Source organism: Actinoplanes sp. NBRC 101535 (genome assembly GCF_030269225.1).
In the GTDB taxonomy this organism is placed as follows: domain Bacteria; phylum Actinomycetota; class Actinomycetes; order Mycobacteriales; family Micromonosporaceae; genus Actinoplanes; species Actinoplanes rectilineatus.
Map to the genome: position 1 here is coordinate 395,892 of NZ_BSSY01000006.1, position 115,343 is coordinate 511,234.

Below are 115,343 nucleotides of genomic sequence, written 5' to 3' on the forward strand. Positions count from 1 at the left end.
GCCGGGATGCGGAGGCGCGCTGCGCCCGGGCCGGGATCGCGATCAACAAAGCCGCGATCCCGTACGACCCGGAGAGGGCGGCGGTGGCCTCCGGCATCCGGGTCGGCACGCCGAGCGTCACCTCGCAGGGCATGCGGGAGGACGAGATGCGGCGGATCGCGGCGCTGGTCGGCGCCGCGGTGCGCAGTGATCCGGACACCATGGGCGGCACGAGTCGCCTCGCGGAGGTGGCGGAGGAGGTGTCCGGGCTCATCCGGCGGTTCCCCTGCTACGCGGGGCAGGAGGAAGGGGCGAGGGTTTGACCGGCAGTCGGGACGATCTGGTCGAGGAGGTCCATCTCCCGGAGGAGGTGGACGACACCCCGTTGCCCGACCTGCCGGCGTTGCCGGCCGACCCGCGCTGGCGGGTGGAGCATCTGCCGTTCCTGTCCGCCGTCTCCGCGGCGTTGCTGCTCTGTGCCGCGTCGGCCGGCTTCCTGGCGCAGGGGCCCGCCGGAGCGGTGGGCGCCGCGACCGGCGTGCTGGTCGTGATCCTGAGCTACACGATGTCGACGCTCGTCATCGCCTGGGCGGACACCGTGCGGCCATCTCTGCTGATGCCCCTCGGACTTCTCACATATATGGTCAAATACACCTTGTTGGGAGTCGTTCTGGCCTTCGGTGTCTCGGCGGACTGGGAGGGAAAGACGGCCCTCGGTCTGGGCATCGTGGCCGGGGTGATCGTCTGGACCGGTGTGCAAGCCTGGTGGATGTACCGGCGAACCCGCCCTGAGGTGATCTAGAACACTCATGTTCCCCCTGTTCCAAGGGGTGGTGCTCGATCAGAAGCCACGAAACGGTGACCCGTTCGGCCGTGCCGTGTTCCCTTTGTGCGCGACAGGAGTACCGTGTCCTCCAGTCGCGAGACCCCTGACGCCTGGACAACTGCGGTTGTGCGGGGGGTCCCCCTTTGCTTCGTGTTACCTGCTGATATCGTTCGGGCCGTCATGACCGGCCAAGAACCTCCCCACGAATCCCGCGGCGACAACGGTCCGAACCCACCCGACACGGGTGTGGGCATGACCGCGGTCTCCTACCTCATCGCGGGCATGGTCGTCTGGGGCGGGATCGGCTGGCTTGTCGACCACTTCGTCGGCACCAGAGGCATCTTCGCCGGATTCGGCGCGGTCCTCGGGGTTGCCGGGGGTGTGTACCTCATCGTGCGCCGGCTCGGCGCCTGACAGGAAAGGGCCATGGTGATCGGTCAGTCGACGGTCCTCGCGGCAGAGTTCCCGCCCAGCGTCGAGGACTTCTACCTGCCCAGCATCCTGCCGTGGGGCGCGGAGAACAACTACTGGTTCACGAAGGTCACCCTCCTGGTGTGGGTGGCTGTCGCGCTGATCATCGTGTTCTTCCTGGTGTCCTACCGGAAGCCGCAGCTGGTCCCGACGAAGAAGCAGTGGATGGCCGAAAGCGCCTACGGCTTCGTTCGTAACAACATCGCGGTCGAGATGATCGGCCCGGCGGGTGTGCGCTTCGCGCCGTACCTGACGACGCTGTTCCTCTTCATTCTGGTCAACAACTTCTTCGGCATCGTGCCGCTGGTCCAGATCTCGCCGATGTCGCACATCGCGTTCCCGGCGATCCTCGCGGTGATCAGCTACGTGATGTTCATCTACGTGGGCATGCGGCACCACGGTCCGTTGAAGTACTTCAAGCACGCTCTGATCCCGCCGGCGCCGTGGTTCATCCTGCCGCTGCTGGTTCCGATCGAGCTCTTCTCGAACTTCATCGTCCGGCCGTTCTCGCTCGCCGTTCGTCTGTTCGCCAACATGTTCGCCGGTCACATGCTGCTGCTGGTCTTCACCCTCGGCGGCTTCGCGATGATCAACGCCAACGCACTGCTCGCGCCGATCTCCCTGCTCTCCTGGGTGCTCACCATCGCACTCACGATGCTGGAGTTCCTGGTGATCTGCCTGCAGGCCTACGTCTTCACGGTGCTGACCGCGAGCTATGTCCAAGGCTCGCTCGCGGACGAGCACTGAGCACCACCCAGGAACTCCGTAACACCCCGTTGTCGTCCCGCGTGACAGTCACGCGAGATACCAGGAGGAACTAGCAATGGACCTTTTCGCCGCCGTTGAGGGCAGCACCGCCGCCATCGGTTACGGTCTCGCTGCCATCGGCCCCGGCATCGGTGTCGGTCTGGTCTTCTCGGCCTACATCCAGTCCACCGCTCGCCAGCCGGAGTCGTCCCGCCTGACCCTGCCCTACGTCTGGATCGGCTTCGCCGTCATCGAGGCGCTGGCCCTTCTGGGTATCGCGTTCGGCTTCATCTGGCAGGGCCCGATCGTCTGACCTTCTGCCTTGTTAGGAGGTGGTTATGATCGACTTCTATCTGGCAGCTGAAGAAGGCGCCAAGACGGTCCACAACCCGATCATTCCTGTTTGGCAGGAGATCGTCGTCGGGTCGGTGGCCTTTGCCGTGCTGTGTTTTGTACTGATGAAGTTCGTCTTCCCCATGATGGAGAAGACGTTCCAGGCTCGCGTGGACGCCATCGAGGGCGGACTCAAGCGTGCCGAGACGGCTCAGGCCGAGGCGAACGAGCTGCTCGAGCAGTACAAGGCTCAGCTCGCCGAGGCTCGCACCGAGGCCGCGCGCATCCGTGACGAGGCCCGGGCGGACGCCGAGGGCATCCGTCAGGACGTGCTGGCGAAGGCTCGCGAGGAGTCGGACCGCATCATCGCGGCCGGCAACGAGCAGCTCGCCGCGCAGCGTGAGTCCATCGTGCGTGAACTGCGCACCGAGGTCGGCAGCCTCGCCGTCGACCTGGCCAGCAAGATCGTCGGCGAGGCTCTCGCCGACGAGGCCCGCACCCAGGGCACCGTCGACCGTTTCATCAACGAGCTCGGCGCGGCTGACGTCGCGGGTGGGCGGCGCTGATGTCGAGCGTGAGCCGCGAGGCCTACGGTGCGGCGTCGGAGCGGCTCACCGCGGACACCGCGTCGGCCTCGGCCGAGCAGCTGGCCGCGGTCGCCGACGAGATCCTGTCGGTGGCCGGGCTGCTGCGCGCCCAGATCCCGCTGCGCCGGGCGCTGACCGACCCGTCGCGCCCCGGTGAGGACCGTGCCGAGCTGCTCCGCTCGCTGGTCGCCGGAAAGGTGGGGGAGACCACGGTGAACGCCGTGGCCGCCCTCGTCGCCGGCCGGCACGCCAAGCCCGGCGCGCTGCTCGACTCCACCGAGCGTCTCGGGGTCGAGGCGCTGCTCGCGGCGGCCGCCCGGGACGACAAGCTGGCGGAGGTCGAGGACGAGCTGTTCCGCTTCGGCCAGATCGTCGCCGGCAGCCCGTCCCTGGACGTCACGCTCAGTGACGCCAATGCTCCGACCGCCCAGCGGGTTAAGCTTGTTCAGGACTTGCTCCTGAGCAAGGCTCACCGGGTGACGGAGCGGCTGGTCGAGGTCGCACTCGACGGTTTCGGCGGTCGAGGCTTCGCCGCCTCGCTCAACCGGCTGATCGAGCTGACCGCGTCCAAGCGGGACCGCGACGTGGCGTACGTGACGGTGGCCAAGCCGCTCACCGAGGCTGACGAGCAGGCCCTCGGGGCGAAGCTCGCGACGCTCTACGGCCGCGAGGTCTCGCTGAAGGTCGACGTCAACCCGTCGGTCCTCGGTGGCGTCAGCGTGCGGATCGGCTCCGACCTCTACGACGGCACGATCCTGCGTCGGCTGAACGCCGCCAAGCAGGCGTTCGCTTAGCAGTCCTTTCCCCTCGATTCCTTATCGAGAAGCCCCTCGGTGGCGGCGACGTCCCGAGCTAGACAGAGAAGGCAGAGGATGGCCGAGCTGACCATCTCCTCGGACGAGATCCGGGGGGCGCTAGAGCGCTACGTCTCGTCCTATTCGCCCGAGGTCTCCCGCGAGGAGGTCGGCATCGTCTCCGATGCGGGCGACGGCATCGCACACGTCGAGGGCCTGCCCTCGACGATGGCGAACGAGCTGCTCGAGTTCGCCGACGGCACCCTGGGTGTCGCGTCGAACCTCGACGTCCGTGAGATCGGCGCCGTGATCCTGGGCGACTACGCGAACATCGAGGAGGGCCAGCCGGTCAAGCGCACCGGCCGTGTCCTCTCCGTCCCGGTGGGCGACGCCTTCCTGGGCCGCGTGGTGGACGCCCTCGGCAAGCCGATCGACGGTCTCGGTGAGATCGCGAACGAAGGCTTCCGCGAGCTCGAGCTCCAGGCGCCGAACGTGATGGCGCGCCAGCCGGTGAAGCAGCCGCTGCAGACCGGTATCAAGGCGATCGACGCCATGACGCCGATCGGCCGCGGCCAGCGCCAGCTGATCATCGGTGACCGTAAGACCGGCAAGACCACGGTCGCGCTGGACACGATCATCAACCAGAAGGCGAACTGGGACTCCGGCGACCCGGAGAAGCAGGTCCGCTGCATCTACGTGGCGATCGGCCAGAAGGCCACCACCGTCGCCAGCATCCGGGGCACCCTCGAGGCGCAGGGCGCGCTGGAGTACACGACCATCGTGTCCGCTCCGGCGTCCGACCCGGCCGGCTTCAAGTACATCGCCCCGTACACCGGCTCGTCCATCGGACAGCACTGGATGTACAACGGCAAGCACGTCCTGATCGTCTTCGACGACCTGACGAAGCAGGCCGAGGCCTACCGCGCCGTGTCGCTGCTGCTGCGCCGCCCGCCGGGCCGCGAGGCGTACCCGGGTGACGTCTTCTACTTGCACTCCCGCCTGCTGGAGCGTTGTGCCAAGCTCTCCAACGAGCTGGGTGGCGGTTCGATGACGGGTCTGCCGATCATCGAGACGAAGGCCAACGACATCTCGGCCTTCATCCCGACGAACGTCATCTCGATCACCGACGGCCAGATCTTCCTCGAGACCGACCTGTTCGCCTCGGGTGTCCGCCCGGCGATCAACGTCGGCACCTCGGTGTCGCGGGTCGGCGGTTCGGCGCAGGTCAAGGCGATGCGTACGGTCTCCGGCCGTCTGCGTCTCGACCTCGCCCAGTTCCGTGAGCTGGAGGCGTTCTCCGCCTTCGCCTCCGACCTGGACAAGGCGTCGCGTGCTCAGCTCGAGAAGGGCGTCCGCCTCGTCGAGCTGCTCAAGCAGCCGCAGTACTCGCCGTACTCCACTGTCGACCAGGTCATCGTGATCTGGGCCGGCACGACCGGCCAGCTCGACGACGTCCCGGTCGGTGATGTCCGCCGCTTCGAGCAGGAGTTCCTGCAGTGGGTGAAGCAGCACCGCAGCGAGGTCTACACCTCGATCGAGTCGACGAACCTGCTGAGCGACGACAACATCGAATCCCTGAAGTCTGGGGTGACCGAGTTCAAGCAGGTCTTCCAGGCCGGCGGTAACTAAGCATGGCCGGTCAGGTACAGGCGCTACGGCGGCGCATCCGCACCGTCAAGTCGACCAAGAAGATCGCCAAGGCGCAGGAGCTGGTCGCCACCAGCCGCATCGCCAAGGCGCAGGAGCGGGTGAACGCCTCCCGGCCGTACTCGGAGGCGATCACCAAGGTTCTGGGCGCGCTCGCGTCGAACGCCTCGGTCGACAACCCGCTGCTGGTCGCGCGTGAGCGCGTCCAGCGGGCGGGTGTCCTGCTGATCACGAGTGACCGGGGCCTGGCCGGCGCCTACAACGCCAACGCCATCCGGGCCGCCGAGCAGCTGATGACTCAGCTCCGCTCGGAGGGCAAGGAGGTGGCGCTGTACGTCGTGGGCCGTAAGGGCACCGGCTACTTCCGCTTCCGTAACCGGGACGTGGCCGCGAGCTGGACCGGGTTCTCCGAGCGCCCGTCGTTCGCCGATGCCAAGCGCATCGGTGACGCGCTGATCGAGGCGTTCTCGGCCGGTTCGGCCACGGAGGGCACGTTCGGCCCGGAGGGCATCGCGGGCGTGGACGAGCTGCACATCGTGAGCACCGAGTTCAAGTCTCTGATGACGCAGACCGCACAGGCGAAGCCGCTCGCGCCGGTGCAGGTCGAGGACGAGCCGGAGGAGAACTCCTCCGAGCTGCGGCCCGCGTACGAGTTCGAGCCGGAAGCCGACGAGCTGCTGAACGCACTGCTCCCGAAGTACCTCAACACGCGTCTGTACGCGGCGTTGCTGGACTCGGCCGCCAGTGAGTCGGCATCGCGGCGGCGGGCGATGAAGAGCGCGTCGGACAACGCCGACGATCTGCTCAAGCGGTACACGCGCGAGATGAACTCCGCGCGGCAGGCTGCGATCACCCAGGAAATCAGTGAGATCGTCGGCGGCGCCAACGCGCTGGCCGCGGCGGGAAGTGATGTGTGATGACTGCTGTAGCTGAGCCCATTAAGAAGGCGGAGACCGCTGTCGGCCGCGTCGTCCGGGTCATCGGCCCGGTCGTCGACGTCGAGTTTCCCCGTGACGCCATGCCGTCCATCTTCAACGCGCTGCACGTTGATGTCACCCTCTCCGGTGGCACCAAGACGCTGACGCTGGAGGTCGCCCAGCACCTGGGTGGCAACCTGCTCCGCGGCATCGCGATGCAGCCGACCGACGGCCTGATCCGCGGCGCCGCGGTCACCGACACCGGCGCGCCGATCTCGGTGCCCGTCGGCGACGTGACCAAGGGCCACGTGTTCAACGCCCTCGGCGAGGTGCTCAACGTCGACCCGTCGACGCTGGACATCCAGGAGCGCTGGTCGATCCACCGCAAGCCCCCGGCGTTCGCCGACCTCGAGCCGAAGACCGAGATGCTGGAGACCGGCATCAAGGTGCTCGACCTGCTCGCGCCGTACGTGCGCGGTGGCAAGATCGGCCTGTTCGGTGGCGCGGGCGTGGGTAAGACGGTGCTCATCCAGGAGATGATCATCCGGGTGGCCCGTAACTTCGGTGGCACCTCGGTGTTCGCCGGCGTCGGCGAGCGTACCCGTGAGGGCAACGACCTCATCCTGGAAATGGACGAGGGTGGCGTTCTGGACAAGACCGCCCTGGTCTTCGGCCAGATGGACGAGCCGCCGGGCACCCGTCTGCGGGTCGCGCTGACCGCTCTGACCATGGCGGAGTACTTCCGTGACGTCCAGAACCAGGAGGTGCTGCTCTTCATCGACAACATCTTCCGGTTCACCCAGGCCGGCTCCGAGGTCTCCACCCTGCTCGGCCGTATGCCGTCCGCCGTGGGTTACCAGCCCACGCTGGCCGACGAGATGGGCGAGCTCCAGGAGCGGATCACGTCGGTCCGTGGCAAGGCGATCACCTCGCTGCAGGCGATCTACGTGCCCGCCGACGACTACACCGACCCGGCGCCGGCCACCACGTTCGCCCACCTGGACGCGACGACCAACCTCGAGCGGTCGATCTCCGACAAGGGCATCTACCCGGCCGTGGACCCGCTGGCCTCCAGCTCGCGGATCCTGGCGCCGGAGTTCGTCGGTGTCGAGCACTACACGGTCGCCCGTGAGGTCCAGCGGATCCTCCAGAAGTACAAGGATCTGCAGGACATCATCGCGATCCTCGGCATGGACGAGCTCTCCGAGGAAGACAAGATCACGGTCGCCCGGGCGCGCCGGATCGAGCGTTTCCTGTCGCAGAACACCTACGCCGCCGAGCAGTTCACCGGCGTCGCGGGCTCGACGGTCCCGCTGAAGGAGACCATCGAGGCATTCAAGAAGATTGCTGAGGGTGAGTACGACAACTACCCTGAGCAGGCCTTCTTCATGTGCGGTGGCCTCGAGGACCTCGAGAAGAACGCGCACGAGCTGATGAAGGGCTGACGTTTTTCGTCACCCTGAGGGCCGTTCCGCTCACTGAGCGGAGCGGCCCTTCTGCATTCTGTTTCTTTGTCCGGTTTGGGCTTCCTGGGAAAGCGTTATGAGATACCGGAGTTTGCGTTTTGCTTGGGTATGCTTGGCCGCGCATTGGGATGATCCTGCGAGCCACCCGGGGTCATAGAACGGTTCCGGACGAGTTTGGGGATCGCGTTGGCCAAGATCAAGAAAAAGTCGATGAGGCGTCGAGCCCCGCTGTGGGCCCGGATCAGCGCCGTCTTCGGTTGCGTCCTCATGGTGGGCAGCGGCGTCGTCCTGGTCGGCGGTCAGGCCGTCCTGGCCAAGTACACCGGCTCCGTGGACGCCGGCGGTGGCAGCCTCATCGGTGATTCCGCCGAGGCCAGCACCAAGGAGTCCAGCGAGATCAAGGGCCCGATCAACATCCTGCTCGCCGGCATCGACCCGCGCGACGACAAGACGGCCCCGCTCTCCGACTCGATCATCGTGGCGCACGTCCCGGCGAGCATGGACCAGATCTTCCTGTTCTCCATCCCGCGCGACCTCTACGTCCAGATTCCGGCGTTCTCCAAGACCGGCTTCAACGGGACAAAGTCGAAGATCAATGCCGCGATGTCCTTCGGCAGCTCGGTCGGCAACGGTGAGCACGACGTGAAGCAGGGCTTCCAGCTGCTCGCCAAGACGATGACCGAGCTGACCGGCGTCAAGGAGTTCGACGCCGGCGCGATCATCAACTTCGGCGGCTTCAAGAAGATCGTCGAAGCGATGGGCGGCGTCACCATGACGATCGACCAGAACGTGAAGTCCGAGCACCTCAAGCCGAACGGCAAGGCCCGCGACCGGCGGCCCGAGTGTGCCGACAACAGCTGCGCCCACCCGTACATCGGGGAGCAGAAGGTCTACAAGAAGGGGACGTACCACCTGGAGGCCTGGGAGGCGCTCGACTACGTGCGTCAGCGCTACGGCCTGCCCAACGGTGACTACGACCGCCAGCGGCACCAGCAGCAGTTCGTCAAGGCGATCGCCAAGCAGGCCATGAGCAAGGACGTGGTGACCGACCCGACCAAGCTGCTCAAGGTGCTGGACGCCGCGGGCGACTCGCTCACCTTCGACGGTGGCGGCAACGGCCTCGTCGACTGGGGCCTGGCCCTCAAGGGCGTCAACACCGACGACATGACCCTGATCAAGATCCCGGGCGGCGGTCTCTTCGAGGGTTCGAAGTACCTCGGCGAGCAGTTCGAGCCGTCGTCGGCGGACTTCTTCACGGCCGTCAAGGAAGACCGGATCGCGGAATTCCTGCTCGACAATCCCGATTACGTCGCCCAGGAGAGCTGATCAGGCACCCCGTACCAGTGCGGTGCGGGCTGCCGTTTAGACTTCACTCGTTAGATTCTGCAGCGTACAAGGGGAGACAGCGTGGCCAACCAGCTGCACGTCGAAGTCGTCGCCGTCGAGGAGAAGGTGTGGTCCGGCGAGGCAGAGATGCTCGTGGCGCGCACCACTGAAGGTGAAATCGGTGTGCTCCCCGGCCACTCCCCGCTTCTGGGCCTGCTCAAGGAGCCTTCGCAGGTGCGGGTCAAGCTCGCCGGCGGAGACCAGCTGACCTACGACGTGGCCGGTGGGTTCCTCTCCATCGACGCCAACGGGGTCACGATCCTGGCCGAGAGCGCCACTCCCGCCACGCCCGAGTCTCACTGACACCGGCGATGCGGATTCTGGAAGTCTTCGGAATCTGCGTCGTCGCGCTGCTCGCGCTCCTGTCAGCAGTCTTCTTCCGCCGCCGCCTGTTGATGGTCGGCGGCGGAACCATTCGGCTCCAGGTGCGGATCAGCACCATGGTGCCCGGCCGGGGCTGGTCGCCCGGCCTGGGCCAGTTCGCCGGTGACGAGCTCCGGTTCCACCGCATGTTCAGCCTGGCCATCCGCCCCAAACGGGTGCTCGACCGGCGCACGCTGACCGTCGAGGAACGTCGCCTGCCGGTCGGGCCGGAACGCCTCGGCATGCCGGGCCACTGGGTCGTGCTCCGGTGCCGCACGGGTGACGTGGATCTGGAGATTGCGATGGCCGAGACCACGGTCACCGGCTTCCTCTCCTGGCTTGAGGCAGGGCCGCCCGGAGATCCGGGCAGTGTCTCCGGCCGTCCGGTGTTCGGGCCGCGGCCGGCCGAGAGCTGACGCGGTGTTGGGCCTCGCCTCGCCGAGAACTGCCACGGTCTTTGCGTCCTTGATCTAGTTCGCGTCGATCCGGTTTGCTTCCTTGATCTAGACACGTTTCGTCATCAGGGTCCGCGCGGTGACTTCAGCCGCCCATCCCGCCTGTACTCACCACGCCCCCACGGGTGTGGTGATTTGGGGCGTGCAGCGCGCCCGTATTCAACACGCCCCCACGGGTGTGGTGATTTGGGGCGTGCAGCGCGCCCGTATTCAACACGCCCCCACGGGTGTGGTGACTTCGGGTGTCCAGCGCGCCCGAAATCACCACGCGGATGGGCTTCGCACCCGAAACGTGTCCAGTCGCCACGCTCAACTTCCGTGTGCTGTCTCGTCGGGCTTTCAGCGTGGCTGGTCCGTCGTCGGGGCCACCGGTCGGGGATTGGGTGTCGGAACGGGGCCGGGACACGGTTAGCGTCGAGGCATGCGGATCAGGATCGTTGACGCGTTCGCCGAGCAGGCGTTCGCGGGGAACCCGGCAGGGGTCGTCGTCCTGCCCGGTGACGGATTCCCGGCTGACGACTGGATGCTCCGGGTGGCCGGCGAGGTCAACCACTCCGAGACGGCGTTCGTGCACCGGCTGCCGGAGGGCGGGGACGCCGACTGGGCGCTGCGCTGGTTCACCCCGGCCGTCGAGGTGAACCTCTGTGGCCATGCGACCCTGGCCACCACGCACGTCCTGGCCCGGTCCGAGAAGATCACCGAGGCGCGGTACGCCACCCGCAGCGGAGTGCTCGTCGCCCACGTGGCGCCGGACGGTGCGATCACGATGGACTTCCCGACCGAGTCGCTGACGGCGGTCCCCACCGATCCGGCGCTTGCCGAGGCGTTCGGCGTGCCGATCCTCGGGGTGCACCTGGCCGGCCCGAACACCAGCGATCTGATCGTCGAGGTGGCCGACGAGGCGACGGTCCGCGCGGTCGTCCCCGACATGCGAGGTCTGGCGGGGGTCTCGAAGCGGGGCATCGCGGTGACGGCCCTGGCCGGTGACTCCGGGGGCGGCTACGACTTCGTGTCCCGCCTCTTCGCGCCGGGTGCTGGGGTGGACGAGGATCCGGTCACCGGGTCGCTCCACGCGGCTCTGGCGCCCTATTGGGGGGAGCGTCTCGGGCGTACCGAGCTGACCGGGTTCCAGGCTTCGGCCCGCGGCGGACTGGTCCGGGTGACGCTGCTGGGCGACCGCACCCTGATAGCCGGCCGCGCCGTCACCGTAATCGACGGCGAACTCCTGCCCTGACCCCCATCAGCCGAGCACCTGTCGCGCAGACCACCGACTCCACCAGAACGCGCCGGCGCTTCCAGCCGTGGAGTGAGCCGGTGGGTCGTACCGGTGAGCGGGCTCCTAACGAGATCCGCCGGGGACCCACGTGACGTCGCCGCCGGGATTGGCCACCCGGGACAGGATGAAGAGCAGGTCGCTCAGCCGGTTCAGGTATTTGGCCGGCAGCGTCGCCGTCCGCTCCGGTTCCTGCTCGATCAGGGTCCAGGCGGACCGCTCCGCCCGCCGGGCCACCGTGCGGGCCACGTGCAGCAGCGCCGCGCCCGGGGTTCCACCCGGGAGGACGAAGCTGCTCAGCGGGGTGAGACGGTCGTTGAACTCGTCGCACCACCCCTCCAGCCGGGTCACATAGGCTTCGGTCACTCGCAGTGGCGGGTACTCCGGTTTCTCGTCGGTGAGCGGGTTGCCGAGATCGGCGCCCAGGTCGAAGAGATCATTCTGAATGACACCGAGCACCGCGCGTACGTCCTCGGGCAGCTCACCCAGGGCGAGGGCCACGCCCAGCGCGGCGTTGCACTCGTCGGCGTCGGCGTAGGCGGCGATCCGTGGCGCGGTCTTCGCGGCGACCTCGTTGTTGACCAGCCGGGTCTGGCCGGCGTCGCCGGTGCGGGTGTAGATCCGGGTGAGATGCACTGCCATGGGTGCCACCCTACGAGGCGGATGCGGCGGGCGGCTCCTACCATGGCCCGCGTGGATGTGATCAGGGTCAAGGGTGGAGCACCGCTCACCGGTGACGTGACGGTCGGTGGCGCGAAGAACTCGGCGCTCAAGCTGATGGCGGTCGCGTTGCTGGCCGAGGGACGCAGCGTGGTGTCGAATGTTCCCCGGATCACCGACATAGCGATCATGGCCGAGGTGCTGCGGCGTCTCGGGTGCGACGTCGAGCTGCGGGGCACCGAGGCGATCATCGACGTGCCGGCGGAGCCGGGTGCGGAGGCCGACTACGACCTGGTGCGCCGTCTGCGGGCGTCGATCTGTGTGCTCGGGCCGCTGCTGGCCCGCCGCGGTCACGTGCGGGTCGCGCTGCCGGGCGGCGACATGATCGGCTCGCGGGGGCTGGACATGCACGTCTCCGGCCTGGCCCGGATGGGCGCGGAGATCTCCAACGAGCACGGTTTCGTGATCGCCAAGGCGCCCCGTGGCCTGCGCGGCACCAAGATCTGGCTGGATTTCCCGAGCGTCGGTGCGACGGAGAACCTGTTGATGGCGGCGGTGCTGGCCCGCGGCGTCACGGAGATCGACAACGCGGCCCGCGAGCCGGAGATCGTCGACATCTGCGAGATGCTCACCGCGATGGGCGCGAAGATCGACGGTGCCGGTTCGTCGACGCTGATCATCGAGGGGGTGCCGGGGCCGCTCAGCCCGGTGCGGCACACCACGGTCGGTGACCGGATCGTCGGCGGCACCTGGGCGTTCGGCGCGGCGATGACCCGCGGCGACGTGACCGTGCACGGGGTGCGGCCGGAGTTCCTGGACATCGCACTGGACAAGCTGGTCACCGCGGGCGCGACCGTCGAGCCGGGCGACAACCGGTTCCGGGTACGCATCGAGGACCGCCCCAAGGCGGTCGACATCGTGACCCTGCCGTACCCGGGGTTCGCGACCGACCTGCTGCCGATGGCGATCGGTCTGGCCGCGGTGGCCGAGGGGTCCTCGCTGATCACCGAGAACATCTTCGACGGCCGGTTCATGTTCGTGAACGAGATGGTGCGGCTGGGTGCGGAGATCCGTACCGACGGGCACCACGCGGTCGTCAACGGTCAGGCGCGGCTCTCCGGGGCGCCGGTGCGTGCCACCGACATCCGGGCCGGCGCGGGACTGGTGATCGCCGGGTTGTGCGCGGACGGGGTGACCGAGGTGGGCGAGGTGCACCACATCGACCGTGGTTACCCGGACTTCGTGGCCGACCTGAAGCGTCTGGGCGTCGAGGTCGAGCGGACCGACGTGCCGGAGCCGACGTTCGACTTCTGAACGGTCGCCGGGCGATGCCGGTGGGCGGGTCCCCGTGGGAGCCGTCGAGTGGTCACCGGGTGGGGGAGTCGCCGACCAGCCGGCGTGCCTCCTCCACCTCCTCGCAGAAGACCAGCACGGTCACCCGGCCGTCCCGCCGGACGGCGCTCGTCGCTCGAATGCCCGCATCGGCGAGCAGCCGCCGGATCTCGTCGGCCACCTCGGGGTCGTCGGTGACGGCGGCGGGCCAGAGCAGACCGTAGTCGTCGCGCTCGCCGAAGATCGCCAGGCCGTCCGCGTACCCGTCCCGGACCGTTTCCCGCCCGGGGGTGGGTTGCAGTCCCATGCGCCAGAAGACCGCGCCGAGGAAGCCGACCAGACCGACGGCGATCAATGGTCCGATGAGGTACCAGCCGTCGCTCGTGGCCATGCGCACAGTGTGGCACTCCCGATCTCCGATTTCCCTGGAATCGCCCCGATCGGGATCGGAGGCTGAATCTTCGTTAAGCGGCTCGCTAGACTCCTCTCGGTTCGGTTGTTCTCGCGTGGGAGGTTGTGGCATGGCGGGTCGGCTCGCGGTCATCGGTTCCGGATTGATGGGTTCCGGCATTGCGCAGGTTTCCGCGCAGGCCGGCTGGCAGGTGACCATGCGCGACGTCGACGACGCGTCACTGGGCCGGGGCATGAGCGCCATCAAGGACTCGCTCTCCCGGTTCGCGGCCAAGGGCCGGATCGCTGCGGACGACGTCGAGGCCGTTCTCGCCCGGATCACCCCGACCACCGATCTCGACGCGGCCGCCGAGGCGGATGTGGTCGTCGAGGCGATCTTCGAGAAGGTCGAGGCCAAGCACGAGGTCTTCAAGGCCCTCGACAAGATCTGCAAGGCGGATGCGGTGCTCGGCACCAACACGTCGGCCATCCCGATCACCCAGATCGCCGCGGTCACCGCCCGCCCCGAGTCGGTGGTGGGGATCCACTTCTTCTCGCCGGTGCCGATGATGAAGCTGGTCGAGCTGGTCCGCGGCTACCAGACGTCGGACGCGACCCTGGCCGCGGCGCGTGACTACGCCGAGGGTGTCGGCAAGACCTGCGTCGAGGTCAAGCGGGACGTGGCCGGGTTCGTCTCGAACCGGTTGTTCTCGGCGCTGCTGGGTGAGGCGATCCAGCTGGTCGAGTCGGGTGTGGTCAGTGCCGAGGACCTGGACACGGTGATGAAGCTGGGCTTCGGTCACGCCATGGGCCCGCTGGCGACCCTGGACCTGACCGGCCTGGACGTGATGCTCAACGCGATGGGCAACATCCACCGGGACACCGGCGACGCCAAGTTCTTCCCGCCGGAGCTGCTGCAGCGCATGGTCACGGCCGGCGATCTGGGGCGCAAGACCGGCCGGGGCTTCTACCAGCACTGATCCTCCCCGAAACCAGCCCTGATCCAACCCGAAACCAGCCCTGATCCTCTCCGAAACCAGCACTGATCCTCGGAGACCAGCGGACGGCCGCGTCCCGCCTCCGGTAGCCGCCGGAGGCGGGGGACGTGGCCGTTGCGGTTGAGAGAGGTGTGGCTCGTACGAGAAAAGGGACCGTCAGCGGGTCGCGGCGAAGGACAGGGAGAGCAGCGTGGCGGCGATCATGCCGCCGACCAGGGTCAGGGCGATGCCGCCGATGTCCATGCGGGAGTGCAGGCGCTGGTGGGCGAGGAACGCCGCCACCGGGACGCCGGCCGACGGGGCGACCAGGAAGGTCACCCAGCCCAGTCCGCGGATCAGCGGGCCACCCAGCGGGGCCGTCTCGCCGAACGTGACCAGGCCCGCGGCGACCAGGCCGGTGAATCCCGCCGCCAGCGCGCCGACCAGCGGCAGCAGCAGCATCGTCGTCCATCGGGTCGGGCCGCGACGGCCGGCCGGGCGGACGATCACGTCGTCGATGCGGTCGGCGGCACGGGCGAGCAGGACGCGGGGTGACTGGCGACCCGGGTCGGGGGTCTCGTCGGGTCCGGGACGGCGTTGCAACGCCACCCGGGGCAGTGCTTCGACCGGGGCGGGTTCCGGCATCTCGCCCAGTGCGCGGACCCGCATGCCGCGGGCGCGGCGCAGCTGGTCCCAGAGCCGGGCGGCCTCCCGGTCCACGTCGAGCACCTGAGCGGCCGCGGCGCCCGCCCACCGGTCGGCGGCCAGGGCGTCGCTCTCGGCGCGGGCCACCTCACCGGCCGCGCGGGCGGCACTGTCCTGGTAGGCCTTTTCGGCATGGTCGAGTTCGACGTCGCGGCGACGGTTCACCTCGGCGAGGGCGCTCACCATCAGCTGGTAGTCGCGGCCCAGCGGCTGCCGGTCACGTGTGGTCACTGTTCACCTCGTACGGGATGATCACTTCGGGTGTGCGGTGGACCGAGCGGTCGAAGAACAGCGCGCGCCGGGTCCGGGGCTGCCAGACCGGTCCGCCGGTCTGCGGGTGGAGCGCGGCCAGGTCGGACGCTTCGACGTCGAGGGCCACCCAGGCGCCGATCGCGTCGAGGTGCCCGGCCAGCGGCGCGGTGGACCGCCACCAGCCGAGCACGTGGACGCGTTGTTCGGGTCCGTCGGTGAGCAGGGTGTGCAGGGCGGTCCGGTGCTCCGGCGCGGTGGCGTCCAGGCCGTAACCGATCAGGTACCGCGGCACCTCACCGGCCGTCAGGTCGAGGCGCAGGTCGGCGATGTCCTGCCGGTCGGCGTCCGGCAGGTCGGCGACCAGTCGTGCGGCGGCGTGTTCCGCCTCGGTGGCCAGGCAGACGACGGTGAACCGCGCGGGCCCCTGTGCGGCCAGGCTGAGTGCCGCGGCCGCCAGGATGTCGCAGGCTTCCGGGGTACGCGTACCGGCCACCGCCAGATTCCGTCCGGCCATCCGCCCGAGCCGCAGCCGGGCCGGTTGCGCCGCCACGTCGATCCGTTCGCCGAGGACCGCCCCGGGGGAGGAGCCGACGGTGTTTCCCGTGCGGCGGCGGTAGGCGGACGGCAGCCGGGGCACCGCGTCCCCGTCGAACAGCCGTGGCTCCTCGCAGCCGGCCGGCCGGTCCCGCCACAGCCGCCGTTGCAGGGTGCGCCATGCGGCCGGATCGCCGGCGTCGGGCAGCCGGACCACCCGGTTGGCGCCCGGCGTGCCGGACTCGGTGTTCACCACCGCGTGGAAGCGGGGGATGACCGCGGCGGCCAGGTTGTCGTCGGCCAGGACCCGCCGGGCCTTGGGCAGCGCGATCCGCAGGGTGAACTGGCCGATCAGTCCGGGGCGGCCCCACAGTGCCTGGATGCCGGAGACCTCCTGGGAGGCGAGGACCAGGTGGATGCCCTGGGCCCGGCCGCGGCGGGCCAGGTCCTCGAGCAGGTCGGCGGCCTCCTCGGCGGCGGCGTCCCGCCCGGTCAGCAGCACCGGGAACTCGTCGATCACGGCGACGATCCGCGGCCAGTGCCCGGCCGGATCGCGGGTGCGCAGTTCGGCCAGTTTGCCGGCGCCGCAGCGTTTCGCGGCCTGGGCCCGGGCGCGCAGTTCCTCGCCGAGGTGGCGCAGTGTGGCCAGGCCGAACTCGCGGTCTCCGGAGACGTTGACGCCGGCGAGCCGCAGCTGCGGCAGCCAGCTCGGGTCGCGGGGGCCGGGGGCGTACCGGGCGAACGCCGCGTCCTGTTTGAAGTCGAGCAGGTAGAAGGCGAGTTCTTCGGGGCCGTACCGGGTGGACAGGGCGGCCAGCCAGACGTGGATCAGGTTGGTCTTGCCGGAGCCGGGCGGACCGCCGATCAGCGCGTGCGGCGGGTCGTCGCCGAGCGGGACGTCGACCAGGGTGCCGTCGGTGCTGTCGCCGATCGGGGCGGACAGGCCGTACCGGGAGGACTCGGCCCAGGGGCGTTCCGGTTCCAGGTCGTCGAGGGTGGGCGCGGCCGGGTTGGCGTTCTGGCGGTCGGCGATGCTCCGGCAGTGCGCGGTGACCCGGTCGGCGGGGGGCAGCGGGTCGAGCCGGACCTCCAGGTCGCCGAGGGAGGAGCAGGTGACGGTCTCGTCGCCGGCGACGATCCGTTCGACCGTCGGGTGGTCCTCCAGGTCCAGCCCGCGGACCACCAGGTGCACCCCGCAGGCGACCCCGGTGCGGACGATCCGGTCCAGCTGGGCCCGTTGTGGGGCGGTCAGTTCGGCGGCGGTGGCCCGGTCGGCGAGGAGCACCACCACGCGCCACGGTTCCGGGCCGGTGGTGGTGTGGTTGGCGACCCTTCGGCAGATGTGTTCCACCAGGTCGTCCAGGAGGGTGCCGAGGCCGCCCGGTCCGACGAACGAGACGCCCAGCGGCGCGAACGGGGCGAGCGTGCCGCCCAGGTGCACCGGGTCGTAGACGGTCAGCCGGACGTCGCCGGGGCGGACGCTGCCGAGTGCCCGCAGCAGGATCGCGGTGACCATGTCGGCGACCACCGTGGACGGCCCGTCCAGGTGCAGGTGGGCGGCGCCGAGCAGGGGGATCAGGGCGGGCAGTCCGGCGGTCTCGTCGAAGGCGAGGGTGCCGATGCGCAGCAGCCCGGGGGAGTCGCCGGGGTCCGGTTCGGTCGGGGACCACAGCCGCCAGGAGGCACCGGCCGCCCCGGCGGCGCTGACGGTGGCCAGCCCGCGCAGATGACCGGCGAGTTTGACGGATTCGCCCCGGTAGCGACGCTGGATGTCGCCGCGGGTCGACTCGCGGGCCTCCGCCAGCTGGTTCAGACAGGTCGTGTACGCGTCCCGTACCAGACGCCGGCGTTGTTCCGCCTCGTTGCGCGACGATTCGGCCGCGGCCAGCACCGCCCGCGCCGTGCCGCGTGCCTCGGCGAGCTCCTGCCGGACCGAGGCGACGAGCGCTTGGTGGTTACCCACGCGTTCCCCCGAGAGCCATATTGGGGGATTTTAGACACTATGGCCGTTTTATCAGGTTCAGTGGTGGCGTGTCGTGATCACGCACCTCTGCCCACAGCCGTCCGGCCACCACCATCGAGGCCTCACGCTGCCACTGGCGGGTGACGTCCCGCGGCACGAACCGGCGGAACCAGTCCACCGCCAGCCGCGCCTCACGGCTCAGACCGTCCGTCCGCAGCCGCCGCGCATAGGGATCGAGGCCGAGCACACAACAGAACTGCAGCACGTTGTAGAACCGCCAGTCCTCACCGGTGCCGAACGGGCCCGGCGGGCGCAACACCGACACCGACTCCCGCAACACCGCCCGCAACTCCTTCGCCCGGGCCCGCGGCTGATGCTCCCGGCCCGCCAGCCGGCGCTCCACCCGCGGCAGATCCGTCAACGGGCTGCGGGCCAACCGGTCCAGATCACCGAAGTCGGCGAGCGCCCGCCGGGTCAGCCGCAGGAACTCCGGCTCGCCCAACGCCCCCAGACGCCGGCGCTCCCGGTGACGCAACAGCACATCCGCGTTCAGGAACAGGGCCGCCCGCTCGGTGCGCAACGAGCCGTCCTCACCGAGCGCCAGACGATCCAGCAGACGGCGGACCCGGCCGGCGAGCCCGGCGACCGACGCGGCCACGGCCAGCACCACGAACTGCGCCACCACGACCGGGCCGTCGCCGGACCGCGCCAGGACCACCGCGGCCGGCCCGCCGATCAGCGCCGCGACGACCACGGCGGCAGCCAGCGAGCGGCGCAGATCCGGACGCAGGCGCTCGCCGTTCTCCACGGCGTGGGCGACCGCGACCAGGTAACCGACGACCAGCAGATCCACGCCGATCGCGGCGAGCGCGACACCCTCGCCGTCGAGGAGCAGCAGGGCGAGGGCGACGGCGTACAGCCCGGCCGTCGCCGTCAGCGCGAGCGGCAACCGCGCCGGCCGAATCTGATCATGCTGCTTCCACAGCAGGACCAAGCCGCCGGCCAGCGGGGTCAGGGCGAGCAGCCGGCCCGCCCCCGGCAACGCGATCACCACGGCCAGGAAACACACGCCGAGCGCCAGCGCGCCCCGGTCGATCTGCCGCCGCTCGGCCGGCGTCAACGGCAGCATCGCCACCACGGCACCGGCCCAGGCGAGCGCCGGCAGGCAGAGGGAGATCCGGGCGAGCGCGCCGCCGGGTGCGAGGACCCAGATCAGCAACCCTGTCGCGTACGCCCAGAGCATGGCCGCCGCCCATCGCAGCACCCACCGCCGGGGATCCCGTCCGATCAGGTAGCAGCCGAGCCACCAGGTCAGGACGAACAGCGGTACGGCGAGGGCGGCCACCGGAGAAGTCAACCAAACAACTGACGGGTGTCGACAGCCTCGAGCCGCTCCCGTTTGCGGCGGCTGCGGCGCCGCACCACCCAGACGGCGAACCACACCATCACACCGAGACCGATCAGGACCAGCACCGGCAGCACGATGGCCAGCAGCGACAGCACCACACTGCCGAAGTCCTCGGCGGTGCTGGCGACCGGAGCGCCGAACCCGGCGGTCGACGCGTTGACGACCGGCCGGGCCGCGGCCTTCACGCCGTGCACGCCCAGCGCGATCACCATGCCGGCGACGATCGGCACCCACTGGTGCGAGGTGAAGAACGCGCCCGGATCGGCGACGGTCACCGTCTCCGACGCGGAACCGGCACCGAACGCCAGACCGCCCGCGGTCGGCCGGACGAACGTCTGGACCATGTCGTTGAAGTGGTCCACCACCGGGACCTTGTCCGCGACCACCTCGATGGCCAGCAGAATCGCCAGAATCGTGAGGGTCCAGCCGTTGGCGAGCCACGCGGAGGCGGCCGGAAGCTCGATGGCATCGGTGTAACGGGCCAGCAGGCCCATCGTCAGCAGGGGGATGTAGGCATTCAGTCCGGCGGAGGCGGCCAGACCGGTGCCGGTCAATACTTCGAACACGATGCCAGCATGGCACCGCCATGCGAACGCCGCCGAACGGCGGTCGGATAGTGTCGGCCGGTGCGCCTGGTCATCGCGAAGTGTTCCGTGGATTATGTGGGGCGGCTGTCCGCCCATCTCCCGCCCGCCGTGCGGCTCCTCATGGTGAAAGCCGACGGGTCGGTGTCCATCCACGCCGACGACCGTGCCTACAAGCCACTGAACTGGATGAGCCCGCCCTGCAAACTGCAGGAGGCGCCGGGCGTCTGGAAGGTGCGCAACAAGGCCGGCGAAGAGCTACGGATCACCCTTGAGGAGATCTTCCAGGACATCCGGTACGACCTGGGCGTCGACCCGGGACTCGTCAAGGACGGGGTGGAGGCGCACCTGCAGGAGCTGCTCGCCGAGCACCCGGATGCGCTGGGGGACGGGTTCACCCTGGTCCGGCGGGAGTTCATGACGGCCATCGGGCCGGTGGACCTGCTCTGCAAGGACGCATCGGGCGGTTCGGTGGCGGTCGAGGTGAAACGCCGCGGGGAGATCGACGGGGTCGAGCAGCTGACCCGGTACCTCGAACTGATGAACCGTGATCCGCTGTTGTCCCCGGTCAAGGGGGTGTTCGCGGCTCAGGAGATCAAGCCGCAGGCTCGGGTTCTCGCCACTGATCGCGGAATCCGCTGTGTGGTCGTGGATTACGACAAGCTTCGGGGCATGGAGAGCGACGCTCTGACCCTGTTCTGAGTGGGCCGGCCGGTTGCGCGCCGGCCGGGACGGTTCCGGGCCGAGTCCACCTGAACCGCTCACGGCGGCTCAGAAGACGTGTCCGCTGGATGGTTCAGCGGCGGGAGAGTTCCGTTCGGGTGGGGGCTGTGGTCAGGGAGAGGTAGACGAAGGCGCCGGCGATGGCTGCGGTGGTGTGCAGGAGAGCCGCTGCGGGAGTGGGCGGCAGACCGGAACCGATCAGGATGAGGGCGGGCAGGGCCAGCAGGAGCATGAGGTCCGGCCCGGCCACGGCGTTCAGGATCGGGCCGGGGGAGAGGGCGCCCATCGGGGTGTCCAGGGAGAGCATGTCGTTGCGGACGAAGCCGGCCCGGCCGTGACGCATGGCGGCGACGGCGGCGGCCGCGCCCAGAGCGGGACCGAGCAGGGGCCACGGTCCCGGCGGCAGGGTGCCGGCCAGTGACAGCCAGATCAGTGCCGTGGTGGCCCAGAGAGTGCCCAGGGCGGCCGGCACCAGTAGCCGCTGGGTGACGGCCTGACGGGAGGTCAGGCTCAGCATGCGGAGCAGGACCGGGTTGGCGGCGTCGGTGCGGACGGTGGCCGAGGTGGTGCGGGCGGCGATCAGGGTGCCGATCAGCAGGGCCGCGGCCAGGGACCAGTGCGGACCGCGGGCGACCAGCAGCGGGACGGTGGTGGCGGCGGCCAGGCGGAGCAGGTGGGGGACCCGGCGGCGCGCCAGCAGGAGATCCTGCGCGGCCAGGACCGGAAGCCGCGGAACGAGCCGGGAGAAGGACCACCGGCCGGTGACCGGGGAACCCCCGCTGGGCGATACCCAGCGGGACAGGTGGGCGGAGCGTAGGCGCCGGGTGGACCAGTAGCGGCGGGTCAGCATGTCGGACAGGAAGCTGGGTTCCATGGCGTACGCCGTGTCGAACAGGGTGCCGGTGGTCGCGGCGGCCTCCAGGAGACGGTCGTTCGGAGTCTGCGCCGCGCGGCGTACCCCCAGAAGGAGGAGCACCACGACGGCGACGGCGAGGGCACCCGCCGCAGGGACCACGACGGAGGTCCGGGGCCACCCGGCCGGAGTGGGCGGCGTCCACCCGGCGGCCTCGGCGACCAGCGCGGCCAAGCCACCGGCCGCGGCGACGGTGACCACACGATCGGCGGCGCGACCGTTGCCGGAAGAGGCCTGGACGATCGCGGCGACCAGGGAGAGCGCGGCGCCCGCAAGCAGGCCGGCGACCGTCAGCGTGACCGAGACTGATCGGTCCAGGGAATCGGGTGCGGCGTTGCCGAGCAGAGCCGCGGCTATCGCGGCACCGACCAGGCCCGCGCCGATCGTGCCCGTCGACAGCGACGGGAGCAGCAGGGAACGGCGGCTGATCGGGGCGGTGAGCAGGAAGTACGCAGCGGGGCGGGAGAGGGTGACCGGTCCGGCGCGGCGCATCCCCAGAAAGAGCAGGGCGAAACTCAGGACGGCCCCGGCGACGGCGCCGTACTCGCTCATGCCGGCGGCCACCGGGCTGAAGAGCGCGGACAGCCGCTCGTGGAACATGGCCGCGGCGACAGCCAGGCTCAGCACGATCACGTAGATCGTGGACAGCGTCTCGCCGCGATCACGATGGGCGGACTGGGTACGGCGGATCCAGGAGCGGACCTCGCGCAACGGCACGACGGTGGTCACGGCGTGACCGGCGTGCTCGGCGTTCCCGACACGTTCGGCGACTCCGACGTGCTCGGCCCGCTCAACGTGTCCATGGTGACCAGTGCGGCGCCGGACGCCACAGCGAACCTGTCGTCGTGGCTGGCCAGCAGCAGCGAACCTCCGTCGGCCAGGTAATCGGCGAGCATCGCGGCCACGGCGGCCCGGCCGTCCGGGTCGAGACGCTGCTCCGGCTCGTCGAGGATCAGCAGCGAACTGGGGCGCAGCAGGGCCATCGCCAAAGTGAGACGCTGCTTCTGTCCGGAGGAGAGCGACGGCGGGATCGCGTCGGCCTGCGCGGACAACCCGAACCGGTCCAGGGCCTCGTCGACACCGGAAGCGTCCGGGTCGACCCCGTGCGCGATGCAGACCAGCTCGGCGTGCTCCCGGGTGGTGAGACCGGGATACCAGGTCGGCGGCTCGACCGTGGTGACCACGGCACGCCAGAAGTCCGGGGTGTCGGTGGCGTCGCCGCCGAAGACGCGGATCGTGCCCGCATCCGGCCGTTGCAGGCCGCTGACACAGCGCAGCAGGGTCGACTTGCCGATGCCGTTCTCACCGGTCACGCAGACACCGGTGCCGGCCGGGACGGTGAGTCCCACGTCGACGAGCACCGGCGTCGAGCCGTAGTTCACGTGCAGACCGCTGACCTCGACTGCCGGATGATCGACCACCCGGTCAGCCTAGGTCCTGGGTCGCGGGTCGTGCGATCCGCAACCCGGGACCTGCTCTACGGCTTACGGCCGTAGAGCAGGCGCAGCGCCTTGACGATCTGCCGGACCTGGGCCGGGGTGCGCTCGAAGGTCATCGCGGGGAGCAGGGACGGTCCCCGGCGTACCGTGATCGACTTGGCGCGGGCGAACTCGCGCAGGCCGTCCTCACCGTGGATGCGGCCGAAACCGGACTCGCCGACACCGCCGAACGGCAGATTGCCCATGCCGACGAAGGTGAGCGTGCCGTTGACGGCGACCATCCCGGAACGCAGCCGGCGGGCGATGCGGATCGCGTCCCTCTTGCCGAAGACCGCGCCGCCCAGGCCGTACGGCGAATCGTTGGCCCTGGTCACCGCCTCGTCGGCGTCGGCCACCTTGGTGATCGTCAGGGTCGGCCCGAAGGTCTCCTCGCGCTGCGCCGCCGCGTCGGCCGGCACGTCCACGAAGACGGTCGGCGAGACGTACGGCGCCTGCACGGCGTCCGCACCGCCGAGCACCGCCCGGCCACCCTTGGCCAGCGCGTCCTCGATGTGCTCGCGGATGATGCCGAGCTGCTTCGGCATGGTGATCGGGCCGATCTCCTCGCCGGTGCGCAGCGTGGCGGCCTTCGCCACCACGGCCTCGACGAACCGGTCGTAGACCGGGGCGACCGCGTAGACCCGCTCGATGCCGACACAGGTCTGCCCGGCGTTGGTCATCGCACCCCAGACCGCGGCGTCGGCCGCCGCCGCCACGTCGGCGTCCGCGTCGACGATCAACGCGTCCTTGCCGCCCGCCTCGAGCACCACCGGCACCAGGTTCTCCGCGCAGGCGGCCATCACCCGTTTGGCGGTGGCGGTCGACCCGGTGAACGCGATCTTGTGGACGCCGGCCCGGCAGAGCGCACCGCCGACGTCGCCGAGACCGTGCACCACCTGCAGCACCGGGTGCTCCGGGACCACCTCGGCGAAGGTGTCGGCGAGCCACTGGCCGACCATCGGGGTGTACTCGCTGGGCTTGAGGACGACGGCGTTGCCGGCGGCGAGCGCGCCACTGATCGGGCCGACCGGGGTGAGGATCGGATAGTTCCACGGGCCGATCACGCCGACCACGCCGTACGGCTGGTACTCCAGATGGCCGGTGTGCTCGGCGACGAGCAGCCGGGTGCGGACCCGCCGGGGGCCGAGCACCCGCTTGGCGTTGCGGGCCGCCCAGTCCAGGTGCTCGATCGCGGCGGCGGCCTCCATCAGCCCGTCGGTGACGGGCTTGCCGGACTCGCCGTGGGTCAGAGCGGCCAGCTCGTCGATGCGGTGCACGATCAGGGAACGCCAGCGCAGCAGCCGCGTCTTGCGGCCCTCCCAGCCCAGGCCCTGCCACCACAGGCCGGCCGCGCGGGCCCGGGTGACGGCGTCGGTGACCGCCGTCTCGTCGGCGACCGGCACCCGGCCGGCCTCCTCGCCGGTGGCCGGATTCGTCGAGATCAACTGCCCGTCTTCGACACGGGGCAGCCCGGGAACGTGAGTCGCCGTCATGAACGGCAGTCTACGTACTCTTGAGTAGTGAGCCCCCGCCGAAACCGTCCGCGTCGCCCGGATCCCGACGACAACCCCGTCCACCGTCCCGGCCTGACCGAGGATCGTGTTCAGCAGTGGCGGGACGGTGAGTGGATGGTGCGCAACATCTTCGGTGGGGCGGCGGCCAAGACGTATCGTTGCCCGGGCTGCGTGCAGGAGATCCGGCCGGGCGTGGCACACGTGGTGGCCTGGCCGGCCGACGACTTCGGGGACGCCGCGGACCGGCGGCACTGGCACACGGGCTGCTGGCGGGCCCGTGACCGCCGTGCTCCCGGCGTGGAGCGCTCGCGCAACGCCCCCCGCTACGGGTGACCAACCGACCGCCCTTGAAATCGACTGAAGGCGTTATGACTAGCAACCAGATCCGTGCCAACTCGATCCTGCCCGCCCACCGCGAGGACATCGAGCTGCACACCGCCGACGGCGTGACCCTGGTCGGCGAACTGGCCCGGCCACTGGACCGCGAACCGGTCGCCACCCTCGTCTGCCTGCACCCGCTGCCCACCCACGGCGGGATGATGGACAGCCACGTCTACCGCAAGGCCGCCTGGCGGCTGCCCGCCCTGGCCGGCATCGCGGTGCTGCGGTTCAACACCCGGGGCACCAGCAGCGTCCGCGGCACCAGCGGCGGCAGCTTCTCCGGCGCGGTCGACGAGAGGTTCGACGTGGCCGCCGCCATCGAGTACGCGGAGTTCGCCGACCTGCCGAACATCTGGCTGGTGGGCTGGTCGTTCGGTACCGACCTGACCCTGATGTACGGGCTGGACCCGTCGGTCACCGGCGCGATCCTGCTCTCCCCGCCGCTGCGGTTCTCGAAGCCGGAGCACCTGGCCGCGTGGGCCGCCGAAGGCAAGCCGGTCACCGCACTGATCCCGGAGTTCGACGACTACCTGCGCCCGGACGAGGCCGCCGAACGGTTCGCCGCGATCCCGCAGTGCGAGGTCGTGCCGATGGCCGGCGGCAAGCACCTGTGGGTCGGCGACGCGGAGAAGGTCCTCGACGAGATCGTCCGCCGGGTCGCCCCGGAGACGGCGTTGCCGCTGCCGCGGACCTGGGACGGGCCGATGGAGACCGGGGACGCGTCGGCGTACTCGGACCGGACCGTCGCCGCGTTCGCCGACGTACCCCGGGACTAGACACGTTCCGTCATCAGGGTCCGCGTGGTGACTTCGGGCGTCCAGCGCGCCCGTATTCATCACACCGTGAAGGGTGTGGTGATTTGGGGTGTCCAGCGCGCCCGTATTCACCACACCGCCACGGGTGTGGTGAATTGGGGCGTCCAGGGCGCCCGAAATCACAACGCGGATGGGCTTCGGACGCTGGCCACGAAACGGGTCTAGCGCCGGGCCATGCTCGGCACCAGCACCTCGCGCATGATCAGTTGGATGGCGGCCACCATCGGGATGGCGACCAGGGCGCCCACCACGCCGAACAGTCCGACCCCGAGCAGGGCCGCCACCAGCGCCGCGACGTCGCTGACCTGCACCGAGCGGCGCATCACCCGCGGGTAGATCAGGTAGTTCTCCACCTGCTGGTACACGATGAAGAACACGATGCAGACGATGCCGTCGGGCACCGACGAGGCCAGGCCGACCAGGCTGACGATCACGGCGCCGAGGGTGGCGCCGATCTGCGGGATCAGGTCGCAGACCGCGACCACCACGGCGAGGGCGAAGGGGTACGCCAACCCGAGCACCAGCCCCAGCGCGAAGGTGCTCGCCCCGGCCAGCACCGCGATGGCCAGCGCACCGACCATGTACGCGCCGACCTTGGTGAGGATCTCGTCGGTGAGCAGGCGGACCCGTTCCCGCCGTGATGCCGGGACGAGCAGGTATCCGGTGGCGGCGATCCGTTCGAAGGCGGCCAGGAAGTAGATCGTCAGCACCAGCACGGTGAGGATGTTGAAGAGCGTCCCGAAGATCAGCCGCGCGCCGCCGACGACGCCACCGAGCGCGTTGCCGATCGTGCCGGCGTTCACCGCGCTCTGCACCTTGCCGGCGATGTCGTACCGCTGGATCAGGTCGTTGATCGTGGGGTTGTGCCGCAGGCTCTCCACCATGTCCGGCGCGTTGTTGATCATCTCGGTGGTCTGCGTGACCAGGGGCGGGATCAGCGCCACCACGCCGCCGATGAGCAGCAGCACCACGGCCAGCGCGACCACCGCGACGGCGATCCCGCGTGGCACGCCCCAGCCGTGCAGCCGGGCCACCGCCGGGTGCAGACCGATCGCCAGGAACAGCGCGATGAAGATCAGGATCAGGATCGAGGCGGTGTTGCGGACCCCGAGGAACAGCGCGTACGCGAGGATGACGCCCAGCCCGAACAGGAAACCGAAGACGAACGGGCTGCGCCGGTTGATCGGCTCCCCGGGCGAACCGAAACGGTTGTCGTCCCCGTTCGGCTCGTCCGGAGTGGTCTCCTCGGGAGGTGCAGGCGGCTCGGCTGACATCGGATCCTCCACGAATTACATCGAAGGAACGCTATCGCCGCAGCCGGGGCGTGTCTATTCCGCGTCGGCGGGCACCCGGCTCGCCTGCGGCACCGTCACCTTCGCCGAAGCGCTCACCTTGCCCGGTTGTCCGCCCGGCTCCGCGGGTACGGCCGGAGCGACCGCCGCGGCCGGCACCGAACCCGGCACCGAGGCCGTTCCCGAGACGGACCCGGTCGCCGTGCCCGGCGCCGACGACGATCCCGGCACCGAGGCGGTGCCCGACGCCGTCGTGCCGGCGGACACCAGCGACGTGGTCCGGTCCTTCTCCGCGTCGGCGTCGTCCTCGTCGGCCGGCGACGCCGCCGCCGCGAGCACCGCCGCAGCGGCCAGCTCGGCCACCCGCTTCGCTTCCTTCTGCACCTGGCGGCGGACCTCGGCCGCGTGCCGCTCGGCCGCCTCGCCGGCCCGCTTGGCCTCGCTGACCCGCTTCTGCTCGGCTTCCAGCTGCTGCTTCGCCTCGGTCAGGCGCTCGGCGACCAGCTCGGTCTCGCGCTCCGCCGCGGCCGCGCGCTCCTGGGCGGTGGCCCGGCGCTGCTCGGCCTCGGCGACCTTGGCCTGCGCGGCCTCCAGCTCACGGCCGGCCTGACTGATCTTCTCCTGCTGGGCGGCCATCTCCTTGCGGACCGCGGTGGCCTGCTCGTCGGAGCGGCGCAACACGTCCTCGGCGTACTTGTCGGCCTCGTTGCGCAGGTCGGCGCACTGCTTCTCGACGCCGGTGCGCATCTGGTTGAGCTCCTCCACGACGGAGTGCCGGCGCTGGGCCACCTCCTGCTCGGCGGCCGCCTTGAGATCGCTCTGCTGGCGTTCCGTCTCGGACAGTTTGGCGGCGATCTCCTGCTGCGCCTTCTCCCGCAGGGCCTTGATCTCCTGCTCGGTCTGGACGCGAGTGGACTGCACGTATCCGTCCACTTCGGCCCGGGACCGGGCGGCGTCCTGGGCGGCCTTCTCGGCCAGGTGCTGCCCCTCGCTGCGGGCCCGGTTGAGCACCGCCTCGGCCTCGGAGCGCATCTGCTCGGCGCTCTGCCGGGCGGCGGCGACGGCCTTGTCGGTGGCGGACCGCTTGGCGGCGTCGGCCTTCTCCTCCTCGGCGCGGCGGGCGGCGAGGGCGATCTCGAAGTCGCGGACGGCGTTGTGGGCGTGCGCCTCGGCCTCGGCCCGGATCCGCTCCGCCTCGGCGAGCCGGCCGGCGATGTCGTCGGTGGCCGACGCCTTGATCGCCTCGCCCTGCTCCTCGGCGAGGGCGAGGATCTGCTCGACCCGCGGGCCGAGGTGCCGGAAGGAGACCTCGCCGCTGATCCCGGACTCCCGCCGGGCCTGGGTGATCTCCTGCTGGAGGCGCTCGATCTGGGCGGCCATCGCCTGGATCTGCGAGTAGGCCTGCTCCCGCTCGGCGGCCAGCGCGGCGATCTCGTTCTCGGCGCGGGCGACATAGCGCTCGACCTGCTTCTTCTCATATCCGCGCAGCGCGGTCTCGAAGCTGGGTTCGGAGGCCGCGTCCCCGCCGAGACCGAAGATTTCACCGCCGTGCGACATGCTGTCCATCCTCACATACGCATCGTCCCGTGGCATACCGGTACACACCGAGCAGGCGGGGACTCTGCGGGTAGTTGCGATTTGTCTGACCTCGGCTTGCCACGAACCACCCAGGCTACGCGGCGACAACGAACGAGGCCGTACCGGAGAAACTCCGATACGGCCCGATTCGTCGCGACCATCCCGGAGGCTTCACCGTCGCTTATAAGCGACGGTCTCGCAACCGGAGAGGCCAGTCAGATCACTCAAGAGTTGGTCTTGGCGGCCACCGCTTCGGCGTCGGTCTCGGCCGGGGCGGCCTCCTGCTGCTGCTGCGCGGCGGGAGCCTCCTGCTGCGTGACCGGCTGGGCGGCCTGCTGCGGGGCGGCCGGCTGCTCCGGGGCGCGCTGCGCCGGGGCCTCGGCGGCCTTCGCCACCTCGGCGAGCTTGGCGACCGGGTTGACACCCGGGACCAGACCGGAGAGGCCGGAGAGCATCTGGCCGAGCTGGCTGGTGACCGCGTCCTTCTGCCGGGTGAGGTCCTCGACCTCGCGGCGTGCGGCCTGGGTGGTCAGCTCCGCCTCGGTGCGGGCGTCGCCGAGCTGGCGGTTGGCCTCGGCCCGAGCCTCGGACACGGTCTTCTCGGCGAGGGCCCGCGCCTTCTCGACGGTCTCGATCGAGTGACGCTCGGACTCGACGCGGCGCTGCTCGGCGCGCTGCTCGATCTCGCGGGCCCGTTCCTCGGCGGCGCGGGCGCGCTGGTCGGCCTCGGCCACCATCTTCTGCGTGGCGGCGACCTGGGCGGCGTGCCGCTGGGACTCCTCGCCCTCGGCCTTCTCGCGACGCTCGGCGATCTCCAGGGCCAGCGCCTGCAGGTCCTTGTCGCGCTTGTCCCGCGCGTCGGTGAGGAGCTTGGTCGCCTCGGCGCGCTTCTCCTCCGACTCACGGGCGGTCTTGGCCCGGGCCTGGGTGATCTCCCGCTCGGCGGTGGCGCGCAGCGACGCGACCTCGCGCTCGACGGTCGACTTGAGCTCGGCGACCTCGTGCGCGGTGACCGCGCGCAGCTGCTTGGTCTCGCGGTCGGCGTCCGAGCGCAGCGTGTCGGCCTCGCGCCGGGCCTGCACCCGGGTCTCGGCAGCCTCGCGCTCGGCGTGCGTGCGGACCTGGCCGGCCTCGCGCTCGGCGGTGGCCTTCATCGCGGCGGCCTCGGCACGGGCCTTGTCGGTGATCTCGCGGGCTTCGAGGCGCGCCGCGGAGAGGATGCCCTCGGACTCTCGCTTGGCCTCGCTGCGGTGGTCGTTGGCCTGTTCCTCGGCGAGCCGCAGAATCTGCTCGACCCGGGTGCCCAGCCCGGAGAGCGTCGGTCTGTTGTTCTCCTCCAGCAGCTTGTTGCTGTCGGCGAGCTTCTGCTCCAGCGCGGTGAGGCGCTGCTCAGCCTGGCGGAGACGGCGTTGCGCGTCGTTCATCCGCTGTTCGGCCTCACCGCGGGCCTGCTCGGACTGGTTCAGCGCGGCGAGCAGCCGCCCGATGTGTCCGTCGACCTGATGACGGTCGTAGCCACGCAGAACGACGGTGAAATCGTGCTGCGAATTCGCGGTCTCGAAGAAGGCCAGGTTCTGATCCTGCTGCTGGGGCATTGCGCCATCCTGGCGAGAAGGGGACGGACATGCAAGAGCCGTAGGGCATCCGAACCGGATCGTAGATCAGCTTTGACCTGGACCGTAACCGGGGTCCGGGCCGTTCGGCGGAGAAGATCGGCTGGACCGGTCGGCACGGTGTCGTCCCGCCGCCACCTGCCCACTCGGCGCTCCCGGCGATCCACGGCGCACGACCGGCGTCGTCGGCGCTGCTCAATGGCCCCGATCCTGCCAGGCGCCGGGGCCGGCGTCAGGGTGAATCACTCGTTCGGGTTACCCCCGGTGGCGGGTTCGACGAGCTCGACCAGGACCCCGCCGGCGTCCTTGGGGTGCACGAAGTTGATGCGTGACCCGGCCGTTCCCCGGCGTGGCGTGTCGTAGAGCACTCGGAGTCCGCGGGCCCGCAACGCGTCCGTGGCGGCCTCGACGTCGGCCACTGTGTACGCCAGCTGCTGCAGCCCCGGCCCGGAGCGCCCGATGAACTTCGCGATCGCCGAGTCCGGCCGCAGTGGTGCGAGCAACTGGAGACGGGGTCCGTCGCCGTCGCCGACGGCGAGCATGGCCTCCCGGACGCCCTGCTCGTCGTTCGTCTCTTGATGCACGCAGCGCAAACCGAAACTTTTCTCATAGAACGTGATGGCCTCGTCCAGATCGGGTACGGCGATGCCGACGTGGTCGATCCGCAGCAATTCGATGTCCGGCAATGTGACATTGTCGGACCCGTTGCTGGCTGATGGGGTGTCTGTCATGCCGTTAGTCTCGAACCTGACCCATCGTTAAGGCCACCCCGGGTGTACCCCTGAACGCCCGGACGTCGCAGATCGGATCGAGACAATGACCAGCTCCGTCATCGTCAGTGGCGCCCGGACCCCGATGGGGCGCCTGCTCGGCAATCTCCGGCACCTGCCCGCCACCGTCCTCGGTGGGCACGCCATCGCCGCCGCGTTGCGGCGCGGCGGGATCGACCCCGCCCGGGTGGAATACGTGATCATGGGGCAGGTCCTGCAGGCCGGCTGCGGCCAGATCCCGGCCCGGCAGGCGGCCGTCGCGGCCGGCATCCCGATGAGCACCCCGGCCCTGACCGTCAACAAGGTGTGCCTGTCCGGGCTGGACGCGATCGCCCTGGCCGACCAGCTGATCCGGGCCGGTGAGTTCGACGTCGTGGTGGCCGGCGGCATGGAGTCGATGACCAACGCACCGCACCTGCTCGCCGACCAGCGGGCCGGCCGCAAGTTCGGTGACGTGCTGGTCCGCGACCACGCCGCGGTCGACGGCCTGATGGATCCCTGGGCGGGCATCTCGATGGGCGAGTCGACCGAGGCGACCGGCGTCCGGCTCGGGATCACCCGCGCCGAGCAGGACGCCTTCGCCGCGCTCAGTCACCAGCGGGCCGCCGCCGCCCAGCGGGACGGCCGGTTCGCCGAGGAGATCACCCCGGTCCCGGCGGGCGCCGGCGAGACGGTGGAGACCGACGAGGGGGTCCGGCCGGAGGCCACCGCCGGCTCGCTGGCCGGCCTGCGCCCGGCGTTCACCCCGGACGGCACGATCACCGCGGCCACCTCCTCGCCGATCTCCGACGGTGCCGCCGCGGTCGTGGTGATGAGCCGTGCCAAGGCCGAGGAGCTGGGGATCACCTGGCTCGCCGAGATCGTCGCGCACGGAAACGTGGCCGGACCGGACAGTTCGCTGCAGTCCCAGCCGGCCAACGCCATCAAGCACGCCCTGAACAAGGCCGGCCACACGGTGGACGATCTCACCCTGATCGAGATCAACGAGGCGTTCGCCCAGGTGGTCATCCAGTCGTCCCGTGAGCTGAAGGTGGACGAGGAGATCGTCAACGTGAACGGTGGCGCCATCGCGCTGGGGCACCCGATCGGGATGTCCGGCGCCCGCCTGGTGCTCACCCTGGCCCTCGAACTGCGCCGTCGCGGTGGCGGTCTCGGCGCGGCCGGACTCTGCGGCGGCGGCGGCCAGGGCGACGCGTTGATCATCAAGGTGCCCGGCGCGTGACCCGGGCCCGCGACGTCACCACCCTGGTCACCAGGGCACGGGAGGGTGACGCGCGGTCGGTGGCCCGGCTGATCAGCCTGGTGGAGGACGACGACCCGGCGCTGCCCGAGGTGGCCGCCGCGATGGCGCCGTACGCGGGACACGCCCGGGTGGTCGGCCTGACCGGCGCCCCCGGTGTCGGCAAGTCCACCACCACGAACGAGCTGGTCCGCGCGCTGCGGGACCGTGGCGACCGGGTCGGCGTGCTCGCCGTCGACCCGTCCAGCCCGTTCACCGGCGGTGCGATCCTCGGCGACCGGGTCCGGATGCAGGAGCACAGTGCCGACCGGGGCGTCTACATCCGGTCGATGTCCAGCCGCGGGCAGTTGGGCGGGTTGTCCGCCGCGACCCCGCAGGCCGTCCGCGTCCTGGAGGGCGTGGGCTGCGACGTGATCCTGGTCGAGACGGTCGGGGTGGGCCAGGCCGAGGTGGAGATCGCCTCGCTGGCCGACACCACGCTGGTGCTGCTCGCGCCCGGGATGGGCGACGCGATCCAGGCGGTCAAGGCCGGGGTCCTGGAGATCGCCGACGTCTTCGTGATCAACAAGGCGGACCGGCCCGGCGCCGACGCCACCTACCGCGACATCCAGGGCATGCTGGCGCTCGGCGAACGCGCCCCCGGCGACTGGCGTCCCCCGGTGGTCCGAGCGGCGGCGGTCAAGGGCGAGGGCGTGGAGGACGTGCTGGCCGCGCTCGGCCGGCACGGGGAGTGGCTGGCGGACAGCGGCGCGTTGCGGGCCCGGCGCTGCCGGCGGGCCGCGGCGGAGATCTCGGCGCTGGCGCTGGGCCGGTTGCGGGCCCGGATCGGCGACCTGGACGACGGCACCCTGCTGGACGACCTGGCCGCCCGGGTCGCCGAGGGGCGCTCCGATCCCCACACGGCGGCGGGGGAGTTGCTGGCGAGTCTCAGGTGAACCGGGAGGCCGTCTCCTCGATGAAGGTCCGGTCCCAGGTCAGCGTCCCGTCGGCGAGGTCCGCGACGACCGTCCGCAGCCACTGGATCTCGGCCCGCAACACGGTCGCGCGGTATTCGTCCTCGATCAGGAAGAGCCGCGGCAGGCCGGGTGGCGCCTGACCCTCGATCTCGGCGAGGCGGCCGGTCAGCGCGGCGAGGCGGCGTTCCAGCAGTTCACGGGTCTCCACCGGGGTCAGCGTGGGGAGGAAGGCGAGCGCCACCGGGAACTCCGGGAACTCGCGGGCCGGTTCCGGAAGCATCTCGGCCAGCCAGCGGTGCAGTGTCGCGGTGCCCTCGTCGGTCACCTCGTAGACGGTGCGTTCCGGCCGTCCCGGCTCCCGGCTGGTGCCGCCGGCCCGGACCAGCCGCTCCCGGACCAGGCGCTCCAGCATCTGGTAGACGCTGTTGCGCTGCGCGACGTTGACCAACTGGTCCTGACCGCGCTCCTTGATCATCTGCTGCATCCGGTAGGGGTGCATCGGCGCCTCCACCAGCAGCGCCAGCAGAACCATCGCCAGGGGAGACCGCTTCACCCGTGCAGCTTAGGCCTTGACGATTCTTAGTCATCTCATCAATAGTCATCTTATGACTAAAAAAGCGATCGTCATCGGGGGCGGCATCGCGGGTCCGGTCGCCGCCCTCGCCCTGCACCGGATCGGCTGGCAGCCGCGCGTCTACGAGGCCCGCCCGGCCGACAGTGACGAGCGAGGCGCCTTCCTGACCGTCGCGGTCAACGGGCTGGCGGCCCTCTCCGCACTCGACCTCGACCCGGCACATGTGCTCGCCGCCGGGTTCGCCACCCCCACCGTGGAGATGAGCAACGGCCGGGGCCGCCGCCTCGCGGTGCTGCCGCTGGGCGGTCCGACCCCGGACGGGATCACCAGCACCACCATCCGCCGTGGTGACCTCTACGCCGCCCTGCGCGCCGAGGTGGCCGCTCGGGGCATCCCGATCGAGCACGGGCGGCGGCTGACCGGCTTCACCGAGACGCCGGACCGGGTGACGGCCGTCTTCGCCGACGGCACGACCGCCGAGGGCGGCCTGCTGATCGGTGCCGACGGTCTGCGCTCCCGGACCCGGGCGGTGCTCAACCCGGGCGGTCCGGAGCCGGCGTACGTGGGCCTGCTCAACGCGGGCGGTTTCACCTCCCGGTCGGTCGAGACGGCTCCGGACCGGCTCGTCCGGATGGCCTTCGGGCGCCGGTCGTTCTTCGGCTGGGTGACCGCGCCCGGTGGCGAGACCTGGTGGTTCGCCAACCCGCCGAGCAGGCGGCCGGTGCGGCCCGGCGACTTCACGCCGGAGTCCTGGCGGGCGTACCTGCTCGGCCTCTTCGCCGATGACGCCTTCCCGGCCACCGAGATCATCCGGGCCACCGACGAGATCCTCGGCCCGTGGAACACCGAGGACCTGCGCCGGGTGCCGGTCTGGCGGTCCGGCCGGGCGGTCCTGCTCGGCGACGCGGCACACGCCGTCTCGCCGTCGGCCGGGCAGGGCGTGTCGATGGCGATCGAGGACGCGGTGACGCTGGGCCGCTGCCTGGACCGGTCGGCCGTCGTCCCGGAGGCTCTCGCCGCCTACGAGGGTCTACGGCGTACGCGAGTGGAGCGGGTGGTCCGGCAGGGCCGGCGCAACGGCAGCGGCAAGACCGCCGGGCCGGTCGGGTCGGCGATCCGGGACGCGATGTTCCCGGTGGTGATGCGGATGCTGTCCCGCAAGGGTGACCCGCAGGCCTGGATCCTCGAGCACCGCGTCTGAGAGACGGGGAGCCCCGGCAGCGTGGCGGACGCTACCGGGGCCGGGGAAGGGATGTCCGCGTCCCACTGTGGCGTCCGGGTGGCCCCCGGGCAACAGGGAAACCCCTGGTCGGATAGACATTCTGCAGATGCCACTCATATCGACCATCACAAGTGGGTCATAGCCTTAGCGATCGTTCAGTTCTGTTCTACGATGACGGCATGGACGCCGCCGAGATAGCCGCCGGCCGGGAACGCTGGCAACGCCGCTACGACGCCGCCCGCAAACGGGACGCCGACTTCACCACGCTCTCCGGCAGCCCCGTCGACCCGGTCTACGGGCCACCGGACGGCACCGCACTGCCCGGCTTCGAACGCATCGGCTGGCCGGGCGAATTCCCGTACACCCGAGGTCTTCATCCGACCGGATATCGCGGACGGACCTGGACCATCCGCCAGTTCGCGGGGTTCGGCAACGCCCGGCAGACCAACGAGCGCTACAAGATGATCCTGGCGGCCGGGGGCGGCGGCCTCAGCGTCGCCTTCGACATGCCCACCCTGATGGGGCGCGACTCGGACGAGCCGCAGTCACTCGGCGAGGTCGGCCACTGTGGTGTCGCGATCGACTCGGCCGCCGACATGGACGTCCTGTTCGACGGCATCCCGCTGCAGGACGTCACCACCAGCATGACCATCTCCGGTCCGGCGGTGCCGGTCTTCTGCATGTACCTGGTGGCCGCCGAACGTCAGGGCGCCCAGATCGGCAAGCTCGACGGCACCCTGCAGACCGACATCTTCAAGGAGTACATCGCACAGAAGGAGTGGCTGTTCGAACCGGAGCCGCACCTGCGCCTGATCGGCGACCTGATGGAGTACTGCGCCGCCGAGATCCCCCGCTACAAGCCGCTCTCGGTCAGCGGCTACCACATCCGGGAGGCCGGGTCGACCGCCGCGCAGGAGCTGGCCTACACGCTCGCCGACGGTTTCGGATACGTCGAGCTGGGCCTCTCCAGGGGCCTCGACGTGAACACCTTCGCCCCGGGCCTGAGCTTCTTCTTCGACGCGCACGTCGACTTCTTCGAGGAGATCGCCAAGTTCCGCGCCGCCCGCCGGATCTGGGCCCGGCACCTGCGTGACGACTACGGCGCCACCAGCGAGAAAGCGCTCTGGCTCAAGTTCCACACCCAGACCGCGGGCGTCTCGCTCACCGCCCAGCAGCCGGTCAACAACGTGGTCCGCACCGCGGTCGAGGCACTGGCGGCGGTGCTCGGCGGCACCAACTCGCTGCACACCAACGCCCTCGACGAGACCCTCGCCCTGCCCACCGACGAATCCGCCGAGATCGCCCTGCGGACCCAGCAGGTGCTGATGGAGGAGACCGGGGTGGTCAACGTGGCCGACCCGCTCGGCGGCTCCTGGTATGTCGAAGCCCTCACCGACCGGATCGAGGCCGAGGCGGAAGAGATCTTCACCCGGATCCGTGACCTCGGCCACGACGGCAGCATCACCCAGGGCATCCTGCGGGGCATCGAGGACGGCTGGTTCACCGCGCACATCGCCGAGGCCGCCTTCACGTACCAGCAGTCGCTGGAGAAGAACGCGAAACGGGTGGTCGGCGTCAACGCCCACACCGGCACCGTCGCCAAAGACCTGGAGATCCTTCGTGTCTCCCACGAGGTCGAGGTGGTGCAGCGGCGCGAGCTGGGCGCTCGCAAGATCGACCGCGATGGGGTACGCGTCGGAGCCGCGCTGGACCGGCTGCTGGCGGTGTCGCGCACCACCGAGAACATGATCCCCGCGATGCTCGACGCGGCCCGGGCCGAGGCCACCCTGGGAGAGATCTGCGGGGCACTGAAAGGTGAATGGGGAATCTACCGCGAGCCGGCCCGGTTCTGACGGTTGTGACGTCCGATATCGGCCGCCTGGTGGCGGCGCGAACAGCCATGACTGCGTGCGAGACTAGGTAACCATGAGCGACCCACGGACCACTCCGTCGATCTTCACCCGCGGCGCGGTCGATCTCAGCGCGCTGCGCCCCTCGGCCCCGGCCAAGCCGGCCGAGCCGAGCCGTCCCGCCACGAATGGCGACGCCCCGGCCGAGGGTCTCCCCGGCGGCGGCGGCCCCGGCCTCCCGGGCACGGTCCCGGGCCTCGCCCCGGCGACCATCATCGAGGTCACCGAGGACAACTTCCAGACCGTCGTGCTGGAACAGTCGCTGACCATCCCGGTCCTGCTGGACTTCTGGGCCGAGTGGTGCGGGCCGTGCAAGCAGCTCTCCCCGGTCCTGGAACGACTCGCGGCCGAGGGCGGCGGCTCCTGGATCCTCGGCAAGGTCGATGTGGACGCCAACCCGCGTCTCGCCCAGGTCTTCCGGGTGCAGGGCATCCCGATGGTGCTGGCCGTCATCGGCGGCCAGCCGGTCGAGGGCTTCACCGGCGTCCTCCCCGAGGCACAGATCCGCCAGTACATCGACGCGGTCCTCAACGCCGCCGGTGTCAGCGTGGCCGCCCCGGAGGACCCGCGCCTGGACGCCGCCGACGACGCGCTGATGACCGGCGACCTGGACGCGGCCGAAGCGGCCTACCGGAAGATCCTCGCCGAATCGCCGGCCGACACCGCCGCCGAAGCGGGACTCGCCCAGGTCGAGCTCTACCGCCGGATCGGCGACGCCGACCCGTCCGCCGCGCTCGCCAAGGCCGAGGCCGACCCGGACGACATCGAGGCGCAGCGCCTCGCCGCCGACGTCGAGGTTCTCAACGGGCAGGCCGACAAGGCCTACGCACGGCTGGTCGCCGCGGTCCGCCGGTCGGCAGGCGACGAACGCGACGCCGTACGCAAGCATCTGTTGTCGCTCTTCAGCATGGCCGGCCCGGACGACCCGGCGGTGGCAGGCGCGCGTCGCGCGCTCGCCAGCGCCCTCTTCTGAGCCCTCGACAATCGGAGAAGGGGAGGGCGTCGTGCGCCGCATCGCCGTTCTGGACGCACCGTCCAATCTCGGCCTGCGCCCGCCGACCGCGACGTCGGTGCCAGGCTGCGGCAAAGCGCCCGGCGCCCTCCGCGATCAGGGCCTGCTGACCCGGCTCGCCGCCCGGGACGCGGGCTGCCTCACCCCACCCCGCTACGACCCCGGCGACTGGCGACCCGGCGACGGCGTCGCACACGCCCCGGAGATCGCCGCCTACTCGAGGGCCCTCGCCGACCGGATCGGCGCGATCATCGACGGCGGCGAGTTCCCGGTGATACTGGGCGGGGACTGCTCCATCCTGATCGGCGCCGGCCTCGCCATGCACCGCCTCGGTGAGGCGGTCGGCGGGCGGGTCGGCCTGGTCTTCGTCGACGGCCACTCCGACTTCCGGCACCCGGGCAACGCCTCCTACGTGGGCGCCGCCGCGGGCGAGGACCTGGCCCTGGTGACCGGCCGCGGCCAGGCGAACCTGGCCGCGATCGAGAGCCGCCGGCCCTACTTCCGGGACATCGACGTGGTCGTCCTCGGCATCCGTGCCCAGGACGAGTACCGCCTCGACCTGCAGGCCGCGGGGATAGTGACCCGGCCGGTGCCCGCACTGCGCGCCGAGGGCGCGGCCCGCAGTGCCCAGTGGGCCCGCGACCAGCTGGTCGACTGCGCCGGGTACTGGGTGCACATGGACGTGGACGTCCTCGACCCGGCGGTGATGCCGGCGGTGGACGCGCCGGACCCGGGCGGCATCGCCTTCCCCGAACTGGAACTGCTCCTCAGCGGCCTGGTCGAGTCCCCGCACTGCCTGGGCGTGGAGATCACGGTCTTCGACCCGGACTACGACCCGGACGGCCGCTATGCGGCGGAGATCGCGTCCGCGGTGGTGAGCGGACTGTCGGCGGTGCGGGCGACGGACCGGCCGGACCTGGTGGCGGCCCGCGAGGACCTGGCGACGCCGCTGTTACCCGTGGTCATCCCCGAGGCGGACGTCGTTCCCAAAGCCGTTCCCGACCCGGTGGCTGTCGTGGCTCCCGAGGTGGCCGTCGAGCCTGTGGCCCGTGCTGAGCCTGAGGTCGACGCCGATTCTGAGGTCGGCGCCGAGCCTGAGGCTGTCGTCGAGAACGGGGAGCCGGTCGGCGAGGACGGGTCCGCTCAAGATCTTGTGGCTGAAATAGATCAGTCGGCGGATCAGTCGGACGGGGATGAGTCCGGGCCGTCCGACTCTGAACCGGCCGTCGTGGATCCCGCTGAGGGTGCTGCCGAGTCCTTCGAGGGCGGGGCGGCGGCCGGCGATTCCCTCGATGGTGAGACCGACGCTGTCGAACCCGCCGATGAGATCGCCGAGCCGGTGGATCAGGTCACCCAGCCGGGGGATGAACTCGCCGAGCCCGCGGATGAGTCGGCTGAGCCCGAGGATGAGTTGACCGAGCCCGCGGATGAGCCGGTCCGGCCCGCGGATGAGTTGCCTCGGCCTGAGGATGAGCTGGCGCAGACTGTGGATGATTTTGTCCCGACTACGGACTCCGCCTCGGTCGCCGAACCCGACATATCCGATGAGTCCACCGCGGCTGACGAGGCGGAACGGGTGGTTCCCGTGACGGCGACCGCCGATCCCGGAGAACCGCGGCGGCCTGACATCCGCCTGCTCAGCCGGCCGTTGGGCTCCGCGCCGCTGCTCGATTCCGAACCGTTGCCGGCCACCCGCCCGGGAATGCTCCGTCCCCGTCCGCCGATGGATCCGCCTGCCGCCGGCGCTCTCTGGAACCCCTACATCCCCGGCCCCGGTCTCCCGCCCGGCGCAGCCTGACTTCCCTCCCACGGTCCGACTCTCCGTGCGGCCCGGCGGCGCCGATTCCCGGACGGCTCTGCTGATGAAGGTGTTGCCGGGACCATCGAGCGGCGTTCGCCGGATCGGCGTGCCGCGCGGAAATCTGCTGGGTGAGTGCGTGCCGGGCGAGCCGGGCCGGCTGAGCCGGGGATGCCACAGCACCGCGTCCATGGACCTCGCGCCAGTGCCGGACAGGCCCGCCGCCCGTGCCGGACACGCCTGCCGCCCGTGCTGGACGCGCCCGTGCCAGACGCGCCCGTGCCGGACACGCCTGGACATGGAGAAGCCGGGGCCGATCGGCCCCGGCTCTGTGGTGGGGGAACTACTTGTTCAGGGTGGTCAGGAAGCGCTTGGCGATCGGGACGGCGGCCTCGGAACCGGCGCCGCCCTTCTGCACCATCACGGCGAACGCCACATCGCCCTGGTAGCCGACGAACCAGGCGTGCGTCTCGTCGGAGCCGGTCTTGAACTCGGCGGTGCCGGTCTTGCCGTGGACGGGCTTGCCCTTCACATCTTTCAGGGACTTACCGGTGCCGCTGGTGACGACCTCGCGCATCATCGCGCGCAGGGCGGTCACCGCCTCCTTGTCCAACTCGGGTCCGGCGGTGCCGGGCTGGGCGGGTGCCGGGTCGAGGACGAGTTTCGGCGGCTGGAACCGGCCCTTGGCCACCGCCGCGGTGGCCACCGCCATGGTCAGTGGGCTGACCACGGTGCTGCCCTGGCCGAAGACGGCCGCGGCGAGTTCGGTGGCGGTGCCGCCGTCGGAGACCTGGCCGGCGTACGTCTCGACGCCCAGGTCGTAGCTGGCGCCGATGCCGAGTGCCGTGGACGCCTCCTGCAGTCCGGCCGCGGTGAGTTTCGGGGCGAGGCTGACGAACGCGGTGTTGCAGGACTTGGCGAAGTCGGTGTGGAAGGGGACCTTGCCGAGTTCGAAGTCGTTGGAGTTCTTGAACTCGCGGTCGTTGACCTTGATCGACTTGGGGCAGTTGACGGTGGTGTCGGCGGTGACCACCTTCTTGGACAGCACCCCGTACGCGGTGACCACCTTGTACGTCGACCCGGGCGGTACCTGGCCGCTGAGCGCCGTGTTGACGCCGCCCGCGTCCGGCCCGTTGGAGGTGGCCAGCACCGCGCCGTCGCTGATCCGGACGGCGACCAGGGAGCTCGGTTGTTTCTCGGCGGCGGTGGCGGTGTCGGCGGCGTTCTGGACCGCCGTGTCGATCGTGATCTTGACGGCTTTGCCGGCGACCGGGTCCGCGGAGAAGATCTTGGTGTCCTCGGTGGTGCCGTCCGCGGCCTCCTTGGCGATCACCACGGCCATGCCGGGGGTGCCGCGGAGCACGTCGTCGTACTTCTGCTGGATGCCGCCGTGTCCGGCCTGGTCGCCGACGACGAGGGTGTCCGGGCGGGCGTCGATGTCGTCCTTGGTGGCGGCGTCGACCGTGCCGAGCAGGGCGCGGGCGAACACCCGGGTGGGGGCGAGCAGTCGCGACTCCTGGCGGAAGACGGTGCCGTCGAGTCCGCGTACATCATCTCTGATCTTGGCGTAGTCGGTGGCCCGCAGGGTGAGCACATCGAGGAAGGCCCCGGGGTCCGCCTTGCCGGCCCGGTCCGCCAGATCACTCAGGTCGAGGTCGACGTCGATCTTCTTGAACGCCGCGACGAGACCCTTCTCCAGGGCCGCCTGATCGGTGATCTTCTCCGGGCTGACCCCGACCACGACGACGTCGTGCGGTCCGACCAGTGCCTTCCCGGTCGCGTCGACGACACCCGCGCGGTCCGCCGCGACCCGGCGCAGCCGCAGCTTGTCGCCGCTGGTCAGCTGCGGCTGGAGCAGGGCGGGTTCCCAGATGATCTGCCAGTCGCCGTCCTTGCGGATGCTGCGGACCGTGCTCTGGTACGTCCACGGCACGTCCCCCGGCAGGGTCCACCCGACGTTGATGGGGGTGCTGGCGTTGTCACCGGTCTCGGTGGTGGCGCCGGCCACCTTCACCTCGAGCGGCTGCTGATCGAGGTCGCCGTAGAGCTCCCGGATCTTGCTGAGCACGTCGGCCGCCGCGATCCGGCCACCCTCCGCGGTGACGAAGGCGAGTTCGTTGACGTCGCCGCTCTTCCACCCGGTCAGGAATTCCTGGACGACGTCCTCCGGCGGATCGGAGGAACAGCCGGCCAGTCCGCCGGCGGCGATCATCAGCAGAGTGGCGAATCCGGCCGTGGAGCGGCGCATGAGTGTCCCTTCCCGTGGGCAGCAGAAGGAACCGTAGTAGGCACGCGCCCGTCACGGGATACCGCAGTGGTTTATACGGCGCATAACAGCACATCGGCGTGCTGGCACACCCGGGGTGTGAGATCCGTCCCGCCGGGCGAACTACTCTGTGCGAGACACGTTCGAACCCACAGTGCCGTGGGTGAGGGGAGCGCTGGACATGGCTGTCACCGACCAGGCAGCGACTGATTCTGATCAAACCGAGCCCGATCAACTCGTGCCCGGGCCCGGGACCGCCCTGACCGGGCGTCTGGGCGCCTCGAACGACTCCACGGAGGGCGAGCTCGACCAGCCCCTGCCGGACGCCGAGCGTCTGGTGGCGCAGGCGGTCCAGCGGGCCGGCGACGACCACACCACCGCTTCGCTGATCGACCGCTTCTGGCGGTTCGCACCGGACGAGGAGCTGGTCGGTTACACGCCCGAGGAGATGTTCGAGGCCGCGGTTCAGCATCGGGAGCTGGCTCGAAACCGTCTGCCCGGCGAGCTGAAGCTCGCCGTGACCGAGCCGATGGGCGCGCAGGGCCACACGATCCTGCAGATCGTCATCGACGACATGCCGTTCCTGGTCGACTCGGTGATAGCGCTGCTGACCGCGCACAACCTGCAGGTCTACCTGATGGTGCACCCGCTGATCGTGGTGCGGCGCGAGCCGTTGGGCGCGCTCGCGGAGCTCGAGGCCGAGGTCGAGCCGGACGACGCCATCGAGGGCGACGTCGTGGAGAGCTGGATCCGGATCGAGATCGACCCGGTCCGCCGGGCGGACGCCCGCGAGCAGTTGATCAACGATGTGCGCCGGGTGCTCACCGACGTGCGCGACGCGGTCGAGGACTGGCCGCGGATGCGCCGGAGCGCCGAGACCATCGCCGACGAGCTGGCCGCCTCCTGCGAGTCGCCGCGCCGGCTGCCGGTGCCGGACAAGGACGTCACCGACTCGATCGAGCTGCTCCGCTGGCTCGCCGACGACCACTTCACGTTCCTCGGCTACCGCGAGTACAAACTGGACGGCGGCGTCCTGACCGCGGTGCACGGCACCGGGCTGGGCATCCTGCGCGGGGACAGCAAGCCGCGCAGGATCTCCGACGAGATGGCCGCCGAGGCGTACGCACGTGCCCTCGAGAAACGCCTGCTGGTGATAACCAAGGCGAACTCGCGGGCCACCGTGCACCGCTCGGCGTACCTCGACTACATCGGGGTGAAGGTCTTCGACATCAATGGTGAGGTGGTCGGGGAACGGCGCTTCCTCGGGCTCTTCTCGTCGTCGGCCTACCGGACCAGTGTCCGCGAGCTTCCGGTGGTCAAGCGCAAGGTGATGGAGGTGATGGACCGGTCCGGTCTGTCGCCGCGCGGCCACTCCGGCAAGGACCTCCTGCAGATCCTGGAGACGTATCCCCGGGACGAGCTCTTCCAGATCAAGACCGATGACCTGTACGAGGCGGTCATCGGCGTGCTGCGGATGGCCGGCCGCCGGCAGTTGCGCCTGTTCCTGCGCCGCGACGGGTACGGCCGGTTCATCTCCTGCCTGATCTATCTGCCCCGGGACCGGTTCACCACCGGCAACCGGCTGCGCATGCAGGAGATCCTGCTCCGCGAGCTGAACGGTGTCGGCGTCGACTACACGACCCGGGTCACCGAGCGGATGCTGGCGCGGGTGCACTTCATCGTGCGGACCGACCCGGCCGACCCGCCCGGCCCGCAGGACCCGAACGTGCTGGCCGAGCAGCTCGCCGACGCCACCCGGATGTGGGACGACGACTTCTCGCTGGTGCTCGAACGCAAGCTCGGCGACGAACCGGCGAAGGACCTGTTCAACCGGTACTCCGCGGCGTACCCGGAGAGTTACAAGAACTCCCACACGCCGTACGAGGGCATGCAGGACCTGGCCAAGCTGGAACTGCTCGAGGAGCCGGGCCAGCTCTCCATGCACCTGTTCCGGCGCCGGCGGCTGGGCTCGGACGGCACCCCGGAACCGGACGAGCGCGACGTGCGTTTCAAGGTCTACCGGTACGGCGAGCCGATGATGCTCTCCGCCGTGCTGCCCGTCCTGCACTCGCTGGGTGTCCAGGTCACCGACGAGCGGCCGTACGAGATCCGCCGTCCCGACGGGGTCATCTACCTCTACGACTTCGGTCTGCTGCCGCCGTCCGGCCACCGCGAGCTGGCCGAGGTCCGTCCCCAGGTGGAGAACGCGTTCGCCGCCACCTGGCGGGGCGAGGCCGAGGTGGACGGCTTCAACGAGCTGGTGCTGCGGGCCGGTCTCACCTGGCGGCAGGTGGTGGTGCTCCGGGCGTACGCGAAATATCTCCGCCAGACCGGAAACGTCTTCTCGCAGCGTTATCTCGAGTCGACCTTCACGGCGTACCCGGAGATCGCCCGTCTGCTGGTGCAGCTCTTCGAGACCCGGTTCTCGCCGGCGTTGCAGGTCGAGGCGGCCGAACGCGGTCGCCGGGCCGGTGAGCTGCACGATCAGATCACCGAGCGGCTCGACCAGGTGGACAGCCTCGACCAGGACCGGATCCTGCGGTCCTACCTGACGCTGATCGGGGCCACCCTGCGGACCAGCTTCTTCCAGCGTGGGGCGGAGGGCCGTCCGAAGTCCTACGTGGCGTTCAAGCTGGACCCGCAGGCCGTCCCGGACATGCCGCAGCCCCGCCCGAAATACGAGATCTTCGTCTACTCGCCGCGGTTCGAGGGTGTGCACCTGCGGTTCGGTGCCGTCGCCCGCGGCGGTCTGCGCTGGTCGGACCGGCGGGAGGACTTCCGTACCGAGGTCCTCGGCCTGGTCAAGGCGCAGATGGTGAAGAACTCCGTGATCGTGCCGGTGGGCGCCAAGGGCGGCTTCGTGCTCAAGCAGAAGCCGGGCGACCGCGACGAGGCGGTGGAGTGCTACAAGCGCTTCATCACCGCGCTGCTCGACGTCACCGACAACATCCAGGGCGGCAAGATCGTTCCGCCGGAGGACGTGGTCCGGCACGACGGCGACGACCCCTACCTGGTGGTGGCGGCGGACAAGGGCACCGCGACGTTCAGCGACATCGCCAACGAGATCTCGGTCCGCAAGGACTTCTGGATGGGCGACGCGTTCGCCTCCGGCGGTTCGGCCGGCTACGACCACAAGAAGATGGGCATCACCGCCCGCGGCGCGTGGGAGTCGGTCAAGAAGCACTTCCGTGACCTCGGCATCGACACCCAGACCCAGGACTTCACCGTGGTCGGCGTCGGCGACATGTCGGGTGACGTGTTCGGCAACGGCATGCTGCTGTCGGAGCACATCCGGCTGATCGCGGCCTTCGACCACCGGCACATCTTCCTGGACCCCGACCCACAGGCCGACATCTCGTACGCGGAACGCAAACGGCTCTTCGACCTCCCGCGTTCCTCCTGGGCCGACTACGACACGTCCCTGATCAGCGAGGGCGGCGGCGTCTACCCGCGCAGCGCCAAGTCGATCCCGGTCAGCCCGCAGATCCGCGAGCGGCTGGGCCTCGGCGACGCGGCGGTGGTCAGCCCCGGCGAGCTGATGCGCGCCATCCTCAAGGCGCCGGTCGACCTGTTCTTCAACGGCGGCATCGGCACCTACGTGAAGGCGGCCTCCGAGTCGCACGCCGAGGTCGGTGACAAGGCCAACGACGCGATCCGGGTCAACGGCGCCGACCTGCGGGTCAAGGTGGCCGGCGAGGGCGGCAACCTGGGCCTGACCCAGCGCGGGCGGATCGAGTTCGCCCGGGCCGGCGGTCTGGTGTTCACCGACTTCATCGACAACTCGGCCGGCGTGGACTGCTCCGACCACGAGGTCAACATCAAGATCCTGCTGGGCGGGGCGGTCGCCGACGGCGAGATGACCGTTCCGGAACGCGACGAACTGCTCGCCCAGATGACCGACGAGGTCGGCGCCCTGGTGCTGCGGGACAACTACGAGCAGGCGATGGCACTCGGCAACGCCCGGTCGCAGGCGCACTCGCTGCTCCCGGTGCACCGCCGGATGCTCAAGTCGCTCGAGGAACGCGGCGTGCTCAACCGGGAGCTGGAGGCTCTGCCGTCGGACAAGGAGCTCGCCGCCCGGTACGAGTCGGGCGAGGGTCTGTCGGCGCCGGAGTTCGCGGTGCTTCTCGCGTACGTCAAGATCTCCTTGGAGCGTGAGGTCCTCGCCGACGAGCTCGTCGACGAGAGCTGGACCACCGAGGTTCTGACCCGGTATTTCCCCACGCCGCTGCGGGAGCGTTTCGCCGGGCGGATGGCGGGTCACCGGCTGCGCCGCGAGATCATCTCCACGGCGCTGGTGAACGAGATCGTCAACCGGGGTGGCACGTCGTTCGTCCACCGGGCGATGGAGGAGAGCGGGGCGTCGGGCGCCGACGTGATCCGTGCCTACGTGGTGGTCCGCGACGTGTTCGGTCTGCGCGACATCTGGGCGGCCGCCGAGGCGCTGGACAACAAGGTGGCCACCTCCGCGCAGACGCTGGTCTTCCTGGAGACCCGGCGCCTGCTCGACCGGGCGGTCCGCTGGCTGGTCAGCACCCGGCGTTCGCCGATCGACGTGGCCGGTGAGATCGCCAAGCTCGGCAGCGGCGTGTCCCGGCTGCTGCCCGAGTTGCCGCGGGTGCTCGTCGGCACGGAGCAGCAGGCCCTGGAGCGGCGTGCGGACACGCTCGCCGGCAAGGGGGTCCCCGAGGACCTGGCCGGGCGGATCAGCCGGGTGTTCTACGGGTTCGGCCTGCTCGACATCCTGGAGACGGCCGCGGCCGTCGAGAAGGACCCGTTCGAGGTGGCCCAGGTGTACTTCGTGCTGTCCGCCCGGTTCGGGGTGGACACGCTGCTCTCGCACATCTCCCGGCTGCCGCGCAACGACCGGTGGCAGACGCTGGCCCGGATGGCGCTGCGTTACGACCTGTACGCGGCCCTCGCGGCCCTCACCGCGGAGGTGCTCCAGTCGACGGCGTCGGAGACGTCCGCCGAGGACCGGGTGTCCGAGTGGGAGCAGAAGAACGCGGCGTCCATCGCCCGCGCGTCGAACGCGATGGGCAACGTCGAGGATTCGCCGGCCGACCTGGCGGCGCTGTCCGTCCTGTTGCGGCAGATCCGCACCCTGGTGAAGACGAGTTCCGCAGCCTGAGACGACCGGTGGCGGCCCCGGCAGCGGGGCCGTCACCGTCCAGCTGTGCCGCCTTGTCCAGCTGTGCTGCCTTGTCCAGCTGTGCCGTGTTGTTCAGCAGGGCCGGTGGTGCACTGCGCTGCGAGGGCCGGCGGGATTCGCCGCGGCGTGCGGTCACGAGAGTGAGGTTCGGTGAACCGGGCTGCGGCGACTGCTCCCGAAGTCCTGCCGCGCCCGGTTCACCGTCTGCGTCGCGGTTCGAGCTGGTCCCGAGCCGAGATCCGCGACGTCCCCAGATCCACCTGCAGACATGACGCTACGTGATCCCCAGGCGTCGCCAAAAGCTCTCCGTAGCCGAAGTGACCGTTCGGCCGACCCCACCCCACCTCAAATTTCCGGATATTTCCGACAAATTGAGCTGCATGGCTACGGGCTGTGATGGAGCTAGTCGTCGCGCTGCACATCTTTGATCAACGCCAGCACCTGCCGGAGGGCCGGCCTGAGCACCCGGAGCCGTGACAACGAGACCAGCCGGTCGACCAGCGGCACCGCGCCGTCGATCAGCCGCTTGGTGCGCCGCTGATCCGGCGAGCTGTCGTAGACCCAGAAGAGGATCACCCCCATCCAGGACAGCCAGAGCAACTCCGGCAGTGCCGCCCGCAACTCCGGATCGACTTTCGCGTCCGAGCCCTCCACCACGTCCCGGAAGATCGCGATGGCCGCCTCGCGGGCCGGTGACGACGCCGACGAGAACGGGCTCAGCGGCGACGTCGGCTCGGCCGCCGACTTGAAGAACGTCGCGGCGAACGAGTGGTAGGGCTGGTTGGCCTCGATGCCCGCGTGCAGCGCCCCGCGCAGCCGGGCGGCGAAGTCGCGCTCGGTGGCCAGCAGCGGCGCGACGGCCGCCCGGTGCACGACCTGGTTCCGGTCGTAGAACCCCTGGATCAGGTGTTCCTTGGAGTCGAAGTAGTAATACGCGTTCCCGACCGCGACCCCGGCCTCCTTGGCGATGGCCCGCATCGTCGTCTCCGTGTAACCCCGCTCGCGGAACAGCCGTAGCGCCGTCTCCAGGATCAGCTGCCGGGTCTGCTCGCCGCGTTCCCGCCGGGCCGCTCCGGCCCGTGAGCGCGGTGGTGCGGCGTCGGGCTCGGGCTTCTCCGGGTCAGCGGCAGGTGTCGTCACAGGCCTCACCGTATCCGGGCTCCCTGGTGGACCTCCGCACGGACGCCGCCCCGGCGATCACCCGGCGGGCCAGTGGGAGCATCGCCGGCGTGGACAGGCGTTCGGCCAGGCCCCGGTAGTCGGCGAGCGCCCACAGGCAGGCCAGCCAGGCGCCGTCGGCGGCGTACACCGCACCGGTGTCCGCGATCACGGTGAGGTCGCGCAGCGTGGCGTCGTGGTCAAGGGCGGGGAAGCGCTGCCGGGCCTCGTCCGATCCGGCCGCCAGGAAGTGCAGCGGCACGAGCTGGGCGCGGGCCTCCAGCCAGCGGCGGGCGGCCCGGCAGATCGGGCAGGCGTCGTCGGAGAGCACCACGAGACAGCCGATCCGGCCGGCCCCGTGACCGGCCGGATCGGCGAGAACGGTCATCCTCGGGCCGGTGCCGTCGGCGGCAGGTGCGGGCCGGCCGGCGGCAGGTGGGTCACCGGCGGCAGCGGCGGGACCGGTTGCGTCTGGCGCAGGCGGCTCCGGCGGTAGCGGCCGAGGAGCCACACGTTGCACAGGTGCAGGACGCCGAGGACCAGCAGCACCAGCCCGATCTTCAGCGAGAGCGACTCGAGCATCGTGCTGAGGCTGCCGATCGTGCTGTCGGACTGCATCACGACCGCCACGAACCCGAGGTTGAGCAGGTAGAACCCCATGGTCAGGAGCTGGTTGACGGCCCGCGCGAGCCGGGTGTCGGCGAAGACGTCCTCCAGGAAGATCTGCCCGTTGCGCGACAGCGTGATCGCCACCCACACGGTCAACCCGACGCTGATCGCCAGATAGACGAGATACATCGCAGCCTTGTGGTCCACGGCCGCCTCCTTGAACGCGTTCAACTAGTGACCTCATGAACGTAGACCCTCTGTTGAACACGTTCAAGTGCAGACCTCGAAGATCTTCGGGGGTACGCGTCGAGCCCTCCACCACCGCGACCACACCTCCCGGCGTGGCCGCGTGGGCGCAGGCCGCCCGCCGGGTCGCGGCCGCGGGGCGCCGCCCGGCCCCCGCCGGTGGTCAGGCCAGGTGCAAGGCTTCCGCCGCGGCGCGGCCGTTCGCCAGGCTGGCGCCGTACGTCGTCAGGAACAGCCGGACGCCGACCGGACGCCACGACGACGGCCAGCCCATCTCGACCACGCCGACCGGTCGCTCCACCGCCAGTTTCTCGATCAGCCCGCGGATCGCGGGCGAGCGGTGGATCCGGCGCCCCACCAGCACGATCGGACGGTCACCGGCCCGGGCGGCCAGCGACTCCAGAGTCGTCGACGCGGCGACCACCTCGACGACCTCGGTCCCGTTCAGGTGCGGTCCGAGACCCCACGGCACCCGGCCCTCGGCGATCGAGTGGCCCGCGACGAACTGCACCACCAGCGGCGACGCCAGCTCCGCCACCGAACCCTCGACGAGCAGGGCACGCCGGGCGGCCGCAAGGCCGAGCTCCGGGTCGTGCGCGGTGACGGCCCGCGGGCTCGCGCTCCACGCCGCCAGGGCCGCGGCCCGGGCCGCCGCGTCCTCCAGCCGATCGAGTCCCAGCCGCCCGTCCCCGGTCGCCGCTGCGATCTCCGCGGCCACCGCCTCGACCAGTTCCCGGTTCACCTGGGCGCCGATGCAGAGCAGGTCGGCGCCGGCGTCCAGCGCGGCTACCGCGGCCTGCGGGATCCCGCCCGCCACCGCCGCGGCGCCCCGCATCTCCAGGGCGTCGGTGACGATCGCGCCGCGGAAGGCGTACTCGCCGCGCAGCAGGCCGCTCAGCGCCTCGCGGCTGAACGTGGCCGGCCGCTCGCCGGTGAGCGCCGGAACCCGGATGTGCGCGCTCATCACGGCCTGCGCCCCGGCGGCCACCGCCGCGGCGAACGGTGGCAGGTCCCGCTCGCGGAGCACGTCGAGCGGCACGTCCACGGTCGGCAGTTCGAGGTGGGAGTCGGTGACCGTGGCGCCGTGGCCGGGGAAGTGCTTGGCGCACGCGGCCACGCCGGCCACCTGCAGTCCGGTGACCGCGGCCGCGCTGTGCCGGGCGACCAGGTCCGGATCGGCGCCGAACGAGCGGGTGCCGATGATCGGATTCTCCGCGGCGGTGTTGACGTCCACGGTCGGCGCGAGGTTCAGGTTGATCCCGGCGGTGGCCAGGTCGGAGCCGATGGCGGCGTACACCCGGCGGGTGAGTTCGGGGTCGTCGACCGCGCCGAGCGCCGCGTTACCGGGGTACGGGCTGCCGGTCCGGTGCCCGAGCCGGGTGACGTCGCCGCCCTCCTCGTCGATCGCGATCAGCGCGTCGGGACGGGCCGCACGCAGGTCGGCGGTGAGCCGGGTGAGCTGGCCGGGATCGGTCACGTTGGCGCCGAACAGGGTGTGCCCGGCCAGCCCTTCGGCGAGCAGTGCGCGGGCCCAGTCCGGTGCGGACGGGCCGTCGAACGCGGCGAGCAGGGTGCCCAGCGCGAGTCTGCGGAGTCCGGGGTCGGTCGCCATGTGTTCCTCCGGGTGCGACGGCAGTGGCCGGTACGGCCTGCGAGCTGCCATGATCGCTCGGAGTCGATGGGGCACCCTCCGGCTCCGCGGCGTCGCCTACCGTTACGCTTCCGCTGCGTGTTCAGCGTCGACACTGTAACAGGAAAGATTCCTTAGTATTAGGGGACAACGCTATGGCAGCCACCCGCCTTCCGGGCACGCCCCGGTTGCTGCGCGCCCTCAACGACCGTGCGGCGCTGGACCTGCTGCTCACCCGCGGTCCGCTGACCCGGGCACAGCTCGGCGAGATGACCGGTCTCAGCAAGGTCACCGCCTCCCAGCTGGTGGAACGCCTGGAGGAGCGCGGACTCGTACGCCGGGTCGGTGAACAGGCCGGCGGACGCGGGCCCAACGCCCAGCTGTACGCGGTGACCCCCGGCAGCGCCCACGTGATCGGCGTCGACGTCGGACCGGACTGCGTCGTGGCCGCCTGCGCCGACATCACCGGCGCGATCGTCAGCCGGGTCGAGCAGAGCACCAAGGACACCGACGACCCGGTCGGCGTGGTGCACAACGCCGTGGTCCAGGCCGCGGGCGAGGCCGGCACCGACATGTCCTCGGTCCGCCGCGTCGTGCTCGGCACCCCCGGACTGGTCGACCCGGTCTCCGGCGAGATCTCGTTCGCCCACGACCTGCCCCGCTGGCAGCGCGGGCTGCTCGCCGAACTGCGCCGCGACCTGAGCACCCCGGTCTTCTTCGGCAACGACGTGAACCTCGCCGCGGTCGCCGAATCCGGCACCGGCGCGGCCGCCGGAGTGAGCGACTTCGCCCTGATCTGGATCAGTCGCGGCGTCGGCCTCGCCACGGTCATCGCCGGCCGCCTGCACCAGGGCGCCACCGGTGCCGCCGGGGAGATCGGCTACCTGCCGGTGGCCGGCGCCGAGGTGCCGCACAACGCGTCCCGCCGCGGGGTGAAGGGCGCGTTCCAGGCCCTGGCCGGTGCGGACGCGGTCCGGGCGATCGGCAAGCAGTACGGCTTCCGCGGCGCCGAGGCGTCCGACGTGGTGCGTGCCGCGGTCGCCGCCGGCCCGGCCGGTGAGCCGGTGCTCGACGAACTGGCCCGCCGCCTGGCGCTCGGCGTCGCCGCCACCTGCGTGGTGCTGGACCCGCCACTGGTGGTGCTGGCCGGCGAGGTGGGCCGGGCCGGCGGTCCCGAACTGGCCGAGCGGGTGGAACGCGAGGTCGCCGCGATCACCCTGGTCTCGCCGCGGATCGTGGTGACGCAGGTGGCCGCCGAGCCGGTGCTGCACGGCGCGCTGCGGACCGCACTGGACGCCGTCCGGGACGAGGTCTTCGGCTCGACGACGGACTGACCGGGATCGCTTCCGGCACGCCGTCGGGCGTCTCGGCAGGCGCGTGGTTGGATGGACGCGTGCCTGAGTCCGCCGTATCCCTTCCGCCCGACGAGGACACCGTCATCGCGTTCGATCGCGTCAGCGTGGTCCGCAGCGGGAACTTCTTGATCAACAGTCTGTCCTGGCAGGTCGAGCTGGACGAACGCTGGGTCGTGCTGGGCCCGAACGGCGCCGGCAAGACGACCCTGCTCAACCTCGCCTCGGCCGGTCTGCACCCGTCCACCGGCACGGCGTACGTGCTGGGCGAGAAGCTGGGCCGCACCGACGTCAACGAGCTGCGCACCCGGGTCGGCATCACCACCGGCCGTCTCGCCGACCGGATCCCGCCCGGCGAACGGGTCCTCGACGTGGTCGTCACCGCCGCCTGGTCGGTCGTCGGCCGCTGGCGCGAGGAGTACGACCCGCAGGACGAGGCTCGGGCCCGGGAACTCCTCGCCCAGCTGGGCATGGCGTCGCTGGTGGACCGCGAGTTCGGCACCCTCTCCGAGGGCGAGCGCAAGCGCACCCAGATCGCCCGGGCGCTGATGACCGACCCCGAGCTGATGCTGCTCGACGAGCCGACCGCCGGGCTGGACCTGGGCGGCCGGGAGACGCTGATCGGCCACCTGACCGAGCTGGCGCTCGACCCGGACGCCCCGGCGATGGTCGTGGTCACCCACCACGTCGAGGAGATCCCGCCCGGCTTCACCCACGCGCTGCTGCTGCGCGAGGGCACCGTGGTCGCGGCCGGTCTGCTCGGTGAGGTGCTCACCGCGGACAACCTGTCGAAGACGTTCGGCCTGCCGCTGGTGGTCGACCGGTTCGGCGACCGCTACACGGCCCGGGCCGGCTGAATGACCCCGCGGGTCGTCGTCGCCGGCAGCGCGAACATGGACCTGGTCGGGCTGGCCGAACGCCTGCCCCGGCCGGGTGAGACCGTGCTCGGCGACGACTTCGTCATGATCCCGGGCGGCAAGGGGGCCAATCAGGCCATCGCCGCAGCCCGGGCAGGCGGGCAGACGGCGTTCCTCGGCGCGATCGGGTCGGATGCCTTCGGTGTCACCCTCAACGCGCGGCTGGACGCGTCCGGTGTCGACATGAGCCGGGTCCGCACCAGTTACGGCTCGTCCGGCGTCGCGGTGATCATGGTGGACCGGGCCGGGGAGAACTCGATCCTGGTCAGCCCGGGGGCGAACCGCTCGTTCACCGGCCTCACCGACGACGAGACCGCGACGATCGCCGCCGCCGACGTCCTGCTCTGCCAGCAGGAGATCCCGCTGGAGACGGTGTTCGCCGCCCTGCGCGCCGGCCGGGCCGGCGGCACCCGCACCATCCTGAACGCGGCTCCGGCCCGTGACCTGCCGGCCGGCCTGCTCGACGAGGTCGACCTGCTGGTGGTCAACGAGACCGAGGCGCACGAGATCACCGGTGGCGCGGCCGGCGGTGACGTGATGGCCGCCCTGCTCGCCCTGGTACCCCGGGTGGTGCTGACGCTCAGCGGTGCCGGCTCCCGGTACGCCGACCGCGACGGTGCCGACGCGCACGTCCCGGCGTTCCGCGTCGAGGTCGCCGACACCACGGCCGCGGGCGACGCCTTCACCGGCGCGCTGGCAGTGGCCTGGGGCGAGGGGCGCGACATCCTCGACGCGATCCGCTGGGCCAACGCCGCCGGCGCCGCCTGCGTGCGCAAGGTGGGCGCCAGTTCCGCGCTCCCCACCCGCGACGAGATCGAGTCGATCTACCACGCGGCCTGATCCGTCCACGCGGCCTGATCCGTCCACGCGGCCTGATCCGTCCACGGGCCCGGCCCCGGATGAGCCCGGCCCCGAACGAGCCGTGGTTGACGGTTGGGTGGTCAGGAGGCCCGGGCGGTCACCAGGAAACGCTGGACCTCCACCTTGAGGACATCGGCGAGCTGGGTCAGGCCACTCTCCTCGGTCGTCTCGCCGCCCTCGACGGCGAACGCGATCCCGTCGATCAGCCCGCTCATCTCCTTGATCTTGTCGGTGACCGAGCGGAGGACCCGGACCGCGTCCGCGGACGCCTGCTGCACCGCGTCGACCTGGTCCATGATCTCGCCGCTGGACTCGCCGGTCTCGTTGGCCAGGGTCTTGACCTCGTTGGCCACCACCGAGAAGCCGCGACCGGCGGCGCCCGCGCGGGCCGCCTCGATCGACGCGTTCAGGGAGAGCAACTGGGTCTGCATGGCGACCCGGTTGATCAGGTCGACCGCGTGCCGGATCTGACCGGAGCAGCGCCGTAGCTCGGTGACCGTCTCCAGGCCCTGTTCGGCGTCGGTGACCGCGTGCCGGGCGAAGTCGGAGAGCCCGCTCGCCGAGCGTCCCATCTCCACGGCCGAGGTGGAGATCTGCTCGGAGACGGAGAGCACCGTGGACTCCAGCTCGTCGGCGAGTGCCAGCCGGGCCTTGGCCGCCTCCCCGATCTTCGCGGCGTTCTCGCTCATCGCGTCGCCGGAGTTGCTGATCTGCTCGGCGGCCCGGCGGTACGCCCCGCCCATGCCGGCGACCAGGAACCGCCTGTGGAAGTCGCCGTTGGCGCTGGCCGCCGACGACGCCCCGGCCTCGCGGACGAACGCGTCGGTCCGGTCCAGCAGTTCGTTGATGGCGAGCCGGGCGTCCATCGCCGCCTCGGATTCGCCGAGCGGGGGCACCCGCGCCTCGAGATCGCCACCGGCGCCGCGACGGCACACGTCGGCGATCATGTAGAGCGCCTCCTCCTCGGTCTCCACCTCACGGCTCATCGGCGTCCTCCTGTGGCGAGTTCCCAAACCAGTTCGTCGTAGGTGCGGCCGCGTTCGGCGAGCACCTGGTCGAGGGCGGCGCTGCCGGCCATCGTCGCGTCCTGCGCCCGGTCGTGGCGGCGTTCCGCGTTGCGCAGCACCCCGTACAGCTCCTCGACGGCGGTGATCGCGGCCCGGGTCGGGACCCGGCGGTTGGAGTGGTACCCCACCACCCGTCCGCTGTCGTCGAAGGAGGGTGTGACGTGGGCGAACACCCAGTACTGCGCGCCGTCGGAGGCGAGGTTCACGACGTACGCGAAAATCTCCCGCCGGTCCTTGAGGGTGTCCCAGAGCAGTTTGAAGACGGCCCGGGGCATGTCCGGGTGACGGATCACGTTGTGCGGCTGTCCGACCGCGTCCTCCTCGTCCAATGCCGAGATGCGCAGGAAGACGTCGTTCGCATAGGTGATCACACCGCGCGTATCGGTCTTCGTGACGATCAGCTCGTTGTCGCTGAACGTCCGTTCCTTGCCCGTAGGGCGTACCCGAGTGGCCTTCATAGTGCCTTCGATGGTTCCCGTTCCGGCGACCCGGCACTGGGAGAATCGCGGAATCCGCAGGTCAGGGTTTCGGCGAGGAGGTTTGATCGGGGCGGGGACGGGAAGCGCGGAGCGCCCAGACGATCAGCGGGACCTGCAGCGGCAACCGGCCGAACGCGACGGCCCGGCGCGCGGGCGGGGCGTGCCGCCAGTCCACGGCCATCTTGACGTTGGCGGGGAAGACGGCGGCGAAGAGCGCGGCGGCGGCCAGCCCACCGGCACGCCGGGTGCGCGGGTGGGCCACCGCGGCCGCCACGGCGATCTCCGCGGCGCCGCTCAGGTAGGTCCAGGTGCGCGGCGACCCGGGCAGGGACCGCGGCACGATGCTGTCGAACGGGCGGGGTCTGGCGAAGTGCAGCACGCCGGCGGTGGCGAGCAGGGCGGCCAGGCCCGCGGCGTCGCGTCTCATCGGTGGGCCGCCGGCTCGAGGGCCCGTTGCAGGGCGCGGTAGATCCGGCCGAACCGTTGCGCGTTCGTGGTGCGCAGCAGCAGCACCTCGCCGTCCGGCACCCGTCCCCAGATCTCCATGCTGCGGCTGCCCCGGTCGTAGGACCGGTCGACGCGTTCCAGCAGCAGGTCGGCGACGGGGACGGTGGCCAGGCCGATCAGGATGCCGCCGACGACCAGCGCGGCGGTGTTGCCGATCGACGCGTCCATCAGCAGCGCGATGCCGACGGCGAGGGCGCCGAGCAGCAGCGGCATCAGGATCGCCAGGCCCAGAGCGCCCCGGAAGACGATCACTCCCCACGAGCGTGCGCCCCGGGTGTACCAGACCTGGAGGAGGTCGGGCAGCCGGAACTCGCGGCCGTTCATCCGGACTCCGGATGTGGTGATCAGCACTTCCGGATCCCGGTAGTACGTGGTCATCTTTCCCTCCCCAGGGGACCCAATGTATCTGTTACCCGTCGTAGGCTGGCGGCGAAACGGCACCGGACGAGGGAGGCACGGTGGGCGAGTTCGTACGGTGGGAGACAGCTGAGGGCATCGGCACCATCCGGCTGGACCGGCCACCGATGAATGCCCTGAACACCCGTGTCCAGGAGGAGTTGCGGGCCGCCGCGCACGAGGCGGCCGCCGACGACACGGTCCGGGCCGTGGTGGTGTGCGGCAGTGGGACGGTGTTCGCGGCCGGCGCCGACATCACCGAGTTCACCACGGTCGGCTATCAGCAGATGGTGGCCCGGGCCGAGGCGCTCTCCAGCGCGTTCGACGCGGTCGCCCGGATCCCCAAGCCGGTGGTGGCGGCGATCACCGGGTATGCCCTGGGCGGTGGCTGTGAGCTGGCGCTGGCCTGCGACTGGCGGGTGGTGGCCGACGACGCGAAGCTCGGTCAGCCGGAGATCCGGCTGGGCCTGATCCCGGGGGCCGGCGGCACCCAGCGGCTGGCCCGTCTGGTCGGCCCGGCCCGCGCCAAGGATCTGATCTTCTCCGGCCGGATGGTGGACGCGCAGGAGGCACTGCGAATCGGACTCGCCGACCGTGTCGTGCCGTCTTCGGACGTGTTCACGACAGCCGTGGACCTTGTCCGGCCGTACACCACCGGGCCCGCTCTGGCGTTGCGCGCGGCGAAACAGGCCGTCGACGCCGGGCTGAACATGGACCTGGCCTCGGGACTCGCGTTGGAGTCGCACCTGTTCGCGGGGCTGTTCGCCACCGACGATCGGGTGGAAGGAACCACCGCCTTCGTCGAGAAGCGGAAGCCGAAGTTCACCGGGCGGTAGTGGATCAAACGGTTCCGGCCGGTCATTGCCTACACTGCGGTCATGTCCATCGACCAGGGTGGTCCGAAGCGGTACGCCCTCGGCGTCGACTTCGGGACCTCGAACACCGTCGCCGTGGCGCGATGGCCGGACGGCCGCGCCCGCCCGATCCTGGTCGACGGCTCCCCACTGCTTCCCTCCGCGGTGTACGCGACCGCCGACGGCACCCTGCTGGTCGGCCGGGACGCCGTGCACAGCGCGCGGCTGGACCCGGCCCGGTTCGAGCCGAACCCGAAACGCCGGGTGGACGACGGCCTGGTGCTGCTCGGCGAGCAGGAGTTCGAGACCGTCGAGCTGATCGCCGCGGTGCTGGCCCGGGTCGCTGAGGAGTGGCACCGTGCCGTCGGCCCGTATCACCCCGAGGTCACGCTGACCTGCCCCGCGACCTGGGGTGCGACCCGCCGCACGCTGCTGGCCGAGGCCGCCGCCCGGGCCGGGCTGGAGGGTGCCCGTCTGGTCGCCGAGCCGGTCGCCGCGGCCACCTACTTCGCCGAGGTCCTCGGCCGGGACGTGCCGATCGGTTCGGTCGTGGTGGTGCACGACTTCGGTGCCGGCACGTTCGACGCCAGCGTGGTGGCCCGCACCTCGTCCGGGTTCGAGGTGCTCGCCGTCGACGGCCGGGACGACCTGGGCGGCCTGGACGTCGACGCCGCCGTCGTGGAGCATCTGAAGTCCGACGAGTGGGCCCCGCTGATGGAGCCGGGCACGGTCGAGGAGCGCCGGGCCCGGCGCCAGCTCTGGGACGACGTCCGGATCGCCAAGGAGCGGCTCTCCCGGGCGCAGTCGGCCGACTTCGTGGTGCCGCTGCTCGACGTCGAGGCGCACCTCACCCGGGACGAACTGGAGACGGTGGCCCGTCCGCTGCTCGACCAGACGGTGAAGGTGACCGAGAACATCCTGCGCTGGGCGGACCTGAAGGAGGGCCGGCTGGCCGGGGTCTTCCTGGTCGGCGGTGCGAGCCGGATCCCGCTGGTGGCGACGCTGCTGCACCGCGCGCTGGGCGACCCGCCGGTGGTGATCGAGCAGCCGGAGCTGGTGGTGGCCGAGGGCAGCATCCTGGCCGGTGCCGCCCTGCTGACCAGTGAGCCCGCCGCACCCGGTCCGACGACCGAGATGCGCCTGCCGTCGAAGTACCGCCTGGACACCCCGCCCGAGACGTCAGCCGTCATCGCGGTGCCGGTGGGCCGGCCGGCCACCACGCCGGTCCCGTCCCGCCCGTCCGCGGTGCTGGCGGCCGCGGCCGCCGCCGACGAGCCGTCGTCGGCGGAGATCGAGGACGACCGGGAGACGGCCCGTCTCACCTCCGCCGACCTGCCCGGTGACGACGCCGAGACCGAGCTGCGGGTGGACCTGCGGCCGGAGCCGGTCGCCGACGACATCGCGCCGGAGGACCTGCCGGTGCACCTACGGCCGCCGGTCGACCCGTGGCCGGACGCCGACCCGGCCTCCTGGCGGCCGGACCCGGACGCCACCGCGGCCGCGACACCGCCGCCCCGGGAGGCGTGGGCACTGCCGCAGCAGCGGAACGGTGCTTCCGGCGTACTCCCGGGGAATGCCGGACCGGCGCCGCGCGTGCCGCGGCAGACGCGCCCGGTGGTGGCACACGCCCGGCCGATCTCCCCGGTGGCGGCGCAGACCCGTCCGGTCTCGCCCGCGATGGGGTCGGTGCGCCCGGCGTCGCAGGGCCGTGCGGTGGCCGCCGCGCCGCGCCCGGCCCCGGCCACGTCGCGGGCCACGGAGCCGCAGGCCCCGGCCGGCAAGGCGCGGAAGACCCGGCGCCGTGGTGGGTTCCTGCGGTTCCTGCAGATCGTGCTGAGCCTGCTCACCATGATCCTGGTGCCGATCGCGGCGCTGGTGCTCGCCTACGGGTACGCCAACGGCAACCCCCTGGAGCAGGACGCGATCGACGTCTTCAACGACATCCTGAGGTTGCTGGGCGTGGCGTAGACGGCGAGGAGCGGTGATGATCGAAGGGCACGGCGGGGAGCTGGCACTCGCGGCGTTGCGGGCGCACGGTGTCACCGAGATGTTCACGCTGTCCGGCGGTCACGTGTTCCCGCTCTACGCGGCCGCGCACGAGTCCGGCTTCGGCCTGTACGACGTGCGCCACGAGCAGTCCGCGGTCTTCGCCGCCGAGGCGGTCGCCAAGCTGCAGCGCCGTCCCGGTCTCGCGGTGCTCACCGCCGGGCCGGGCGTGACCAACGGCATCTCCGGCCTGACCAGCGCCCACTTCAACGGTTCGCCGGTCCTGGTGCTGGCCGGCCGGGCGCCCGGGTTCCGCTGGGGCGCGGGCAGCCTGCAGGAACTCGACCACGTCCCGCTGGTCGCCCCGGTCACCCGGTACGCCGCCACGGTCACCGCCACCGCGTCGATCCCGGGGGAGATCGCGGCGGCGCTCACCGTGGCCCGGACGCCGCACCGCGGCCCGGTCTTCCTCGACCTGCCCCTCGAAGTGATCTTCTCCACGGCGCAGGCGGCCCCGCCGGGCGAACCGGCGGTCCCGGTGCTGGAGGCCGACCCGGACGAGGTGGCCAGGGCCGCGAAACTGCTCGCCACCGCGGCCCGCCCGGTGATCGTCGCCGGGTCGGACGTGTGGGCCGGGGACGCCGTCGCCGAGTTGCGGGCCGCCGCCGAGACGCTGCGGGCGCCGGTGTTCACCAACGGGATGGGCCGGGGAGCCCTGCCGCCCGGTCATCCCCTGGCGTTCTCCCGGGCCCGTAAGGCCGCCCTGAGCGCCGCCGACGTGGTCGCGGTGATCGGCACGCCGCTCGACTTCCGGCTCGGTTTCGGCGAGTTCGGCGACGCCGCCGTGGTGCACGTGGTGGACGCCCCGTCGCAGCGGGCCGCGCACGTCGAACCCGCCGTCTCGCCCGCCGGTGACCTGCGCCGGATCCTGGCCGCGTTCGCCGGCTACACCGGGGCGCGGGCCTCGCACGAGGACTGGCTGGCCGGTCTGCGGTCGGCTGAGGACGCCGGGCGGGCCCGCGACGCCGAGGATATGACGGCCGCGTCGGATCCGGTCAGACCCGCCCGCGTGTACGGGGAACTGCGCCGGATCCTCGAACCGGAGGCGGTGACGATCGGCGACGGCGGGGATTTCGTCTCGTACGCGGGCCGTTACCTGGAACCGGCCCGGCCGGGGACGTGGCTGGACCCGGGGCCGTTCGGCTGTCTCGGCACCGGCATGGGTTACGCGATGGGGGCCCGGGTGACGTTCCCGGACCGGCAGATCTGTGTGCTGCTGGGCGACGGGGCGGCCGGGTTCTCGCTGATGGACGTGGAGTCCCTGGTCCGGCAGAACCTGCCGGTGGTGATCGTGGTCGGCAACAACGGTGTCTGGGGTCTGGAGAAGCACCCGATGCGGGCGATGTACGGCTACGACGTCGCCGCCGACCTGCAGCCGGGGTTGAGGTACGACGCGGTGGTCCGCGCCCTCGGCGGGGCCGGCGAGACCGTGGACCGGGCGAGCGGTATCGCCCCCGCGCTGCGCCGGGCCTTCGACGCCGGGGTGCCCTATCTGGTGAACGTGCTCACCGACCCGGCCGATGCCTATCCGCGCAGTGCGAACCTCGCCTGACCGGCAGGGCGGGCATCAGGGCTGCTGCTGCTCGTCGTCGCGGTTCAGCTCGCGTTCCCACTGGCTGAGCGACTCGCCGTCGCGCCGCGACTTGTCGACGTCCATCGAGCGCAGGAAGTCCGGGTCGTCGTCCGGGGAGGCGGGGCGTGGAGCACGTCGTGGGGTGGTGCGGGTGACCGGGCGGCCCCAGGCGAGGTAGGCGATCGGCCCGGCGATCGGGATGAGCAGGATCACCACGATCCAGAGCGCGCGCGGCAGGTTCCGGACGCGGTCCGCGGCGAGGCCACTGATGAGGGCCAGAATGAGCAGGACGAGCGCCGCCGCTGCCAGAAGGATGAACAACCGGACCATGCTCGCAATGATGCCCCGCGTATGCCATCCCGGCGACGATCAGAGCATGACAACCCATCCGCTGAGGACCGCGAGGGCCACCGTGATCGTCGCGTAGGCGGTGATCGAGCGGGGCGCGACGGCCGGAAACCTGTCCCGCAGGCCTCGCGCGCGGTGCAGCGAGAGGCCCGCCATCGCCGTCCAGCCGAGCATGGCGAGGGCGGTGACCAGCCATTGTGCCGGTCCGGCGCCGGGGTCGAAGGCGGGCCGGACGGCGAGCAGGGCGACCGCCGCGGCGGACAGGGTGGTGCGCCGCCAGGCGAGGCGGGTGCGTTCCGGTGAGGCGCCCGGATCCCGCGGCTCGGCCGGGCAGGCGCCGGGGTCGTGGGCGTGTTCCGCGCAGCTCATGTGACCTGGATGAGCACCGCGGCGATCAGGGCCACCGCCCCGAGTGCGACGACGATCGCCAGCACGGCGGGGAACCGGGAGCGGGGCAGCGCGGTGCCGAGCCGCATGGCCCGTTCGGTGCGTGCCCAGTGGTCCACGGCCCGTAGCGCCACGAGACCGCCGAGCACCAGCAGCAGGATCGCGATGATCTCGCGGAGGTAGGCGACCGGGAGCGGCGGCAGGAACTGGGCGCAGGCCAGCCCGCCGGCGATCAGGGCCAGCCCGGTGCGGATCCAGGCGAGGAACGTGCGTTCGTTGGCCAGCGAGAACCGGTAGTCGGGGGTGCGCCCCGTCGCGGAGCGGGGATCCCGGTCGAACCACAGCGAAAGGCCACCTGACACGTGGCCGATTATTGACCTGCCGGGTCGAGAATGCCGTGCCAGAGGATGCGGACTTCGTCACTGACGCAGCCTTCGCGCAGATGGCCGCACCGGCACCACGGCGAGTCCGGGGCGACGCGGCCGTGGGTCTGCGGCTCGGCGTGTTCCGGGCGTGGTGGAGTATGGGACGCGGGCGGCGTCCACCCGTCCACCAGCGTTACGTTTTGGCCGGACATGTCGTGACACCCCCTCATTGCCCACTGTAGCGATCCCGATCGCCTCACGGGTGAGGTGTGTCACTCTGGGTGGCCGGCAACACTGAAGCTACTGGCGGGTAACCTTGCCGCAATGTGAAACGGCCGGGCAGGCTTCGGGCGGGCGGCAGGGCCGACTGCAACGGTGCGTTCAATTCAGGAGGGTCGTAGGAGCGCGATGAACATCGTCGTACTGGTGAAGCAGGTACCCGACTCCGGTGCCGAGCGCACCCTGAGCGCGAGCGACAACACGATCGAACGCGGCTCGGGCAACGTCATCAACGAGATGGACGAATACGCCATCGAGGAAGCCCTGAAGATCAAGGAAGCGCACGGCGGCGAGGTGACCGTGCTGACGGTCGGCCCGGCCGGCGCGACCGACTCGATCCGCAAAGCCCTGTCCATGGGCCCCGACAAGGCCGTCCACGTGCAGGACGACGCGCTGCACGGCTCGTGCGCCGTGGCCACCTCCAAGGTGCTCGCCGCCGCTCTGGGCACGCTCGACGCCGACCTGATCCTGTGCGGCGCCGAGTCCACCGACGGCCGGGTCCAGGTGGTCCCGCACATGCTGGCCGAGCGTCTCGGTGTGGCCGCCCTCACCGGCGCCCGCAAGCTCACCGTGGACGGCACCCAGCTGACCATCGAGCGGCAGACCGACGAGGGCTACGAGGTGCTCACCGCCTCCACCCCGGCGATCGTCAGCGTCTGGGACACCATCAACGAGCCGCGGTACCCGTCCTTCAAGGGCATCATGGCCGCCAAGAAGAAGCCGGTGCAGAGCCTCGCCCTGGGCGACCTGGGCGTCTCCGCCGACGAGGTGGGCTTCGCCGGTGCCTCCAGCAGCGTCGTCGAGTTCGCCAAGCGGCCGCCGCGCGCCGGTGGCGCCAAGATCGTCGACGAGGGCACGGCCGGCGAGCAGCTCGTCGCGTACCTCGCCACCGAGAAGTTCGTCTGAGCCGGGACAGGGGAGAGAGACATGGCTGAGGTACTGGTCGTCGTCGAGGCCTCGGAGGCCACCGGCGTCAAGAAGGTCACGCTCGAGATGCTGACCATCGCCCGCGGACTCGGCACGCCGAGCGCCGTGGTGTTCGGCGACGTCGCGGCGGTGAGCGAGAAGCTCGCCGAGTACGGCGCCGAGAAGATCTACGCCGCGTCCGGTGAGGACGTGCAGAACTACCTGGTCGCCCCCAAGGCCACCGTGGTCGCCGAGCTGGTGAAGTCGGTGTCGCCGGCCGCCGTGCTGCTCGCCTCCACCCAGGAGGGCAAGGAGATCGCCGGCCGCCTGGCGATCAAGCTGGACAACGGCCTGCTCACCGACGCGGTTGCGGTCGAGGCCGACGGCACCGCCACCCAGGTGGTCTTCGCCGGCTCCACGATCGTCAAGTCCAAGGTCACCCGCGGCCTGCCGATCGTCACCATCCGCCCGAACTCGGTCACCCCCGAGGTCGCCCCGGCCACCCCTGCCGTCGAGGAGCTGACCGTCGCGGTCAGCGACGCCGACAAGCTGACCCGGGTCGTCGAGCGGGTCGCCGAGAAGAAGGGCTCCCGCCCCGAGCTCACCGAGGCGTCGATCGTCGTCTCCGGTGGCCGCGGCGTCGCCTCCGCGGAGAACTTCGCGCTGGTCGAGGAGCTGGCCGACCTGCTCGGCGGCGCGGTCGGCGCGTCCCGTGCGGCGGTCGACTCCGGTTTCTACCCGCACCAGTTCCAGGTGGGCCAGACCGGCAAGACGGTGTCGCCGCAGCTCTACATCGCGCTGGGCATCTCCGGTGCGATCCAGCACCGGGCCGGCATGCAGACCTCGAAGACGATCGTCGCCGTCAACAAGGACGCCGAGGCTCCGATCTTCGAGCTGGCCGACTACGGCGTCGTGGGCGACCTCAACAAGGTCGTCCCGCAGGCCGCCGACGAGATCCGCAAGCGTAAGTAGAACCACCATCTGAAGACGGCCCGGCGGCTTTCCGCCGGGCCTTTTTCAGGGGTACGCCCAAAGTCCCCCACCCCGGAAGCAGGAGCCGGGTTCCGGGGTTGATTTCGGGCGCAACCACTCACGCAGGCCACCCGGTGGCCTGAGCGTTGTGGACGCGCCAGCGGCCAGCGAAGTCCGCCGGGTCCTCGGCGGGAGCGACGGTCTGTACCGCCCACCCCGCTACGACATGATCTTGATTTGATCCGTTGAATTGATCTCCGGAACCTGAGCCTAAGCTGGGGAACGATGGCGTATTTGGATCACGCGGCGACCACGCCGATGCTTCCCGCCGCGCTCGACGCCTATGTCGCCGCGGCGCGGGAGGTCGGCAATCCGTCGTCGCTGCATGCGGCCGGGCGTAACGCGCGCCGGCTGGTCGAGGAGTCGCGGGAGCGGGTCGCGGCGGCGCTCGGGGCCCGGCCCAGCGAGGTGGTGTTCACCAGCGGCGGCACCGAGAGCGACAACCTGGCCGTCAAGGGCGTCTTCTGGGCGCGCCGGACCGCCGGGCCGGAGCGGACCGCGGTGGCCTCCTCGTCGGTCGAGCATCACGCGGTGCTCGACGCGGTCGACTGGCTGGGCGCGCACGAGGGCGCCGAGGTGGTCTCGCTGGACGTGGACGGCAGTGGGCGGGTGACGCCGGAGACGCTGGCCGCGGTGCTCGGCGAGCGTGCCGACCGGCTCGCGGTGATCAGCGTGCAGTGGGCCAACAACGAGGTCGGCACGGTGCAGCCGATCGCCGAGCTGGCCCGGCTGGCGGCGGCCGCGGGTGTGCCCTTCCACACGGACGCGGTGCAGGCGGTCGGTCAGGTGCCGGTCGACTTCGCGGCGAGCGGCGCCTCGGCGCTGACACTGACCGGCCACAAGGTGGGCGGCCCGGTCGGGGTGGGCGCGCTGCTGCTGGGCCGGGACGTGCCGTGTACGCCGTTGCTGCACGGCGGCGGCCAGGAACGCGACGTGCGTTCCGGGACGCTGGACACGGCCGGTGTGGTGGCGTTCGCGACAGCGGTGGAGTCCGCGGTGAAGACCCGCGCGGAATACGCCGCCCGCGTCGCCGCCCTGCGTGACGTCCTGGTGGCCGGGGTTCGTGAGGCGGTCCCGGATGTGATCTACAACGGTGCCGAGGGCGACCGGCTGCCGGGGAACGCGCACTTCTCCTTCCCCGGCTGCGAGGGTGACGCGCTGCTGATGCTCCTGGACGCGCAGGGGGTGTACTGCTCGACCGGTTCGGCCTGTTCGGCAGGGGTGGCCCAGCCCAGCCACGTGCTGTTGGCGATGGGTGCCGACGACGCCCGGGCCCGCTCGTCGCTGCGTTTCACCCTGGGACACGACAGCGTCGAGGCGGACGTGGACGCGCTGTTGGCAGTGCTGCCGGGGGCGGTCGAGCGGGCCCGCCGGGCCGGGGCGTGGAAGACACCCAGATAGGCTTCGTCCATGCGAGTTCTTGCGGCCATGTCGGGTGGCGTCGATTCAGCGGTCGCCGCCGCGCGCGCCCGGGAGGCCGGGCACGACGTCACCGGCGTCCACCTGGCGCTGTCGCGCAACCCTCAGACGTTCCGCACCGGCGCCCGCGGTTGTTGCACCCTGGAGGATTCCCGGGACGCACGCCGCGCCGCCGATGTGATCGGCATCCCGTTCTACGTGTGGGACATGGCCGAGGAGTTCCATGCGAGCGTCGTCGACGATTTCGTCGGGGAGTATGCCGCGGGGCGCACGCCGAACCCGTGCCTGCGCTGCAACGAGAAGATCAAGTTCGAGGCGGTGCTGGACCGGGCGATCGCCCTGGGCTTCGACGCGGTGGTGACCGGCCACCACGCGCGGCTGGGCGCCGACGGTCTGCTGCGCCGCAGCGTCGACCTGGCCAAGGACCAGTCGTATGTGCTGGCCGTGCTGACCCGTGAGCAGCTTGACCGGGCGATGTTCCCGCTCGGCGACTGGACCAAGGAGCGGGTCCGGGCCGAGGCGGCGTCCCGTGGTCTGGCGGTGGCGGACAAACCCGACTCGCACGACATCTGCTTCATCGCCGACGGTGACACGCGTGGCTTCCTGGAGAGCCGGCTCGGCAGCGCGCCGGGCGACATCGTCGACGGGCGCACCGGGGAGACGCTCGGCACGCACAACGGGGCTTACGGTTTCACCGTGGGTCAGCGCAAGGGGCTGGACCTGCGGGTCCCGGCCGCAGACGGCCGTCCGCGCTACGTTCTGTCGATCACTCCGGTGACGAACACGGTGACTGTCGGGCCGCGCGAGGATCTCGAGGTCGACACGGTGACGGCGACTCGGCCGATTCAAATGAATTTTTCGGAGATGTCGGATATTCAGGTGCAGTTGCGGGCGCACGGGGATGTCGTCGACGCCGACGTGTCGATCTCCGACGGCCTGGTGACCGCCCGGCTGAAGAGCCCGGCCCGCGGCGTCGCCGCCGGTCAGGCCATCGTCGCCTACCAGCCTGACCCGGACGGCGACATCGTGCTCGGCTCGGCCACCATCGCGGCCGGCACCCGGGCGTCCGCCCATGCCTGACTTCCCGTGGGAGGCCGGCGTCGCCACCGGCATCGGCTCGCTGCCCGGCACCGACATCGCCGAGGCCCAGCGGATCGTCCTCGGTGAGCTGCCCGGCCTGCCGCACCTGCCCGAGCTCCCGGCCCGGGGCCCGGGCGCGGACATCATCGGCCGCGGCGCCGGGTTCCTGGTCGAGATGCCGGTGCAGCTCTACACCGGCCGCTGGCAGATCGCGTCCCGCCCCGGCAAGGACATGCGCCGCACCGCCGACCTGCTCGAACGCGACCTGGACCAGCTCACCCAGCAGGCCGACGGCTACACCGGCCCGCTGAAGATCCAGGCGGCCGGCCCGTGGACCCTGGCGTCGAGCCTCGAACTGCCGATCGGCGGCCGGATGCTGCGTGATCCGGGCGCGGTGCGGGACCTGACCGACTCGCTCGCCGAGGGTCTGCGCCGGCACGTCGCCGAGGTGCGCAAACGGGTGCCGGGCGCGACGGTCCTGCTCCAGCTGGACGAGCCGTCGCTGCCGACCGTGCTGGCCGGTCGGGTGCCGACCGAGAGCGGGCTGTCGGCCTACCGGGAGGTGGACGGCCCGGACGCCGCGACCGGCCTGCGGACCGTGGTGGAGGCCGTCGGTGTGCCGGTGGTGCTGCACTGCTGCGCGCCCGGACTGCCGCTGCAGGTGGTGCGGGACGCCCGTGCGACCGCGGTCGCCCTCGACCTGTCGCTGCTCACCGATCTGGACCCGCTCGGCGAGGCGATCGAGGCCGGGCTGGCGATCTTCGCGGGGGCGGCGCCGACCACCCCGGCCGCCGGTGGCCGGATCACGTCGAAACAGATCGCCGACCGGGTCCAGACCCTCTGGCAGCGGCTGGGCTTCCCGGCCGCGCTGCTGCCCCGGCAGGTGGTGATCACGCCGGCCTGCGGTCTGGCGGGGGCCTCTCCGTCGTACGCGCGGGATGTTCTGAAGGCCTGCTCCGAGGCCGGACGGCGTATCGCCGAGGTGTGACCCCCGTTCTGTCGGTGGGGGCGACTACCGTGCCTTCTTAGGTTTCAGTCTCAGGAGGTTCCGGTGTCCGACGCTGTCAAGGACCCCACGTCACAGGCCAGTGCCCGGCACGCGGAGCTGGCCGACGAGGTTCGCGGGCATCAATATCGCTACTACGTGCTCGACGCCCCGACGGTGTCCGACGCCGATTTCGACGTGATGCTGCGCGAGCTCGAGGCGCTGGAGACCGAGTTCCCGGCGCTGCGCACCCCCGACTCCCCGACGCAGAACGTGGGCGGGTCGTTCTCCACCCTGTTCACCCCGGTGGAGCACGCCGAGCGGATGATGTCGCTCGACAACGTCTTCGACGAGGGCGAGCTGGCCGCCTGGGCCGAGCGCACGATCCGCGACGCCGGCGGCCCGGTCCCGTTCCTCTGCGAGCTCAAGGTCGACGGCCTGGCCATCAACCTGACCTACGAGAAGGGCCGGCTGGTGCGCGGCGCGACCCGCGGCGACGGGCGCACCGGGGAGGACGTCACGCCCAACGTGCGGACCATCCGCGAGATCCCGGAGCGGCTGACCGGCGACGACGTGCCCGAGCTGCTCGAGGTGCGCGGCGAGATCTACTTCCCGGGCGAGGCGTTCGCCGGCCTCAACGCGACCCTGGTCGAGCAGGGGAAGGCGCCGTTCGCCAACCCGCGCAACGCGGCCGCCGGCAGCCTCCGGCAGAAGGACCCGCGGATCACCGCGTCCCGGGGCCTGCGCATGGTGGTGCACGGCATCGGGGCGCGCGAGGGGTTCACCCCGGCCTCGCAGTCGCACGCCTACGAGGCGCTGCGGGCCTGGGGCCTGCCGACGAGCACCCGGTGGCGGCTGGTCGACGATCTGGCCGGGGTGCGGGAGTTCATCGCGTTCTACGCGGAGAACCGGCACTCGGTCGAGCACGAGATCGACGGCGTGGTGGTCAAGGTCGACGCGGTGGCGATCCAGGGCCGGCTGGGGTCGACGAGCCGGGCACCCCGATGGGCCATCGCCTACAAATACCCGCCCGAGGAGGTCAACACCAAGCTCCTCGACATCGCGGTGAATGTGGGACGCACCGGCCGGGTCACGCCGTATGCGGTGCTCGAGCCGGTCAAGGTGGCCGGTTCGACGGTGGCGCAGGCGACCCTGCACAACGCCCAGGAGGTGGTCCGCAAGGGCGTCCTGATCGGCGACACGGTGGTGCTGCGCAAGGCCGGTGACGTGATCCCGGAGGTGCTCGGCCCGGTGATGGAGCTGCGGCCGGCCGACGCCCGGGCGTTCGTGATGCCGACCGAGTGCCCGGCCTGCGGCACGCCGCTCGCGCCGGCCAAGGAGAGCGACGTCGACATCCGCTGTCCGAACACCCGGTCGTGCCCGTCGCAGCTGCGGGAGCGGGTCTTCCACCTGGCCTCGCGCAACGGGCTGGACATCGAGGTGCTCGGCTGGAAGGCCGCCCAGGCGCTGCTCGACGCGCACATCGTCACCGACGAGGGCGACATCTTCGCCCTGACCGAGGACGACCTGCGGCGCTCGCCGTTCTTCGTCAACCAGGACGGCAGCCTCGGCACCAACGCGACCAAACTGCTGGAGAACCTGGCCGGCGTGCGGGAACGCCCGCTCTGGCGGGTGCTGGTGTCGCTCTCCATCCGGCACGTCGGGCCGACCGCGGCGCAGGCGCTGGCCCGCGAGTTCGGTTCGATGGCCGCGATCGAGGAGATCGTCTCCCAGCCGGTCGCCGCGGTGGACCCGTTGGCGGAGGTGGACGGGGTCGGGCCGACGATCGCCGCGAGCCTGCGCGAGTGGTTCACCGTCGACTGGCACCGCGAGATCGTCCGCAAGTGGCGCGAGGCCGGGGTGCGGATGGCCGACGAGCGGGTGGACACCGGGCCGCGCCCGCTGGAGGGCCTGACCGTCGTGGTGACCGGCACGCTGGCCGGTCACACCCGCGACCAGGCCGCCGAGGCGATCACCTCGCGGGGCGGCAAGGTGACCGGTTCGGTGTCGAAGAAGACCGGGTTCGTGGTGGTCGGCGACAACCCCGGCAGTAAATACGACAAGGCCCTGTCGCTGAAGGTGCCGGTGCTCGACGAGGCCGGGTTCGCGGTCCTGTTGGCGGACGGTCCGGAGGCGGCCCGCGCGGTCGCCGAGGTGGACACTACCGGGTGAAATAGAGGCGAATGCGCAGCGTGGGGCTATTGCCGGTTTAATTAGCAGGTAGTCGGTTTCGCGTACAACGCGCCATATGGATCTATGGTGTATTCGATCGGTGATCGAGGCCATCGTGGAGGTCACATGGATGCCGCTTGCCCGCGGATGGCCGGACCGCGACTCCGGCGCACGATGATCGTCACGTCGGTCGCCGTCCTCGGCGCCGACCTGCTGCTCTGGGCCGCCCACAGCGCGTCGTTCGCCGGGCTGCCCACCGCCTTCTGGGCGATGGCGGCACTCGCGCTCGTCGTGGACGCCCGGCCCTACGTGGTGCCCGGCCGGCGGGCCAGCGCCGTCATCCTGCCGTCGATCTGCTTCACCTTCGCCATCCTGCTGGCCTGGGGACCGGCCCCGGCGCTGGTCGTCCAGCTGGCGGCGGTGGCGGTGGCGGGCGTACGCATGCGGCAACCCCAGCGCCGCACCCTGCACCTCGCCCTCCAGCACACCGTGGCGCTCGGTGCGGCGGCCGCCGTGGCCGGGCTCGCCTCACTGCGCCTGGGACCCGGCCCGGACTGGCGCGACGCGGCCCTGACCTGCGCCGCGGCCGCCGCCTGGATCGCCGCCCGGTACGCGGTGGCCGCCCTGGTCCGCCGCTGGACCACCGACGGGCGCCCCCGGCCGCACCGCCGGCGCGGCCACGCGGACCTGCTGGCCACCGCCGCCCTGCTGCTGCTCGGGCCGGTGGTGCTGGTCGCCGCGCGGGTCAGCCCGGCCCTGCTGCCGCTCGCCCTGCTCGCGCTGCACGCCGTGCACCGGACGGTGCGCTGGGCCGGCGAATCCGAACGTGCCGCCCGCTTCGACGCCCTCACCGGGCTGCCCAACCGCCGGGCGTTGCAGACCGCCACCGCCGACCCCGGCACCGACCGGCGCCGCGCCCTGCTCCTGCTCGACCTGGACCGGTTCCGCACGGTCAACGACGCGCTCGGCCACGGTGCCGGCGACCGCCTGCTGACCCGGGTCGCCGACCGGCTGACCGACGTCGTCCCCGACCACGACCTGGTGGTCCGGCTCGGCGGTGACGAGTTCGCGGTGCTCGCCACCCGGGTCGACGGCCCGTCCTCGGCCCGCGGCATCGCCCAGCACCTGGCCGAGGCGCTGAGCCGCCCGTTCCCGCTGGACGGCACCACCGTCGAGCTGAGCGCCTCGATCGGGATCGCCCTGCAGTCCGGCCGCCGCGACGGCAGCACCCTGCTGCGCGAGGCGGAGGCCGCGATGTACGAGGCGAAACAGCGCGGCGACCAGATCGCGGTGCACGGGCCGGACGCCACCCACCACGCGCCGGACCGTCTCGCCCTGCTCGCCGACCTGCGCAGCACGCTGCGGCAGGACCCGCCCGGCGACGGGATAGTGCTCTACTACCAGCCGCAGATCGCCATCGCGACCGGCGAGGTGGTGGGCGTCGAGGCGCTGCTGCGCTGGCGGCACCCGCGCCGCGGCCTGGTCGGGCCCGCGGAGCTGCTGCGGGTGGCCGAGCCGACGCCGGTGATGCGCCTGCTCACCGCCCGGGTGCTGGAGGAGGTGATCGGCCAGCTCGCCCGGTGGCGCGAACAGGGCCGGCCGCTGCGGGCGGCCGTCAACGTCAGCGCCCGCGACCTGCACGCCGGGGACATCGCCGACCGGGTGGGCGCGCTCCTGCACCGCTACGGGGTCCCCGCCGACCTGCTCCAACTGGAGATCACCGAGTCGGCGCTGATGGCCGACCCGCACCGGGTCCTCGCGACGGTGACCCGGCTGCACCGGATGGGGGTGGCGATCTCGCTCGACGACTTCGGCACCGGCTATTCGTCCCTGCAGCACCTGCGCCGCCTGCCGCTGTCCGAGGTGAAGATCGACCGCTCGTTCGTCCTCGGGATGACCACCGCGCACGGGGACGCCGCGATCGTCCGTTCGGTGATCGACCTGGCCGAGGCGCTCGGACTGCGGGCCGTCGCCGAGGGTGTGGAGGACGAGGCGAGCTGGCTGATGCTCGCCGCGTTCGGCTGCCACGCCGCCCAGGGCTGGTTCCACGCCCGCCCGATGCCCGCCGCCGCGTTGACGGACTGGGTGAACCGGTACCGCCCGATCCGGCCGAGGAATCGGGGCGAAATAGAATCTCGGCTTACGTGTATTCCGTCAAGCAACGAGGGGGCAGGATGGCCGCCATCTCCCGCGAAGAGGTAGCGCACCTGGCGCGCCTGTCGCGGCTCGCCGTGACCGAAGAGGAACTCGATCGATTTGCGGGGCAGTTCGACGTGATCCTGCAGTCGGTCGCCCGGGTCGGTGAGGTGGCCGCGGACGGCATCCCGCCGACCTCCCACTCCGTTCCGCTGACCAACGTGTACCGCGAGGACGTTCCCACTCCGAGCCTGACGCAGGAGGCGGCCCTCTCCGGGGCGCCCGACGCGTACGAGGGCCGGTTCCGGGTGCCGCGCATCCTGGACGAGGAGGAGTGACTGTGACCGACCTGACCAGGCTGAACGCCGCGTCGCTGGCCGACCTGATCGCGACGAAGCAGGTGTCGGCCGTCGAGGTGGCGACCGCGCACCTGGACCGGATCGCGGCCGTGGACGACCGGGTGCACGCGTTCCTGCACGTCTCCCGCGCCGAGGCGCTGGCCGCGGCGGAGCGGGTCGACAGGGGCGAGGTCACCGGTCCGCTGGCCGGTGTGCCGATCGCGGTGAAGGACGTGGTGGCCACCGAGGGCATCCCGACCACCGCCGCCTCCAAGATCCTCGAGGGGTGGAAGCCGCCCTACGACGCGACGATCGTGGCGCGCCTCAAGGCCGCCGGCATGCCGATCCTGGGCAAGACCAACATGGACGAGTTCGCGATGGGCTCGTCGACCGAATACTCGGCCTACGGCCCGACCAAGAACCCGTGGGACCTCGGTCGCATCCCGGGCGGCTCCGGTGGTGGCTCGTCCGCCGCCATCGCCGCCTACGAGGCGCCGCTGGCCATCGGCACCGACACCGGCGGCTCGATCCGTCAGCCCGGCGCGGTCACCGGCACGGTCGGCGCCAAGCCGACCTACGGCGGCACGTCCCGCTACGGCCTGATCGCGTTCTCCTCGTCGCTGGACACCCCCGGGCCCTGCGCCCGGACGGTCGAGGACGCGGCCCTGCTGCACGCGGTCATCGCCGGCCACGACCCGCGCGACTCGACGTCGATCAACCAGTCCGTTCCGGACGTGGTCGCCGCCGCGCGGCTCGGCAAGAACGGGGACCTGACCGGCGTCAAGCTGGGCATCGTCAAGGAGTTCGCCGGTGACGGCTCCGAGCCCGGCGTGACCGCCGCGTTCCGGGAGTCGCTGGACGCCCTGGTCAAGCTGGGCGCCGAGATCGTCGAGGTGTCCTGCCCGCACTTCGAGTACGCCCTCCCGGCCTACTACCTGATCGCCCCCAGCGAGGCCTCCTCCAACCTGGCCCGCTTCGACGGCGTGCGGTACGGCCTGCGCACCGGCGACGACGGCAACCGCTCCCTCGAAGAGGTCATGTCCCTGACCCGCGACGAGGGCTTCGGCCCGGAGGTCAAGCGCCGGATCATCCTCGGCACGTACGCGCTCTCGTCGGGCTACTACGACGCGTACTACGGTCAGGCGCAGAAGGTCCGCACCCTGATCACCCGGGACTTCCAGTCCGCGTTCGAGCAGGTCGACGTCCTCGTCTCGCCGACCACCCCGTTCACGGCGTTCCCGTTCGGGTCGCGCACCAGCGACCCGTACCAGATGTACCTCGCCGACCTCTTCACCATCCCGACGAACCTGTACGGCGGGCCGGCCATCTCGGTCCCCTGCGGGCTCTCCGAGGGCCTGCCGGTCGGCTTCCAGATCATGGCCCCCACCATGGCCGACGACCGGATGTACCGGGTCGCCGCCGCGCTGGAGTCCGCCGTCGGCACGCTCACCCCGCCGGCGCTCTAGTCTCAGGAGGAACCGGAGTGCTCACTCGCATCGAGATCGACGGCTTCAAGACCTTCCGCGATTTCGCCCTGGACGTGCCGCCGTTCCTGGTGGTGCTGGGGCGCAACGGCGCCGGCAAGTCAAACCTGTTCGATGCGCTCCGGTTCCTCTCCCGGCTGGCCGGTCAGCCGGTCGCCGAGGCGGCCCAGCACGTCCGCGGTGACATCTCCGAGATCTTCCACCGCGACGCTGAGGGCCGCAGCGGTACGGAGATGCGGTTCGCGGTCGAGGTGCTGCTGGACGGCACGATCACCGACGCGTTCGGCGCGACCCGGGAGTTGAGCGTCGTTCGGGTCCGCTACGAGTTGGTCATCCAGCTTCGGCCGCAGTCGGTGGGCTCACGGCCATACGTGGTGCACGAATCCCTCCGGGCGGTGGACGGCGACTTCCGCTTCCTGGACACCGTAGGGCCGCCCGCGGCGCGACGATTCGAAATCCGGCACGAATCCCCCGATGCCCACAGCGTGGCCTTACCCGCGGCGAACGCGACGGCGACCGTTCTGTCGGTCATCGGGACGACGAGCGAGTCGGCGACGCTCTTCGCGCTGAAACGGGAACTGGAATCCTGGCGGAATCTGCACCTCGATCCTGCGGCACTACGACGACCGGACGGGTACGACGAACCCGACATTCTAGGCTCTGACGGTGCGCACCTACCCAATACATTGCACCGGATCGCGGGGTTGACGGCCACGCCGGATCGCCCGGACGGTGTCCTCGGCGACATCTCCGCGGATCTCGCCGGTGTCATCTCCGACGTCAGCGGCGTGCAGATCGACGAGGACGGCAGGAGGCGTCGCCGGGAGATCGAGTTTCGGGCCCGGGGCCGCGGCGAAGCCGTCTCTGCGCGGGTCGCCTCCGACGGCACCCTCCGGGCGGCGGCACTTCTCACCGCGGCCTACGACCCCGCTCATTCGGGGGTGCTGTGTTTTGAGGAACCGGAGAACGGCATCTACCCGCAGCGCTTGATCACGTTGATTCAGCGTCTTCGCGCGGTGGTCGACAGGGCTGTCCGGTCGCGCGACGAGGATCCCGTCGCACCGCTCACACAGGTGCTCCTCACCAGCCACTCGCCGGCGATCCTGCGAGCGCTGGGACCGGCTCAGGACGACGGGGTTCGGCCGGATGCGGTCTTCCTGACGACGGTGACACGAATTCTTCCGGGCCGGTCCCGCAGCAAGGTGACGCAACCGCGGCTCATCTCGGCCGGCCGCCGGCCCGCGTTGGCGGCTCAGGACGACCTGGATCCGAACCGGCGCCTGATCAGTCCCGCCGAGATCGCGGACTTCGAAGTACGCCAGGCGCTGGAGGCCTGATGCGGTTCCTGACATCGGCTCTGATCGCCGAGGGTTCCTCCGACGACCGGTTCCTGCCCTTCCTGCTGCGCCGTTCCCTGGAGGACGTCTGCGCGACGGACTTCGCCGACGATGTGGACGTCGACCAGGTCACGGTGCTCCGCCGTCGGCAACGCCCGCCCACCGTTCCGGAGATCATCGGTGTGGTCGAGGCGAACGCCGACACCTTCCACCTGGTCTTCGTTCACCGGGATCAGGACGGCAACACCGACCGGGTACGCCGTGAATGGCTCGACCCGCTCGCCGAGGCGTGGGGGACGTCCCGCCCCGAGAGATGGGTCCCGGTCGTCCCGGTCCGCAAGTCCGAGGCCTGGGTGCTCGCCGACGGGAATGCATTGCGGAGTGTGCTCGGGGTCCGATGGGCCGACGCCGATCTCGGGGTGCCCGGTCGCCCGAGGGACGTCGAGAGGATCGGCGAACCGAAGGTGCCGATCCGCCGGTTGGTCGATCGGCTGGGCCGCCCGATCGAGGACTTCTACGAGGAACTCGCCGAGGCGATCTCGCTGGACGTGCTCACGACCGTACCCTCGTTTCTGGCCGTTCGTGAATGCACGGTCAGGGCCATCGCCGACCTCGGCTATCGGCCGCGAAGGGGCCGGACCTCGTGACGAGACCCGAACGCATTTGTCAGGACCGGCCGATTAATCTAGGAATGTTGTCCCGCACGCCAAGCCGATGGAGCCGACGATGAGCTACGAGGATGTCCTCACCCGGTACGAGCCGGTGATCGGCCTGGAGACGCACGTCGAGCTGGGCACGAAGACCAAGATGTTCTGCGGGTGCAAGACCGACTTCGGTGCCGAGCCGAACACCCAGACCTGCCCGGTCTGTCTGGCCCTGCCCGGCGCCCTGCCGGTGATGAACCGCGCCGCGATCGAGGCGACCATCCAGATCGGCCTCGCGCTGAACTGCGACATCGCCGAGTGGTGCCGGATGGCCCGGAAGAACTACTTCTACCCGGACATGCCGAAGAACTTCCAGACGTCGCAGTACGACGAGCCGCTCTGCGTCGAGGGTTACGTCGATGTGACCGTGGACGGCAAGGAGTACCGCATCGGCATCGAGCGGGTGCACATCGAGGAGGACACCGGTAAGACGCTGCACGTCGGCGGCGCCACCGGTCGCATCCACGGTGCCACCGAGTCGCTCGTCGACTACAACCGGGCCGGCATCCCGCTGGTCGAGATCGTGACGAAGCCGGTTCCGGGGCTCGGCGCGCTCGCCCCGGAGGTCGCCAAGGCGTACGTGGCCGAGCTGCGGGACATCGTCCGTGCCCTCGGCGTCTCCGACGTGCGCATGGAGCAGGGTTCGATGCGCTGTGACGTGAACACGTCGCTGAACCTGCCGGGCGACGACTGGGGTACGCGGACCGAGACGAAGAACGTCAACTCGCTGCGGTCCGTGGAGCGTGCCGTCCGTTCCGAGATCATCCGCCAGGCCGGGATCCTCGACGACGGCGGCAAGATCTTCCAGGAGACCCGGCACTTCCAGGAGACCACCGGCGACACCCGTTCGGGACGCTCCAAGGAGACCGCCACCGACTACCGGTACTTCCCGGAGCCCGACCTGGTGCCGATCGCCGCGGACCCGGTGTGGGTGACCTCGCTGCGGGAGGCCCTGCCGGAGAAGCCCAGCGTCAAGCGGGCCCGGCTCCGCGAGGAGTGGGGCATCAGCGAGAGCGACATGCAGTCCGCGGCCAACGCGGGTGCCGTCGAGCTGATCGAGGAGACCATCGCGGCGGGCGCGTCGCCGGCCGGTGCGCGTAAGTGGTGGCTCGGTGAGCTGGCCCGGCGCTCCAACGAGCTGGGTGTCGAACTCTCCGAGGCCGGCGCGACGCCGGTCCAGGTGGCGGAGCTGCAGAAGCTGGTCGATGACGGCAAGCTGAACGACAAGCTGGCCCGTCAGGTCCTCGAGGGTGTCGTGGCCGGCGAGGGTGACCCGGCGGCCGTGATGGCGTCCCGCGGGCTTGAGGTGGTCAACGACACCGGTGCGCTCACGGCCGCGGTGGACGAGGCCATCGCCGCGAACCCGGACATCGCGGCGAAGATCCGCGACGGCAAGGTGGCGGCGGCGGGCGCGCTGGTCGGTGCGGTCATGAAGACCACGCGCGGCCAGGCGGATGCCAAGACCGTCCGCGACCTCATCCTGGAGCGTCTCGGCGCTTCCTGATCTCTGGTACGCCGCACCGCCCGTTCCCGTGGTTCTCCGTGGGGGCGGGCGGTGCTGTCGTCACTGGCTGGGCGCCACCGACGGGGTGGGCGCCGGTACCGGCTCGTCGTCCAGTCCGATCACGTTGCGCTGCATCGTGACGTTGGATTCGCCGGTGCCGCCGAGCTGGATGTCGTCGTACGCCTTCAGCTCGCGGTTCTCGTCGAAGTAGAGGACCGAGAGGGTCAGCGGTGTGGCCGCGTCGTTCTCCAGGCCTCGCAGTCCTGCCCCGCCGGTCGAGCCCTCGACCATGATCCGGGTGGTGACCGGGGTCAGGTCGGCGGAGGCCGCCGGTGACGGGGTGGGTGAGGCGGACGGGTCCGGTTCCGGCTCGGTGGGCGCGGGCAGCATGGTCACCGACCGCTGGTGTTTGTGTCCGGACAGGACCAGGGGGACCAGTCCGGAGAGGGGCTGGGCCATCGCCGGGTCGTGGACCAGGGCGATGTCCACCTTCTTGCCGGAGTCGCGGATCGTGGTGGCCAGTTTCTCCCCGGAGGCCTCGAGCACCTCGGGGCCGGCGTCGTCACCGGCCACGTTCGTCTCGCTCTTGTCCGGGGTGAACTGGGGGTCGCCGATGCCGGCGATGGTCAGGCCGTCCACTTCGGTCAGCCCGTCGTCCAGGACGATCGCGTTGCTCTGCCGGGCGACCGCCGCCTGGATCGCCGTCGAGTCGTGGTTGCCGCGGACGTAGATGTACGGCACCCCGATCGACGGGATCGACGCGACGTAGGAGGTCTCGGCGCTGCTGCCCCAGTCGACGATGTCGCCGGTGTCGATCACCGCGTCGATCTCGAAGGTCTCCACGACGGTCCGGATCAGGCCCCACGACGACGGGTTGAGGTGCAGGTCGGAGACGTGCAGCAGGCGGGTCGTGTTGCCGGCCGGCTCGTAGACGGGCAGCGCCGACATCGTCGCGTAGACGCGGCTGACGTTGCTGACGATCTGCTGGAGCTGCTCCGCGTACCGGCCGTAGTTGTCCGCGATGCGGCGGGCGTCACCGACCACCGCGGGCGCGTTGACGAGCAGACCCTCGTAGCGGGGCTCGCTGATCGCGTCGGGGCGGAGGGTGGCCGCCGCCAGGCCCAGGCTGCCGCCGGTCAGCACCAGCGCGGTGACGCCGGACGCCGCGGTCCGGCGCACGTCACGGAAGACGAACGCCGCGCAGAAGAGCGTGGTGGCCACGGCCAGGCCGGCCGCGCGCAGGCCGAGGCGGGACACCGCGTCGACGACCTCCTCGACGGCCCGGTCACCGGCCGAGGTGATGGTGGACGGGTTGTCGATCAGCGCCTCGGTGCGGCTCTGGTCCAGTGAGCCGAGCGCCACCTTGAGGTGCAGCGGCCCGCGGTGGCTGTCCAGGTGCAGGGAACCGAGCGGCGGAATGTCGATCTCGGTGCCGCCGTCGGCCGACGGCGTGATCGACATCTCGGCTTTGAACGGGCCGATGTTCAGGTCGGACTGGGCGAAGAGCATCACGCCGACCATCGAGCCGGTCACGCTGACCAGCCCGACGGCGACGGCGAGGCCGGCCCGGCGGGTCCAGCGGTTGCGCAGGCCGTGCCGGAGGAGGATCCGGGCCCGTCGGGAGAGGATCAGATAGCGGCGCCAGACGGGCACGGTGTCGACCGGTTCCTGAGTCATCGGGGGCTCACCTGCCCGAACGGATGTGGCGCGAAACAGTCATGGCCGTCAACTCCGGCCGGCGCCGCCGTCCGAGAAGACCAGCCGGATGATGCGGTCGTCCTCGGGGTCCGGTTCACCGGCGTCCTCCTGGTTGGAGGTGCTGACCCAGAGCGAGCCGTCCGGTGCGGCGACGAGCGCGCGCAGCCTGCCGTACTCGCCGGTGAGCAGCTCCTGCGGGCTGCCGAGCACCGTGCCGTTGCCGGTGACGTTCAGCAGGTAGACCTTCTTACCGAGCAGGCAGGCGGTGGCGACCATGCTCTCCAGGGTGGCCACGCCGCCGCACGACGACGCCTCGGCGGGCCAGGAGACCAACGGGTTGACGAACCTGGTGTCGGTGCCGGAGCCGTCCACCGTGGGCCAACCGTGGTTGCCGCCCTTCTTCACCACGTTCAGCTCGCTGAAACGCGGCTGGCCGCGGTCGGTCGCGTACAACGTGCCCTGGGCGTCCCAGGCCAGGCCCTGCACGTTGCGGTGACCGGACGACCAGACCGGGGAGGTCTTGACCGGGTTGCCGGCGGCGGGCCTGCCGGCCGTGGTGATCCGCAGGATCTTGCCGCCCAGGCTCTTCGCGTTGCCGGCCTGGGTGCCGGTGGGGGTGCCGTCGCCGGTGCCGACGTAGAGGAAACCGTCCGGTCCGAAGGCGAGCGCCCCGCCGTTCTGGTCGGCGGAGTGCGGGATGCCGGTGAGGATCGGCTGCAGGGCGCCGCCGATCACCAGTTTGCCGACCCGGTTGTCGCGTTCGGTGGAGTAGTAGACGTAGACGGTCTTGTCGTCGACGTAACCGGGCGAGACGGCGATGCCGAGCAGGCCGCCGTCGCCGGACGCCTTGACCTCGTCGAGGCGCTGCAACTCGGTCACGGTGAGACCGTTGGCGTCGGACTCCGGCCCGACCTTCAGGATGCGGGCGGTGTCGCGTTCGGTGACCACGGCCGACCCGTCGGGCAGGAACCCCATGCCCCACGGCACCTCGAGGCTCTTGGCCATCACGGTGATCGCGACCTCACGGTCGTCGCCGGACGACCCGGCGGTCGGCGCGACCGACGGGCGTGGCAGGTTGGGCGGGGATCCGGCCTGGTCCGGGCCGGGCGGCCCGAAACTGCACCCTGCTGTCAGCGCCAGCACGGCACCGGCTGTCGCGACCGCGCCACGGCCCCGGCGGAAACGCACGACCAGACCACCCCCTCGTTCACTGCGGACCAGGGTAGCCAAGAGATCTGGGTGTTCCGGTGGAGAAACGGCCACGCTGATCATTGATCGGTGCTGGGCCGGTCCTCGATCCGGTGGCCACCGGCGGCCAGCACCATCGGCAGGTTGTCCCGGGTGACACCGGTCAGCCGGATCATGTTGCCGTTGTCGAGCAGGGCGGAGACCCGGCCGCGCTCGTCCGGGGCGAGCTCGGCGACCCGGGTCCACGGCACCCGGCTGCCACCGATCAGGGCGCGGACCCGCAGCCCGTCGGGGTAGACGTCGGTGCCGGCGCGCCAGGCCCAGAGGAGCACGACGACCGGGATCAGCAGCACCGGCGTCAGCGCCCGCGAGGAACCGGCCAGGGGGACCGCGCTGACCACCGCGATCAGCGCCGCCAGCAGGACGGCTCCGGATTTGCGGACACGGAGGACGGGACGAGTGCTCACCTGCCTATTCTCCCACCCGAGGTCGCAGGCGGTGGAACAGGCCCGCGACCTCGGGTTGACCGCTGTCACTGGATGTCCGACGATCCGTGTACCGGCCGTAACCCGGCGCGGGGAACCTCGTTGACCGGGCAATCGGGTCTCGTAGAGCAGAGGACATCGCCGTGCCTCGGATCGCCGCCTGCCTCGCCGCCGCCGCGGTGCTGCTCGCGGGAGCGTGCGGCCTGATGAGCCCGCCGATGGCGCTGGCGCTCGCGGTCGGCGGCACGGCGCTGTGGACCGCGTCCCGGCTGGGCGGGTTCGCCGCGGCGGGCACCCTGTTCGCCGCCGTCGCCGCCTCGGTCCCCTGGTGGGACCGGCCGCTGCCGCTGTTCTGGCTCACCGTCGCGCTCACCCTGGCCACCGCCTGTTCGGTGGTCGGCGTGTCGCTGCTGCCCGGCGCCACCCCGAGCTGGCAGGTCCGGATCCGGCGCGCCTTCGACGGGGTGGGCCTGGCGGTGAGCATCGGCTTCGCGCTGTACCTGCTGCCCGGCACGGCGAACGCCGCCGCCCCGGCGATGCTGATCGCGGCCGGCGGCGCCTGCATGGTCGTCGTGATCGTCCTGCGGGCCGACCCGCGGACCCGGTCCGCGTTGTGGACCGGCGGCGGCGCCGCACTGGTCCTGGTCTCTCTCGGCGCTCTGGCCGAGCTGATGGCCGCCGGTGCCGGTGCGCGTGTCCTGCCGCTGGCCGGCCTGCCGATGGTGGCCGGGATGGCCGTCCTGCGGACCCCGGACGGAGCGGCCGTCCAGCGGCGCGAACCCCGGCACCCGGACCAGTACCTGGCGAGTTACCCGCTGCTGGCCGCGCCCGCCGCCGTCGGCGTGCTCGCCGCGCTCTGGCACCTGCTCACCGTCCGCGACTTCAACAACGAGGCGGTCGTCTTCGGCCTCGTCATGGTCAGCGTGCTGACCGTCCGCGAGATGCTCGTGGTCCGCGACATCCGCCGGTACGCGAGCCGCCTGCGTGTGGCCGAGGCGCACTTCCGTTCGCTGGTCGCCGGTGCCACCGATCTCACCCTGGTCCTCGACGAGCAGCTGACCGTCCGCTGGCAGTCGCCGGCCGCCGCCCGCCTGTTCGGTCTGCGCGACGAGGAGGTGATCGGCCGCGAGTTCGCCGACCTGATCCACCCGGAGGACGTCGCCGACGCCCGGGCGGTGATCTGTTCGGTGCTGGCCGGCGAACACGAGGGCGGCCCGCCGGTGCTGCTCAGCGCCAAGATCCGGGACGGCGCGAAGCTGTGGCGCGACACCGAGTCGACGATCTCCGACCAGCGGGACGTCCCCGAGGTGGGTGCGCTGGTGGTGCACGTCCGGGACGTCGGCGAACGGGTCCACCTGGAACGGGCGCTGCACCGGCTGTCGTTCATCGACCAGCTGACCGGCCTGGCGAACCGGCCGGCCCTGATGCGGGACCTGCTCGAACGGCGCCGCCGTCCGGGCCGGCCCGGCACGCTGCTGGTGATCGACCTGCACGGGCTGGCCGAGGTCAACGACACCCACGGGCGCGAGGTCGGCGACGCGGTCCTGATCGAGGTGAGCCGGCGGATCCGCGGCCTGGTCGGCGGCGAGGACGTGCCGGCCCGGCTGGCCGGGGACGAGTTCGCGGTGCTGACCGGCGAATCGGCGGTTCCGGCGTACGCGCTGGCCACCCGGATCGTCGCGGCCCTCGGCGAGCCCTGCCGGCTGCCCGGCGCCGCGGTGATCCTGCACACCAGCGTGGGCCTGGCCGAACTGTCCGGCGGCGCCGACTCCGACGAGGTGCTCCGGCACGCCGACCTGGCCCGGCAGCGGGCCCGCCAGATCGGCCGGGACCGCGTCGAGTGGTACGACACCGACGTCGAGATCCAGTTGCACCGCCGGATGGAGCTGGAACATCAGCTGCTCGGCGCGGCCGCCCGCGGCGAACTGGACCTGGCGTTCCAGCCGGTGACCGGGCTGCGCGACGGCCGCCCGGCGGGCGTCGAGGCGCTGCTGCGCTGGCGGCACCCGCAGCTGGGCACGATCCTGCCGGGCGAGCTGCTGCCGATCGCCTCGTCGCTGGGCATCACCGCGGAACTGGACGAGTGGGTGCTGGACGAGGCCTGCCGGCATCTGGCCGGCTGGTCCGGTGACGACGACTTCTGGCTGTCGGTCAACGTGGGACCGCGCGAGTTGCTGACCGCGAGGTTCCCGGAACGGGTCGCGGAGACCCTCAAGCAGTACCGGATCCGGCCGGAGCGCCTGGTCGTCGAGGTGGCCGAGACGTGGATCGCGGAGGACGTGCCGGCCATCGTGGCGGCCCTCAGCGGCTTGGGCAAACTCGGCGTCCGGGCCGCCCTGGACGACTTCGGCGCCGGCCAGACGTCGCTGTCGCACCTGCGCCGGCTGCCGGTGGACATGCTGAAGCTGAGCCCGGCCCTGCTCGCCGAGCAGGCCGAGGGCAGCCCGGCGGTCCTGGACGTGGTGGTCAGCCTCGGCCGCAGGCTCGGTCTGGAGATCGTCGCCAAGGGGCTGGAGACATCCGAACAGAAGGACCGTGCGCTGGCCGCCGGTTGTGCGTACGGCCAGGGGAACGTGCTGGGCCGCCCGGCACCCGCCGAACGCATGGAGGCCTATCTCGAGAGCCACCGGACCTAACGGGGCGGTGCGGTGCTCCCGCGCGGTGTCAGGTGCACCCGGGCCGCCTCGACGTCGCCGACCTGGTCGCCGTCGATGGATTTGAGCAGCTCGCGGGCCGCCTGCGCACCGTACGCCGAGATGTCCCGGCTGAGCGCGGTGAGCGGCGGGTGCACCAGGCTGCACAGCGGCGAGTCGTCCCAGGCCACGATCGACAGGTCGCCCGGAACGGACAGGCCCATCTCCTGCGCGACGGCGAGACCGGCGACCGCCATCACGTCGTTGTCGTAGATGATCGCCGTCGGCCGGTCGCCGCCGATCAGCAGCCGCCGGGTCGCGCGGCTGCCCTCCTCGCCGGTGTAGTCGGCCGGGATGGTGATCGCGCTGTCCAGCCCGAGCGAGGCGCACACCTCGGCGAACGCCGTGGTCCGGACCTGGGTGTGCAGCAGATCGGGCACGCCGCTGACCCGGGCGATCCGGTGGTGTCCGAGAGCGACCAGGTAGCGGACCGCCTCGGTGATCGCGCCGGCGTCGTCGGACCAGATCTGCGCCAGCGAGCCGGTGTCGCCGGGGCCGCCGATCACCACGGCCGGGAGCTGGAGTTGTTGCAGCACCGGGATGCGGACGTCGTTCTCCCGGATGTCGGTGACGATCACGCCGTCGATGCGACGCTCACCCCACCAGCGGCGGTAGACCTCCACCTCCTGCTCGGGGGTGGCCACCACCTGCAGCGTGAGCGCGTAGGACCGGGCGCCCAGCTCGGCCTCGAAGCCGCTGATCAGGCCCATGAACCAGGGCTCGATGCCGAGGATCCGGGCCGGGCGGCAGATGGTCAGGCCGACGGCGCGGGCCCGGGCGCCGGAGAGGGCGCGGGCGGCACTGTTGGCGTTGAAGCCGATCTCCTGGGCGATGGCGAGGATCCGCTTGCGGGTCGCCTCGGAGACGCCGGGCTGGCCGTTGAGCGCATAGGAGACCGCGCCTTTCGACACGCCCGCCCGCCGCGCGATGTCGGCGATCGTGGGCCGCTTCACTCGATCTCCTCTGTGACCACTGCCGCCGAGCTTATCGGTCGCGGGAAGTCCTTCGGCGACGGAATCAGGGACTTGATCGGTTAAGTGTTACGCCACTGATCGCCGCGTGTAAACGCTTCACCGGTAAGTCTTTTTCGTCCCGAACGACCCGACGGGAATTCCCGGGTATCGACCCGCTTCGACCATGCCTCAGGGTGACAGTGGCTTATCCGGTTCAGTGCACACGGCGCCGACGTCGGTGCTGCTTCGTCGCGTACCCGATGAAGAGCCCCCGCAGGCACTCGAGCGCCTGCGGGGGATCGGTGGCTACTCCGGGACGTTGCGGTAGGCGCCGTCGCTCGCGCTCGTGGCCATCGAGGCGTAGGCGCGCAGAGCCGCCGACACCGGCCGATCCCGGTCGACCGGGCTGTACGGCTTGGCGCGACGCTCCTGCTCGTGCCGGCGCTGGGCCAGCACCTCGTCGTGCACGTTCAGGGTGATGCTGCGGCCCGGGATGTCGATGATGATCTCGTCGCCGGTCTCGACCAGGGCGATCAGGCCGCCGCCGGCCGCCTCGGGGGAGACGTGGCCGATGGACAGCCCGGACGTGCCGCCGGAGAAGCGGCCGTCGGTGATCAGCGCGCACGCCTTGCCCAGGCCGCGGCCCTTGAGGAAGGACGTCGGGTAGAGCATCTCCTGCATGCCCGGACCGCCCTTGGGGCCCTCGTAGCGGATGATCACCACGTCACCGGCCACCACCTGCTTGCCGAGGATGCCGGAGACCGCGTCGTCCTGGGACTCGAAGACCCGGGCCGGGCCGGTGAACTTCCAGATCGACTCGTCGACGCCGGCGGTCTTGACGACGCAGCCGTCCGGGGCGAGGTTGCCGAAGAGGATCGCCAGGCCGCCGTCGACCGTGTACGCGTGCTCGATCGACCGGATGCAGCCCTCGACCGCGTCGGTGTCCAGTTTCGCCCAGCGGTTGGTGGTGCTGAACGGCTCGGTGGTGCGCACCCCGCCCGGTGCGGCGTGGAACAGCTCCAGCGCCTCGGGCGACGGGTTCTCCGCACGGATGTCCCACTTGCTCAGCCAGCTGTCCAGGTCGGGCGAGTGGACCGAGCGGACGTCGGTCTTCAGCACCCCGCCCCGGTGGAGCTCGCCGAGCAGGGCGGGGATGCCGCCGGCCCGGTGCACGTCCTCCATGTGGTACTTCGGGCTGTTCGGCGCGACCTTGGACAGGCAGGGCACCCGGCGCGAGATGGCGTCGATGTCCGAGACGCTGAAGTCGAGCCCCGCCTCACGGGCGGCGGCCAGCAGGTGCAGCACCGTGTTGGTGGAGCCGCCCATCGCGACGTCCAGGGCCACCGCGTTCTCGAAGGCGCTCTGGTTGGCGATCTCGCGGGGCAGGACCGAGGTGTCGTCCTTCTCGTAGTAGTCCCGGGCGATCTCCACGATCAGCCGCCCGGCCTCCTCGAACAGCGCCTTGCGCGACGCGTGCGTGGCCAGCGTCGAGCCGTTGCCGGGCAGCGACAGGCCGATCGCCTCGGTCAGGCAGTTCATCGAGTTGGCGGTGAACATGCCGGAGCAGGAGCCGCAGGTCGGGCAGGCCGACCGCTCGATGGTGTCCAGCTGGGCGTCGGTGACCGCGTCGTTGGCGGCGGCACTCATCGCGTCGACCAGGTCGAGCTTCTCGTGCACGATCCCCTCGATGGCGACCGTCTTGCCGGCCTCCATCGGGCCGCCGGAGACGAAGACGGTCGGGATGTTGAGCCGCAGTGCGGCGATCAGCATGCCGGGGGTGATCTTGTCGCAGTTCGAGATGCAGACCAGGGCGTCGGCGCAGTGGGCGTTGACCATGTATTCGACGGCGTCGGCGATCAGCTCGCGGCTGGGCAGCGAGTAGAGCATGCCGGCGTGGCCCATGGCGATGCCGTCGTCCACGGCGATGGTGTTGAACTCGCGCCCGACGCCGCCCGCCTCGGCGATCGAATCGGCGACGAGGCCACCGAGGTCCTTGAGGTGGACATGTCCCGGTACGAACTGGGTGTAACTGTTGGCGATCGCGACGATCGGCTTGCCGAAATCGTCGTCCGTCATACCGGTGGCGCGCCACAGGGCGCGTGCGCCGGCCATGGTGCGACCGTGTGTCGAGGTCCGGGAGCGCAGCTCAGGCATTTCTCCATACTGCCACCGGCCAGGGCGGAGACGGCCCGGGACGTCCACAGCGCGGGACGGCGGGGGTGTCGGAATCGACGGAGATCCGGCAAAGTGTGTCCGTGCACTCACCGTCCGGTATGGAGCTGGCCGGTCTCGTCTGCCTGCTCGTCGCCGTGCCGGCGGTGGCCTACCTGGGGCAGTCCGGTCGCCGGCACACCGGCGCGGCCCGCCGGGCCCACCTGCTGCTGGCCGCCGGTGGCGCGGTGACCACCGCCGCAGCCCTGGCCGGGCTGGCCAGCGCGCTGCTGAGCGGTCATCACGACGATCCCGGGCACGCGAAGACGCTGGCCACCGCGGTCGCGATCGGTATGGCCTCCGGCACGTTCACGCTGCTGGCCGGCACGGTGGTGCTGCCCGGCGCGACCCGCGGGCCGGCCGCCGCCCTGCGGCACGTGCTCGACGGACTGGTGATCGCCGCGGCGATCTGGTTCGTCGGCTGGGTGCTGATCTCGCGTCCCACCCGTGTCCTGGGGGACGCCACCCCGGAACGATGCCTGGCCATCCTCCTCCCGGCGGTGCTGGTGGTCCTGTCGCTGGGCCTGACCGCCGTCCTGGGCCTGCACGCGCACCGGCCACGCCGCAACACCGTCCGGGTGGGTGCCGGGGTGAGCGTGGTGGCCGTCGCCGCCGCGTGGCTGTCCACCGGGATCTGCCGGCAGGACGAGCTGTTCGCGCTGGGCAGCGTGCTGCTCCTGACGACCGGTCTGATCACGGTGGCGTACGCGGTACGCGCCGCCGACCGTCCGGTCCAGGCCACCGGTGACGTGCTGGAACGTGGCGGCGGTTACGTCGTCGTCCCGATGCTCGCCGTCCTCGCCGCGCTCGGCTACCACCTGGCCCGCGGCGGCGCCGTGGACGTGCTCGGCTACTTCGGCGCCAGCGTCGAGGGCCTGGCCCTGGTCGCCCGGCAGTACCTCGCTCTCGCCGACGTCCGGCGCTACACCGTGCAGCTGCGGCAGCGGGAGGCGCACTTCCGCGAGCTGGCGCACACCGACCCGTTGACCGGCCTGGCCAACCGGCGTGGACTGCAGCAGGCGCTGCGCGGGACCGGCGACACCGCGGCCCTGATCGGCATCGACATGGACGGCTTCAAGACCGTCAACGACATGCGCGGGCACGACGTGGGCGACGCGGTGCTGGCCGAGGTGGGCGACCGCCTGCGGCGCAACCTGCTGGCCGGGGACGTGGCGGCGCGTCTCGGCGGCGACGAGTTCGCGGTCCTGATGCACGGTGACGCGGACGAGGCCGTGCTGGCGGCGCACCGGCTGCTGGCGGTGCTCGGGGAGCCGTACGAGGTCGACGGCACCTCGATCTTCCTGTCCGCGAGCGTGGGCGTGGCCGACACCGGTGAGCTGCTGCACGACGCGGACCTCGCGCTGCGGTACGCCAAGCAGCGCGGCAAGAACCGGGTGGAGCGCTACCAGCCCGGCTACGACGAGTTGCTGCGACGCCGCGGCACCCTGGAGGGCGAGCTGCGGCACGCCATCGACCGCGGGCAGCTGCGCCTGGTGTTCCAGCCGGTGGTGGCGCTGCCGTCGATGCGGCCGGTCGGCGCCGAGGCGTTGCTCCGCTGGACCCATCCGGAGCTGGGCGCGGTCCGCCCGGACGAGTTCATCCCGGTCGCCGAGGAGTCCGGGCTGATCAACCGGATCGGCGCGTGGGTGCTGGAGCAGGCCTGCCGGCAGCTCGCCGAGTGGCTCGCGCAGGGGCACGACGTGTGGGTGTCGGTGAACCTGTCGCCCAAGGAGCTGCACAACGCGGACTACGCCGGTCAGGTCGCCGACGTGCTGGCCGGGTACGACGTACCCCCGCAGCGCCTGGTCCTGGAGGTGACCGAGCATGCCGTGGCCACCGACATGGAGGAGTTGGTCGGCCGGCTCGCCGAGCTGCGCGGGACCGGGGTGCGCATCGCGCTCGACGACTTCGGCGCGGGCTACTCGTCGCTGACCCAGCTGCGTACGCTCCCGGTCGACATCCTCAAGATCGATCACGCGCTGGTGGCCGAGCCGGAGTCGCGGACCGGCACCGCCGCGCCGCTCGTCGACGTGGTGGTCCGGCTCGGGCACCGGCTGGGTCTGGAGGTGCTCGCCGAGGGCATCGGCACCCCGGCGCAGCGGGCGGTCGTCGAGGAGGCCGGCTGCCGTCTCGGGCAGGGCTCGCTGTTCGGCTGGGGAGTGCCCGCCGAGCACTTCGAGACGCGGCTGCGGTCGCTGCGCCCGGCGGGGCCGCGACCGGTCCCGGCGCCGCGGAGCAGCCCGCCGAACGACGCACCCGCGCGAAGTCAGGTGGTACGCCTCGGACCCGGAATGCGGCAGGTCAGGGCCCTGTTGCCGAGCGATCCGGACTTCGCCGCCCCGACCGGTGATCAAAATGTGGGATCAGTTGACTCAGGGCGTGAGATCGGGCAAGGTTAGTCGCATGTGCTTCGCGTCCCGAGTACTTATCTGAGCGCACCCTCCTGAGAGATAGGAGAGTGCGCTAGGTCCCGTGCATCGCACGAGGACCTTTTTTGTTGCTCAAGTACCGGACCCGACCAACCCGAAAAGGTCTGAATGCCATGACGAGACCCACTCCCGAAACGCTCGCCCATCGAGTCACTCCGGCCACCGTCGCGGCGGCTGTGAACCACGCCCCCGCCGTAGTGGCCCCGGTCGCCACCACCGGTGCCGGCGCGCTCGTCCGGTCGCTCGAGGCGCTCGGGGTCGAGGTCCTCTTCGGCATTCCCGGCGGGACGATCCTCCCGGCGTACGACCCGCTGTTCGACTCCAAGGTGCGGCACATCCTGGTCCGGCACGAGCAGGGCGCGGGTCACGCCGCCACCGGTTACGCGCAGGCCACCGGCAAGGTCGGCGTCTGCATGGCCACCAGCGGGCCGGGTGCGACGAACCTGGTGACCGCGATCGCCGACGCGTACATGGACTCGGTGCCGATCGTGGCGATCACCGGTCAGGTGTCGCGTGCGTCGATCGGGACGGACGCCTTCCAGGAGGCGGACATCCAGGGCATCACGCTGCCGATCACCAAGCACAACTTCCTGGTGCAGACTCCGGAGGAGCTGCCCCGGATCCTGGCCGAGGCGTTCCACCTGGCGGCCACCGGCCGGCCCGGCCCGGTCCTGGTCGACATCCCCAAGGACGTGCAGCAGTCGCCGACGACCTTCCAGTGGCCGCCGACGCTCGACCTGCCGGGTTACCGCCCCACCCTGCACCCGCACGGCAAGCAGATCCGTGAGGCGGCCCGGCTGATCGCCGCGGCCAAGCGCCCGGTGCTGTACGTGGGTGGCGGCGTCCTCAAGGCCGGCGCCACCGACGGCCTGCGCAAGCTGGCCGAGACGACCGGCATCCCGGTGGTCACCACGCTGATGGCGCTCGGCGCGTTCCCCGACTCGCACCCGCAGCACCTGGGCATGCCCGGCATGCACGGCACGGTCCCCGCGGTGTATGCGCTGCAGAAGGCCGACCTGCTGATCACCCTGGGCGCCCGTTTCGACGACCGGGTCACCGGCAAGCTGGACTCGTTCGCCCCGGACGCCAAGGTCGTGCACGCCGACATCGACCCGGCCGAGATCGGCAAGAACCGGCACGCCGACGTCCCGATCGTGGGCGACGCGCGGCACGTCATCGACGAGCTGATCGCCGCGGTGTCCGCCGACGCCACCGGCACCGAGCGGTACGAGCCGTGGTGGAACACCCTCAACGAGCTGAACCGGCGGTACCCGCTGGGCTACGAGGAGCCGACCGACGGCACCCTCGCCCCGCAGTACGTGATCGAGCGGATCGGCCAGCTGGTCGGGCCGGACGCGATCTACTGCGCGGGTGTCGGCCAGCACCAGATGTGGGCGTCCCAGTTCATCAAGTTCGAGAAGCCGGCCACCTGGCTCAACTCGGGTGGTGCGGGCACGATGGGCTACGCGGTCCCGGCCGCGATGGGCGCCAAGGTCGGCCGGCCGGACACCCAGGTGTGGGCGATCGACGGCGACGGCTGCTTCCAGATGACGAACCAGGAGCTGGCCACCTGCGCCCTGGAGGGCATCCCGGTCAAGATCGCCGTGATCAACAACGGCAACCTGGGCATGGTCCGGCAGTGGCAGACCCTGTTCTACGAGGGCCGCTACTCCAACACCGAGCTGGGCACGCACAAGCACCGCATCCCGGACTTCGTGAAGCTGGCCGAGGCGCTCGGCTGTGTCGGTCTGCGCTGCGAGTCGAAGGCCGACGTCGACAAGATCATCAAGCAGGCCATGGAGATCAACGACGCACCGGTGGTCATCGACTTCACGGTCGGCAAGGACGCCATGGTGTGGCCGATGGTCGCAGCCGGCACCAGCAACGACGAGATCATGTTCGCCCGGGACGTGCGTCCCGCCTTCGACGAGGACGATCTGTGATGAGCGCCAACCAACACACGCTGAGCGTGCTGGTCGAGAACAAGCCAGGTGTGCTGGCCCGGGTCAGCGGCCTGTTCTCCCGGCGCAGCTTCAACATCGACTCCCTTGCGGTGGGCGAGACGGAGAACCCGGACGTCTCCCGCATCACGATCGTGGTCAACGCCGACTCCTCACCGCTGGAGCAGGTCACCAAACAGCTCAACAAGCTGGTCAACGTCCTGAAGATCGTGGAACTGGACCCGGCCCAGTCGGTCCAGCGCGAGCTCCTGCTGGTCAAGGTGCGCGCCGATCGGGCGCAGCGCAGCCAGGTGCTCGAGACCGTCGAGCTGTTCCGGGCCCGGGTGATCGACGTCGCTCCGGACACCCTGACGATCGAGGCCACCGGTAATCCCGACAAACTGGATGCGTTGCTGCGCGACCTCGAGCCGTACGGCATCAAGGAGATGGTGCAGTCGGGTCTCGTGGCCATCGGCCGCGGTTCCCGCTCCATCACCACGGGCCCCGCGTTACGCGCCGCCTGAACCAGCGCAGCCTGATCTTACGAAGTAAGCCCGAGAGAAGAAGGAAGTCATGACCGCGGAAGTGTTCTACGACGGCGACGCCGACCTGTCCATCATCCAGGGCAAGAAGGTCGCCGTGATCGGCTACGGCAGCCAGGGTCACGCCCACTCGCTGTCGCTGCGCGACTCGGGCGTCGACGTGGTGGTCGGCCTGCAGGAGGGCTCCAAGAGCCGGGCGAAGGCCGAGGAGCAGGGCCTGACCGTGAAGACCCCGGCCGAGGCCTCCGCCTGGGCCGACGTGATCATGGTGCTGGCGCCGGACACCGCCCAGCGCAAGATCTACGCCGAGTCGATCGCGCCGAACCTGACCGCCGGCAAGGCGATCTTCTTCGGTCACGGCCTGAACATCCGCTTCGAGCTGATCAAGCCGCCGGCCGACGTGACCATCGCCATGGTCGCCCCGAAGGGCCCGGGCCACCTGGTCCGCCGCCAGTACGTGGACGGCAAGGGCGTGCCCGCCCTGATCGCGATCGAGCAGGACCCGGACGGCAACGGCCAGGCCCTCGCCCTCTCCTACGCGAAGGCGATCGGCGGCACCCGCGCCGGCGTCATCAAGACCACCTTCAAGGAGGAGACCGAGACCGACCTCTTCGGCGAGCAGGCCGTCCTCTGCGGCGGCACCGCCGCCCTGGTGCAGACCGGTTTCGAGGTGCTCACCGAGGCCGGTTACGCCCCGGAGATCGCGTACTTCGAGTGCCTCCACGAGCTGAAGCTGATCGTGGACCTGATGTACGAGGGCGGCATCTCCCGGATGCGCTACAGCATCTCGGACACCGCCGAGTTCGGCGACTACGTCTCCGGCCCGCGCGTGATCAACGCCGGCGTCAAGGAGGAGATGAAGAAGATCCTCGCCGACATCCAGTCGGGTGCCTTCACCAAGCACCTCATCGAGGACGACGAGAACGGCGGCCCCGAGCTGAAGAAGCTCCGCGAGGAGGGCGCTCAGCACCCGATCGAGGTCACCGGCAAGAAGCTGCGCGACATGATGAGCTGGGTCGACCGCCCGATCACCGAGACCGCCTGATCTACGCAACTCAGAAGATGCCCGGTGAAAGCCGGGCATCTTCTGTCTCCCGCCCTTTCTAAGATCAAATTCAGGTCGTAGCGGGGTGGTGGGCACAGACCGTCGCTCCCGCCGAGGGCCCGGCGTGCCGAGCTGGCCGCTGACGCGTCCAGAACGCTCGGCCCACCGGGCGACGTGCGTGAGCGGTTGCGCCCTCAACCGCCGGATCAGTCGTTCGAGCTGATCGGCCGGGTGTCGGGGTTCGTTGGCGCCCCCGCACGGGGTGGTGGTTGAACTCAAAGCCGGTTGTGGGTCCGTTGGCGGCCTCGGGCAGGCGCTGGTTGAACCCACGGCTCGTTGCGCGTGCGCCCGTCACCTCTTGACATGTTTCGTGGTCAGGGTGCGAAGCCCGTCCGCGTGGTGATTACGGGCGTGCTGGACGCCCCAAGTCACCACACCGGTGGGGGTGTGGTGAATACGGGTGGTCAGCGCGCCCGAAGTCACCACGCAGGCAGACCCTGACGGCGAAAGGTGTCCAGTGAGGGCCGTGGGTGTATGCGTCCTCGCCTCAGCATTTCCGCCGTGCCTGCCGGGGTCGTGTCGGCCAGATCCGTGCCTGCCGAGTCGTGCCCGCAGGAGCCGTGTCCGACGGCTGAAGGCCCTCGGCCGTAGACCACGGCTCCCAGCTCTCGGCAAAACCGCCACGGACGACGGCTGAGCCAGCCGAGCCGTCGTCCGCGGCTGTCCACGAGGCGAAGTTCAGCCGTCAGCGACGGCTCGGGTTTGCCCGGCCGGTGTCCACGGTCGTGTTCGGCTCGAAGATGGACCATGGACGGCGGCTGGGCGGCCCGAGCCGTCGGCTGTGGTTGACCGGATGGCGAAACTCAACCGTGGACGCCGGCGTAGCCGTCGTCCACGGTTGTCGGCCTGCACCTTACAGCTGACAGCGGAGCCGGGCAGGTCGAGCAGTGGCGCGACGATCAGCGGCGGCAACCGGCGGTGACGATCAGCGGTGATCGGCGGCGGTAACGGCGGGACGCCACCCGGCTGTAGTCGTCTGGTGTGCGCGCGGTAATGCGGCGTAACATTCGGGGACGTCGATGCCGACCGGTTGGAGGGTCTCATGACTCCCGTCGTCCTGGTGACCGAGGAACTGGCCCCGTCCGCTCTCGAGGTGCTCGCCACCGACTTCGAGGTGCGGCACGCCGACGGCGGAGACCGGGCGGCACTGCTCGCGGCCATCGCCGGCGCGGACGCGGTGATCGTCCGCAGCGTCACCCGGATCGACGCGGAGGCGCTGGCCGCGGCGACCCGGCTGCGGGTGGTGGCGCGGGCCGGTGTCGGGCTGGACAACGTCGACGTGCCGGCGGCCACCGCCCGGGGTGTCCTGGTGGTGAACGCGCCCACCAGCAACATCGTGTCGGCGGCCGAACAGGCGGTGGCCCTGCTGCTGGCGGTGGCCCGGCACACCGCGACGGCGAGCGCGACGCTCAAGGCGGGCGCCTGGCGGCGTTCCGCGTTCACCGGGGTCGAGGTGGAGGGCAAGACCGTCGGCGTGGTCGGGCTGGGGCGCATCGGTGTCCTCTTCGCGCAGCGCATGGCCGCCTTCGGGGTACGCCTGATCGCCTACGACCCCTACGTGCAGCCGGCCCGGGCGGCGCAGCTGGGGGTGCGACTGGTCAGCCTGGAGGAGTTGCTGCGGGAGAGCGACTTCGTCTCGGTGCATCTTCCGCGTACCCCGGAGACCGTGGGCCTGATCGGGGAGAAGGAACTGGACCTGGTCAAACCGGGGGTGCGGATCGTCAACGCGGCCCGTGGCGGGCTGGTCGACGAGCGGGCACTCGCGGACGCGCTTGCCGACGGGCGGGTGGCGGGCGCCGGACTGGACGTCTACGAGACCGAGCCGTGCACCGCGTCGCCGCTGTTCGGCTTCGACACCGTGGTCGCCACGCCGCATCTGGGCGCGTCGACCGCCGAGGCGCAGGACAAGGCCGGTCTGGCGGTGGCGCGCAGTGTCCGGCTGGCGTTGCGCGGCGAGTTCGTCCCGGACGCGGTGAACGTGCGGGCCGGTGTCGCGGTCGACGAGGCGGTCCGCCCGATGCTCCCGCTCGCCGAGAAGCTGGGCCGGGTGTTCACCGCGGTGGCCGGTGGGGTCGCCGCCCGGATCACCGTCGAGGTCCGCGGTCCGATCAGCACACACGAGGTCGGCGTCCTCGAGCTGGCCGTGATGAAGGGTTTGTTCGCCCCGGTCGTCGCCGAGGCGGTCACCTACGTGAACGTGACCCGGCTGGCCGCCGAGCGCGGCGTCGAGGTCGAGCTGACCGCGGCGGCCGACGCCGGCGAGCAGACCGACCTGATCACGGTACGCGGAGCGCTGCCGGACGGCCGGACGGTCGGTGTCGCCGGGACCGTGGTGACCTCCGGCAGTCACGACGACGCGAAGTTGGTGGCCGTCGACGGCTACGAGCTGGACCTGGCACCGGACGGGGTGCTGATCTTCTTCCGCTACCGGGACCGTCCCGGTGTGGTCGGCACGATCGGCACGATGCTGGGCCGGTCCGGGGTGAACATCGCGGCGATGAAGGTGGCCCGCCGCGCGGCCGGCGGCGAGGCTCTGATGGTGCTGACGGTCGACTCGGCGGTCGACGCCGATCTGCTGGCCACGGTCGCCGGCGAGATCGGCGCGTCCCAGGTCGCGGCCGTCGATCTGCGGTCCGAGTGACGGGTCAGCGGATGCGCACCGGCGGCGGATAGACGGAGCCGTCCTGCAGGTCCAGCAGGTTCAGGTCGAGGTCACCGGCGAGGCGTTCGATGGTCTCCAGGACCGCGTCCGGGCAGCCCTCGTCGAGTCGCATCCAGATGTGGTCGGCGGCGGTGTGCAGGGGCACGGTGGCCCACGGTGAGGCGGATTCGGCGACGTGCGGTCCCCGGTCCGGATAGTGACTGGTCAGCGCGTCGTAGAAGGCCACGACGCGGGGATCGGCCGGCCGCTGCGGATGCTCGCCGCGGGCACAGCGCGCGTTGGCCTCGTGCACTGCGTCGGGAACGGCCGTCGGGGGCATGGCCCACACCACAAGGTCGAAACTCACCGGCGCATGGTGCCATCACCCCTGGTGTCCTCCGTGGACCAGGCGACCGACACGCGGAACAACACGGGTGGCGGCTCCCCGGTAGCGGGAGCCACCACCCGTTGCCGATCAGGCCGTCGGCGGCGGCGTCGGCTGCACCGTCCACTGTGTTGCCGCGAGCGCGCCTTCCTTGACCAGCGCGATCCGGTCCTGGTTCACCACGATCGTCCGGTCGCCGTCGATGGCGAACTGCTGGATGTCGTTGCGCTGGGTCACGAAGGTCGTGGTGATCGCGCCTTCCTTGACCCGGACGGCGCCGGCGGCGGTGAGGACGCCGACCCGGTCGGCGGCGACGTCGATCTTCTGGACGTTGACGTGCATCCGCACCCACTCGCCGGTGATCACCGAGCCGTCCAGGGCGAAGGACGTGTCGGCGCTGTTGAGCACGCCGACCCGGTTGGCGGCGAGGTCGAACTGCTTGACGTCGGACCGGATGTCGTGCCAGAGGGCGGTGTCGTACGGGCCCTGCTTGATCTCGAGGTGACCGGCCGAGTTGAGCACGCCGATCCGGGCGCTGGTCATGGCGAAGGTCTTGGCGTCGCGGTGGATCGAGAGCAGGCTCGTGCTGAGTCCGCCCTCCTTGACCCGGACGACGTTGTCCTCGGTGAGCAGGCCGACCCGCTGCCCGGCCAGGGCGATCTGCTTGATCTTGTCGAACTGGCGGACCCAGCTCGCGTTGAGGGCGCCCTCCTTGACGTACGCGATGTTGTCCCGGGTCAGGATGCCGATCCGGTCGCCGTCGAGGACGAGCTGCTTGGTGCGCGGGTACAACTTGACCCAGGCGCCGCCCAGTGCACCCTCCTTGACGTACGAGGTGCCGTCGGTGGTGATGACGCCGATCCGGTCACCGGAGACCGCGACGGCGGTGACGTCCAGGCCCACCTGGAACTGGCCGGTCCGCAGGAACGTGGAGACGGCGTCGGCGTTGCCGGCCAGCGCGGTGCGCCCGGCCGCGGCCAGGCTGAGGCGCTTGGCCTTGACCGCCCGGTCGATGACGCCCTGGAGTTCCTTGCGCTCGGCCGCTTCCAGCGCGGCCAGGGCGATCGCGATGTCACGGTCACGGGCCTGGTGGATGCCGGTCGTGATGAACGCCGCCCAGACCGCCGGGTCGAGGCTGCGCGCCGCGGACACCGCCGCTGCCTGCACCTCGGTGCCGGCCGCGGTGAAGTTCCAGACGGTGACGATGAAGTCCCGGTCCGGCAGGTTGAGGAGTTCGTCGGTGACCGGCAGCAGGATCCGGTTGGCGGCGAACCGCTTGGCGGCCTTGGCCAGCTCGGCCGCCTTCTCCGCCTCGGTCTTCGCGGCGTCGGCGGCGATCCGGTCGTCGGTGTCCTGGCGGGCGGCCTCGGCCAGGCCGGTGGCGATGAACGCCTCCTGCGCGGCGGGGGTGCCGGTCCGCGCGGCGGCGGCCGCGGCCTTGACCTTCGGCCACTTCGCGTCCTCGGCGACCCGTTCCCAGATCAGCCGGATGAAGTCGGTGTCGCTGCCGGACAGCAGCGTGGCGTCGGCGACCACGTCGATGCTCGCCGCGGCCGCGGTACGCGCCAGGTCACTGGCCCGCTTCGCCTCGGTGGCCTGCCGCTCCCGGGCGATGTCCCGGTCGAAGGCGGCGAACACCTCGGTCAGGATGAAGTCCGAGCTCGCCTGGTCGGCGTCCTCCGGCGCGGCGCTGAACGCGATCTCCGCCGCGAGCCGGACCTCGGCGTGGGCCGGCTTGTCCTTGACGTGGTTCCAGATCGCGATCACGAAGTCGCGGTCGGCCAGCTCGAGCAACGTGTAGTCGTCGCCGAGACCGAATTTGACGGCGACCGCGAGCTTCTCGTCGTACTCCGCGGCGGCGAGGATCGCGGCCGAAGTGGACGGTGCGGCGGGTGCCGCGTACGCCACGGCCGGTGCGGCGGTGGTGATCGCCACCGCGGCCAGGCCGGCGGCGAGGAGCCGCCGGATCGTGGATGCATCGATGGTGTTTGGCATCAAGCCGATTCCCCCGTGTGCAGCTGGTTAACGGAGCGTGTCCTAAAAGGGCCAAGTCGATCGTGACCAAAAGGGACGCTGCCGCAAGCTAGCTCGGACGATTACGCATAGGCAAGCTTTGTTTACTGTGGCGGATCACTCACCGTAGCGTTTCGGCTGGTCACAGGTTCAGAAACGGTAGCGAGACATGCGCCGCGTTCCACGTCGTCGATATTCATGATTCGATCGCCGTCGACGATTACGGGGGAATCGATGAAACGCAGAGCTCTGCTCTCGACGGCCGTGGCAACGGCCCTGCTCGCATTTTCGGTACCCGGTCCGGCAGTCGCGGCGGGTCTGCCGACGGCGGCCGCGGCCACCGACCTGATGTCCGAACAGGAAGAGGCGGAACGGGTCTTCGTCCGCTGGGTCTCGGCGAACGACCCGCGCCCGGCGGTCCGCAGCGCGGCCCGGTCGGCACTGCTCTCCAGCAGCGGCGCGACGGCGATCACCACCTTCCTGCTGACCGGCTACGACACGGCGATCACGCGCGCCGAACAGACCCGGACACGCCAGTACGACTACACCGAGCGGATGGTCGCCACCCACGCTGTCCAGTACTACCCGCGGGTCAACGCGGCGGGCCGCCGGGCGCTGGTGGGCACCGACGCGGAACTCGCCGAGTTCGCGACCACCGGCTACACCGCCGCGCTGGCCCTGGACCGCCAGGGCATCGCCGACGACCGCCACCGGGCCGACCTGATCGTCGGCGAGGATCACGCCTTCGTCACCGGGCTGAGCGAGGACGACCCCGGACCGCAGGTACGCGCCTGGGCCGGTCGCGCCGTCGCCCCCGGAACGACCGCCGCCGACGTCGCCGAGTTCCTCAGCTACGGCTGGGTCAGCGCCGCCGGCCTGGACCTGCAGACCCACCGCCGGCAGGCCGCCGACGCCGACCGGCAGTGGCTGTCGCAGACCCGCCGGCTGGTGGTCGAGGCACAGGCCGCCGAACAGGCCGCCCGGGAAGCCGCAGCCGAGGCGCAGGCGCAGGCCCGGGCCGCCGCGGCCCGCGCCTGGAACGTCGTCGGTACGCAGACCGGCTCGCCCCGCGTCGCCTGGGCGGACGCCGAGCAGACCGCCCTGCGGCAGGCCGAGAGCTGGCTCCAGATCGCCGCCGTCGCGGCCGCCGCGACCAGCCCCAACTGGCTGAACATCGCCGGCACCGCGGCCGGCACCCGCGACGAGTGGCTGGCCGAACAGCAGAACGCCGCCGCGCAGGCCGCCACCTGGGCGGCGCTGTACCAGCAGGCCCTGGCCGCCGAAGCGGCACTGACCGACCCCGTCGGCTGAAGCCGATCTCCCCCATCCGCGCGCCCCGGTGAGGGCGCGCGGCGATGACGTCTGCGATGGGACGACTGTGATTGTGAAGCGAATACGCGCCGGGTTGACGGTGTCGCTCGCCGCCCTGGTGCTCGGCACCACCCTGCACGCGCCCCCTGCCCTGGCCGCCGAACCGGAACCGGCCGCGGCCGCGGCCGGTTCCGGCGAGATCGTGATCCCGCCGCTGGTCACCGAAGAGTGGAACGGCACCACCGGGGTCAGCGCCCTGGACGAACGGTGGCGCAAGGCCGTCGCCGACGTCGCCGAGTTCACCGCCGAGCCGGAGATCCGCGACGCCGCCCTGGCCGCCCTCGCCACCGGCGATCCGGCGATCATCCAGAAGTTCGCCATGGTCGACAAACCGGCCCTGGACAAGCAGGTCGCGGCCCGCAAGAAGAAGGAAGCCGCCGACAACCTGGCCGCCATCAAGGCGCTGAAGGGCACCGGCGGCGCCTACTTCAACGCCGAGGTCGACCGGGTCCTGGCCGGCACCGACAGCGACCGGGCGGCGTTCCTCGCGTACGGCGCGGACATCGCCCGCGACCGCGACGCGAAAGTCACCGCGGACGCCACGGAGCGGGCCGCCACCCTGCGCGAACGGGTCCGCCTGGTGGCCGCGGCCGCCCCCGCCGAGTCCCAGGTCCGGAAAGCGGCCGAGGCCGCCCTGGCCGGCGACGACGCCGCGATCACCGCGTTCCTGGCCACCGGCTACCTGACCGCGGCCCGCGCCGACGCGGCCGAACGCGAGCAGTACCTGAAAGACCTCGAGGAGCGGAACAAAGCCGCCGAGGAACTCACCGAGCTGGCGGTCAAGGCCCAGCGCGCCTCCGCGGCCCGCACCCGCCTCCTGGCCGCACACGGCGACGGCGTCCGCGCCCTGCAACGGGCGTCGAACTCGATGGCCGGCGCGGCGAACGCCGCCCGGCACGCCCAGCGCGTCCTGGCCGGCAGCGGCACCGTGGCGGCCAAGGCCACCGAGTTGAACGCCGCGAAGTCCCAGACCGCGAACGCGCTCACCGCGGCCCGCAACGCCGCTGAGGAGGCACGCGTCTCGGCCGCGATAGCCACCACCTCCTCCGACGAGCTGATCGAGATCGGCCTCGAATACGGCGCCGAATGGTCGCTGATCGCCCAGGGCATGAGCGAGGCCTCGACCGCCGCGGTCGGCGCGACGCAGACGGCGGCGTACGCCATCGACGCCACCATCGCGACCAACAACGCCCAGGGCGCCCAGGCACAGGCCGAGGCCCACGCCGCGCAGGCCATCAAGTGGCGCGAGCACGCCGAGGAACACGCCAAGGCAGCCGCGAAGCTGGCCGCGGCGGCGGAGAAGCAGGCGAAGGCGGCGAAGACCGCGGCCGCGCGGACGAAGAAGGCCCGCGCGGAGGCGGAGGCGGCCGAGGCGAAGGCCTGGGCCGAGGCGGAGAAGACCCGTCAGCACCGGTTGGAGGCCGAGGCGCAGGCCGCGGAGGCGAAGCGCCAGCGCCAGATCGCCGAGGCGGAACGCCAGAACGCCGCCCGCCACCGCGCCGAGGCAGAGCAGCAGGCCGCCATCGCCCGCGACGCCCGCGCCAACGCCGACGCCCAGGCCGCCATCGCGGCCACTGCCTCCCAGCGTGCGGGGACCGCCAACGACAACGCGGCTGCGGCGGACACCAAGGCTTGGGAGAAGGAGAACGAGGCGGGCAAGGCCCGGGACAAGGCGCTCCAGGCGGAACGGGACCGGCAGACCGCCGAGGCGAAGCTACAGGCCGGAAACGCTCTCGTGGCGAAGGCCGACAGCGAGGAGGCCCGGGACGAGGCACAGGCCTTCGCGACCGAGGCCAAGAGTGAGTACGCGACGGCGAACAGCGCGGCCGGCTCGGCGCGGGCGTCCGCGAACACGGCTACCGGCGCGGCCGCCAACGCACGTGCTGCGGCGACTCAGGCGCAGCAGGCCGCTGATCGGGCCTGGGCTGCTGCGGAGAAGGCGCAAGCCGCAGCCGCTGCCGCAGACGCGGCAGCGGATCAGGCCGAAGCCTCGGCCAGGGCCACCCATGCTGCCCGGCTGCGCGCGGACTCGAAGGCTGCCGAAGCGACCGCGCAACAGGCCAAGGCGGCGCAGGCGGCCACTGCGGCAGTGCAGCTCGCGAACCAGGCCGCCGAGGAGGCGATCCGTTCGCTGTGGGCAGCGGACCGTACCCGGAAGGAGGCCGAGGCGGCGTCTACCGAGGCGGTTGCTGCCGCGGCTCAGGCCGAGATGGCCATCCGAGCGGCCGCGGCCGCGTCGACGTCGTCGGCGGGGATCGCTGACCCGCACGACACGGCGTTGGCGGTGGTGTCGCCGTTCACCGGCGCCGACATCGACGCTGATTTCGTTCAGCTGGTCGCGGAGCAGGCCAAGAGCATCGGCGAGGAACAGGCTGCGGCAGCCCGGGCACGTGCCGCGGAGGCGCTGACCGCGGCGAGCAAGGCGCAGGCGGCTGCCGATCGGGCCGCCGCCCAGGTGAAGCCGGCGTACGAGGCGGCGGCGCGGGCAGCCCGGTCGGCAGCCGACGCTGCGCAGTCGGCTGCCGAGGCGAAGAAGTCCGCGGCGGAAGCCGCCGTGGACGGTGCCGCGGCCCGAGAGGCCGCAGCCGGAGCGGGCCGTGCCGACGCGCAGGCACGTGCCGATGCGGTTGCGGCGCGGAACGCGGCGAACGAGGCGGCGAACGACGCCGCGATCGCGGGTCGTAGCGCGCAACAGGCCCAAGGGGACGCTGATGCGGCGAACAAGACCGCGACCTCCGCGGAGAACGACGCGGCTGCGGCTCGCGGCGCAGCTGACCGGGCGGCCGCTGATGCTGCTCGCGCGAAGACGTATGCGGACAGCGCGCAGGAGCATGCGGACAGCGCGGCCGAGGCCGCCAGCAACGCCATGCAACACGCCATCGATGCTCAGCAGGCCTACGAGCGGGCCGAGGCCGACGAGCGGGAACGGATTGCGGCGGCGCTCAAGGGTGACGATCCGAGTCCGGGCGACGAGGGGGACATCCTCAGCGAGCTGACCGATCTGGAGCGCCAGGAGTACGAGCAGGCGAAGCGAGACGCCGCCCTGGACCTCAAGGAGTTTCTCCGGAACGAGGGCCTTGACGAGCTCGAGGACGCCCTCATCGGCGAACTCAAGGAGTGCGCGACCGATCCTGGTTGGGCTGCCTGCTTCTGGGCCGCGGTGAACATCATCCCGTGGAGCAAGCTGCTGAAGATCAAGAAGATCTGGACGCTGTACGACAAGTACAAGAAGTTCGTCGACAAGGTCCAGGGCGCCGCCAAGCACAAGAAGGACCTGCGGGACAAGGCGCACAAGCGTAAGAAGGACCGCGAGGACCGGGAGAGCTGCCAGAGCACTTCCTCGAAGTCCGGCGCTCGTGTCGGCGGTGCGGCGTTCGTGTCCCCGCTGAACCCGGCCGGTGGCAGTGTCGAGTATCAGCAGGCGGCCTTCGCTGTTCAGGCAGCCAAGAACGAGGACACTCCGGCGTGGGCCAAGGCCGCGATCGCACTGATCAAGGCGGGGCAGGGCACGCCGCGGATGACCGGAAGCGATCAGACGCTGTACCAGGGCCGTGAGTCGGCGAGGCATCTGGCCAAATGGGGACCTCGAGCCGGCTTCAGCGGTTCGCCCGAGTGGGAGGTGCCGGGCAAGAACGACCAGCACCGGATCGTCGGCCCGAACGCCTTCGGCGAATACGGGTGGACCACGAACCACTACATCAAGATCAATGTGGCGGAGGGATGCTGAGAGAGGAGCCGGCCATGGGCTCGGTGCGGTTCGCGATCCGGCTGCCGGAGGACGGCCTTCGATTCATCGAGGCCGAGGACCTGGAGGGTTTCTTTGTCGGGCGATACAGCTTCGACGACTTCGGGGCGCTGCTCGACAGCGACGACCCGGAGATCACCTTCCGGCTGCTGGAGCCGTCGCCCCCGGCGTTCGACGCCGACCGGCTCGGTGACATCGAGGTTCTCGTTTTGGATGCCGACGGTGCGGTAGCGGGGTCCTACTCGTTCTGGGGCGCGCGGGTGGACACGGAATTCTGGAGGATCTCGGCGCGTGCGCAGTTGCCACCCCACGTCGAGGCGGGGAATCTGTGGCGCCGCCCGGCACCCCGTCGCGCGGGGGAGTGGACGAACATCCCGGTCGGTCTCCGGGAGGGCTGGGTCGAGGTGGCGATGCTTCGCGACGCGGCGGGTCCGGGGCCCTCGAAGGTGGCCGTGCCCGCTGGTGAGGTCGTTCTGGAGGGCGCGCACATCGAGGACGTCGCGAGTTTCTTCTGTGCGGTCGGCGAGGCGTTTCGCGGACCGGGAGGATACGCCGGGATGGGCTACACGGCACTGGCGGAATTCCTGGCGGCCGCGTCCTCGGGGCAGGAGATCCGGCTGCTCTGGAAGGATATGGAGGTGGCCGAATCGATCGGCGGTGTCGACGGAGAAACCTCCCCACTCGAGGCGATGGTGCGCACCTTCGCCGAGGCGAACGTCGTAGTGACTCCCGGGTAACCCGGGCCGATGTCGGATCGGCGGCCGACACGCGGGCGCGGCGCCTTGCGTGCTGTCTGCCGGGGTCGCTAGCTTTGTCCGTGCCGCGCGTTCCGGGTGGGCCTGTCTTCGGGTGATGGTGCCTGGTTCGGGGCGTGTGGCTGTGTATCCGGCGGGACCGAATCCACGAGTACTCGTCGCAACAACCCCCCGTGACCGTTTGCCGCGGTCCGGGGGTTGTTCGCATCCGGGGTATTTCATCTGGTGAGACTGGCGTACCGAAGATCGGGAAGCGGTATTAGCCTGGTCAGCGGTTGCAACAGAGCTTGGGGGAGTCGACGTGAGCGTGGCGCGGATCGCGGTGGTGGCCGGTGACGGCATCGGGACCGAGGTGACCGCCCAGGCTCGCAAGGTTGTCGACGCGGTCCTCCCCGGCGTCGACTACAACGAGTATGACCTGGGCGCCCGCCTCTACAACCGCACCGGCGAGGTTCTGCCGGCTTCGGTGCAGACGGAGCTGGCCGGGCACGACGCGATCCTGCTGGGCGCGATCGGTGACCCGAGTGTGCCGCCGGGCGTGCTGGAGCGGGGCCTGCTGCTGAAGCTGCGCTTCGACTTCGACCAATACGTGAACCTGCGCCCCTCGAAGCTGTGGCCGGGCACCACCAGTCCGCTGGCCGGGCTCAAGCCGGGCGAGATCGACATGGTCGTGGTCCGTGAGGGCACCGAGGGCCTCTACGTCGGCGCCGGCGGCGTCCTGCACAAGGACACCCCCGCCGAGATCGCGACCGAGGAGAGCCTGAACACGCGGCACGGCGTCGAGCGGGTCATCCGGGACGCGTTCGCGCGGGCCGAGCGGCGCGACCGCAAGCACCTGACGCTGGTGCACAAGACCAACGTGCTCACCCACGCGGGCGGTCTGTGGGCCCGCGCCTTCGCCGCCGTCGCGGCGGAACACCCCGACGTCACCACCGAATACCAGCACATCGACGCCGCCAGCATGTTCCTGGTGTCGAACCCGCAGCGGTATGACGTGATCGTGACCGACAACCTCTTCGGTGACATCCTCACCGACATCGCCGCTGCCGTCACCGGTGGCATCGGCATGGCGGCCAGCGGTTCCGTCAACCCCGAGCGGAAATACCCGTCGACCTTCGAGCCGGTGCACGGCTCCGCGCCGGACATCGCCGGCCAGGGCATCGCCGACCCGGCGGCCGCCATCCTGTCCGCCGCCCTGCTGCTGGAGCACCTGGGCCGGCACGACGAGGCCCGGCGAGTAACCGAGGCGGTCGCGGCCGAGGTCGCGTCCCGGGCTCCGGGCGCGCCGCTGCGTACCGCCGACGTCGGCGACCGGGTCGCCGCCGCGCTCTGAGCGATCGAGCAGAACGCACGGTCCTGAGCGATCAGGTAGAAGACACGGTAGAAGGCAGAAGGCACGATCTGCTGCGAGCACGCCCACGAAAGCGTGCCGGGCGATCCGAGCGAACCTGTCTGAGAAAGAACAGCGACGCTGCGCCGAGCGCACGGCCCCGCACACCGAGCGGGCCGAGCGCCGGCGAGCGCCCCTTCCACGGCCTGCGGGAGAACCCCGCGGGCCGACTCACCGGCGGCCATTGTCCGAGGGGCCGTTCGAGGTAGATTCATGGGCACTCCGGGTGCCCTTCCCCATGCGTGAAATACAGAAAGCAGGTCTGTTTGCCATGAGCGGTGGTGACAACCTCGAATTCGAGATCCGTCCGAATCCGGCGCCCGTCGGCGACGACGAGCGCGCGGCGCTCCTCGCGAACCCCGGGTTCGGTCGGATCTTCACCGACCACATGGTCACGATCCGTTACGCCGACGGCAAGGGGTGGTACGACGCCCGCGTCGAGGCCCGCGCGCCGATCCCGATGGACCCGGCGAGTGCCGTGCTGCACTACGCGCAGGAGATCTTCGAGGGGCTGAAGGCGTACACGCTGCCGGACGGCGGTGTCGCGATGTTCCGCCCGGACGCCAACGCGGCCCGGTTCAACGAGTCGGCCGCCCGGATGGCCATGCCGCCGCTGCCGGTGGAGACGTTCCTCCAGTCGCTGCGGGAGATCATCGAGATCGACCGGGGCTGGATCCCGCCGGGCGAGGAGGGCAGCCTCTACCTGCGGCCGTTCGCCTACGCCAGCGAGGTGTTCCTCGGCGTCCGCCCGGCCACCGAATACCTCTACCTGGTCATCGCGTCGCCGGTCGGACCGTATTTCTCCGGTGGCGTCAAGCCGGTGTCGATCTGGGCGTCGCCGGACTTCACCCGTGCCGCTCCCGGGGGCACCGGCGCGGCCAAGTGCGGCGGCAACTACGCGGCCGGTCTGTCGGCGCAGGCCGAGGCCGCCGAGCACGGCTGCGACCAGGTGGTCTACCTGGACGCCGTCGAGCGTAAGTACATCGACGAGCTGGGCGGGATGAACGTGTTCCTGGTCCTCGACGACGGTTCCCTGGTGACGCCGCCGCTGACCGGCACGATCCTGCCGGGCATCACCCGCGACTCGGTGATCACGCTGGCGCGTCAGGCCGGCCGGACCGTCGAGGAGCGGCAGATCAGCCTGGACGAGTGGCGTGACGGTGCCGCCTCCGGCCGGGTCCGTGAGGCGTTCGCCTGCGGCACCGCCGCGGTGATCACCCCGATCGGCACGATCAAGAGCTTGGACGGCGAGTTCACCGTCGGCGACGGCGGCTCCGGCGAGATCACGATGGCGATCCGCAAGCAGCTGGTCGACATCCAGCGGGGCCGTGCCGAGGACGTCAACGGCTGGGTGCACAAGGTTCTGTGAGACCCGAGTGGGCCGGTCACGCTCCTTTGGGGGTACGCGTGACCGGCCCACTTTCTTCACCCGTACCGCCACTGGCGCACCTTTGACGCGTGCCACCACTGGCGCACTCTTTCACGCGCACTGCCACGAGTGCGCTTTTCCCGCGTACCCCCGGAAGAGGGTGAGCGGGACGATCAGCTCTCCAGGAGATGGGCGCGCATCGTGGAGATCTCGTCGGCGGTGAGACCGATCTCGCGCACATAATTTTCCACCGAACCGTGCAGGGCGCGCAGGTCGGTCAGGAACATGTTCATCGCCTCGGGCGGCGAGTCGAACATGTGCTCGTTGCCGAGGACCGCCTCCGGGTTGGTCTCCAGCAGGTGTCTCGTGAGTGGGCGCATGGCTTCGGTGGTCAGCGCGTAATCCGCGGCGATCACGTCGTCGGGCACACCGAGCAGGGAGAGCGCCAGCGCGCAGACCGTGCCGGTGCGGTCCTTGCCGGCCATGCAGTGCACCACGACCGGTCCCGCGGCGGGGTCGGCGATCAGCCGCAGCGAGTCGAGGAGCGCCTCCCGGCCGTCCTCGGCGAAGTTGAGGTAGCGGTCGGCGAGCCAGCGTTCGTGGACGATGCCGTCGGAGTGCTCGATCTCCTCCCAGTCGACGTGGTGCAGCACCAGGTTGCGGTAGTCCACGCCGTAGGCCTCGGACACCCGGCCGAACTTCTCCACCTCGTGCGGGCGACGGAGATCGATGACGGTACGGACGCCGAGGGCGCTGAACGCCACCGCGTCGTCCTCGTTGAGCCGGTGCAGCGCGTCCGACCGGAACAGCCGGCGCCAGCGGACGGTCCGGCCGTCGAGCCCGGAGTATCCGCCCACGTCGCGGAAGTTGTACGCCTTCGCGAAGGGCAGGTTTCGTGAATACGATTCGGCAACCACGCTGCCAACCTATCCTCCGGGGCCGAGCACCGGCCCCGGAGAACGGGCGTCACCGAGTGGGATCGGCCACCCCGGGCGCGTCTCAAGTTGTGGATTTCCGGTCCCATTCCGCACCGTGCGTGGCATGCTTCATCCCGTGACCCACTCCGTGCTGATTATTCGCACTTAGCGCGCCGGCTGACCTCTCGCCGACGCGCAGACCTCCCGCATCCGCGGGGGGTCTTTTTGTTGTGGGTCAACGACTGAAAGGACTTCCTCGATGGAGTACCAGGTGTTCGACACGACGCTGCGGGATGGTGGGCAGCGCGAGGGAATCAGCTACACGGTGGCCGACAAGCTCGCTGTCGCACGCCTGCTGGACGAGTTCGGGGTGGGCTTCATCGAGGGCGGCTGGCCGGGTGCCATGCCCAAGGACACCGAGTTCTTCGAACAGGCGAAGACCGAGCTGCGGCTCAAACACGCGGTGCTCGTCGCGTTCGGTGCCACCCGCAAGGCCGGCCTGGACGTGGCCGAGGACCCGCAGGTCAAGGCGCTTCTCGACGCGGAAACCCCGGTGGTCTGCGTGGTCGCGAAGTCCGACATCCGCCACGTGGAGCGGGCGCTGCGCACCACCGGCGACGAGAACCTGGCGATGGTCCGGGACACCGTGCGGCATCTGGTCGCGAACGGCCGGCGCGCGTTCGTCGACTGCGAGCACTTCTTCGACGGTTTCCGGCACGATCCGGCGTACACGGCGAGTGTCGTGAAGGCCGCGTTCGAGGCCGGCGCCGAACGCGTGATCATGTGTGACACCAACGGCGGCATGCTGCCCTCGATGATCACCAAGGCCATCGCCGCGTTGACCGAGCTCACCGGGGTGGACGCCGGCGCACTCGGCATCCACTGCCAGAACGACACCGCCTGCGCGGTCGCGAACACCGTCGCCGCGGTCGAGGCCGGCGTCAAGCACTTCCAGTGCACCGCCAACGGGTACGGCGAGCGGCCCGGCAATGCCGACCTGTTCGCCGTGGTCAGCAACCTGCAACTCAAGCTCGGGCTGAAGGTCCTACCGGACGGATGCCTGGAGAAGGCGACGCGGGTGTCCACCGCGCTCGCCGAGATCGCCAACATCGCCCCCGACACCCACCAGGCCTATGTCGGGGCCGCTGCCTTCGCCCACAAGGCGGGGTTGCACGCGAGCGCGATCAAAGTGGATCCGCTGCTCTACAACCACGTCGACCCGTCGGTTGTCGGCAACGACATGCGGATCCTGGTGACCGAGATGGCCGGCCGGGCCAGCATCGAGCTCAAGAGCCGTGAGCTCGGGCTGGACCTGGCCGGCCACCCGGACACCCTGACCTCGGTCACCCGCAAGGTCAAGGAGCTGGAGGCCGGGGGCTGGTCGTTCGAGGCCGCCGACGCCTCGTTCGAGCTGCTGGTGCGCGGCGAGCTGCCGGGTGCCGACGTGGCCCGGCCGTTCGCCCTGGAGTCGTACCGGGTGCAGGTCGAGCACCGGGAGGACGGCACAGTCCTCACCGAGGCGACCGTGAAGGTCCGGGTGCGCGGCGAGCGGGTGATCGCCACGGCGGAGGGCAACGGTCCGGTCAACGCCCTGGACGAGGCGCTGCGGTCCGCGCTGTCCGGCCACTACCCGCAGCTCAAGTCGTTCGAGCTGACCGACTTCAAGGTGCGGATCCTGGAGGGCAGCCACGGCACCAACGCGATCACGCGGGTGCTGGTCGGCACCAGCGGGGACAACAACCGGGGGTGGACGACGGTCGGGGTCCACGAGAACGTGGTCGAGGCGAGCTGGACCGCTCTCGTGGACGCCCTGACGTACGGTCTGGCCGTTCGTTAGCCCCGGCGCGCGGCGATCTCGCGGATCAGTGAGATCGCCGCGGCCGCGGGCATCGGATCGTGGCCACGCAACGCGACCTGGCCATGGTGGACCTCTTTCTCTCCGATCACCGCGATGTAGGGGATTCTTCGAGCTTTTCGGACTCGTGCGCCGATCGAGCCGTCGTGGTGGATCTCCGCGCGGAGACCGGCCCCCCTGGCCGCCGCCGCGAAGTCGCCGGCGGCCTCGTCCTGTGCCGCACTGATCGGCAGGATCGCCAGCTGGACCGGGGCGTACCAGACCGGGAACGCGCCGCCGTGCACCTCGATCAGATGGCCGAAGAGCCGCTCCATCGAGCCGACCAGACTGCGATGGATCATCACCGGCCGCTGCTTCGACCCGCTTCTGTCGATGTATTCCAGGCCGAAACGCTCGGGCTGGTGGAAGTCGATCTGGACGGTGGCGATGGTCCACTCCCGGTCCGCGGCGTCCCGCACCTGGACGTCGATCTTCGGGCCGTAGAAGGCGGCCTCGCCCGCGACCTCGTGGTACTCGATGCCGGCCTGCGCGAGCGCGTCCCGCAGCAGCGCCTCGGAGACGCCCCACGAGTCGTCGTTCCCGCCGTACTTGCGTCCCTCGCCGCGCAGGGACAGCTGCACCGACGCGGGCCGCAGACCCAGCGCCGCCTGCGCCTCGGCCATCAGCCGCAGCACCCGGGCCACCTCGTCGGCGGCCTGCTCCGGCGGGCAGAAGACGTGCGCGTCGTTCAGCGCGATCTGGCGTACCCGGGACAGGCCGCCGAGCACCCCGGAACGCTCGGCCCGGTACATCGGCCCCATCTCGGCGATGCGCAACGGCAGTTCACGGTACGAGCGCCCGCGCGCCCGGAAGATCATGGCGTGGTGCGGGCAGAGACTGGGCCGCAGCACCAGTTCGTCCTCGCCGACCGGCATCGGCGGGAACATGTCGCCGGCGAAGTTCTCCAGGTGGCCGGAGAGCTCGTACATCTGACGTCTGCCCATGCCGGGGGAGTACACGTGGCGGTATCCGTTGCGGCGTTCCAGGTCGTACAGATAGGACTCCACCTCGTGGCGCGCGGCCGCGCCGTCCGGCATCCAGAAGGGGAGACCCGCCCCGATCAGCGGGTCGGAGTCGAAGAGGTCGAGTTCCCGACCGAGCTTGCGATGGTCCTGCATGATGTGCCGTCCTTCTCGAAGGAGCCGGGCGGCATGCGGGAACGGAAACGGCCCCGGGCATGTCGCCCGGGGCCGAATCTCTGGTCGCTGCTCGTGTCAGCGCGGATCGACGCCGGGGTGTCCCGGCGTGGTCGTCACATGAGCGCTGATCAGCATGGTGTCGATGCTAGGGGGCCGACTGGTTCGCGGTCGACCAGTTTTCTTCGAGGAGCTGGTACAGGAAGTGGTCCTGCCACTCGCCGCCGATCTTCAGGTAGCGCGGCGCCATCCCGAACATCTGGAAACCGGCGCGTTCCAGGACCCGCTGCGACCGTACGTTGTGCAGCAGCGTCCCGGCTTCCACCCGGTGCAGGCCGTGCACCGTGAAGGCGTCCCGCAGGAGCAGGGCGACGGCCTTGGTGACCAGCCCACGCCCGGCGTGCCCGGAGTCCACCCAGTAGCCGAGGCTGCACGACTGGAACGGTCCGCGGACGATGTTGTTGAGGTTGACCCGGCCGACGACCCGGCCGTCCTCGACGATCACGTGCGGCAGCGAGGTGCCCTGGTCCAGCACGCCACCGATGACCTGCCGCTGCCCGTCCTCGGTGTAGTACACCTCGTCGCGGGCCGGGTCCCACGGCTCCAGCCATTCCCGGTTCGCCGTCAGCAGCGCGGCCAGTTCACCGGCGTCGTGCAGGGTGACCGGGCGGATCGTCGGGCTCATGACGCCGCCGGAAGGGTCAGCCCGGCGATGATCGCCCGGTGGTCGCTCTTGGTCACTCCGTGCACCTCGTATCCGTCGACGCCGATCCGTTCGTCCACCAGCACGTGGTCGATGGTGACAGGCGGGATCGGGTCGCTGTCGTACGGACCCCAGGTGCCGATCAGACCCTTGCCGGTGGTGGCCGCCGCATCCCGGTAACCGGTGGCGATCAGATCGCGGACCAGCTTGTGGTCGAGCGTCGCGTTGAAGTCGCCGAGCAGGATCCGCGGCATGCCGTGCGGGTCCGCGGCGACCTGGTCACGCAGGTCGACCGCCCAGCCGTCGAGCATGCTGGGATGCGCCGGGGCGAGCGGGTGCACCGACTCGACGTACACCGGGCCGATGCCGGGCACCTGGAGCGTGGCATGGGCCTGCTGCATGCCACCGGCACCGCGGCGGGACGCCTGCTCGCTCATCGGGTGCCGCGAGTAGATGCCGGAACCACTGGCACCCCACTCCGGCGCCAACTGGTTGTACGGCAGCAGCGCCTCCAGCCCGGCGGCCTTCAGCGCGGCCCGGCTGCGCTCGTTGTACTCCTGTACGGCCAGGACGTCGACGTCGTTGTCCTCGATCAGCTTCACCAACTCGGTGGCGCTGGCCCCGCCGAACAGCATGTTCATGCTCATGACCGTCAGCGTGACGCCGTCCACCGGACCGGTGTCGCGGTCCGGCACCGCGCGGGGCACGACACACACCGCCAGGCCGAAGGCCACCAGACCGGACAGCGCGGCCGCGGCCCACCGCCGGGTGACCAGGGCGAGCAGGAACGGGATCGACGACCAGGCCGCGACGTACGGCGTGAAGGCCACCAGCATGATCAGCACGCTGGTCTCGAGTCCGAAGGCCCGCATCACGAACCAGGCGGCGGCCGGGAGGGCCAGCAGCCAGATCAGCACCGTCCGGACGATGCGGGGGCGAGCCGGCCGCCGTTCGGCCGGCGCGTCGGTGATCGTCATGGCGGCGACGTTATCCGGACGCCGCAGCCCGGGGGCCGGTATGGCGTTCCAGGTCACAACATCGATATCCGTCGACGTTCGGGCCGCCCCGGTGGGACGGCCCGAAACCCCAGGTCAGACCTCCGCGTCGACGACGTCGCCGAACTCGGCCAGCCCTTCGGAGATCACCGCGCCGTCACCCTCGACGACGAGCGTCAGGCCGTCCACGGTGAGGTGCCGTGCGGCCGCCTCGGACACCTGCTCGACGGTCGCCTCCAGGTACTCCCGGCGCAGCGTCTCGTAGTAGTCGTCCGGCAGGCCGTGCACCACCAGCGAGGCCAGCGCGCCGGCGATCGCCCCCGGCGTCTGCATCTCCACCGACAGCTGACCGGCCCGCCACGACCGGGCCACCTCCAGTTCCTCCTCGGTGACCCCCTCGAGTTGGGTCCGGGAGATCTCGCCGAGGGTGTCCCGGATCGCCGGGGCGGTCACCGCGGTCTGCACCCCGGCGGCCACCTCGAAACGGCCGGCCCGGCGGGTCATCGCGTACGAGCCGCGGATCCCGTACGTGTACCCCTTCACCTCACGGATCAGGTGGTTCAACCGGGACGTGAACGCGCCACCGAGCACCGTCGCGGCGAGCGTCATCGCCACATAGTCCGGCGTGGCCCGCTCCGGCGCCCGATGACCCAGCCGCAGGGTGGACTGCACCGAACCGGGCCGGTCCACCAGCACGGTGCGACGGGCCGGCGGAACCGGCACCCCGAGCGGTCCGGCCTGCTCCAGAGGTTCCCCGGAGGTCCCGGCGAACGCCGCCTCGGCCAGCGCGTCCAGATCCAGTGCGTCCAGGTCGCCGGCGACCAGCAGCACACCCGGCCGCAGCATCCACGACTCGTGGAAGGCCAGCACGTCCTCGACGGTCACCGCGGCCACCGAGGTGGGATCGCCGTGCAGCGGACGGCGGTACCGGCCCTCGGCGCCGAACAGGGCGGACCGCAGCGCGGCGTCGGCCCGCGGACCCGGCTGCGCCCAGTCCATCCGCAGGGCGGTGACCTCGTCGTCGCGTACCCGGATGACGTCCTCTGCGGCCAGCAGAGGGGTGCGTGCCGCCTCGGCGGCCAGCCGCACGGCGTCGGTCAGCACCGGGACCGGTGCCGCCACGCCGACCCGGAACGTGTCCCAGTCGACCGAGGCGGACAGCTCCGCGCCCAGACCTTCCAGAGCGAGCGCGTACGCCGCCGAATCGCGCTTCCTCGTGCCCTCCTCCAACGACTTCGCCAGCACCGTGGCGGTGCCCTCACGGCCCTCGGTCTCCCGGGCGGCACTCGCGTCGAGCAGCAGCGCCGAACTGGCCAGGATCTGGCCGGGCAGGTGGGCGGCGATCACCGTGCCGCCGTGCGCGGTCAGGCGGCGCACGGCCGGGAAGGTGTACGGGCGAGCCGGTCCCGGACCGGGACGGGTGGTGATCAGGCTCATGCGGCTTCCTCGGGCTGGGTGTCCTCGGACTGGTTTTCCTCGGGCAGGTAGATCAGGGTCACCCGGGACTCGGGCGCCAGCAGGGTCCGGGCCGCCTCGGTGACGTCCTCCACGGTGACGGCCTGCCAGCGGGGCAGACGTTCCGCGGCGGCGGCCGGGTCGCCGAACTGGGTCGTGTACCGGCCCAGGGTGTCGGCACGGCCGCCCACAGTGGAGACGGTCCGCCACCACGCCGTGGTGAGCAGCGCCTTCGCCCGGTTCAGCTCGTCGGAGCTGATCGGCTCGTCGACCAGGCTGCGGATCACGTCGGACAGGCCCTGCTCGAGCTTCTCCAGCGGCACGCCGTCCTTCACCGTGGCGGTGACGATCAGCGGGGCCGGGGCGTGCGCGAGGTCCACACCGTACGAACCGATGTAGTCCGGCTGCGCGATCCGGGCGCCGTCGGCCAGTCGCTGGTAGAGCCGGCTGCCCCGGCCGTTGCCGAGCACGGTGGCCAGCACGGTCACCGCGTCGTAGCCGGGCGTCCCGAACGGGTGTGTGCGGTGCGACAGGTAGATCCGCGGTGCGGGCACGGCGGCGGTCACGGTCTCCCGGGACGCGGCGCCTGCCGGGATCGGCAGCGTGCCGTCCGGGGCGGGCGGGATGTCCGGGACCGCGGCGATCGACCCGAAGTACTTCTCCGCCAGGGCGAACACCTCGGCGCCGGTGGTGTCCCCGACGACCGTCAGCACACAGTTGTTCGGCGCGTAGTACTGCTGGTGGAAAGCCTGGAACGTCTCCAGCGCGGCCGCGTTCAGGTCCTCCATCGACCCGATCGTGGCGTGGTGGTACGGGTGCCCCTGCGGGTAGAGCAACGGCAGCAGGCGCAGCCACGCGTCGCCGTACGGCACGTTCTCGTAGCGCTGGCGGCGCTCGTTCTTGACCACCTCACGCTGGTTGTCCAGCGTCTCCTGGGTGAGCGCCGGGACCAGGCCGCCCATCCGGTCCGCCTCCAGCCAGAGCGCCAGCTCGAGATGCTCCGACGGCATGGTCTCGAAGTAGTTCGTCCGGTCCGGGTTGGTGGTGGCGTTCAGCGAGCCGCCGTTGCCCTGCACGAGCCGCATGTGCTCGGTCTTCTTCACGTGCTCCGAGCCCTCGAACATCAGATGCTCGAAGAGGTGGGCGAACCCGGTCTGGCCCGGAGGTTCGTGCCGGGAGCCGACGTCGTACCAGAGGTTGACGCAGACGACCGGAGCGGTCCGATCCTCGCTGACGACGACACGCAGGCCGTTCGCCAGCCGCGTGGTTTCGATGGGCCACGGATACCCGGTCGTGGCGACCGGTGCGGTTGGTGACGTCACCCCACCAATCTTGCACCGTCCGGGACCCATCGATAACCGCGTAGCGCATGATCGTGCCCGGTGGGATGCTGGTGACGTGATGGACGACGTGCGAGTGAACGACCGTCTGACCATTCCGGCGGCGGAACTCGCATGGCGGTTCTCCCGGTCGGGCGGTCCGGGCGGACAGGGTGTGAACACCACCGATTCGAGGGTGGAGCTGTCGTGGGACCTGGTCGGGTCCGACCTGTTGCCGGCGATGCTCAAGGAACGCGCGGTGCAGCGGCTCGGGGCACGGTTGGTCCAGGGAGTGTTGACGATCACCGCTTCGGAGCACCGGTCGCAGCTGCGCAACCGGGAGGCCGCAGCGGCCCGTCTCGGCGGGACGGTGGCGGGGGCGATCGCGCCGCCGCCGCGGGCCCGGCGGGCGACCAAGCCGTCGCGGGGGGCGGTCGAGCGGCGGATCGCGGAGAAGAAGCGGCGTGGCAAGACCAAGGAGAACCGGCGGTCCTTCCCCTCCGACTGACCCACTCCGCCGCCCGCAAGCCGGTGTGGTGACTTCGGCCGTGCCGGCCGCCCGAATTCACCACGCTCGTAAGTCG

The 115,343-nt window shown here is 71.0% G+C and carries 95 protein-coding genes and 1 pseudogene (1 of these 96 only partly in view); 57 read left to right on the forward strand and 39 right to left on the reverse strand.

Translation table 11 applies throughout. The features are described 5' to 3' along the window. The 14 genes from glyA to QSK32_RS19685 all read left to right on the forward strand — a co-directional run. A protein-coding gene (glyA, locus tag QSK32_RS19620; RefSeq protein ID WP_045742413.1) for a serine hydroxymethyltransferase crosses the window boundary here: on the forward strand, window positions 1-302 show its end. The gene continues 994 nt to the left of window position 1, outside the view; 302 of the gene's 1,296 nt are visible here — the last part of the coding sequence; its start codon lies beyond the left edge, outside the window; the stop codon is at window positions 300-302. Window positions 303-349: 47 nt separating this feature from the next. Beyond that, window positions 350-781, forward strand: coding sequence for a hypothetical protein (locus QSK32_RS19625; RefSeq protein WP_083449016.1), 432 nt, complete (start codon window positions 350-352; stop codon window positions 779-781). A gap of 276 nt (window positions 782-1,057) precedes the next feature. Continuing rightward, window positions 1,058-1,219: an AtpZ/AtpI family protein gene (locus QSK32_RS19630; RefSeq protein ID WP_169792445.1), complete on the forward strand. Its 162-nt coding sequence runs from the start codon at window positions 1,058-1,060 to the stop codon at window positions 1,217-1,219. Window positions 1,220-1,234: 15 nt separating this feature from the next. After that, window positions 1,235-2,023, forward strand: coding sequence for a F0F1 ATP synthase subunit A (gene atpB, locus QSK32_RS19635; RefSeq protein ID WP_045742505.1), 789 nt, complete (start codon window positions 1,235-1,237; stop codon window positions 2,021-2,023). 76 nt (window positions 2,024-2,099) lie between these two features. Then, on the forward strand, window positions 2,100-2,336 hold the full coding sequence (locus QSK32_RS19640) for an ATP synthase F0 subunit C (RefSeq protein ID WP_045742415.1): 237 nt from the start codon (window positions 2,100-2,102) through the stop codon (window positions 2,334-2,336). 25 nt (window positions 2,337-2,361) lie between these two features. Continuing rightward, entirely contained in the window at window positions 2,362-2,922 is a 561-nt protein-coding gene (locus tag QSK32_RS19645) for a F0F1 ATP synthase subunit B (RefSeq protein ID WP_045742416.1), read from the forward strand. Beyond that, complete coding sequence (locus tag QSK32_RS19650) at window positions 2,919-3,737, forward strand: F0F1 ATP synthase subunit delta (protein ID WP_045742417.1); 819 nt, start codon at window positions 2,919-2,921, stop codon at window positions 3,735-3,737. The genes QSK32_RS19645 and QSK32_RS19650 overlap by 4 nt, the downstream gene beginning before the upstream one ends. 78 nt (window positions 3,738-3,815) lie before the next feature. Further along, on the forward strand, window positions 3,816-5,366 hold the full coding sequence (gene atpA, locus QSK32_RS19655; RefSeq protein WP_045742418.1) for a F0F1 ATP synthase subunit alpha: 1,551 nt from the start codon (window positions 3,816-3,818) through the stop codon (window positions 5,364-5,366). A gap of 2 nt (window positions 5,367-5,368) precedes the next feature. After that, the gene (locus QSK32_RS19660) at window positions 5,369-6,301 is read left to right on the forward strand and encodes a F0F1 ATP synthase subunit gamma (RefSeq protein ID WP_045742419.1); all 933 of its coding nucleotides are present in this window, start codon (window positions 5,369-5,371) and stop codon (window positions 6,299-6,301) included. After that, window positions 6,298-7,746: a F0F1 ATP synthase subunit beta gene (atpD, locus tag QSK32_RS19665; RefSeq protein WP_425394644.1), complete on the forward strand. Its 1,449-nt coding sequence runs from the start codon at window positions 6,298-6,300 to the stop codon at window positions 7,744-7,746. The genes QSK32_RS19660 and atpD overlap by 4 nt, the downstream gene beginning before the upstream one ends. A 231-nt stretch (window positions 7,747-7,977) precedes the next feature. Continuing rightward, the gene (locus QSK32_RS19670; RefSeq protein ID WP_045742506.1) at window positions 7,978-9,093 is read left to right on the forward strand and encodes an LCP family protein; all 1,116 of its coding nucleotides are present in this window, start codon (window positions 7,978-7,980) and stop codon (window positions 9,091-9,093) included. 81 nt (window positions 9,094-9,174) lie between these two features. Further along, window positions 9,175-9,456, forward strand: a complete 282-nt coding sequence (locus tag QSK32_RS19675; RefSeq protein ID WP_045742421.1) for a F0F1 ATP synthase subunit epsilon — start codon at window positions 9,175-9,177, stop codon at window positions 9,454-9,456. 8 nt (window positions 9,457-9,464) lie between these two features. Then, window positions 9,465-9,932, forward strand: coding sequence for a DUF2550 domain-containing protein (locus tag QSK32_RS19680; protein ID WP_045742422.1), 468 nt, complete (start codon window positions 9,465-9,467; stop codon window positions 9,930-9,932). Between the two features lie 460 nt (window positions 9,933-10,392). Further along, window positions 10,393-11,205: a PhzF family phenazine biosynthesis protein gene (locus QSK32_RS19685; RefSeq protein ID WP_045742423.1), complete on the forward strand. Its 813-nt coding sequence runs from the start codon at window positions 10,393-10,395 to the stop codon at window positions 11,203-11,205. 105 nt (window positions 11,206-11,310) lie between these two features. On the opposite strand, the gene QSK32_RS19690 is transcribed toward QSK32_RS19685, so the two are convergent. Next, window positions 11,311-11,886 carry a cob(I)yrinic acid a,c-diamide adenosyltransferase gene (locus QSK32_RS19690; protein WP_045742424.1) on the reverse strand — a complete coding sequence of 192 codons (576 nt, stop codon included), beginning with the start codon at window positions 11,884-11,886 and terminating at the stop codon, window positions 11,311-11,313. 42 nt (window positions 11,887-11,928) lie between these two features. Here QSK32_RS19690 and murA point away from each other — a divergent pair, with 42 nt between their 5' ends. Next, window positions 11,929-13,218 (forward strand): UDP-N-acetylglucosamine 1-carboxyvinyltransferase, encoded by a 1,290-nt coding sequence (gene murA / locus QSK32_RS19695; RefSeq protein ID WP_157411003.1) that lies wholly within the window; start codon window positions 11,929-11,931, stop codon window positions 13,216-13,218. Window positions 13,219-13,270: 52 nt separating this feature from the next. Here the strand turns inward: murA and QSK32_RS19700 are convergent, their stop codons facing one another. Beyond that, window positions 13,271-13,627 carry a hypothetical protein gene (locus tag QSK32_RS19700; protein WP_045742426.1) on the reverse strand — a complete coding sequence of 119 codons (357 nt, stop codon included), beginning with the start codon at window positions 13,625-13,627 and terminating at the stop codon, window positions 13,271-13,273. Between the two features lie 130 nt (window positions 13,628-13,757). Here QSK32_RS19700 and QSK32_RS19705 point away from each other — a divergent pair, with 130 nt between their 5' ends. Beyond that, the gene (locus tag QSK32_RS19705) at window positions 13,758-14,606 is read left to right on the forward strand and encodes a 3-hydroxyacyl-CoA dehydrogenase family protein (RefSeq protein WP_045742427.1); all 849 of its coding nucleotides are present in this window, start codon (window positions 13,758-13,760) and stop codon (window positions 14,604-14,606) included. 174 nt (window positions 14,607-14,780) lie between these two features. On the opposite strand, the gene QSK32_RS19710 is transcribed toward QSK32_RS19705, so the two are convergent. Genes QSK32_RS19710 through QSK32_RS19725 form a run of 4 tightly spaced genes read right to left on the reverse strand, consistent with a single transcriptional unit; the run spans window position 14,781 to window position 20,031 of the window. Then, window positions 14,781-15,539: a hypothetical protein gene (locus QSK32_RS19710; RefSeq protein ID WP_045742428.1), complete on the reverse strand. Its 759-nt coding sequence runs from the start codon at window positions 15,537-15,539 to the stop codon at window positions 14,781-14,783. After that, window positions 15,526-18,057: an FtsK/SpoIIIE domain-containing protein gene (locus tag QSK32_RS19715; RefSeq protein WP_285472698.1), complete on the reverse strand. Its 2,532-nt coding sequence runs from the start codon at window positions 18,055-18,057 to the stop codon at window positions 15,526-15,528. Before QSK32_RS19715 ends, QSK32_RS19710 begins: the two co-directional genes overlap by 14 nt. A 37-nt stretch (window positions 18,058-18,094) precedes the next feature. Next, window positions 18,095-19,414: a hypothetical protein gene (locus tag QSK32_RS19720; RefSeq protein ID WP_245673939.1), complete on the reverse strand. Its 1,320-nt coding sequence runs from the start codon at window positions 19,412-19,414 to the stop codon at window positions 18,095-18,097. Then, the gene (locus QSK32_RS19725; protein WP_045742431.1) at window positions 19,411-20,031 is read right to left on the reverse strand and encodes a DUF4126 domain-containing protein; all 621 of its coding nucleotides are present in this window, start codon (window positions 20,029-20,031) and stop codon (window positions 19,411-19,413) included. Before QSK32_RS19725 ends, QSK32_RS19720 begins: the two co-directional genes overlap by 4 nt. Window positions 20,032-20,091: 60 nt before the next feature. On the opposite strand from QSK32_RS19725, the gene nucS reads away from it, so the two are divergent. Beyond that, window positions 20,092-20,751 carry an endonuclease NucS gene (gene nucS, locus QSK32_RS19730; RefSeq protein WP_045742432.1) on the forward strand — a complete coding sequence of 220 codons (660 nt, stop codon included), beginning with the start codon at window positions 20,092-20,094 and terminating at the stop codon, window positions 20,749-20,751. Window positions 20,752-20,845: 94 nt separating this feature from the next. Here nucS and QSK32_RS19735 read toward each other — a convergent pair whose 3' ends face one another. From QSK32_RS19735 to QSK32_RS19745, 3 genes are read right to left on the reverse strand one after another with little or no spacing between them, the layout of a single operon-like run. Continuing rightward, window positions 20,846-22,414 (reverse strand): DUF6297 family protein, encoded by a 1,569-nt coding sequence (locus tag QSK32_RS19735; RefSeq protein ID WP_285472699.1) that lies wholly within the window; start codon window positions 22,412-22,414, stop codon window positions 20,846-20,848. Further along, a complete protein-coding gene (locus tag QSK32_RS19740; RefSeq protein WP_285472700.1) occupies window positions 22,411-23,106 on the reverse strand; it encodes an ABC transporter ATP-binding protein in 696 nt (231 codons plus the stop codon). Before QSK32_RS19740 ends, QSK32_RS19735 begins: the two co-directional genes overlap by 4 nt. A 56-nt stretch (window positions 23,107-23,162) precedes the next feature. Further along, window positions 23,163-24,656, reverse strand: coding sequence for an aldehyde dehydrogenase family protein (locus tag QSK32_RS19745; RefSeq protein WP_285472701.1), 1,494 nt, complete (start codon window positions 24,654-24,656; stop codon window positions 23,163-23,165). Window positions 24,657-24,683: 27 nt separating this feature from the next. Between QSK32_RS19745 and QSK32_RS19750 the strand changes: the two genes are divergently transcribed. Next, window positions 24,684-25,010, forward strand: a complete 327-nt coding sequence (locus tag QSK32_RS19750) for an Rv1322 family protein (RefSeq protein ID WP_045742436.1) — start codon at window positions 24,684-24,686, stop codon at window positions 25,008-25,010. A 35-nt stretch (window positions 25,011-25,045) separates the two neighbouring features. Then, the gene (locus QSK32_RS19755; RefSeq protein WP_285472702.1) at window positions 25,046-25,834 is read left to right on the forward strand and encodes an alpha/beta hydrolase; all 789 of its coding nucleotides are present in this window, start codon (window positions 25,046-25,048) and stop codon (window positions 25,832-25,834) included. Between the two features lie 200 nt (window positions 25,835-26,034). Here the strand turns inward: QSK32_RS19755 and QSK32_RS19760 are convergent, their stop codons facing one another. From QSK32_RS19760 to mce, 4 genes are all read right to left on the reverse strand, one after another. Continuing rightward, window positions 26,035-27,147 carry an AI-2E family transporter gene (locus QSK32_RS19760; RefSeq protein WP_285472703.1) on the reverse strand — a complete coding sequence of 371 codons (1,113 nt, stop codon included), beginning with the start codon at window positions 27,145-27,147 and terminating at the stop codon, window positions 26,035-26,037. Between the two features lie 54 nt (window positions 27,148-27,201). Further along, window positions 27,202-28,731, reverse strand: a complete 1,530-nt coding sequence (locus QSK32_RS19765; RefSeq protein WP_285472744.1) for a coiled-coil domain-containing protein — start codon at window positions 28,729-28,731, stop codon at window positions 27,202-27,204. A gap of 236 nt (window positions 28,732-28,967) precedes the next feature. Further along, window positions 28,968-30,338, reverse strand: a complete 1,371-nt coding sequence (locus QSK32_RS19770) for a coiled-coil domain-containing protein (RefSeq protein WP_285472704.1) — start codon at window positions 30,336-30,338, stop codon at window positions 28,968-28,970. Window positions 30,339-30,598: 260 nt separating this feature from the next. After that, window positions 30,599-31,087, reverse strand: coding sequence for a methylmalonyl-CoA epimerase (mce, locus tag QSK32_RS19775; protein WP_285472705.1), 489 nt, complete (start codon window positions 31,085-31,087; stop codon window positions 30,599-30,601). Between the two features lie 85 nt (window positions 31,088-31,172). Between mce and QSK32_RS19780 the strand changes: the two genes are divergently transcribed. Both QSK32_RS19780 and meaB read left to right on the forward strand, forming a co-directional pair. After that, window positions 31,173-32,348: an acetyl-CoA C-acetyltransferase gene (locus tag QSK32_RS19780; protein ID WP_285472706.1), complete on the forward strand. Its 1,176-nt coding sequence runs from the start codon at window positions 31,173-31,175 to the stop codon at window positions 32,346-32,348. Continuing rightward, window positions 32,345-33,301 (forward strand): methylmalonyl Co-A mutase-associated GTPase MeaB, encoded by a 957-nt coding sequence (gene meaB / locus QSK32_RS19785; protein ID WP_285472707.1) that lies wholly within the window; start codon window positions 32,345-32,347, stop codon window positions 33,299-33,301. Before QSK32_RS19780 ends, meaB begins: the two co-directional genes overlap by 4 nt. Here meaB and QSK32_RS19790 read toward each other — a convergent pair. Continuing rightward, the gene (locus QSK32_RS19790) at window positions 33,294-33,875 is read right to left on the reverse strand and encodes a PadR family transcriptional regulator (protein WP_285472708.1); all 582 of its coding nucleotides are present in this window, start codon (window positions 33,873-33,875) and stop codon (window positions 33,294-33,296) included. The genes meaB and QSK32_RS19790 overlap by 8 nt on opposite strands. Window positions 33,876-33,927: 52 nt before the next feature. Here QSK32_RS19790 and QSK32_RS19795 point away from each other — a divergent pair, with 52 nt between their 5' ends. From QSK32_RS19795 to QSK32_RS19810, 4 genes and pseudogenes are all read left to right on the forward strand, one after another. Continuing rightward, window positions 33,928-35,097, forward strand: a complete 1,170-nt coding sequence (locus QSK32_RS19795; protein ID WP_285472709.1) for an FAD-dependent oxidoreductase — start codon at window positions 33,928-33,930, stop codon at window positions 35,095-35,097. A gap of 200 nt (window positions 35,098-35,297) precedes the next feature. Beyond that, window positions 35,298-36,971, forward strand: coding sequence for a coenzyme B12-dependent isobutyryl-CoA mutase large subunit (icmA, locus tag QSK32_RS19800; protein ID WP_045742445.1), 1,674 nt, complete (start codon window positions 35,298-35,300; stop codon window positions 36,969-36,971). 73 nt (window positions 36,972-37,044) lie between these two features. Beyond that, on the forward strand, window positions 37,045-38,001 hold the full coding sequence (locus tag QSK32_RS19805; RefSeq protein ID WP_045742446.1) for a tetratricopeptide repeat protein: 957 nt from the start codon (window positions 37,045-37,047) through the stop codon (window positions 37,999-38,001). A 10-nt stretch (window positions 38,002-38,011) separates the two neighbouring features. Next, window positions 38,012-38,909 (forward strand): annotated as a pseudogene (locus QSK32_RS19810) (arginase family protein); the annotation flags it as partial. 1,272 nt (window positions 38,910-40,181) lie between these two features. On the opposite strand, the gene QSK32_RS19815 reads toward QSK32_RS19810, so the two are convergent. Continuing rightward, complete coding sequence (locus tag QSK32_RS19815) at window positions 40,182-42,086, reverse strand: penicillin-binding transpeptidase domain-containing protein (RefSeq protein ID WP_045742448.1); 1,905 nt, start codon at window positions 42,084-42,086, stop codon at window positions 40,182-40,184. A 199-nt stretch (window positions 42,087-42,285) separates the two neighbouring features. Between QSK32_RS19815 and QSK32_RS19820 the strand changes: the two genes are divergently transcribed. Then, complete coding sequence (locus tag QSK32_RS19820; protein WP_285472710.1) at window positions 42,286-47,235, forward strand: NAD-glutamate dehydrogenase; 4,950 nt, start codon at window positions 42,286-42,288, stop codon at window positions 47,233-47,235. Window positions 47,236-47,658: 423 nt separating this feature from the next. Here QSK32_RS19820 and QSK32_RS19825 read toward each other — a convergent pair whose 3' ends face one another. The 4 genes from QSK32_RS19825 to QSK32_RS19840 all read right to left on the reverse strand — a co-directional run bounded on the left by QSK32_RS19825 (window position 47,659) and on the right by QSK32_RS19840 (window position 50,881). Then, window positions 47,659-48,396 (reverse strand): TetR/AcrR family transcriptional regulator, encoded by a 738-nt coding sequence (locus QSK32_RS19825; RefSeq protein ID WP_045742450.1) that lies wholly within the window; start codon window positions 48,394-48,396, stop codon window positions 47,659-47,661. Next, window positions 48,377-48,802: a thiol-disulfide oxidoreductase DCC family protein gene (locus QSK32_RS19830; RefSeq protein WP_045742451.1), complete on the reverse strand. Its 426-nt coding sequence runs from the start codon at window positions 48,800-48,802 to the stop codon at window positions 48,377-48,379. The genes QSK32_RS19825 and QSK32_RS19830 overlap by 20 nt, the downstream gene beginning before the upstream one ends. Further along, entirely contained in the window at window positions 48,799-49,230 is a 432-nt protein-coding gene (locus tag QSK32_RS19835; RefSeq protein ID WP_285472711.1) for a hypothetical protein, read from the reverse strand. Before QSK32_RS19835 ends, QSK32_RS19830 begins: the two co-directional genes overlap by 4 nt. Before the next feature lie 202 nt (window positions 49,231-49,432). Further along, the gene (locus QSK32_RS19840) at window positions 49,433-50,881 is read right to left on the reverse strand and encodes a glycoside hydrolase family 3 N-terminal domain-containing protein (protein WP_285472745.1); all 1,449 of its coding nucleotides are present in this window, start codon (window positions 50,879-50,881) and stop codon (window positions 49,433-49,435) included. Between the two features lie 173 nt (window positions 50,882-51,054). On the opposite strand from QSK32_RS19840, the gene QSK32_RS19845 reads away from it, so the two are divergent. From QSK32_RS19845 to QSK32_RS19855, 3 genes are read left to right on the forward strand one after another with little or no spacing between them, the layout of a single operon-like run. Continuing rightward, a complete protein-coding gene (locus tag QSK32_RS19845) occupies window positions 51,055-52,233 on the forward strand; it encodes an ROK family transcriptional regulator (RefSeq protein WP_045742453.1) in 1,179 nt (392 codons plus the stop codon). Beyond that, window positions 52,230-53,108: an ABC transporter ATP-binding protein gene (locus QSK32_RS19850; RefSeq protein WP_425394646.1), complete on the forward strand. Its 879-nt coding sequence runs from the start codon at window positions 52,230-52,232 to the stop codon at window positions 53,106-53,108. Before QSK32_RS19845 ends, QSK32_RS19850 begins: the two co-directional genes overlap by 4 nt. Beyond that, window positions 53,109-54,008 carry a ribokinase gene (locus QSK32_RS19855; protein WP_285472712.1) on the forward strand — a complete coding sequence of 300 codons (900 nt, stop codon included), beginning with the start codon at window positions 53,109-53,111 and terminating at the stop codon, window positions 54,006-54,008. A 101-nt stretch (window positions 54,009-54,109) separates the two neighbouring features. Here QSK32_RS19855 and QSK32_RS19860 read toward each other — a convergent pair whose 3' ends face one another. The 4 genes from QSK32_RS19860 to QSK32_RS19875 all read right to left on the reverse strand — a co-directional run bounded on the left by QSK32_RS19860 (window position 54,110) and on the right by QSK32_RS19875 (window position 56,460). Beyond that, complete coding sequence (locus tag QSK32_RS19860; RefSeq protein ID WP_045742456.1) at window positions 54,110-55,015, reverse strand: methyl-accepting chemotaxis protein; 906 nt, start codon at window positions 55,013-55,015, stop codon at window positions 54,110-54,112. Next, window positions 55,012-55,554, reverse strand: coding sequence for a PAS domain-containing protein (locus QSK32_RS19865; protein ID WP_045742457.1), 543 nt, complete (start codon window positions 55,552-55,554; stop codon window positions 55,012-55,014). The genes QSK32_RS19860 and QSK32_RS19865 overlap by 4 nt, the downstream gene beginning before the upstream one ends. Before the next feature lie 61 nt (window positions 55,555-55,615). Next, window positions 55,616-56,002: a DoxX-related protein gene (locus QSK32_RS19870; protein ID WP_045742458.1), complete on the reverse strand. Its 387-nt coding sequence runs from the start codon at window positions 56,000-56,002 to the stop codon at window positions 55,616-55,618. Further along, complete coding sequence (locus QSK32_RS19875) at window positions 55,999-56,460, reverse strand: DUF6232 family protein (RefSeq protein WP_045742459.1); 462 nt, start codon at window positions 56,458-56,460, stop codon at window positions 55,999-56,001. The genes QSK32_RS19870 and QSK32_RS19875 overlap by 4 nt, the downstream gene beginning before the upstream one ends. 80 nt (window positions 56,461-56,540) lie before the next feature. On the opposite strand from QSK32_RS19875, the gene QSK32_RS19880 reads away from it, so the two are divergent. The 3 genes from QSK32_RS19880 to QSK32_RS19890 are packed head-to-tail and all read left to right on the forward strand — an operon-like array spanning window position 56,541 to window position 60,930. Further along, window positions 56,541-57,314, forward strand: a complete 774-nt coding sequence (locus tag QSK32_RS19880) for an enoyl-CoA hydratase/isomerase family protein (RefSeq protein ID WP_045742460.1) — start codon at window positions 56,541-56,543, stop codon at window positions 57,312-57,314. 42 nt (window positions 57,315-57,356) lie between these two features. Continuing rightward, window positions 57,357-59,300, forward strand: a complete 1,944-nt coding sequence (locus QSK32_RS19885) for an Hsp70 family protein (protein ID WP_045742461.1) — start codon at window positions 57,357-57,359, stop codon at window positions 59,298-59,300. 16 nt (window positions 59,301-59,316) lie between these two features. Next, entirely contained in the window at window positions 59,317-60,930 is a 1,614-nt protein-coding gene (locus QSK32_RS19890; protein ID WP_285472713.1) for an acetolactate synthase, read from the forward strand. Window positions 60,931-60,945: 15 nt separating this feature from the next. On the opposite strand, the gene QSK32_RS19895 is transcribed toward QSK32_RS19890, so the two are convergent. The 3 genes from QSK32_RS19895 to QSK32_RS19905 are packed head-to-tail and all read right to left on the reverse strand — an operon-like array spanning window position 60,946 to window position 62,048. Continuing rightward, window positions 60,946-61,281, reverse strand: coding sequence for a PLD nuclease N-terminal domain-containing protein (locus tag QSK32_RS19895; protein ID WP_285472714.1), 336 nt, complete (start codon window positions 61,279-61,281; stop codon window positions 60,946-60,948). Between the two features lie 39 nt (window positions 61,282-61,320). Next, on the reverse strand, window positions 61,321-61,668 hold the full coding sequence (locus QSK32_RS19900) for a DUF202 domain-containing protein (protein WP_045742464.1): 348 nt from the start codon (window positions 61,666-61,668) through the stop codon (window positions 61,321-61,323). Beyond that, window positions 61,665-62,048: a YidH family protein gene (locus QSK32_RS19905; RefSeq protein ID WP_045742465.1), complete on the reverse strand. Its 384-nt coding sequence runs from the start codon at window positions 62,046-62,048 to the stop codon at window positions 61,665-61,667. Before QSK32_RS19905 ends, QSK32_RS19900 begins: the two co-directional genes overlap by 4 nt. 411 nt (window positions 62,049-62,459) lie before the next feature. On the opposite strand from QSK32_RS19905, the gene QSK32_RS19910 reads away from it, so the two are divergent. The 12 genes from QSK32_RS19910 to gatB all read left to right on the forward strand — a co-directional run bounded on the left by QSK32_RS19910 (window position 62,460) and on the right by gatB (window position 77,427). Beyond that, entirely contained in the window at window positions 62,460-63,236 is a 777-nt protein-coding gene (locus QSK32_RS19910) for an electron transfer flavoprotein subunit beta/FixA family protein (RefSeq protein ID WP_045742466.1), read from the forward strand. A 21-nt stretch (window positions 63,237-63,257) separates the two neighbouring features. Continuing rightward, entirely contained in the window at window positions 63,258-64,208 is a 951-nt protein-coding gene (locus tag QSK32_RS19915) for an electron transfer flavoprotein subunit alpha/FixB family protein (protein ID WP_045742467.1), read from the forward strand. A 285-nt stretch (window positions 64,209-64,493) separates the two neighbouring features. Then, the gene (locus QSK32_RS19920; protein ID WP_045742468.1) at window positions 64,494-65,669 is read left to right on the forward strand and encodes a cysteine desulfurase family protein; all 1,176 of its coding nucleotides are present in this window, start codon (window positions 64,494-64,496) and stop codon (window positions 65,667-65,669) included. A 9-nt stretch (window positions 65,670-65,678) separates the two neighbouring features. Further along, entirely contained in the window at window positions 65,679-66,767 is a 1,089-nt protein-coding gene (gene mnmA / locus QSK32_RS19925) for a tRNA 2-thiouridine(34) synthase MnmA (RefSeq protein WP_045742469.1), read from the forward strand. Then, window positions 66,760-67,755 carry a uroporphyrinogen decarboxylase/cobalamine-independent methonine synthase family protein gene (locus tag QSK32_RS19930; protein WP_285472715.1) on the forward strand — a complete coding sequence of 332 codons (996 nt, stop codon included), beginning with the start codon at window positions 66,760-66,762 and terminating at the stop codon, window positions 67,753-67,755. Before mnmA ends, QSK32_RS19930 begins: the two co-directional genes overlap by 8 nt. Before the next feature lie 63 nt (window positions 67,756-67,818). Further along, window positions 67,819-69,924: an NAD-dependent DNA ligase LigA gene (gene ligA, locus QSK32_RS19935; RefSeq protein WP_045742471.1), complete on the forward strand. Its 2,106-nt coding sequence runs from the start codon at window positions 67,819-67,821 to the stop codon at window positions 69,922-69,924. 126 nt (window positions 69,925-70,050) lie between these two features. Next, on the forward strand, window positions 70,051-72,126 hold the full coding sequence (locus QSK32_RS19940; RefSeq protein ID WP_083449012.1) for a putative bifunctional diguanylate cyclase/phosphodiesterase: 2,076 nt from the start codon (window positions 70,051-70,053) through the stop codon (window positions 72,124-72,126). After that, on the forward strand, window positions 72,099-72,398 hold the full coding sequence (gene gatC / locus QSK32_RS19945) for an Asp-tRNA(Asn)/Glu-tRNA(Gln) amidotransferase subunit GatC (RefSeq protein ID WP_045742472.1): 300 nt from the start codon (window positions 72,099-72,101) through the stop codon (window positions 72,396-72,398). The genes QSK32_RS19940 and gatC overlap by 28 nt, the downstream gene beginning before the upstream one ends. Before the next feature lie 2 nt (window positions 72,399-72,400). Continuing rightward, window positions 72,401-73,864, forward strand: a complete 1,464-nt coding sequence (gene gatA, locus QSK32_RS19950) for an Asp-tRNA(Asn)/Glu-tRNA(Gln) amidotransferase subunit GatA (RefSeq protein WP_045742473.1) — start codon at window positions 72,401-72,403, stop codon at window positions 73,862-73,864. A 17-nt stretch (window positions 73,865-73,881) separates the two neighbouring features. Beyond that, entirely contained in the window at window positions 73,882-75,219 is a 1,338-nt protein-coding gene (locus QSK32_RS19955) for an AAA family ATPase (RefSeq protein ID WP_052720467.1), read from the forward strand. Then, the gene (locus QSK32_RS19960; protein ID WP_285472716.1) at window positions 75,219-75,866 is read left to right on the forward strand and encodes a DUF4276 family protein; all 648 of its coding nucleotides are present in this window, start codon (window positions 75,219-75,221) and stop codon (window positions 75,864-75,866) included. The genes QSK32_RS19955 and QSK32_RS19960 overlap by 1 nt, the downstream gene beginning before the upstream one ends. 79 nt (window positions 75,867-75,945) lie before the next feature. Then, a complete protein-coding gene (gene gatB, locus QSK32_RS19965) occupies window positions 75,946-77,427 on the forward strand; it encodes an Asp-tRNA(Asn)/Glu-tRNA(Gln) amidotransferase subunit GatB (protein ID WP_425394645.1) in 1,482 nt (493 codons plus the stop codon). 60 nt (window positions 77,428-77,487) lie between these two features. Here the strand turns inward: gatB and QSK32_RS19970 are convergent, their stop codons facing one another. From QSK32_RS19970 to QSK32_RS19980, 3 genes are read right to left on the reverse strand one after another with little or no spacing between them, the layout of a single operon-like run. Continuing rightward, a complete protein-coding gene (locus QSK32_RS19970; protein WP_052720468.1) occupies window positions 77,488-79,104 on the reverse strand; it encodes a metallophosphoesterase family protein in 1,617 nt (538 codons plus the stop codon). Between the two features lie 48 nt (window positions 79,105-79,152). Continuing rightward, entirely contained in the window at window positions 79,153-80,397 is a 1,245-nt protein-coding gene (locus tag QSK32_RS19975; RefSeq protein ID WP_083449013.1) for a PQQ-dependent sugar dehydrogenase, read from the reverse strand. Then, window positions 80,394-80,780 carry a PH domain-containing protein gene (locus QSK32_RS19980; protein WP_045742476.1) on the reverse strand — a complete coding sequence of 129 codons (387 nt, stop codon included), beginning with the start codon at window positions 80,778-80,780 and terminating at the stop codon, window positions 80,394-80,396. The genes QSK32_RS19975 and QSK32_RS19980 overlap by 4 nt, the downstream gene beginning before the upstream one ends. 161 nt (window positions 80,781-80,941) lie before the next feature. Here QSK32_RS19980 and QSK32_RS19985 point away from each other — a divergent pair, with 161 nt between their 5' ends. Then, on the forward strand, window positions 80,942-83,434 hold the full coding sequence (locus QSK32_RS19985; RefSeq protein ID WP_285472717.1) for a putative bifunctional diguanylate cyclase/phosphodiesterase: 2,493 nt from the start codon (window positions 80,942-80,944) through the stop codon (window positions 83,432-83,434). Here QSK32_RS19985 and QSK32_RS19990 read toward each other — a convergent pair. Beyond that, on the reverse strand, window positions 83,431-84,444 hold the full coding sequence (locus tag QSK32_RS19990) for a LacI family DNA-binding transcriptional regulator (RefSeq protein ID WP_045742478.1): 1,014 nt from the start codon (window positions 84,442-84,444) through the stop codon (window positions 83,431-83,433). The two genes, QSK32_RS19985 and QSK32_RS19990, sit on opposite strands and share 4 nt — an antisense overlap. A gap of 306 nt (window positions 84,445-84,750) precedes the next feature. Continuing rightward, window positions 84,751-86,598, reverse strand: coding sequence for a dihydroxy-acid dehydratase (ilvD, locus tag QSK32_RS19995; RefSeq protein ID WP_083449014.1), 1,848 nt, complete (start codon window positions 86,596-86,598; stop codon window positions 84,751-84,753). A 101-nt stretch (window positions 86,599-86,699) separates the two neighbouring features. Here ilvD and QSK32_RS20000 point away from each other — a divergent pair, with 101 nt between their 5' ends. The 5 genes from QSK32_RS20000 to serA all read left to right on the forward strand — a co-directional run bounded on the left by QSK32_RS20000 (window position 86,700) and on the right by serA (window position 95,312). Further along, window positions 86,700-89,054: a putative bifunctional diguanylate cyclase/phosphodiesterase gene (locus tag QSK32_RS20000; protein WP_353050979.1), complete on the forward strand. Its 2,355-nt coding sequence runs from the start codon at window positions 86,700-86,702 to the stop codon at window positions 89,052-89,054. Window positions 89,055-89,197: 143 nt separating this feature from the next. Then, window positions 89,198-91,027, forward strand: a complete 1,830-nt coding sequence (locus QSK32_RS20005) for an acetolactate synthase large subunit (protein ID WP_045742481.1) — start codon at window positions 89,198-89,200, stop codon at window positions 91,025-91,027. Then, on the forward strand, window positions 91,027-91,548 hold the full coding sequence (gene ilvN, locus QSK32_RS20010; protein WP_045742482.1) for an acetolactate synthase small subunit: 522 nt from the start codon (window positions 91,027-91,029) through the stop codon (window positions 91,546-91,548). The genes QSK32_RS20005 and ilvN overlap by 1 nt, the downstream gene beginning before the upstream one ends. 49 nt (window positions 91,549-91,597) lie before the next feature. Continuing rightward, complete coding sequence (gene ilvC, locus QSK32_RS20015; RefSeq protein ID WP_045742483.1) at window positions 91,598-92,611, forward strand: ketol-acid reductoisomerase; 1,014 nt, start codon at window positions 91,598-91,600, stop codon at window positions 92,609-92,611. A 1,102-nt stretch (window positions 92,612-93,713) separates the two neighbouring features. Then, window positions 93,714-95,312, forward strand: coding sequence for a phosphoglycerate dehydrogenase (serA, locus tag QSK32_RS20020; RefSeq protein WP_045742484.1), 1,599 nt, complete (start codon window positions 93,714-93,716; stop codon window positions 95,310-95,312). A 4-nt stretch (window positions 95,313-95,316) separates the two neighbouring features. Here serA and QSK32_RS20025 read toward each other — a convergent pair whose 3' ends face one another. After that, the gene (locus QSK32_RS20025; protein WP_285472718.1) at window positions 95,317-95,679 is read right to left on the reverse strand and encodes a hypothetical protein; all 363 of its coding nucleotides are present in this window, start codon (window positions 95,677-95,679) and stop codon (window positions 95,317-95,319) included. Window positions 95,680-95,787: 108 nt separating this feature from the next. Continuing rightward, window positions 95,788-97,692, reverse strand: a complete 1,905-nt coding sequence (locus QSK32_RS20030) for a hypothetical protein (protein WP_285472719.1) — start codon at window positions 97,690-97,692, stop codon at window positions 95,788-95,790. Window positions 97,693-97,944: 252 nt separating this feature from the next. On the opposite strand from QSK32_RS20030, the gene QSK32_RS20035 reads away from it, so the two are divergent. From QSK32_RS20035 to QSK32_RS20055, 5 genes are all read left to right on the forward strand, one after another. Further along, window positions 97,945-99,021: a hypothetical protein gene (locus QSK32_RS20035; protein ID WP_285472720.1), complete on the forward strand. Its 1,077-nt coding sequence runs from the start codon at window positions 97,945-97,947 to the stop codon at window positions 99,019-99,021. Between the two features lie 73 nt (window positions 99,022-99,094). Then, complete coding sequence (locus QSK32_RS20040) at window positions 99,095-102,808, forward strand: ALF repeat-containing protein (protein ID WP_285472721.1); 3,714 nt, start codon at window positions 99,095-99,097, stop codon at window positions 102,806-102,808. Further along, on the forward strand, window positions 102,802-103,563 hold the full coding sequence (locus QSK32_RS20045) for a barstar family protein (RefSeq protein WP_285472722.1): 762 nt from the start codon (window positions 102,802-102,804) through the stop codon (window positions 103,561-103,563). The genes QSK32_RS20040 and QSK32_RS20045 overlap by 7 nt, the downstream gene beginning before the upstream one ends. Before the next feature lie 325 nt (window positions 103,564-103,888). Further along, the gene (locus QSK32_RS20050) at window positions 103,889-104,914 is read left to right on the forward strand and encodes a 3-isopropylmalate dehydrogenase (RefSeq protein WP_211275366.1); all 1,026 of its coding nucleotides are present in this window, start codon (window positions 103,889-103,891) and stop codon (window positions 104,912-104,914) included. Window positions 104,915-105,242: 328 nt separating this feature from the next. Further along, window positions 105,243-106,340, forward strand: coding sequence for a branched-chain amino acid aminotransferase (locus QSK32_RS20055; protein WP_045742489.1), 1,098 nt, complete (start codon window positions 105,243-105,245; stop codon window positions 106,338-106,340). Window positions 106,341-106,513: 173 nt separating this feature from the next. Here QSK32_RS20055 and QSK32_RS20060 read toward each other — a convergent pair whose 3' ends face one another. Continuing rightward, complete coding sequence (locus QSK32_RS20060; protein WP_285472723.1) at window positions 106,514-107,257, reverse strand: tyrosine-protein phosphatase; 744 nt, start codon at window positions 107,255-107,257, stop codon at window positions 106,514-106,516. A 259-nt stretch (window positions 107,258-107,516) separates the two neighbouring features. Here QSK32_RS20060 and cimA point away from each other — a divergent pair, with 259 nt between their 5' ends. Beyond that, complete coding sequence (gene cimA / locus QSK32_RS20065; RefSeq protein ID WP_045742491.1) at window positions 107,517-109,094, forward strand: citramalate synthase; 1,578 nt, start codon at window positions 107,517-107,519, stop codon at window positions 109,092-109,094. Here cimA and thrS read toward each other — a convergent pair. From thrS to QSK32_RS20090, 5 genes are all read right to left on the reverse strand, one after another. Further along, entirely contained in the window at window positions 109,091-110,347 is a 1,257-nt protein-coding gene (gene thrS, locus QSK32_RS20070; protein WP_285472747.1) for a threonine--tRNA ligase, read from the reverse strand. The two genes, cimA and thrS, sit on opposite strands and share 4 nt — an antisense overlap. Before the next feature lie 88 nt (window positions 110,348-110,435). Further along, entirely contained in the window at window positions 110,436-110,972 is a 537-nt protein-coding gene (locus QSK32_RS20075) for a GNAT family N-acetyltransferase (protein ID WP_045742493.1), read from the reverse strand. Next, entirely contained in the window at window positions 110,969-111,967 is a 999-nt protein-coding gene (locus QSK32_RS20080; RefSeq protein WP_285472724.1) for an endonuclease/exonuclease/phosphatase family protein, read from the reverse strand. The genes QSK32_RS20075 and QSK32_RS20080 overlap by 4 nt, the downstream gene beginning before the upstream one ends. Window positions 111,968-112,081: 114 nt before the next feature. After that, window positions 112,082-113,422 carry a M16 family metallopeptidase gene (locus tag QSK32_RS20085; protein WP_045742495.1) on the reverse strand — a complete coding sequence of 447 codons (1,341 nt, stop codon included), beginning with the start codon at window positions 113,420-113,422 and terminating at the stop codon, window positions 112,082-112,084. Next, window positions 113,419-114,792, reverse strand: coding sequence for a M16 family metallopeptidase (locus tag QSK32_RS20090; protein ID WP_285472725.1), 1,374 nt, complete (start codon window positions 114,790-114,792; stop codon window positions 113,419-113,421). The genes QSK32_RS20085 and QSK32_RS20090 overlap by 4 nt, the downstream gene beginning before the upstream one ends. A gap of 49 nt (window positions 114,793-114,841) precedes the next feature. On the opposite strand from QSK32_RS20090, the gene arfB reads away from it, so the two are divergent. Then, entirely contained in the window at window positions 114,842-115,267 is a 426-nt protein-coding gene (gene arfB / locus QSK32_RS20095) for an alternative ribosome rescue aminoacyl-tRNA hydrolase ArfB (protein WP_045742497.1), read from the forward strand. The last annotated feature ends 76 nt before the right edge of the window (window positions 115,268-115,343 follow it).

Bases quoted from the DNA above. Each gene is read 5' to 3' on its own strand.
- QSK32_RS20090 (WP_285472725.1), bottom strand. From the start codon at position 114,792: ATGGGTCCCGGACGGTGCAAGATTGGTGGGGTGACGTCACCAACCGCA.
- QSK32_RS19970 (WP_052720468.1), bottom strand. From the start codon at position 79,104: ATGACTCAGGAACCGGTCGACACCGTGCCCGTCTGGCGCCGCTATCTG.
- QSK32_RS19805 (WP_045742446.1), top strand. From the start codon at position 37,045: ATGAGCGACCCACGGACCACTCCGTCGATCTTCACCCGCGGCGCGGTC.
- QSK32_RS19975 (WP_083449013.1), bottom strand. From the start codon at position 80,397: ATGATCAGCGTGGCCGTTTCTCCACCGGAACACCCAGATCTCTTGGCT.
- QSK32_RS20005 (WP_045742481.1), top strand. From the start codon at position 89,198: ATGACGAGACCCACTCCCGAAACGCTCGCCCATCGAGTCACTCCGGCC.
- QSK32_RS19685 (WP_045742423.1), top strand. From the start codon at position 10,393: ATGCGGATCAGGATCGTTGACGCGTTCGCCGAGCAGGCGTTCGCGGGG.
- murA (WP_157411003.1), top strand. From the start codon at position 11,929: ATGGCCCGCGTGGATGTGATCAGGGTCAAGGGTGGAGCACCGCTCACC.
- QSK32_RS19770 (WP_285472704.1), bottom strand. From the start codon at position 30,338: ATGCCCCAGCAGCAGGATCAGAACCTGGCCTTCTTCGAGACCGCGAAT.
- QSK32_RS19855 (WP_285472712.1), top strand. From the start codon at position 53,109: ATGACCCCGCGGGTCGTCGTCGCCGGCAGCGCGAACATGGACCTGGTC.
- QSK32_RS19845 (WP_045742453.1), top strand. From the start codon at position 51,055: ATGGCAGCCACCCGCCTTCCGGGCACGCCCCGGTTGCTGCGCGCCCTC.
- QSK32_RS19700 (WP_045742426.1), bottom strand. From the start codon at position 13,627: ATGGCCACGAGCGACGGCTGGTACCTCATCGGACCATTGATCGCCGTC.
- QSK32_RS19660 (WP_045742419.1), top strand. From the start codon at position 5,369: ATGGCCGGTCAGGTACAGGCGCTACGGCGGCGCATCCGCACCGTCAAG.
- QSK32_RS20045 (WP_285472722.1), top strand. From the start codon at position 102,802: ATGCTGAGAGAGGAGCCGGCCATGGGCTCGGTGCGGTTCGCGATCCGG.
- QSK32_RS19930 (WP_285472715.1), top strand. From the start codon at position 66,760: ATGCCTGACTTCCCGTGGGAGGCCGGCGTCGCCACCGGCATCGGCTCG.
- QSK32_RS19640 (WP_045742415.1), top strand. From the start codon at position 2,100: ATGGACCTTTTCGCCGCCGTTGAGGGCAGCACCGCCGCCATCGGTTAC.
- atpA (WP_045742418.1), top strand. From the start codon at position 3,816: ATGGCCGAGCTGACCATCTCCTCGGACGAGATCCGGGGGGCGCTAGAG.
- mce (WP_285472705.1), bottom strand. From the start codon at position 31,087: ATGACAGACACCCCATCAGCCAGCAACGGGTCCGACAATGTCACATTG.
- QSK32_RS20085 (WP_045742495.1), bottom strand. From the start codon at position 113,422: ATGAGCCTGATCACCACCCGTCCCGGTCCGGGACCGGCTCGCCCGTAC.
- QSK32_RS19870 (WP_045742458.1), bottom strand. From the start codon at position 56,002: ATGAGACGCGACGCCGCGGGCCTGGCCGCCCTGCTCGCCACCGCCGGC.
- QSK32_RS19670 (WP_045742506.1), top strand. From the start codon at position 7,978: ATGAGGCGTCGAGCCCCGCTGTGGGCCCGGATCAGCGCCGTCTTCGGT.
- QSK32_RS19765 (WP_285472744.1), bottom strand. From the start codon at position 28,731: ATGGACAGCATGTCGCACGGCGGTGAAATCTTCGGTCTCGGCGGGGAC.
- QSK32_RS19815 (WP_045742448.1), bottom strand. From the start codon at position 42,086: ATGCGCCGCTCCACGGCCGGATTCGCCACTCTGCTGATGATCGCCGCC.
- QSK32_RS20080 (WP_285472724.1), bottom strand. From the start codon at position 111,967: ATGACGATCACCGACGCGCCGGCCGAACGGCGGCCGGCTCGCCCCCGC.
- QSK32_RS19915 (WP_045742467.1), top strand. From the start codon at position 63,258: ATGGCTGAGGTACTGGTCGTCGTCGAGGCCTCGGAGGCCACCGGCGTC.
- QSK32_RS20030 (WP_285472719.1), bottom strand. From the start codon at position 97,692: ATGCCAAACACCATCGATGCATCCACGATCCGGCGGCTCCTCGCCGCC.
- QSK32_RS19860 (WP_045742456.1), bottom strand. From the start codon at position 55,015: ATGAGCCGTGAGGTGGAGACCGAGGAGGAGGCGCTCTACATGATCGCC.
- QSK32_RS19920 (WP_045742468.1), top strand. From the start codon at position 64,494: ATGGCGTATTTGGATCACGCGGCGACCACGCCGATGCTTCCCGCCGCG.
- QSK32_RS20075 (WP_045742493.1), bottom strand. From the start codon at position 110,972: ATGAGCCCGACGATCCGCCCGGTCACCCTGCACGACGCCGGTGAACTG.
- QSK32_RS19780 (WP_285472706.1), top strand. From the start codon at position 31,173: ATGACCAGCTCCGTCATCGTCAGTGGCGCCCGGACCCCGATGGGGCGC.
- QSK32_RS19645 (WP_045742416.1), top strand. From the start codon at position 2,362: ATGATCGACTTCTATCTGGCAGCTGAAGAAGGCGCCAAGACGGTCCAC.
- QSK32_RS20035 (WP_285472720.1), top strand. From the start codon at position 97,945: ATGAAACGCAGAGCTCTGCTCTCGACGGCCGTGGCAACGGCCCTGCTC.
- QSK32_RS19680 (WP_045742422.1), top strand. From the start codon at position 9,465: ATGCGGATTCTGGAAGTCTTCGGAATCTGCGTCGTCGCGCTGCTCGCG.
- QSK32_RS19690 (WP_045742424.1), bottom strand. From the start codon at position 11,886: ATGGCAGTGCATCTCACCCGGATCTACACCCGCACCGGCGACGCCGGC.
- icmA (WP_045742445.1), top strand. From the start codon at position 35,298: ATGGACGCCGCCGAGATAGCCGCCGGCCGGGAACGCTGGCAACGCCGC.
- QSK32_RS19820 (WP_285472710.1), top strand. From the start codon at position 42,286: ATGGCTGTCACCGACCAGGCAGCGACTGATTCTGATCAAACCGAGCCC.
- arfB (WP_045742497.1), top strand. From the start codon at position 114,842: ATGGACGACGTGCGAGTGAACGACCGTCTGACCATTCCGGCGGCGGAA.
- QSK32_RS19755 (WP_285472702.1), top strand. From the start codon at position 25,046: ATGACTAGCAACCAGATCCGTGCCAACTCGATCCTGCCCGCCCACCGC.
- QSK32_RS19900 (WP_045742464.1), bottom strand. From the start codon at position 61,668: ATGAGCTGCGCGGAACACGCCCACGACCCCGGCGCCTGCCCGGCCGAG.
- QSK32_RS19760 (WP_285472703.1), bottom strand. From the start codon at position 27,147: ATGTCAGCCGAGCCGCCTGCACCTCCCGAGGAGACCACTCCGGACGAG.
- QSK32_RS19630 (WP_169792445.1), top strand. From the start codon at position 1,058: ATGACCGCGGTCTCCTACCTCATCGCGGGCATGGTCGTCTGGGGCGGG.
- serA (WP_045742484.1), top strand. From the start codon at position 93,714: ATGACTCCCGTCGTCCTGGTGACCGAGGAACTGGCCCCGTCCGCTCTC.
- ilvN (WP_045742482.1), top strand. From the start codon at position 91,027: ATGAGCGCCAACCAACACACGCTGAGCGTGCTGGTCGAGAACAAGCCA.
- QSK32_RS19745 (WP_285472701.1), bottom strand. From the start codon at position 24,656: ATGACGGCGACTCACGTTCCCGGGCTGCCCCGTGTCGAAGACGGGCAG.
- QSK32_RS19885 (WP_045742461.1), top strand. From the start codon at position 57,357: ATGTCCATCGACCAGGGTGGTCCGAAGCGGTACGCCCTCGGCGTCGAC.
- mnmA (WP_045742469.1), top strand. From the start codon at position 65,679: ATGCGAGTTCTTGCGGCCATGTCGGGTGGCGTCGATTCAGCGGTCGCC.
- QSK32_RS19910 (WP_045742466.1), top strand. From the start codon at position 62,460: ATGAACATCGTCGTACTGGTGAAGCAGGTACCCGACTCCGGTGCCGAG.
- QSK32_RS19960 (WP_285472716.1), top strand. From the start codon at position 75,219: ATGCGGTTCCTGACATCGGCTCTGATCGCCGAGGGTTCCTCCGACGAC.
- QSK32_RS19795 (WP_285472709.1), top strand. From the start codon at position 33,928: ATGACTAAAAAAGCGATCGTCATCGGGGGCGGCATCGCGGGTCCGGTC.
- QSK32_RS19890 (WP_285472713.1), top strand. From the start codon at position 59,317: ATGATCGAAGGGCACGGCGGGGAGCTGGCACTCGCGGCGTTGCGGGCG.
- QSK32_RS19840 (WP_285472745.1), bottom strand. From the start codon at position 50,881: ATGGCGACCGACCCCGGACTCCGCAGACTCGCGCTGGGCACCCTGCTC.
- gatB (WP_425394645.1), top strand. From the start codon at position 75,946: ATGAGCTACGAGGATGTCCTCACCCGGTACGAGCCGGTGATCGGCCTG.
- QSK32_RS19875 (WP_045742459.1), bottom strand. From the start codon at position 56,460: ATGACCACGTACTACCGGGATCCGGAAGTGCTGATCACCACATCCGGA.
- QSK32_RS19865 (WP_045742457.1), bottom strand. From the start codon at position 55,554: ATGAAGGCCACTCGGGTACGCCCTACGGGCAAGGAACGGACGTTCAGC.
- QSK32_RS20055 (WP_045742489.1), top strand. From the start codon at position 105,243: ATGAGCGGTGGTGACAACCTCGAATTCGAGATCCGTCCGAATCCGGCG.
- QSK32_RS19705 (WP_045742427.1), top strand. From the start codon at position 13,758: ATGGCGGGTCGGCTCGCGGTCATCGGTTCCGGATTGATGGGTTCCGGC.
- cimA (WP_045742491.1), top strand. From the start codon at position 107,517: ATGGAGTACCAGGTGTTCGACACGACGCTGCGGGATGGTGGGCAGCGC.
- ilvC (WP_045742483.1), top strand. From the start codon at position 91,598: ATGACCGCGGAAGTGTTCTACGACGGCGACGCCGACCTGTCCATCATC.
- ilvD (WP_083449014.1), bottom strand. From the start codon at position 86,598: ATGCCTGAGCTGCGCTCCCGGACCTCGACACACGGTCGCACCATGGCC.
- gatC (WP_045742472.1), top strand. From the start codon at position 72,099: ATGGCCGCCATCTCCCGCGAAGAGGTAGCGCACCTGGCGCGCCTGTCG.
- QSK32_RS19895 (WP_285472714.1), bottom strand. From the start codon at position 61,281: ATGGTCCGGTTGTTCATCCTTCTGGCAGCGGCGGCGCTCGTCCTGCTC.
- QSK32_RS19830 (WP_045742451.1), bottom strand. From the start codon at position 48,802: ATGACCGTTCTCGCCGATCCGGCCGGTCACGGGGCCGGCCGGATCGGC.
- QSK32_RS19940 (WP_083449012.1), top strand. From the start codon at position 70,051: ATGGATGCCGCTTGCCCGCGGATGGCCGGACCGCGACTCCGGCGCACG.